Source organism: Mycobacterium sp. NPDC050441, from assembly GCF_040655355.1.
GTDB lineage: Bacteria > Actinomycetota > Actinomycetes > Mycobacteriales > Mycobacteriaceae > Mycobacterium.
Genome location: NZ_JBFAJS010000013.1, coordinates 56406 through 168616 on the forward strand (window position 1 = coordinate 56406; position 112211 = coordinate 168616).

At 66.5% G+C, this 112211-nt stretch carries 102 protein-coding genes, 2 tRNA genes and 1 pseudogene (1 of these 105 only partly in view); 75 read left to right on the forward strand and 30 right to left on the reverse strand.

The features are described 5' to 3' along the window. A pseudogene (locus AB0I14_RS29465) lies at positions 1-528 on the forward strand (hypothetical protein); it begins 58 nt to the left of the window's first position. A gap of 77 nt (positions 529-605) precedes the next feature. Next, positions 606-1217, forward strand: coding sequence for a dihydrofolate reductase family protein (locus AB0I14_RS29470; protein ID WP_358029617.1), 612 nt, complete (start codon positions 606-608; stop codon positions 1215-1217). A gap of 69 nt (positions 1218-1286) precedes the next feature. On the opposite strand, the gene AB0I14_RS29475 is transcribed toward AB0I14_RS29470, so the two are convergent. Continuing rightward, positions 1287-2477, reverse strand: a complete 1191-nt coding sequence (locus AB0I14_RS29475; RefSeq protein ID WP_358029620.1) for an MFS transporter — start codon at positions 2475-2477, stop codon at positions 1287-1289. A 90-nt stretch (positions 2478-2567) separates the two neighbouring features. Between AB0I14_RS29475 and AB0I14_RS29480 the strand changes: the two genes are divergently transcribed. From AB0I14_RS29480 to AB0I14_RS29500, 5 genes are all read left to right on the forward strand, one after another. Then, positions 2568-3740 carry a prolyl oligopeptidase family serine peptidase gene (locus tag AB0I14_RS29480; protein ID WP_358029908.1) on the forward strand — a complete coding sequence of 391 codons (1173 nt, stop codon included), beginning with the start codon at positions 2568-2570 and terminating at the stop codon, positions 3738-3740. Between the two features lie 52 nt (positions 3741-3792). Further along, positions 3793-4593, forward strand: a complete 801-nt coding sequence (locus AB0I14_RS29485; RefSeq protein WP_358029623.1) for a fumarylacetoacetate hydrolase family protein — start codon at positions 3793-3795, stop codon at positions 4591-4593. A 9-nt stretch (positions 4594-4602) separates the two neighbouring features. Continuing rightward, positions 4603-6069, forward strand: a complete 1467-nt coding sequence (gltX, locus tag AB0I14_RS29490) for a glutamate--tRNA ligase (protein ID WP_358029626.1) — start codon at positions 4603-4605, stop codon at positions 6067-6069. 115 nt (positions 6070-6184) lie between these two features. Next, positions 6185-6259: transfer RNA gene (locus AB0I14_RS29495), tRNA-Gln, on the forward strand. A gap of 57 nt (positions 6260-6316) precedes the next feature. Beyond that, positions 6317-6389: transfer RNA gene (locus tag AB0I14_RS29500), tRNA-Glu, on the forward strand. 161 nt (positions 6390-6550) lie between these two features. Here the strand turns inward: AB0I14_RS29500 and AB0I14_RS29505 are convergent. Continuing rightward, entirely contained in the window at positions 6551-7252 is a 702-nt protein-coding gene (locus AB0I14_RS29505) for an IclR family transcriptional regulator (protein ID WP_358029629.1), read from the reverse strand. 118 nt (positions 7253-7370) lie between these two features. On the opposite strand from AB0I14_RS29505, the gene leuC reads away from it, so the two are divergent. The 3 genes from leuC to AB0I14_RS29520 all read left to right on the forward strand — a co-directional run bounded on the left by leuC (position 7371) and on the right by AB0I14_RS29520 (position 10223). After that, the gene (gene leuC / locus AB0I14_RS29510; protein ID WP_358029632.1) at positions 7371-8825 is read left to right on the forward strand and encodes a 3-isopropylmalate dehydratase large subunit; all 1455 of its coding nucleotides are present in this window, start codon (positions 7371-7373) and stop codon (positions 8823-8825) included. A gap of 22 nt (positions 8826-8847) precedes the next feature. Beyond that, on the forward strand, positions 8848-9441 hold the full coding sequence (gene leuD / locus AB0I14_RS29515) for a 3-isopropylmalate dehydratase small subunit (protein ID WP_358029635.1): 594 nt from the start codon (positions 8848-8850) through the stop codon (positions 9439-9441). A 215-nt stretch (positions 9442-9656) separates the two neighbouring features. Continuing rightward, positions 9657-10223 carry an HU family DNA-binding protein gene (locus AB0I14_RS29520; protein WP_358029639.1) on the forward strand — a complete coding sequence of 189 codons (567 nt, stop codon included), beginning with the start codon at positions 9657-9659 and terminating at the stop codon, positions 10221-10223. Positions 10224-10284: 61 nt separating this feature from the next. On the opposite strand, the gene AB0I14_RS29525 is transcribed toward AB0I14_RS29520, so the two are convergent. From AB0I14_RS29525 to cofC, 3 genes are read right to left on the reverse strand one after another with little or no spacing between them, the layout of a single operon-like run. Beyond that, positions 10285-11223 (reverse strand): NUDIX hydrolase, encoded by a 939-nt coding sequence (locus tag AB0I14_RS29525; RefSeq protein ID WP_358029642.1) that lies wholly within the window; start codon positions 11221-11223, stop codon positions 10285-10287. Positions 11224-11282: 59 nt separating this feature from the next. Next, positions 11283-13487, reverse strand: coding sequence for an RNA degradosome polyphosphate kinase (locus tag AB0I14_RS29530; protein WP_358029645.1), 2205 nt, complete (start codon positions 13485-13487; stop codon positions 11283-11285). A gap of 22 nt (positions 13488-13509) precedes the next feature. After that, on the reverse strand, positions 13510-14175 hold the full coding sequence (cofC, locus tag AB0I14_RS29535) for a 2-phospho-L-lactate guanylyltransferase (RefSeq protein WP_358029648.1): 666 nt from the start codon (positions 14173-14175) through the stop codon (positions 13510-13512). A gap of 82 nt (positions 14176-14257) precedes the next feature. Here cofC and AB0I14_RS29540 point away from each other — a divergent pair, with 82 nt between their 5' ends. The 3 genes from AB0I14_RS29540 (at position 14258) to AB0I14_RS29550 (ending at position 17560) form a co-directional block, all read left to right on the forward strand. Beyond that, positions 14258-15238 carry an NAD(P)H-dependent glycerol-3-phosphate dehydrogenase gene (locus AB0I14_RS29540; protein WP_358029911.1) on the forward strand — a complete coding sequence of 327 codons (981 nt, stop codon included), beginning with the start codon at positions 14258-14260 and terminating at the stop codon, positions 15236-15238. Between the two features lie 32 nt (positions 15239-15270). After that, positions 15271-16377: a cystathionine gamma-lyase gene (locus tag AB0I14_RS29545; protein WP_358029651.1), complete on the forward strand. Its 1107-nt coding sequence runs from the start codon at positions 15271-15273 to the stop codon at positions 16375-16377. Positions 16378-16438: 61 nt separating this feature from the next. After that, positions 16439-17560, forward strand: coding sequence for a D-alanine--D-alanine ligase family protein (locus AB0I14_RS29550; RefSeq protein ID WP_358029654.1), 1122 nt, complete (start codon positions 16439-16441; stop codon positions 17558-17560). Positions 17561-17562: 2 nt separating this feature from the next. On the opposite strand, the gene AB0I14_RS29555 is transcribed toward AB0I14_RS29550, so the two are convergent. Both AB0I14_RS29555 and AB0I14_RS29560 read right to left on the reverse strand, forming a co-directional pair. Then, positions 17563-18141 (reverse strand): DUF3515 domain-containing protein, encoded by a 579-nt coding sequence (locus tag AB0I14_RS29555; protein WP_358029657.1) that lies wholly within the window; start codon positions 18139-18141, stop codon positions 17563-17565. Between the two features lie 10 nt (positions 18142-18151). After that, positions 18152-18394, reverse strand: a complete 243-nt coding sequence (locus AB0I14_RS29560; RefSeq protein WP_358029660.1) for an Lrp/AsnC ligand binding domain-containing protein — start codon at positions 18392-18394, stop codon at positions 18152-18154. 107 nt (positions 18395-18501) lie between these two features. Between AB0I14_RS29560 and AB0I14_RS29565 the strand changes: the two genes are divergently transcribed. Both AB0I14_RS29565 and AB0I14_RS29570 read left to right on the forward strand, forming a co-directional pair. Further along, the gene (locus tag AB0I14_RS29565) at positions 18502-19494 is read left to right on the forward strand and encodes a thiamine-phosphate kinase (RefSeq protein ID WP_358029663.1); all 993 of its coding nucleotides are present in this window, start codon (positions 18502-18504) and stop codon (positions 19492-19494) included. A gap of 24 nt (positions 19495-19518) precedes the next feature. Beyond that, entirely contained in the window at positions 19519-20229 is a 711-nt protein-coding gene (locus AB0I14_RS29570) for a uracil-DNA glycosylase (RefSeq protein WP_358029666.1), read from the forward strand. A gap of 5 nt (positions 20230-20234) precedes the next feature. Here the strand turns inward: AB0I14_RS29570 and AB0I14_RS29575 are convergent, their stop codons facing one another. Both AB0I14_RS29575 and rpmB read right to left on the reverse strand, forming a co-directional pair. Beyond that, the gene (locus AB0I14_RS29575) at positions 20235-20450 is read right to left on the reverse strand and encodes a hypothetical protein (RefSeq protein ID WP_358029670.1); all 216 of its coding nucleotides are present in this window, start codon (positions 20448-20450) and stop codon (positions 20235-20237) included. Between the two features lie 210 nt (positions 20451-20660). Continuing rightward, positions 20661-20855: a 50S ribosomal protein L28 gene (rpmB, locus tag AB0I14_RS29580; protein ID WP_003881125.1), complete on the reverse strand. Its 195-nt coding sequence runs from the start codon at positions 20853-20855 to the stop codon at positions 20661-20663. 271 nt (positions 20856-21126) lie between these two features. Here rpmB and AB0I14_RS29585 point away from each other — a divergent pair, with 271 nt between their 5' ends. Genes AB0I14_RS29585 through AB0I14_RS29605 form a run of 5 tightly spaced genes read left to right on the forward strand, consistent with a single transcriptional unit; the run spans position 21127 to position 27578 of the window. Beyond that, positions 21127-22752 carry a DAK2 domain-containing protein gene (locus AB0I14_RS29585; RefSeq protein WP_358029676.1) on the forward strand — a complete coding sequence of 542 codons (1626 nt, stop codon included), beginning with the start codon at positions 21127-21129 and terminating at the stop codon, positions 22750-22752. Continuing rightward, complete coding sequence (gene recG, locus AB0I14_RS29590; RefSeq protein ID WP_358029679.1) at positions 22752-25001, forward strand: ATP-dependent DNA helicase RecG; 2250 nt, start codon at positions 22752-22754, stop codon at positions 24999-25001. Before AB0I14_RS29585 ends, recG begins: the two co-directional genes overlap by 1 nt. Next, positions 24998-25705, forward strand: a complete 708-nt coding sequence (locus AB0I14_RS29595; protein WP_358029682.1) for an HNH endonuclease family protein — start codon at positions 24998-25000, stop codon at positions 25703-25705. The genes recG and AB0I14_RS29595 overlap by 4 nt, the downstream gene beginning before the upstream one ends. Positions 25706-25762: 57 nt before the next feature. Continuing rightward, positions 25763-27166 carry a DUF1214 domain-containing protein gene (locus tag AB0I14_RS29600; RefSeq protein ID WP_358029685.1) on the forward strand — a complete coding sequence of 468 codons (1404 nt, stop codon included), beginning with the start codon at positions 25763-25765 and terminating at the stop codon, positions 27164-27166. A gap of 1 nt (position 27167) precedes the next feature. After that, positions 27168-27578, forward strand: coding sequence for a hypothetical protein (locus tag AB0I14_RS29605; protein ID WP_358029688.1), 411 nt, complete (start codon positions 27168-27170; stop codon positions 27576-27578). Between the two features lie 131 nt (positions 27579-27709). Here AB0I14_RS29605 and AB0I14_RS29610 read toward each other — a convergent pair whose 3' ends face one another. After that, complete coding sequence (locus tag AB0I14_RS29610; protein ID WP_358029690.1) at positions 27710-28552, reverse strand: aldo/keto reductase; 843 nt, start codon at positions 28550-28552, stop codon at positions 27710-27712. A 5-nt stretch (positions 28553-28557) separates the two neighbouring features. Further along, a complete protein-coding gene (locus AB0I14_RS29615) occupies positions 28558-29385 on the reverse strand; it encodes an aldo/keto reductase (protein WP_358029913.1) in 828 nt (275 codons plus the stop codon). A gap of 13 nt (positions 29386-29398) precedes the next feature. Here AB0I14_RS29615 and AB0I14_RS29620 point away from each other — a divergent pair, with 13 nt between their 5' ends. The 10 genes from AB0I14_RS29620 (at position 29399) to mutM (ending at position 39722) form a co-directional block, all read left to right on the forward strand. Further along, on the forward strand, positions 29399-30535 hold the full coding sequence (locus AB0I14_RS29620; protein ID WP_358029693.1) for an alpha/beta hydrolase: 1137 nt from the start codon (positions 29399-29401) through the stop codon (positions 30533-30535). Positions 30536-30562: 27 nt separating this feature from the next. After that, positions 30563-31405, forward strand: coding sequence for a DsbA family protein (locus AB0I14_RS29625; protein WP_358029696.1), 843 nt, complete (start codon positions 30563-30565; stop codon positions 31403-31405). Beyond that, positions 31402-32037: a vitamin K epoxide reductase family protein gene (locus AB0I14_RS29630; protein ID WP_358029699.1), complete on the forward strand. Its 636-nt coding sequence runs from the start codon at positions 31402-31404 to the stop codon at positions 32035-32037. The genes AB0I14_RS29625 and AB0I14_RS29630 overlap by 4 nt, the downstream gene beginning before the upstream one ends. Positions 32038-32071: 34 nt before the next feature. Further along, positions 32072-35494 carry a pyruvate carboxylase gene (locus tag AB0I14_RS29635; protein WP_358029702.1) on the forward strand — a complete coding sequence of 1141 codons (3423 nt, stop codon included), beginning with the start codon at positions 32072-32074 and terminating at the stop codon, positions 35492-35494. After that, positions 35491-36045 (forward strand): 16S rRNA (guanine(966)-N(2))-methyltransferase RsmD, encoded by a 555-nt coding sequence (gene rsmD, locus AB0I14_RS29640; RefSeq protein ID WP_358029916.1) that lies wholly within the window; start codon positions 35491-35493, stop codon positions 36043-36045. Before AB0I14_RS29635 ends, rsmD begins: the two co-directional genes overlap by 4 nt. Positions 36046-36085: 40 nt before the next feature. After that, a complete protein-coding gene (coaD, locus tag AB0I14_RS29645; RefSeq protein ID WP_358029706.1) occupies positions 36086-36562 on the forward strand; it encodes a pantetheine-phosphate adenylyltransferase in 477 nt (158 codons plus the stop codon). 177 nt (positions 36563-36739) lie between these two features. Further along, entirely contained in the window at positions 36740-37477 is a 738-nt protein-coding gene (sepIVA, locus tag AB0I14_RS29650; RefSeq protein ID WP_358029709.1) for a cell division protein SepIVA, read from the forward strand. Between the two features lie 65 nt (positions 37478-37542). Beyond that, entirely contained in the window at positions 37543-38160 is a 618-nt protein-coding gene (locus tag AB0I14_RS29655) for a DUF177 domain-containing protein (protein ID WP_358029712.1), read from the forward strand. After that, positions 38157-38849: a ribonuclease III gene (rnc, locus tag AB0I14_RS29660; RefSeq protein ID WP_358029715.1), complete on the forward strand. Its 693-nt coding sequence runs from the start codon at positions 38157-38159 to the stop codon at positions 38847-38849. Before AB0I14_RS29655 ends, rnc begins: the two co-directional genes overlap by 4 nt. Positions 38850-38855: 6 nt before the next feature. Beyond that, positions 38856-39722 (forward strand): bifunctional DNA-formamidopyrimidine glycosylase/DNA-(apurinic or apyrimidinic site) lyase, encoded by an 867-nt coding sequence (mutM, locus tag AB0I14_RS29665; RefSeq protein ID WP_358029718.1) that lies wholly within the window; start codon positions 38856-38858, stop codon positions 39720-39722. Positions 39723-39744: 22 nt separating this feature from the next. On the opposite strand, the gene AB0I14_RS29670 is transcribed toward mutM, so the two are convergent. After that, entirely contained in the window at positions 39745-40569 is an 825-nt protein-coding gene (locus AB0I14_RS29670; protein ID WP_358029722.1) for a hypothetical protein, read from the reverse strand. Between the two features lie 137 nt (positions 40570-40706). On the opposite strand from AB0I14_RS29670, the gene AB0I14_RS29675 reads away from it, so the two are divergent. From AB0I14_RS29675 to smc, 3 genes are read left to right on the forward strand one after another with little or no spacing between them, the layout of a single operon-like run. Next, entirely contained in the window at positions 40707-41114 is a 408-nt protein-coding gene (locus tag AB0I14_RS29675; protein WP_358029725.1) for an OsmC family protein, read from the forward strand. After that, a complete protein-coding gene (locus AB0I14_RS29680) occupies positions 41111-41419 on the forward strand; it encodes an acylphosphatase (RefSeq protein WP_358029728.1) in 309 nt (102 codons plus the stop codon). Before AB0I14_RS29675 ends, AB0I14_RS29680 begins: the two co-directional genes overlap by 4 nt. Before the next feature lie 26 nt (positions 41420-41445). Beyond that, positions 41446-45033, forward strand: coding sequence for a chromosome segregation protein SMC (gene smc, locus AB0I14_RS29685; protein ID WP_358029731.1), 3588 nt, complete (start codon positions 41446-41448; stop codon positions 45031-45033). 10 nt (positions 45034-45043) lie between these two features. Here the strand turns inward: smc and AB0I14_RS29690 are convergent, their stop codons facing one another. Then, on the reverse strand, positions 45044-45577 hold the full coding sequence (locus AB0I14_RS29690) for a hypothetical protein (protein WP_358029734.1): 534 nt from the start codon (positions 45575-45577) through the stop codon (positions 45044-45046). Positions 45578-45909: 332 nt separating this feature from the next. Further along, entirely contained in the window at positions 45910-47478 is a 1569-nt protein-coding gene (locus AB0I14_RS29695; protein WP_358029737.1) for a PE-PPE domain-containing protein, read from the reverse strand. 415 nt (positions 47479-47893) lie between these two features. Between AB0I14_RS29695 and ftsY the strand changes: the two genes are divergently transcribed. The 7 genes from ftsY to AB0I14_RS29730 all read left to right on the forward strand — a co-directional run bounded on the left by ftsY (position 47894) and on the right by AB0I14_RS29730 (position 56963). Next, a complete protein-coding gene (gene ftsY, locus AB0I14_RS29700) occupies positions 47894-49279 on the forward strand; it encodes a signal recognition particle-docking protein FtsY (protein ID WP_358029918.1) in 1386 nt (461 codons plus the stop codon). A gap of 172 nt (positions 49280-49451) precedes the next feature. Next, positions 49452-50807 (forward strand): ammonium transporter, encoded by a 1356-nt coding sequence (locus AB0I14_RS29705; protein WP_358029740.1) that lies wholly within the window; start codon positions 49452-49454, stop codon positions 50805-50807. Between the two features lie 6 nt (positions 50808-50813). Continuing rightward, entirely contained in the window at positions 50814-51152 is a 339-nt protein-coding gene (locus AB0I14_RS29710) for a P-II family nitrogen regulator (protein WP_102142927.1), read from the forward strand. An 83-nt stretch (positions 51153-51235) separates the two neighbouring features. Continuing rightward, on the forward strand, positions 51236-53746 hold the full coding sequence (locus AB0I14_RS29715) for a [protein-PII] uridylyltransferase (RefSeq protein ID WP_358029744.1): 2511 nt from the start codon (positions 51236-51238) through the stop codon (positions 53744-53746). Positions 53747-54131: 385 nt separating this feature from the next. Next, positions 54132-54323, forward strand: coding sequence for a hypothetical protein (locus AB0I14_RS29720; RefSeq protein WP_358029746.1), 192 nt, complete (start codon positions 54132-54134; stop codon positions 54321-54323). A 9-nt stretch (positions 54324-54332) separates the two neighbouring features. Then, a complete protein-coding gene (ffh, locus tag AB0I14_RS29725) occupies positions 54333-55898 on the forward strand; it encodes a signal recognition particle protein (protein WP_358029749.1) in 1566 nt (521 codons plus the stop codon). Positions 55899-55901: 3 nt separating this feature from the next. Continuing rightward, positions 55902-56963: an amidohydrolase family protein gene (locus AB0I14_RS29730; RefSeq protein WP_358029752.1), complete on the forward strand. Its 1062-nt coding sequence runs from the start codon at positions 55902-55904 to the stop codon at positions 56961-56963. Positions 56964-56978: 15 nt separating this feature from the next. On the opposite strand, the gene AB0I14_RS29735 is transcribed toward AB0I14_RS29730, so the two are convergent. The 3 genes from AB0I14_RS29735 to AB0I14_RS29745 form a co-directional block, all read right to left on the reverse strand. Then, positions 56979-58481 (reverse strand): sulfite reductase flavoprotein subunit alpha, encoded by a 1503-nt coding sequence (locus AB0I14_RS29735; protein WP_358029921.1) that lies wholly within the window; start codon positions 58479-58481, stop codon positions 56979-56981. Between the two features lie 143 nt (positions 58482-58624). Continuing rightward, complete coding sequence (locus AB0I14_RS29740; protein WP_358029755.1) at positions 58625-59452, reverse strand: D-alanyl-D-alanine carboxypeptidase; 828 nt, start codon at positions 59450-59452, stop codon at positions 58625-58627. An 88-nt stretch (positions 59453-59540) separates the two neighbouring features. Further along, the gene (locus tag AB0I14_RS29745; protein ID WP_358029924.1) at positions 59541-60392 is read right to left on the reverse strand and encodes a D-alanyl-D-alanine carboxypeptidase family protein; all 852 of its coding nucleotides are present in this window, start codon (positions 60390-60392) and stop codon (positions 59541-59543) included. Between the two features lie 80 nt (positions 60393-60472). On the opposite strand from AB0I14_RS29745, the gene AB0I14_RS29750 reads away from it, so the two are divergent. The 5 genes from AB0I14_RS29750 to trmD all read left to right on the forward strand — a co-directional run bounded on the left by AB0I14_RS29750 (position 60473) and on the right by trmD (position 63051). Next, on the forward strand, positions 60473-60892 hold the full coding sequence (locus tag AB0I14_RS29750; protein ID WP_358029758.1) for a nuclear transport factor 2 family protein: 420 nt from the start codon (positions 60473-60475) through the stop codon (positions 60890-60892). Positions 60893-61087: 195 nt separating this feature from the next. After that, entirely contained in the window at positions 61088-61567 is a 480-nt protein-coding gene (gene rpsP / locus AB0I14_RS29755; protein ID WP_358029761.1) for a 30S ribosomal protein S16, read from the forward strand. 8 nt (positions 61568-61575) lie between these two features. Further along, on the forward strand, positions 61576-61818 hold the full coding sequence (locus AB0I14_RS29760) for an RNA-binding protein (RefSeq protein ID WP_003881089.1): 243 nt from the start codon (positions 61576-61578) through the stop codon (positions 61816-61818). Between the two features lie 10 nt (positions 61819-61828). Next, positions 61829-62356, forward strand: coding sequence for a ribosome maturation factor RimM (gene rimM, locus AB0I14_RS29765; RefSeq protein WP_358029768.1), 528 nt, complete (start codon positions 61829-61831; stop codon positions 62354-62356). Positions 62357-62367: 11 nt separating this feature from the next. Continuing rightward, positions 62368-63051 carry a tRNA (guanosine(37)-N1)-methyltransferase TrmD gene (trmD, locus tag AB0I14_RS29770; RefSeq protein WP_358029771.1) on the forward strand — a complete coding sequence of 228 codons (684 nt, stop codon included), beginning with the start codon at positions 62368-62370 and terminating at the stop codon, positions 63049-63051. Here trmD and AB0I14_RS29775 read toward each other — a convergent pair. Further along, positions 63048-64004, reverse strand: a complete 957-nt coding sequence (locus tag AB0I14_RS29775; protein ID WP_358029774.1) for a hypothetical protein — start codon at positions 64002-64004, stop codon at positions 63048-63050. The genes trmD and AB0I14_RS29775 overlap by 4 nt on opposite strands. Positions 64005-64327: 323 nt before the next feature. Here AB0I14_RS29775 and rplS point away from each other — a divergent pair, with 323 nt between their 5' ends. From rplS to AB0I14_RS29800, 5 genes are all read left to right on the forward strand, one after another. After that, positions 64328-64669: a 50S ribosomal protein L19 gene (rplS, locus tag AB0I14_RS29780; protein WP_358029777.1), complete on the forward strand. Its 342-nt coding sequence runs from the start codon at positions 64328-64330 to the stop codon at positions 64667-64669. Between the two features lie 67 nt (positions 64670-64736). After that, positions 64737-65600, forward strand: a complete 864-nt coding sequence (gene lepB, locus AB0I14_RS29785; RefSeq protein WP_358029780.1) for a signal peptidase I — start codon at positions 64737-64739, stop codon at positions 65598-65600. Between the two features lie 19 nt (positions 65601-65619). Next, on the forward strand, positions 65620-66405 hold the full coding sequence (locus AB0I14_RS29790; protein WP_358029926.1) for a ribonuclease HII: 786 nt from the start codon (positions 65620-65622) through the stop codon (positions 66403-66405). Beyond that, a complete protein-coding gene (locus AB0I14_RS29795) occupies positions 66402-66707 on the forward strand; it encodes a DUF2469 domain-containing protein (protein WP_003881082.1) in 306 nt (101 codons plus the stop codon). Before AB0I14_RS29790 ends, AB0I14_RS29795 begins: the two co-directional genes overlap by 4 nt. Positions 66708-66774: 67 nt before the next feature. Next, the gene (locus AB0I14_RS29800; protein WP_358029928.1) at positions 66775-67977 is read left to right on the forward strand and encodes an amidohydrolase; all 1203 of its coding nucleotides are present in this window, start codon (positions 66775-66777) and stop codon (positions 67975-67977) included. Here the strand turns inward: AB0I14_RS29800 and AB0I14_RS29805 are convergent. From AB0I14_RS29805 to AB0I14_RS29820, 4 genes are read right to left on the reverse strand one after another with little or no spacing between them, the layout of a single operon-like run. After that, complete coding sequence (locus AB0I14_RS29805; RefSeq protein WP_358029783.1) at positions 67964-68668, reverse strand: dienelactone hydrolase family protein; 705 nt, start codon at positions 68666-68668, stop codon at positions 67964-67966. The two genes, AB0I14_RS29800 and AB0I14_RS29805, sit on opposite strands and share 14 nt — an antisense overlap. Positions 68669-68696: 28 nt before the next feature. After that, positions 68697-70172 carry a protein adenylyltransferase SelO gene (locus AB0I14_RS29810; protein ID WP_358029786.1) on the reverse strand — a complete coding sequence of 492 codons (1476 nt, stop codon included), beginning with the start codon at positions 70170-70172 and terminating at the stop codon, positions 68697-68699. A gap of 19 nt (positions 70173-70191) precedes the next feature. Beyond that, complete coding sequence (locus AB0I14_RS29815) at positions 70192-70578, reverse strand: DUF2237 domain-containing protein (RefSeq protein WP_358029789.1); 387 nt, start codon at positions 70576-70578, stop codon at positions 70192-70194. A gap of 36 nt (positions 70579-70614) precedes the next feature. Continuing rightward, positions 70615-71355 (reverse strand): IclR family transcriptional regulator, encoded by a 741-nt coding sequence (locus AB0I14_RS29820; protein WP_358029792.1) that lies wholly within the window; start codon positions 71353-71355, stop codon positions 70615-70617. Between the two features lie 139 nt (positions 71356-71494). On the opposite strand from AB0I14_RS29820, the gene AB0I14_RS29825 reads away from it, so the two are divergent. Both AB0I14_RS29825 and AB0I14_RS29830 read left to right on the forward strand, forming a co-directional pair. Beyond that, complete coding sequence (locus AB0I14_RS29825; protein WP_358029795.1) at positions 71495-72850, forward strand: SLC13 family permease; 1356 nt, start codon at positions 71495-71497, stop codon at positions 72848-72850. Between the two features lie 36 nt (positions 72851-72886). Then, positions 72887-74302 carry an acyl-CoA synthetase gene (locus AB0I14_RS29830; RefSeq protein ID WP_358029798.1) on the forward strand — a complete coding sequence of 472 codons (1416 nt, stop codon included), beginning with the start codon at positions 72887-72889 and terminating at the stop codon, positions 74300-74302. A gap of 14 nt (positions 74303-74316) precedes the next feature. On the opposite strand, the gene AB0I14_RS29835 is transcribed toward AB0I14_RS29830, so the two are convergent. Next, a complete protein-coding gene (locus AB0I14_RS29835; RefSeq protein WP_358029801.1) occupies positions 74317-75921 on the reverse strand; it encodes a PucR family transcriptional regulator in 1605 nt (534 codons plus the stop codon). A gap of 113 nt (positions 75922-76034) precedes the next feature. Between AB0I14_RS29835 and AB0I14_RS29840 the strand changes: the two genes are divergently transcribed. The 6 genes from AB0I14_RS29840 to AB0I14_RS29865 all read left to right on the forward strand — a co-directional run bounded on the left by AB0I14_RS29840 (position 76035) and on the right by AB0I14_RS29865 (position 84048). Continuing rightward, a complete protein-coding gene (locus tag AB0I14_RS29840) occupies positions 76035-77537 on the forward strand; it encodes a CoA-acylating methylmalonate-semialdehyde dehydrogenase (RefSeq protein ID WP_358029803.1) in 1503 nt (500 codons plus the stop codon). Positions 77538-77550: 13 nt separating this feature from the next. Next, positions 77551-78936 carry an aspartate aminotransferase family protein gene (locus tag AB0I14_RS29845; protein ID WP_358029806.1) on the forward strand — a complete coding sequence of 462 codons (1386 nt, stop codon included), beginning with the start codon at positions 77551-77553 and terminating at the stop codon, positions 78934-78936. 116 nt (positions 78937-79052) lie between these two features. Continuing rightward, positions 79053-79826, forward strand: a complete 774-nt coding sequence (locus tag AB0I14_RS29850) for an HAD-IIA family hydrolase (RefSeq protein WP_358029808.1) — start codon at positions 79053-79055, stop codon at positions 79824-79826. A 1-nt stretch (position 79827) separates the two neighbouring features. Next, positions 79828-81978, forward strand: a complete 2151-nt coding sequence (locus AB0I14_RS29855; protein WP_358029811.1) for a thiamine pyrophosphate-dependent enzyme — start codon at positions 79828-79830, stop codon at positions 81976-81978. Between the two features lie 40 nt (positions 81979-82018). After that, a complete protein-coding gene (locus AB0I14_RS29860) occupies positions 82019-83245 on the forward strand; it encodes a CoA transferase (protein WP_358029814.1) in 1227 nt (408 codons plus the stop codon). Then, positions 83242-84048 carry an acyl-CoA thioesterase domain-containing protein gene (locus tag AB0I14_RS29865; RefSeq protein WP_358029817.1) on the forward strand — a complete coding sequence of 269 codons (807 nt, stop codon included), beginning with the start codon at positions 83242-83244 and terminating at the stop codon, positions 84046-84048. The genes AB0I14_RS29860 and AB0I14_RS29865 overlap by 4 nt, the downstream gene beginning before the upstream one ends. A gap of 95 nt (positions 84049-84143) precedes the next feature. Here the strand turns inward: AB0I14_RS29865 and AB0I14_RS29870 are convergent, their stop codons facing one another. After that, on the reverse strand, positions 84144-85154 hold the full coding sequence (locus tag AB0I14_RS29870) for a hypothetical protein (protein WP_358029820.1): 1011 nt from the start codon (positions 85152-85154) through the stop codon (positions 84144-84146). Positions 85155-85380: 226 nt separating this feature from the next. Between AB0I14_RS29870 and AB0I14_RS29875 the strand changes: the two genes are divergently transcribed. From AB0I14_RS29875 to AB0I14_RS29920, 10 genes are all read left to right on the forward strand, one after another. Further along, positions 85381-86112 (forward strand): FCD domain-containing protein, encoded by a 732-nt coding sequence (locus tag AB0I14_RS29875; protein ID WP_358029822.1) that lies wholly within the window; start codon positions 85381-85383, stop codon positions 86110-86112. Between the two features lie 142 nt (positions 86113-86254). Then, on the forward strand, positions 86255-87373 hold the full coding sequence (locus AB0I14_RS29880) for an ABC transporter substrate-binding protein (RefSeq protein WP_358029825.1): 1119 nt from the start codon (positions 86255-86257) through the stop codon (positions 87371-87373). Between the two features lie 489 nt (positions 87374-87862). After that, a complete protein-coding gene (locus AB0I14_RS29885; protein ID WP_358029828.1) occupies positions 87863-89029 on the forward strand; it encodes an MCE family protein in 1167 nt (388 codons plus the stop codon). A gap of 11 nt (positions 89030-89040) precedes the next feature. Next, entirely contained in the window at positions 89041-90057 is a 1017-nt protein-coding gene (locus AB0I14_RS29890; protein ID WP_358029831.1) for an MCE family protein, read from the forward strand. Then, the gene (locus AB0I14_RS29895) at positions 90057-91154 is read left to right on the forward strand and encodes an MCE family protein (RefSeq protein ID WP_358029931.1); all 1098 of its coding nucleotides are present in this window, start codon (positions 90057-90059) and stop codon (positions 91152-91154) included. Before AB0I14_RS29890 ends, AB0I14_RS29895 begins: the two co-directional genes overlap by 1 nt. Further along, positions 91151-92560: an MCE family protein gene (locus AB0I14_RS29900; protein WP_358029834.1), complete on the forward strand. Its 1410-nt coding sequence runs from the start codon at positions 91151-91153 to the stop codon at positions 92558-92560. The genes AB0I14_RS29895 and AB0I14_RS29900 overlap by 4 nt, the downstream gene beginning before the upstream one ends. 20 nt (positions 92561-92580) lie before the next feature. Continuing rightward, positions 92581-93813 (forward strand): MCE family protein, encoded by a 1233-nt coding sequence (locus tag AB0I14_RS29905; protein WP_358029837.1) that lies wholly within the window; start codon positions 92581-92583, stop codon positions 93811-93813. Continuing rightward, positions 93814-95394 carry an MlaD family protein gene (locus AB0I14_RS29910; RefSeq protein WP_358029839.1) on the forward strand — a complete coding sequence of 527 codons (1581 nt, stop codon included), beginning with the start codon at positions 93814-93816 and terminating at the stop codon, positions 95392-95394. A gap of 47 nt (positions 95395-95441) precedes the next feature. Further along, the gene (locus tag AB0I14_RS29915; RefSeq protein WP_358029842.1) at positions 95442-95939 is read left to right on the forward strand and encodes a hypothetical protein; all 498 of its coding nucleotides are present in this window, start codon (positions 95442-95444) and stop codon (positions 95937-95939) included. A 110-nt stretch (positions 95940-96049) separates the two neighbouring features. Further along, positions 96050-97696 carry a GMC oxidoreductase gene (locus tag AB0I14_RS29920; RefSeq protein ID WP_358029845.1) on the forward strand — a complete coding sequence of 549 codons (1647 nt, stop codon included), beginning with the start codon at positions 96050-96052 and terminating at the stop codon, positions 97694-97696. 102 nt (positions 97697-97798) lie between these two features. Here the strand turns inward: AB0I14_RS29920 and AB0I14_RS29925 are convergent, their stop codons facing one another. Further along, complete coding sequence (locus tag AB0I14_RS29925; RefSeq protein ID WP_358029848.1) at positions 97799-98929, reverse strand: spirocyclase AveC family protein; 1131 nt, start codon at positions 98927-98929, stop codon at positions 97799-97801. Between the two features lie 140 nt (positions 98930-99069). Between AB0I14_RS29925 and AB0I14_RS29930 the strand changes: the two genes are divergently transcribed. Then, on the forward strand, positions 99070-99555 hold the full coding sequence (locus AB0I14_RS29930; protein WP_358029851.1) for a MarR family transcriptional regulator: 486 nt from the start codon (positions 99070-99072) through the stop codon (positions 99553-99555). A 31-nt stretch (positions 99556-99586) separates the two neighbouring features. Here AB0I14_RS29930 and AB0I14_RS29935 read toward each other — a convergent pair whose 3' ends face one another. The 5 genes from AB0I14_RS29935 to AB0I14_RS29955 all read right to left on the reverse strand — a co-directional run bounded on the left by AB0I14_RS29935 (position 99587) and on the right by AB0I14_RS29955 (position 106515). Beyond that, positions 99587-102148, reverse strand: coding sequence for an AMP-binding protein (locus AB0I14_RS29935; protein WP_358029854.1), 2562 nt, complete (start codon positions 102146-102148; stop codon positions 99587-99589). Then, complete coding sequence (locus AB0I14_RS29940; protein WP_358029857.1) at positions 102145-103203, reverse strand: ABC transporter ATP-binding protein; 1059 nt, start codon at positions 103201-103203, stop codon at positions 102145-102147. Before AB0I14_RS29940 ends, AB0I14_RS29935 begins: the two co-directional genes overlap by 4 nt. Next, positions 103200-104774 carry an iron ABC transporter permease gene (locus AB0I14_RS29945; protein WP_358029861.1) on the reverse strand — a complete coding sequence of 525 codons (1575 nt, stop codon included), beginning with the start codon at positions 104772-104774 and terminating at the stop codon, positions 103200-103202. Before AB0I14_RS29945 ends, AB0I14_RS29940 begins: the two co-directional genes overlap by 4 nt. Next, on the reverse strand, positions 104775-105791 hold the full coding sequence (locus AB0I14_RS29950) for an iron ABC transporter substrate-binding protein (protein ID WP_358029864.1): 1017 nt from the start codon (positions 105789-105791) through the stop codon (positions 104775-104777). Between the two features lie 121 nt (positions 105792-105912). Continuing rightward, positions 105913-106515, reverse strand: coding sequence for a TetR/AcrR family transcriptional regulator (locus AB0I14_RS29955; protein ID WP_358029867.1), 603 nt, complete (start codon positions 106513-106515; stop codon positions 105913-105915). Between the two features lie 100 nt (positions 106516-106615). Between AB0I14_RS29955 and AB0I14_RS29960 the strand changes: the two genes are divergently transcribed. The 6 genes from AB0I14_RS29960 to AB0I14_RS29985 form a co-directional block, all read left to right on the forward strand. Continuing rightward, the gene (locus tag AB0I14_RS29960; protein ID WP_358029869.1) at positions 106616-107896 is read left to right on the forward strand and encodes an NAD(P)/FAD-dependent oxidoreductase; all 1281 of its coding nucleotides are present in this window, start codon (positions 106616-106618) and stop codon (positions 107894-107896) included. An 88-nt stretch (positions 107897-107984) separates the two neighbouring features. Next, complete coding sequence (locus AB0I14_RS29965) at positions 107985-108353, forward strand: YraN family protein (protein WP_358029871.1); 369 nt, start codon at positions 107985-107987, stop codon at positions 108351-108353. 1 nt (position 108354) lies between these two features. Beyond that, positions 108355-109866: a YifB family Mg chelatase-like AAA ATPase gene (locus AB0I14_RS29970; protein ID WP_358029874.1), complete on the forward strand. Its 1512-nt coding sequence runs from the start codon at positions 108355-108357 to the stop codon at positions 109864-109866. Next, positions 109863-110990 (forward strand): DNA-processing protein DprA, encoded by a 1128-nt coding sequence (gene dprA, locus AB0I14_RS29975; RefSeq protein ID WP_358029877.1) that lies wholly within the window; start codon positions 109863-109865, stop codon positions 110988-110990. The genes AB0I14_RS29970 and dprA overlap by 4 nt, the downstream gene beginning before the upstream one ends. 79 nt (positions 110991-111069) lie before the next feature. Further along, positions 111070-111933, forward strand: a complete 864-nt coding sequence (locus tag AB0I14_RS29980) for a siderophore-interacting protein (protein WP_358029880.1) — start codon at positions 111070-111072, stop codon at positions 111931-111933. Between the two features lie 36 nt (positions 111934-111969). Next, positions 111970-112211 (forward strand): alpha-hydroxy-acid oxidizing protein (locus AB0I14_RS29985; protein ID WP_358029883.1); only part of this gene is annotated, 242 nt, incomplete at its 3' end.

The following is a 112211-nucleotide window of genomic DNA, read 5'->3' on the forward strand; positions in this document are numbered from 1 at the left end:
CGTTCTTCGCGGTCGCCACGGTGCCGGGCTTTCCCGCCCTCGCCGGCGCGGGTGTGACGAATACGCTGTGCTTCGTCGGCTCGTGGTTTTTCACCACAGCCGCGGGCATGCAGCTCGTGCTGGCCGGGCGAGGCATCGGATGGTGGTCGGCAGCCACACAATTCGCCGGGACGCTGCTGTTCAACCTCAGCACCGGTGTCTCGGTGTGGGCACACGCGGTTCTCGCCGAGCGCCGGTTCGTGTGGGCACCCGACGCGACCGGATCGCTGGCCTTCCTGCTCAGTGGTGTGCTGGCGGTGGTGGCGGTCGGTGCGTGGTCTCCGGATTCGGTTGACTGGCGGGCGAGTTGGATCAACATGATGGGCTGTGTGGCCTTCGGTGTGTCCGCGCTGGCGGCATTCGTCCGCAAGACCGGGGGTTACCGTCGACGAGCGGCTCGCCAATTTCGGCACATTCGTCGGGGCGCTGTGTTTCCTGGCAGCGGCGTTGATGCTGCGCCCTCGATCCCACGAGTTGACTCTGCGCTGAGGGCGCGGGCTACTCGCACATTCGCGCCCTTGACGCAGCGTCGATGAGTCTGCGGGCGTTCATGGGTCTGTATGGGCATGGGACAAATTGAGATCGAGATGTTCGCAACCCTGGATCTCGTCGCGCAGGCGCCGGGCGGCCCCGACGAGGATCCCGTGGGGTTCTCGTTCGGCGGCTGGCAGGCGCCGCTGATCGACGAAGTGTCCGGCGCACAGGTCGGCGCCGCGTACGAGGGCACCGATGCACTGCTGCTAGGACGCCGGACGTACGACATCTTCGCCGCGCACTGGCCACACCAGGACGACGAATTCGGCACGCTGTTCAACAGCATCCCGAAGTACGTGGCCTCCCGCGGCAAGCCCGATCTTTCGTGGGCCGGCTCTACGCAGCTCGGCCCAGATCTGGGCGACGCGGTGCGAGAGGTCCGCGCCAGGCACGAGCATGTGAAAGTCGTCGGAAGCCTGAACCTGGTCCAGACGCTCCTGCGCGAGAAGCTTTTCGACCGTCTCGACCTCTGGGTGCACCCGATCATGCTCGGCGCCGGGAAAAAGGTGTTCGACGGCGGCGCGGTGCCCACCAACGTCACACTGCTGCGACCGCCGGTGGCCAGCCCGAGCGGCATCGTGCATCTGCAGTACGGACTTGCCGACGGAATACCGGGGACGGGAGACATGAGCGCCCACTCATAGGTCTTCGACGGGTACGTCCGGGTCGCCTTCGGGCCGCACGAATCAACTTGGCGGCGTAGCTGATTGAACCTAGTGCTCTTCGCGCACCGGATCTGCCGGCACGAGCGGCACTGCCAACAACGGCAACAACGCACACACCGCGAAAGCCGCCGGGTAGCCCGCCACGCCGATCAGCGCACCGAACAATGGCGCAGAGCTGGCGGTGGCCAGGTGCTGGCTGGTGTTCTGGGTACCCAGTGCGCGTCCGCTCCAGAACGGGCCGGCGATCTCGGCGATCGCCGTGAACGCCAAACCGTTGTCGGACACCGTGATCACCGAGGCGATCACGATCAGGGCGACACTGATCGGGGAGCCCAGCCAATCGGTGAGCGCCAGCAGTCCCATCGTCGCTGCCGCCGCCAACGCGATGGAGCGGATGGGCCGTAGCCGCTGCCCGACCACATCGGACCAGCGGCCCGCGGCGATCCGGCCTGCCGCGCCCAGCAATTGAGCGACGGTAACCAGCGTGCCGGCCGATGCCGCAGACCAACCCCGATCGCTCATCAGCCACACCAGGGTGAACGTCCAGACCAGGCCCTGGGGCACCACCAGCAGTACCGAGACGGCGTGAATGCGCCACAACACGTTTGAGCCGCGGTACGGGTTGGCCAGGTGTTCGGCCGGCGCCTCATGGCGGGGCGGGCGTGGCGGATCCAGTACGCCCACAGCGCAGATCACCGCCGACAGCACGCACACGATCGCCGGGAACAGCAATGCGGTTGCCACACCGTGGGATTCGGCCAGGCGCGGAATGACCAACGCGCCCAGTCCTACACCCAGAGGCGTTGCCGTCTGGCGGATTCCCATGGCCAGCCCGCGCTGTTCGGGTGGGAACCAACCGACCACGACCCGCCCGCTCGCCGAATTGCTGCTGGCCGCGGCCATTCCGCCCAACAGCAGGAACACCCCGACCATCACCAGGGAATGTGCGGTGGCCGCGCCGAACGCCGCAGCGGCGGTCAGGGCCGAGCCCACCGTCAACACGATCCGTTCGCCCACCCGGTCGACGACGTAGCCCCACGCGATCAGAGTGAGCACGAGTCCGAAGCTCGGCATCGACGACAGCAGACCCGCTTTGGCCAGATCCAGACCGCGCTCGGCGTGCAGCGTCGGAATGAGGAACGCCGCGCCGTTGATGAACACGTTGGCGCATGTGGTGGCAGTCAGCGCAATCGCCAACATCGACCAACGGCGGAACGTGCTGATCGACGAAACAGACATCGGTGCATCGTTTCACGGCGTCCCAAAATATTGAACTTGTATCCCATAATATGAGACGCGCCAAACTTGCAATACGCTGTGGCCGTGAAGATGTGGTTTGCGGCAACCGTTCTGCTGACGTGTGGATTCTTGACAGCGCCGACCGCGGTGGCGGCGGTACCGGACTGGTCGGGCCTGGATGTCCGCCACTACGACGCGCCGATTCCCGCGCCAGGCAGCCTGATCGAGACGGTCCCGCTGGATCCCGCGCTGTCGGTACCGGGCGCCGAGAGGGCCTACCGCATCCTCTATTCAACTGTCGATCAGCATGATTCACCGACAGTCAGCACCGCCGCGGTGTTCGTTCCGCGTGGTCAGGCGCCCGAGGGCGGTTGGCCGACGATCGCGTGGGCACACGGCACCGTAGGACTCGGCGACGATTGCACTCCCTCGGCACAAGCACGCAGCGGCAGGGACGATGAATACCTGACGCACTGGCTCGACCAGGGCTATGCCGTTGTCGGCTCCGACTATGCCGGGTTGGGCACCCCCGGCCTGATGAGTTACCTCAACAGCGTGGCCACCGCGCACAGCGTCGTCGATTCGGTCATCGCCATGCACCACATGGATCTGCCGTTGTCACCGAAGTGGGCCATCGTGGGCCAGTCTCAAGGTGGCGGGGCCGCCGTCAACAGTGCGCGCTGGGCCACCGAATTCAGCCGCGGCGCCGGTCTGGACTACCGCGGCGTGGTGGCGACCGGGACGCCGTTCAACGTCGAGGGCATCGTCAAGCAGGCCGGGCCGGACATGGCGCTGCCTCCGAGCACGGGACCCGCGGCCAACAGCTACACCGGTTACATCCTGGCCGGGTTGCGGGAGGCGCGGCCCGATCTCGACATCGACAGCGTGCTCAGCCCGGCTGGGCTGGATGCGGTCGCCAAGGCGGAGACGCTGTGCAAACCGCAACTCGACCAGCAGCTCACCGGTATGACACCGACCGCGTACTTCCGCGCACCGCTGGCCACCCTGCCCGGGCTGACCGAAGCGCTCGACGCCTACCTGGGTACGCCGACCAGCGGCTACGACCGACCGATCTTCCTCGGCGTCGGGCTGCTGGACCGGGATGTGCCGCCGAACATGTCGCAGCAGCTTGCCGACCAGCTACGCGCCAACGGGCAGGACGTCACACTCAAGGTCTATCCCGACGAGGATCACTCCGGGACTGTGATGGCCTCTGTTCCGGACTCCACGCCGTTCCTGGCCGCGGTGTTCGAGGGGCGTTGACGAAAGCCGACTGGAGGCGTCCGCGCTGAGGCTGCGCACTACCCTGGTCAAAATGCGCTTAGGTCGAATCGCCAGTCCCGACGGCGTCGCTTTCGTCAGTGTTGAAGGCGACGGCGCCGATGCTGTCTGCAAAGAGATCGCCGAGCATCCGTTCGGCAACCCCAGCTTCACCGGACGGAGCTGGCCGCTGGCCGACATCCGCCTGCTGGCTCCCATCCTTGCCAGCAAGGTCATCTGTATGGGCAAGAACTATGAGGCCCACGCCCAGGAGATGGGTGGGGTGGCTCCCGAGGATCCGGTGATCTTCCTCAAACCCAACACCGCGATCATCGGGCCCAACGTGCCCATTCAGTTGCCGGCCGACGCCAATCCCGTTCACCACGAGGGCGAGCTCGCGATCGTCATCGGGCGGCCCTGCAAGGACGTGCCCGCCGCGCGCGCCGCCGAGAACATCCTGGGCTACACCATCGCCAACGACATCTCGGCGCGGGACCAGCAGGCCAAGGACGGGCAGTGGATGCGGGCCAAGGGGCACGACACCTTCTGCCCAGTGGGCCCGTGGATCGTCACCGACCTGGATCCGTCCGATCTGGAGATCCGCACCGAGGTGACGAGTGGAATTGCCGGCACCGTCGGCGGCGAAGTGCGGCAGCTCAGCCGGACCTCGCTGATGATCCACGACATCGGTGCCATCGTCGAGTGGGTCTCGGCCGTGATGACGCTGCTGCCGGGTGACCTGATCCTGACCGGAACCCCCGAGGGCGTCGGCCCCATCGAAGACGGGGACACCGTGAGCGTCACCGTCGAAGGCATCGGCACCCTTACCAATCCCGTTGTACGCAAGCAGAAGTAGAGGTAAGTGATGACATCTCCCTCTGGCGCGGTCCGGGTGAGGTTCTGCCCGTCGCCGACCGGCACCCCGCACGTCGGGTTGGTGCGCACGGCCCTGTTCAACTGGGCCTACGCCCGGCATACCGGCGGCACCTTCGTCTTCCGCATCGAGGACACCGATGCCGCCCGCGACAGCGCCGAAAGCTACGCCGCGATTCTCGACGCGCTGCGCTGGTTGGGGCTGGACTGGGACGAGGGGCCCGAGGTCGGCGGGCCGTACGAGCCGTACCGGCAGTCGCAGCGCAGCGAGATCTACCGTGACGTGATCGCCCGTCTGCTCGAGGCCGGCGAGGTCTACGAGGCGTATTCGACGCCCGAAGAGGTGGAGGCGCGGCATGTGGCGGCCGGGCGTAATCCCAAACTCGGGTACGACAATTACGACCGCGACCTCACCGACGAGCAGCGCAAGGCCTTTGCCGACGAGGGCCGCAAGCCCGTGCTGCGGCTGCGCATGCCCGACGAGGACCTCGGCTGGACCGATCTGGTGCGCGGGCCGGTGAGCTTCCCGGCGGGCTCCGTGCCGGATTTCGCGATCACCCGCGCCAACGGAGATCCGTTGTACACCTTGGTCAACCCGGTCGACGACGCGCTGATGAAGATCACCCACGTGCTGCGCGGCGAGGACATCATGCCCTCGACGCCGCGCCAGATCGCGCTGTACCAGGCATTGACGCGGATCGGTGTGGCCGAGCAGGTGCCTCAATTCGCCCATTTGCCAAGTGTTCTCGGCGAGGGCAACAAGAAGCTGTCCAAGCGCGATCCGCAGTCGAACCTGTTCCTGCACCGCGACCGCGGCTTCCTGCCGGAGGGTCTGCTGAACTATCTGGCGCTGCTGGGGTGGGGGATCGCCGACGATCACGACGTGTTCAGCCTCGACGAGATGGTGGCCGCATTCGACGTGGCCGACGTCAACTCCAACCCGGCGCGGTTCGACCAGAAGAAGGCCGACGCGATCAACGCCGAGCACATCCGGCAGTTGACGCCTGAGGATTTCACCGCACGGCTGCGCGCATATCTCGACGCCCATGGTCACGACACCGGTTTGGACGACGCCGCATTCGCCGAAGCCGCCGCGCTGATCCAGACCCGCATCGTCGTGCTCGGCGATGCGTGGGGGCTGTTGAAGTTCTTGGACGACGGCTCCTACGAGATCGACGAGAAGTCCGCTGCCAAAGAACTGCGCGAGGAGGCCGCACCGGTCCTGGACGCCGCGCTGAGCGCTTTGGAGGGCGTCTCTGAGTGGAATACCGCCAACATCGAGGCGGCCCTCAAGGCGGCGCTCCTGGACGGTCTGGAGCTCAAGCCCCGTAAGGCGTTCGGACCGATCCGCGTCGCGGTCACGGGTGCGACGATCAGCCCGCCGCTGTTCGAGTCGATGGAACTGCTGGGCGCCGACCGCAGCCTGGCGCGGTTGCGGGCCGCCCGGGGCAGGGTGTGAAAAACCGTCCGAAATCTTTGGTAGTCTGCTCGTCGGCCCGAAAAGCAAAACGGGGAAGCCCCCGCTGAGCCGATCGGATCGAAATTGCCTGTGACCTGCGGTGATAGGCAATAAATGGGGTATGGTGTAATTGGCAACACAGCGGTTTCTGGTACCGCCATTCTAGGTTCGAGTCCTGGTACCCCAGCCAACTAGCGGATTAGGTCAGCGAGATCGCCTGAGCTATGCTGACCATCCGGAAGTTCTAGCCCCCGTCGTCTAGCGGCCTAGGACGCCGCCCTCTCACGGCGGTAGCGTGGGTTCGAATCCCATCGGGGGTACAGAAGCAAAAGCGCCCAGTTCTCACGAACTGGGCGCTTTTGCGTTGTGTGGCCCGTGCGCGGTTTGGTGCTGCGAGTGCCCACGGGTGTCGAGCGTCACCCTGATGCCGCACGCCGGCGCGGCGGCACGCCGACGCGTCACGAAAGTACTGAGATTCGCCTCACAGTCGGCGGGTCAGGGCGTCGGCCGCGGCGAGAAGATCGGCAGCCCAGCGGGCACCCGGTCGGCGGCCCATGCGGTCGATCGGTCCGGACACCGACACCGCGGCGATCACGGCACCCCGGCCGTCGCGCACCGGTGCCGAGACGCTGGCCACTCCCGGCTCACGCTCGGCGGCGCTCTGTGCCCAGCCCCGCTTGCGGACTTCGGCCAGCGCGCGGTCGGTGAACTTGGCGGCCGGCAGCACGGACTGCTGGGTGGCCGGGTCGGCGTAGGCGAGTAGAACTTTGGCCCCCGAGCCGGCGGTCATCGGTAGGTGGGTGCCCACCGGCACGGTGTCGCGAAGCCCGGCCGGGGGTTCCAACGCCACCACGCAGACCCGTGATTGGCCCTCTCGCCGGTACAGCTGGACGCTCTCGCCGGTGATCTCGCGCAGGCGGGGCAGTACCGCGGCCCCGGCCGCCAGCAGCGGATCGTTGACGTGGGAGGCCAATTCGGTCAGTGCTGGGCCGAGGCGCCAGCGACCGTCGCCGTCGCGGGCCAGCAGCCGGTGGGTTTCGAGCCCCGCGGCCAGTCGGTGCGCCGTCGCCCGGGGGAGGCCGGTCCGCTCGCAGAGTTCGGCCAGCCCGCAAGGTGACTCGGCCACGGTGTGCAGCACACCCACGGCTTTGTCGAGAACGCCGATACCGCTATCATTTCTCACAGAGAGATACTAGCGTCTCGCATTGTGAGATGACAGATGAGATGGCGACAGTAACTCCCAGCCCTGGCGGACCCTTGATGCAGGCCCGCATTGCCGTTAATCGAATCGAGAAGTAGCGATGGACCAATCGACACAGACATCCGTGAAGCCGCGCACCCTGGCCGAAAAGGTTTGGGACGACCACGTCGTGGCGCGCGGCCAGGGAGAGGGCGCGGCCAAGGAGCCCGACCTGATCTACATCGACCTGCATCTCGTCCACGAGGTCACGAGCCCGCAGGCATTCGACGGTCTGCGCCTGGCCGGCCGGCCGGTGCGACGGCCCGACCTGACGATCGCCACCGAGGACCACAACGTGCCCACGGTCGACATCGACAAGCCGATCGCTGACCCGGTTTCGCGTACGCAGGTCGAGACATTGCGGCGCAACTGCGAGGAATTCGGCATCCGGCTGCACCCGATGGGCGATGTCGAACAGGGCATTGTGCACATCATCGGACCGCAGCTCGGACTGACGCAGCCTGGTATGACGGTCGTGTGCGGGGACAGTCACACCTCGACCCATGGTGCGTTCGGCGCCATCGCAATGGGTATCGGCACATCCGAGGTCGAGCACGTGATGGCCACGCAGACACTGCCGCTCAAACCGTTCAAGACCATGGCGGTCAACGTCGACGGTGTACTGGCGCCCGGCGTGAGCGCCAAGGACATCATCCTGGCCGTCATTGCCAAGATCGGTACCGGCGGCGGCCAGGGCCATGTCATCGAATACCGGGGCAGTGCCATCGAGGCGCTGTCCATGGAAGGCCGGATGACGGTCTGCAACATGAGCATCGAGGCCGGGGCTCGGGCCGGCATGGTCGCTCCTGACGAGACCACCTTCGAGTTCCTCAAGGGCCGTCCGAACGCTCCCAAGGGGGCCGACTGGGACGCCGCACTGGCTGCGTGGAGCCAGTTGCGCACCGACGAGGGCGCTGAATTCGACACCGAGGTCTACCTGGATGCCGCCACGTTGAGCCCGTTCGTGACGTGGGGAACCAACCCGGGGCAGGGCGTTCCGCTGTCCGCATCGGTTCCCGATCCGGAGTTGATCGGCGACGACGGGGAGCGTGAGTCGGCGGAGAAGGCTTTGGCCTACATGGATCTTCGGCCCGGGATGGCCATGCGTGACATTGCCGTGGACACCGTCTTCGTCGGGTCCTGCACCAACGGCCGGATCGAGGACCTGCGGGTGGTCGCCGACGTACTGCGCGATCGCAAGGTCGCCGACGGGGTGCGGATGCTGGTGGTGCCGGGATCGATGCGGGTCCGGGCCCAGGCCGAATCGGAAGGTCTCGACCGGATATTCACCGCCGCGGGGGCCGAATGGCGTCAGGCCGGCTGCTCGATGTGTCTGGGCATGAACCCCGATCAACTGTCCCCGGGCCAGCGCTGCGCCTCCACTTCCAACCGGAATTTCGAAGGCCGACAGGGCAAGGGGGGCCGCACGCACCTCGTCTCGCCGGCCGTCGCCGCAGCTACCGCCGTACGCGGAAAGCTGGCGTCCCCTGCCGATCTGCCCGCCGCGACCCGCTAAGAAAACCAGAAGGAGAAGCCTGATGGAGGCTTTTAGCACTCACACCGGCATCGGCGTCCCGCTGCGGCGGTCCAATGTCGACACCGACCAGATCATCCCCGCGGTCTATTTGAAGCGGGTAACCCGAACAGGTTTCGAGGATGGATTGTTCGCCGCCTGGCGCACGGATCCGTCGTTCATTCTGAATCTCCCGCCATTCGACAAAGGCTCGGTCTTGGTCGCGGGACCCGATTTCGGTACCGGATCGTCACGCGAACATGCCGTCTGGGCGCTCATGGACTATGGCTTCCGGGTGGTTATCTCATCCCGATTCGCAGATATTTTCCGCGGCAACGCCGGCAAGGCCGGGCTATTGGCCGCCGAAGTCGCCCAAGACGATGTCGAGCTCTTATGGAAGCTCATCGAGCAGAATCCGGGGCTGGAAATCACTGTGAATCTTCAAGATCGAAATGTCGTCGCGGGAACGGTTGTGTTGCCGTTCAGAATTGACGACTACACGGCCTGGCGGCTGCTCGAGGGCCTCGACGATATAGGCCTTACGCTGCGGAAACTCTCTTCGATCGAGGATTACGAGAAGCACCGGCCGACCTGGAAGCCGCGCACTCTGCCGGCCTGATCGGGGGCCTCGTACGGGTGCTTCGGCGCCCGAATTCACCGCGTGCCAAACCCGTTCTGGACCCGACCGGGCGGAGTCCAAGTGGGGCAAGCGGATTGCCGGATTGTTCGCTAGCTACGCCTGAAATTGCGCGTGGCTCTTGGAAATCAGTGGTCACAGGGTTTACCGTGTCCTCTAGTCGGTCCAAGGAGGACCACTGGTTTCGGAGGTTTTGAATGAACAAAGCGGAGCTCATCGACGTACTCACAACCAAACTGGGCACCGATCGTCGGCAGGCTACCGCCGCGGTGGAGAACGTTGTGGACACCATCGTCCGCGCGGTGCACAAGGGCGACAGCGTCACGATCACCGGTTTCGGTGTCTTCGAGCAGCGCCGTCGCGCTGCCCGTGTGGCGCGCAACCCGCGCACCGGCGAGACGGTGAAGGTCAAGCCCACCTCGGTGCCGGCATTCCGTCCGGGCGCTCAGTTCAAGGCGGTTGTCGCTGGGGCGCAGCGTCTCCCGGCTGACGGTCCGGCCGTCAAGCGCGGCGTCACTGCGGGCCCGGCCAAGCGTGCCGCCGCCAAGAAGACCGTCGCCAAGAAGGCTCCGGCCAAGAAGGCGGCTGTCAAGAAGGCGCCGGCCAAGAAGGCCGCGACCAAGGCACCGGCCAAGAAGGCCGCTGTCAAGAAGGCGCCCGCCAAGAAGGCCGCGACCAAGGCTCCGGCCAAGAAGGCCGCGACCAAGGCGCCCGCCAAGAAGGTGGCTGCCAAGAAGGCCCCGGCCAAGAAGGGCCGCAAGTAATTACGGTAAAGGCACGTCGTGAGCCGTAGATGAGCTCACGACGTGCCTTTTCTTGTGCGGTCTACTGCGGCTTGGACAACGGACTGCACATATGGTCGGCGGCTAGTAGTCGACCGTCCGCGATCGACAACACCCACGCGCTGCCCTTCCGATTCCCTGTGGTGGCGGGTCGTACCCGGTCCCGTTCACACCACCAGGAGATCAAACCGGGGATCACCTTGCCTTGTGAGCAGATGACCGGTGTACCTGCGCGCGCTGCGATGTCGAGCAATCGATTGCGAGCGGCCTTGTGATCGTCAGCGTAGGCCTCTTCGGTCAGTGCCGGCTCATTGTGGATGTCCACACCGAGTTCCTGGCCCAGAGGTTCCAAGGTCTGATGGCAGCGCAACCGATCGGCCGCGTAAAGCGTTGTGGCACCGAATGCCAGTAGATGGGCGACCAGCGCTTCGGCCTGTGCCCGCCCCTTCTTGTCCAGCGGTCGGCGTCGGTCGTCACCCTTGAAGCGTGACCGCCGCCCGGCCGATCCGTGCCGCACCACGATCACAGTGTTCGTATCCGGCGGGTGTTTTTCGAAGCGGCGCAACACTTTTCGATCGTGCGGGTAGCCCAGCTGATCCATAGCCGCATTCACCGGCAGCCAGAGGAGCTTGTCCACCTCGTCGTTGGGGGTGAAGTCTCCTCCGGTGGCGCGGGCCGCCCAGTACCAGACCCGCTTGGTGCCCTGCGGAATGTCATAGGAGGTCGAGCCGAGCCGGCGGCCGAGCTGGGCGGTGTAACCCGTCTCCTCGTGAACCTCGCGTACGGCGGCAACTGGATCGGTCTCGCCGAGCTCGACCTTGCCCTTGGGCAGAGACCAATCGTCGTATCGCGGACGGTGGATGACGGCTACCTCGGGCATCGGAGTGCCTGCGGCGTCCTCTCCGTCGCGCCACAACACGGCGCCCGCCGCGAGCACGAGCTTCTTGCCCGGCTTGGCCGCTGTCGTGCTGTCGTCGGACACCTCAACTCCTGCAGGTCGTTCACCAGGTCCGGGCCAGGCGGCCCGGGCCCCGGCGGGGATCAGGGGTGCCGGTGACGTTCCATCAGCGACACCTGGTGGTCGCGGACTGTCTGTCCCTCCTGGGGCAGCGCCGTCCAGTGACCATCGTGTCGTAACTCCCAGCACCGGGTGGCCGGATCCATCGCGGACTCGAACACCTCGTTGAGTTGGGTGGTCAGCCTCGGATCCTTGACCTGAGCCATCACTTCGACACGGCGGTCGAGATTACGATGCATCATGTCCGCACTGCCGATCCAGAACTCGTTGATGGCGCGGAAGTGAATAATGCGCGAGTGCTCCAGGAAGCGTCCGAGGATCGAGCGCACCGTGATGTTGTCGGAGTACCCGGGAACACCGGGACGTAAGGCGCAGATACCCCGCACGACGATCTCGACCGGGACCCCGGCTTGCGACGCCCGGTAGAGCGCATCGATCACCTGTTCGTCGACCAGCGCGTTGGCCTTCAACCGGATTCCGGCCGTGGCTCCCTCACGATGGGCGGCGATCTCGCGGTCGATGCGCTCGACGATGCCCTTGCGCACCCCGCGCGGCGCCACCAGCAGATTGCGGTACGAGTCCTTACGGGAATACCCGGTCAAAGAATTGAACAAGTCGGTGAGGTCGGCGCCGATGTCGGGATCGGCCGTGAGCAACCCGACGTCTTCATACAGGCGTGCGGTTTTCGGGTTGTAGTTGCCGGTACCGATGTGGCAGTAGCGCCGGATCGTCGACCCCTCGCGCCGCACCACGAGGCAGGTCTTGCAGTGCGTCTTGAGTCCGATCAACCCGTAGACCACATGCACCCCGGCCTGTTCGAGTGCTCTGGCCCACTTGATGTTGGCCTGCTCATCGAAGCGAGCCTTGATCTCGACGAGCGCAACTACCTGCTTGCCCGCCTCGGCGGCATCGATCAGGGCGTTGACGATGGGGGAGTCACCGGAGGTGCGGTACAGCGTCTGCTTGATCGCCAGCACGTTGGGATCGGCGGCGGCCTGCTCGATGAAGCGCTGAACGGTGGTGGAAAACGAGTCATAAGGATGGTGCACCAGCACATCCCCGTCGCGCAGTGTGGAGAAAATGCTCTTCGGCGTCTCACGTTCGCCGAAAGCCGGTGGGGTCGCGGGCACGAACGGCCGGTCCTTGAGGGCGGGCCGGTCCACGCCGTAGATCTGCCACAGCGCGGAGAGATCCAGCAGCCCGGGCAACTCGATGACGTCGCCGGGGTCCACGTCCAGTTCCCGCAGCAGCAGTTCGAGCATGCTCTCGGTCATGTCGTCGGACACTTCCAGCCGGACCGGCGAGCCGAACCGCCTGCGGGCCAGTTCGCGTTCCAGCGCCTGCAGCAGGTCCTCGTCGCGATCCTCTTCGACCTCGAAGTCGGCGTTGCGGGTGATCCGGAATGCGTGGTGCTCGACGATCTCGAGACCGGGGAACAACACCGGCAGGAACGCCGCGATCAGTTCCTCCATCGGCAGGAACCGCACCACCGTCGATTCGGCGGAGCCGCTGAGTTCGACGAAGCGGCCGACGTTGTCGGGCACCTTGATCCTGGCGAAATGTTGGCCGCCGTCCTCGGGGTGCTTGACGGTGATCGCCAGGTTCAGGCTCAGCCCGCTGACGAACGGGAACGGGTGAGCCGGATCCACCGCCAGCGGGGTGAGGACCGGGAATACCTGCTCATGGAAGTAGGTGGAAAGCTTCGCGCGTTCGGACTCGTCGAGCTGGGCCCAGTTGACGATGACGATGCCCTCTTCGGCCAGGGCCGGGCGGACGGAGTTGAAGAACACGCTGGCGTGACGGCTGGCGATCTGCTGGGTGCGTTCGTTGATGCGACGCAATTGTTCGCGCGGGGACAGGCCGTCGGCCGAGCGCACCGAAAGTCCCATCTCGTCGCGGCGTTTGAGACCGGCCACCCGGACCATGTAGAACTCGTCGAGATTGGACGCGAAGATCGCCAGGAACTTCGCCCGCTCGAGCAATGGCAGCGAGGTGTCGGCGGCCAGGGCAAGGACCCGGGCGTTGAAGTCCAGCCAGCTCAGCTCGCGGTTGAGGTAGCGGTCCTCGGGCAGCGCGTTGTCCACTGCGGGCGAGGTGGCCGCCGGTGGCGCTTCAGGTGCCGATGACTCGCCGGCCTGCCCCGATACGGCTGCCGCGGCGTCCCGTCGGGAGTGGTCCGATCGGGTACCGGGCTCGGCTTCGGTGGCTTCGCTCATCCGTCCGATCATTCCCTATCGCGCGGGTCCTCGGCTACCTGGTGGCATGCCTGCCGAGGGTGCGTGCCGTTGCGGTGCCGACCCCGAGACGCCGGGCCGCCTGCAAATCGTCGGGAGTGTCGATATCGCAGCGCAGACCGGGCCAGGCTCCGGTGAGTTCGATCGCACCGGAGTGACGATGGCGCGCAGCCGAATCGGTTCCGAAGTGCGGAGCCAGGGCAGTGCCGAACGCGAACAGCGCCGCGGTTCCGGTGCCGTGCCGATCGCCGACGAAACTGCGTTGATAACCGCGGGCCAGGGAAAGGGCCTCGGCCAACTCCTGGGGCTGCAGGGCAGGCAGATCCCCTTGGAGAACAACGATATTCGGTGCAGCGGAGCGAAGCTCGGCCTCGGCCGCGGTGATGGCGTTGTTGAGTGGGTCACGATGACCGGGTGGTGTGGGGTCCATCAGTACCCTGGCGCCGAGTTGTCGGGCGGCCTCCGCCGCGGTCTCGTCGGGGGTGACGACGGTGACAGGGGCGATGGACGATGCGGCGGTGACGGTGTCGACGAGCATGGCCAGCACCACGGCCTCGCGGGTGGCTGCGGAGAAGATGGGCGCCAGCCGGGTTTTGGCGGCTGACAGCCGTTTCACCGCGATCACGAGGGTGACGTCAGCGGCCTGCGTGGCCGCGGCGTTGCCGCTTCGGGAGCCGCTCATGGGTTCATCCTGCCAGCCCGGCCGGTGTCGGCGCGTGGCGCAGCCGCCGGGATAGGGTGAACGGGTGGTAGAGGCTGCGGTGATGGGTGCCGGTGCGTGGGGGACGGCGCTGGCCAAGGTGCTGGCGGACGCGGGAAATCCGGTGACGATGTGGGCCCGGCGTCCCGAGGTTGCCGACGAGATCAACACCGAGCATCGCAACAGTAGGTATCTCGGCGACGTCGTGCTGCCGTCGACGATCCGGGCCACCTCCGATCCGGCCGAGGCGCTGGCCGGCGCCTGCACGGTGCTGCTCGGTGTTCCGGCTCAGCAGCTTCGGGCGAACCTGGTGGAGTGGAAGCACCTGATCGGTGACGACACGACCCTGGTGAGCCTGGCCAAGGGAATCGAGCTCGGCACGCTCATGCGGATGAGTCAGGTGATCGTCCAGGTGACCGGCGCCGATCCGTCCCGGGTCGCGGTGGTGACCGGGCCGAACCTGGCCAGCGAGATCGCCGACGAGCAGCCTGCGGCCACCGTCGTCGCCTGCAGCGACTCCGGACGCGCGGTCGCGCTCCAACGCGCACTGGCCACCGGATATTTCCGGCCCTACACCAACGCCGACGTCGTCGGCGCCGAAGTCGGCGGCGCCTGCAAGAACGTCATCGCGCTGGCCTGCGGTATGGCGGTGGGCGTGGGGCTGGGGGAGAACACCGTGGCCGCCATCATCACCCGCGGCCTGGCCGAGGTCATGCGGCTCGGCATCGCGCTGGGCGCCACCCCCGCCACGCTCGCCGGGTTGGCCGGCGTCGGAGACCTCGTGGCCACCTGCACCTCTCGGCATTCCCGTAACCGCACCTTCGGTGAGCGCCTGGGCAAGGGCGGCACCATGGAATCGGCGTTGATCGCCGCGGGCGGACATGTCGCCGAGGGCGTGGCCTCGTGTGAATCGGTGCTGGCGCTGGCGTCCAGTTACGGTGTCGAGATGCCGTTGACCGACGCCGTTCATCGGGTGTGCCACAAGGGATTGTCGGTGCACGAAGCAGTCGCAGGGCTATTGGGGCGCAGCACCAAACCGGAGTGACAGACCTCCGGCGGCGAGGAGGAACAGCGGGTATGGACGGCTTGTACGGGGATTCCACTCGGAGCGTCAAAGCTGTTGGTCTGGAATCGATTCCAGGACAGCCGGTGGCGCCGATCCCGGTGCCGGCGTCGACGTTCCATCTCTCGCCCGACGAAGCTGAGCCGCTGGACACCTACGGCCGCAGCTCCAACCCGTCGTGGCGGCAACTCGAAGCGGCGCTCGCCGAACTGGAAGGGGCTGCCGCCGCGCTCACATTCGGATCGGGCATGGCCGCGATCACCTCGGCTCTGCGGGTGCTGGCCAAACCGGGATCCACGCTTGTGGTCCCCGCCGACGGCTACTACCAGGTTCGTCGGTACGCAGTGGAATACCTTGCACCGCTTGGTATTACAGTGATCGAGGCGAGCGTTGCCGATATCTGCGCTGCCGCCGCCCGGGCTGACGTGGTGCTAGCCGAGACACCGGCCAATCCGGGGCTCGAGGTCGTCGATCTGCACCGGCTGGCGATGACCTGCCGCAGTCGCGGCGCCACGCTCGTCGTCGACAACACCACCGCCACACCGCTGGGCCAGCAGCCGCTTTCGCTCGGCGCCGACCTCGTGGTGGCCAGTGCCACGAAATCACTGTCGGGGCACAGCGATCTGGTGGCCGGCTACGTGGCGGGCAGCCAGCCCGAGCTGATGGCCGCGGTGGAGCGCGACCGGCTGCTGGCCGGGCCCATCCTTGGTGCGTTCGAGGCCTGGTTGGTGCTGCGCAGCCTCGGCAGTGCCGGACTGCGCTTCGAACGGCAGTGCCAGAACGCCGCAGCCCTGGCGATGCTGCTGCGCAGCCATCCAGCGGTGCGCTCGGTGCGCTATCCCGGGCTGCCCGAAGATCCGGCACACGAGCTGGCGGCCGCCCAGATGAAGCGTTTCGGCGGACTGGTGTCGATAGAGCTGGCCGACGCCGCCGCGGTGCACGCCTTGGTGGAGCGCAGCGCGTTGCTCATCGCCTCGACCAGCTTCGGCGGGATCCACACCTCGGTCGACCGCAGGGCCCGCTGGGGCGACCCCGTGCCCGCCGGTTTCGCCCGCATCTCGGCCGGGATCGAAGACACCGAAGACCTGCTCGCCGACGTAGAGCAGGCGCTGCAGCGCTGAAAGCCCAGGTGGGGATGCGCCGGAAGGCAAGGGCGGACCGGGACGGTAACCTCTCTAGGTTGTGATAGCCCGCAATCGGACCGGATCCCGCACCCGCGTCGCCGTCGTCTACGGCGGGCGTAGCTCTGAGCACGCGATTTCCTGCGTATCGGCAGGCAGCATCCTGCGCAACCTCGACCCGGAGCGATTCGAGGTCGTGGCCGTCGGGATCACCCCCGACGGCTCATGGATGTTGACCGACGGAAGTCCGGAGACGCTCGCGATCACCGACGGCCGGTTGCCCGAGGTGACCGAGACGTCCGGTACCGAGCTCGCGCTGCCTGCCGCCCCGAACCGCAGCGGCCAACTGCTGGCGCTGAGCAACGGTCCCGGTGAGCTGTTGGACGCCGTCGACGTGGTCTTCCCGGTGCTGCACGGCCCCTACGGCGAGGACGGCACCATCCAGGGCCTGCTGGAGTTGGCCGGGATCCCGTACGTGGGCTCCGGTGTGTTGTCCAGCGCCGCGGGCATGGACAAGGAGTTCACCAAGAAGCTGCTCGTCGCCGAGGGCCTGCCGATCGGCGACTTCGTGGTGCTGCGTCCCAACGATCCGACCCTGGATCTGGAGGAGCGGGAGCGCCTCGGCCTGCCGGTGTTCGTCAAGCCTGCCCGGGGTGGCTCGTCGATCGGCGTCAGCCGGGTCGCGGCGTGGGATGAGCTGCCCGCGGCGATCGAACTCGCGCGCCGCCACGACCCCAAGGTCATCGTCGAAGCCGCGATCCCGGGACGCGAACTCGAATGCGGCGTACTCGAATTCCCCGACGGCCAGATCGAAGCCAGCACCGTGGGCGAGATCCGGGTGGCCGGCGTGCGTGGACGCGAGGATGGCTTCTACGACTTCGCCACCAAATACCTTGTCGACGCAGCCGAATTGGATGTTCCCGCCAAGGTGGACGACGACGTCTCCGAGGAGGTCCGCCGGTTGGCCGTGCGTGCCTTCACTGCGATCGACTGCCAGGGGTTGGCCCGTGTCGACTTCTTCCTGACCGACGACGGCCCGGTGATCAACGAGATCAACACGATGCCGGGGTTCACCACCATCTCGATGTTCCCGCGGATGTGGGCGGCCAGCGGCGTCGACTACCCGACACTGCTGACCGCGATGGTCGAGACTGCGCTGGCGCGCGGTACCGGCCTGCGCTGACCTCAGCGCGCCGGAGCCGGCGCCGGCTCCTGGGCGGGCATGGTGCGGGCGATCTGACCGGAGATCTGCTGGATGGGTGTCGGCCCTGACCCCGCGGGCAGGGTCAACGCGACGTACACCGGGCGGTCGACCGCGTACCAGGTGCTGCGCCCCTGATCATCGGCCTCGCTCCCCGGGCCTGTCGCGCCTGCGTCTCCCACCCGGAACCACTGGATCTCATCGACCACCTGCAGCGGAGTGCCGACGACGAAATCGGTGGGGCGCTCCAGCCCGCAGCGCAGCACGACCGGCTCGGTATCGGGCTCGGCGCGCCAGGCCGCGGTGCCCGGTGGGGTGGGGTCCACCGTCGGGGCACGCCGGAAATCTCCGAGCTGCTGTGGCAGTGCGTTCAGGAGGTCGTGGCACTGCTGGCTGTCGGCCTGGGGTGCGGGTATCGACGGAATGGCGACGGGTTGCTGCTCGGGTGAGCGCTGCCGGGACGCCGCGATACCGAGGACCGTGATCAGCACCGAGACCGCAACGACCAGCGCCGCGATCAGCAGGGTGCGGGGTGGTCCATCGGCGGCGTGCGAGTCGGTCACACCACCAACTCTATGGCCGGCCGGCGTTCGCGATCGGGCAGGTCAGGGTCCGGGTGATTCCGGGTACCTGCTGCACTGCCGGCACCACATCGGACTGCAGCGCAGCCAATGTGTCGGCACTGAGACGCAAGACCACGTCATAGGGGCCGGTCACGTATTCGGCGGAGACCACGCCCGGCAGTCCGGCGAGCTGTTTGGCGACGACTTCGGCGCGGCCCACCTCGGTCTGGATCAGCACGTAAGCCTCTACCACCGGCTGTCTCCTTGATCTCGCTGCATAAACTGCTGGCCGCAGGCACCAAACGTACCGCAGGTCGGGTCCGGGTTCTCGGACGCGGCAGCCGACCGTCAGGAGGCGATATGACCGGCGAGACGATCGGTGACGATCCCGGTGACGAGGACGGCGACACTTTGGCGACCGCCGGGGAATTCGCCGTCATCGACCGGCTGGTGTCCGGACGCGCGCAAGCCGACGCCGTGGCGCTGGGCCCGGGTGACGACGCGGCCGTGGTGACGGCGTCCGACGGACGCACCGTGGTCTCCACCGACATGCTGGTGCAGGACCGCCATTTTCGGCTGGACTGGTCGACACCGCACGACATCGGACGCAAGGCCATCGCCCAGAACGCCGCCGATATCGAGGCGATGGGCGGGCGGGCCACCGCGTTCGTGGTGGCGTTCGGTGCACCGCCCGATACCTCCGTCGTGGCCGCGGCGGAAGTGTCCGACGGACTGTGGGACGAGGCGCGTCGGCTGGGTGCCAGCATCGCAGGTGGAGATCTGGTCAGCGCCCCGCTGTGGGTGATATCGGTCACGGTCCTCGGTGACCTCGGCGGCCGGGAACCGGTGCGCCGCAGCGGTGCCCGCGCCGGCGACACTGTCGCGGTGGCGGGCGAGTTGGGACGATCGGCAGCCGGATACGCGCTGTGGGAGCGCGGCGTCGAAGGGCCCGTCGGGTTCGGTGAACTGCGGCAGCGGCACCTGACCCCGCAGCCGCCATATGGTCAGGGTGCCCGGGCGGCCGATGCCGGGGCCACCGCCATGACCGATGTCTCCGACGGCCTACTCGCCGACCTGGGCCACATCGCGACGGCCTCCGGGGTCGGCATGGACCTGGACAGCAGCCTTCTCGACACCGATCGCCTGGCCGTCGCCGAGGCTGCCACGGCAGTGGGCGCCGACCCATTGGCGTGGGTTTTGGGCGGTGGCGAGGACCATGCGCTGGCCGCAACATTCCCCGGTGCGCCACCGCCGGGCTGGCGGGCCATCGGACGGGTGATCGAAAGCCCGGCAAGGGTGCTCGTCGACGGCGCCACGTGGGCGGGAAATGCGGGATGGCAGTCGTTCGACTGAGGGCGCACGCTAGGTTGGTTTTCCGTGACTGCGGAAGCGAGGAGCGATTCAACGGGGGCACGTCCCCTGACTGAACTTGTCGAGGACGGCTGGGCTCGTGCGCTCAAACCGGTGGAAACGCAGGTCGCGCAGATGGGGGACTTCCTCCGCGACGAACTCGCGGCCGGCCGACGGTACCTGCCTTCGGGTCAGAATATTCTGCGCGCCTTCACTTTTCCCTTCGACCGGGTGCGCGTGCTGATCGTCGGTCAGGATCCCTACCCGACACCGGGGCACGCGGTCGGCCTCAGTTTCTCGGTGGGCGCCGATGTCCGTCCGCTGCCGCGCAGCCTGTCGAACATCTTCAACGAGTACACCCAGGATCTGGGCTACCCGCAGCCGGCAAACGGTGACCTCACCCCGTGGGCACAACAGGGCGTGATGCTGCTGAACAGGGTGCTCACGGTGTCGCCGGGTACGCCGGCCTCACACCGCGGTAAGGGTTGGGAAGCGGTCACAGAGTGTGCGATCCGGGCGCTCGTCGCGCGCGAGCAGCCGATGGTGGCAGTGCTGTGGGGCCGTGACGCATCCACCCTCAAACCGCTACTGGCCGAAGGTGACTGCGCGACGATCGAATCACCCCACCCTTCGCCGTTGTCGGCGTCGCGGGGATTCTTCGGGTCGCGCCCGTTCAGCCGGGCCAACGAACTGCTGCTGCAGTCGGGCGCTGACCCGATCGAATGGCGGCTGCCCTGAGGTGATCAGGGCATGGGAATCGCCGGCGGCGCGGGGATCGCGGGCGGCGCAGGGATCGGCGGGGGCGAGGGGATACCCGGTGAGGGAATCTGGATAGTCATGTCCCCGCCGCCGTCGGTCGCAGGACCGGGCATCTCAGCCGGTGGCGACGCGGGTCCAGGCGACACCGGGGTTTCGATCACTGTGGTCTCGGTGTGGGTCGCCGGACCTTCCGAGGTCACCGGAGCCTCCGTTGTCGAGGGAGTCTCGGACGTGGTGTTGCCATCGGAGGCGGTGCCGCCGCATGCGGACAGCACGAAACCGACCGCAACTGCGGCCGCAAATGCACAGATCGGTGTCTGTGGTGCACGACATGAGGTCATGACGACAGGAATTACCCTGCCGTGTCCTCAGGTAAACAAGCGCGTCGCGCACCGATCAGGCGCGCGAGACTAGCCGCGCGAGACCTTGCCGGCCTTGATGCAGGAGGTGCAGGCGTTCACGCGCTGCTTGTTGCCACCCGGACGCGCCACGGCACGCACCGACTGGATGTTCGGATCCCAGCGCCGGCTGGTCCGCCGATGCGAGTGCGACACCGACTTGCCGAAGCCGGGCGCCTTTCCGCAGATATCGCACACGGCAGCCATATCAACAACTCCTCGAAATCAGTACTTGGGGGGTCTGGGCCCACTCGCCGCAAACGGCGGGGCTCGACCCGACAACCTGATCAGAATACCGGGAGGCCAGAGGATCGCCAAAACGGGTCGTGAGTACGGCCCCAGGTTGTCCACAGACAGCGGTGCTCTGATCGGGTTTGTCGCTGTCACTGGATAGGCTGGCGGCCACGGCGATGACCGCGCCGCACGGGGGATCGCACCGGGTTTCGGTGGGGATCTGATTCGGGGATTGGGAGGTCCGATGTCGGCTCGGCGGTTGGATGCCCCCGCTCTGCGGGCCTGGGCCCATGCCGCTGTCGATGAGCTGATTGTCCACACCGACGAGATCAACCGGCTCAACGTGTTCCCGGTGGCTGATGCCGATACCGGGACAAACATGCTGTTCACGATGCGTTCGGCGTGGGCGCACGTCGACGCCGAGCCGGCCGGCGCCGACATCTCGGCGGTGGCCGGCGCGTTGGCGGCGGGAGCGTTGCAGGGCGCCCGCGGCAACTCCGGGGTGATCCTGTCCCAGATTCTGCTCGGCCTGGCCGAGGTCATCACCACCGCGGCGGCCCGACGTGACGGTGACCTCTCGGCGGTGGATGGCGCGCTGTTCGGTACGGCGCTGCGTCACGCTGCAGTCCTGGCCGTCACCTCGATGGGTGAGCCCGTGCCGGGGACCATCGTGTCCGTGCTGCAGGCGGCCGCCGAGGCCGGCGAACGGTGCGCGGCTGCCGGCGGTGACGTCGCCGATGTGGCGGCCGCTGCCGGCGAGGCCGCATCGGCAGCTCTGGACCGCACACCGGAACAACTGGACGTGCTGGCCAAGGCCGGGGTGGTCGATTCCGGCGGTCGTGGCCTGCTCGTCCTGCTCGACGCCATGACAGCCACATTGGCCGGCCACTCGCCCCGCCGGCCGGTCTACACCCCGGCCTCGCCGCAGGCCGCACTCGCGGCCGCGGCCGCTCCGCCGCAGTTCGAGGTCATGTACCTGCTGAGCGGGTGCGGCGCGCCTGCCGTCGAGGGGCTGCGGGCAGCGCTGGAGCTGGTGGGTGAGTCGGTGGCGATCGCCGCCTCGGGCAGCGATCAGTACTCGGTGCACGTCCATCTCGACGACGCCGGAGCTGCCGTTGAGGCCGGGCTGGCCGTGGGGTCGCTGAACCGGATTCAGATCACCGCGCTCACCGCCGCCGCGGGTGTCAGGCCTTCCGGTGGATGGGCCCGTGACCGGGCCGTGCTGGCAGTGGCCGACGGGGACGGCGGTGTCGAACTGTTCGCGGGGGAGGGTGCACAGGTACTGCGGCCCGATGCCGGCGAGCCGATCAATGCGCAGCAGTTGCTGCGTGCCCTGATCGATGTGGGTGCGGCCCAGGTCATGGTGTTGCCCAACGGATACGTCGCCGCCGAGGAGCTGGTCGCCGGCTGCACGGCGGCGATCGGCTGGGGGATCGACGTGGTGCCGGTCCCGGCCGGTTCGATGGTGCAGGGGTTGGCGGCGCTGGCCGTCCACGATGAGGGCCGACAAGCCGTCGACGACGGGTACACCATGGCGCGCGCCGCCGCGGGGGCGCGGCACGGTGCGGTGCGGATCGCCACCGAAGAGGCGCTGACCTGGGCGGGATCCTGCAAGCCGGGCGACGGGCTCGGCATCGCCGGAGATGAGGTGCTGATCGTCGGGCCGGACCTCACCACAGCGGCGGCCGGGTTGATCGATTTGCTGATGGTGGCCGGCGGAGAGCTGATCACCGTGCTGACCGGCGACGGTGTGGACGGCGCCGTGGGGGAGGCGCTGCAGGCTCACGTGCACCGCGCGCACCTCGGCGCCGAATTGGTGACCTATCACACCGGCCATCGTGGTGACGCCCTGCTGATCGGGGTGGAGTAGTGGTCAGCCTCAGCGAACGCCTCGAGTTCGTGATCGGAAAGAAGAACGCGGACAAGCTGAATGCCAATTTCGGCCTCCGCACGGTCAATGACCTCCTGCGGCATTACCCGCGCAAGTACAGCGACGGTATGACGGTGCGTGAGGAGGGGGAGGCGCTCGACCTGGAAGAGGGTGAGCACGTCACCTTCATCGACGTGGTGACGAAAGCCGAGATCGGCGAGATGCGGTCGACCGTCCGGACCAAATCCGGCGGGACCAGGCGGGCCAAGTACCTGCGGGTGGCGCTGGGGAACCATCGTCCGGCGGTGACGGCCACGTTCTTCAACGCCGGTTGGATGGTCGACAAGGTGGAGAAGGACACCCGCCTGATGCTGTCCGGCGAGGTCAAGTACTTCCGCAACACGCTGCAGTTGAACCATCCCGCCTTCTTGGTGCTCAATCCGCCGCCGGGCAAGCAGATCGGCACCAAGTCGCTGACCACCATCGCGTCGGCATCGGGTGCCAGCGGCGAGGAGATGCTGGCCGAGTTCGAGCGGGATTTCTTCCCGATCTACCCGGCGTCGGCCAAGGTGCAGAGCTGGGACATCTACGCGTGCGTGCGCCAGACCCTCGACATGCTCGACCCGGTTCCGGATCCTTTGCCGGAAGACTTTGTCCGCCAACACAATCTGATGTCCGAAGATGAGGCGCTGCGGGCCATCCACCTGGCCGAGAACACCACTGCGCGGGAGCGTGCCGGCGAGCGGCTGACCTACGACGAAGCGATCGGGCTGCAGTGGGGGCTGGTGGCCCGGCGCTACAGCGAGCTGAGTGAATCCGGCCCTGCCGCACCACGAATCGACGACGGATTGGCCGCAACGATGCGCGGTCGGCTGCCGTTCGAGCTGACCACCGGGCAGTCCGAGGTGCTGGAGGTGATCTCGGACGAACTGGCCTCGATGCGGCCGATGAACCGGATGCTGCAGGGCGAGGTGGGCTCGGGCAAGACCATCGTGTCGGTGCTGGCGATGCTGCAGATGGTCGATGCGGGCTACCAGTGTGCCCTGCTGGCGCCCACCGAAGTGCTTGCCGCCCAACATGCCCGCTCGATTCGTGACGTGCTGGGGCCGCTGGCGATGTCAGGGCAGCTCGGCGGGGCCGATGCGGCGACCGGAGTCGCGCTGCTCACCGGGTCGATGACGGCGCCGCAAAAGCGTGCCGTGCGCGACGAGGTGGCGTCCGGGCGGGCCGGCATCGTCGTCGGCACACACGCCCTGCTGCAGGAGGCGGTCGAGTTCCACAACCTGGGCATGGTGGTCGTCGACGAACAGCACCGGTTCGGTGTGGAGCAACGGGATACGTTGCGCGCCAAGGCCCGTGACGGATTGACGCCCCATCTGCTGGTGATGACGGCCACGCCGATTCCGCGCACCGTCGCGCTCACCGTGTACGGCGATCTGGAGACCTCGACGCTGCGCGAGCTGCCCAGGGGTCGCCAACCCATCACCACCAACACAATTTTCATCTCGCAGAAGCCGGCCTGGCTGGACCGGGCCTGGGCCCGCATCCGCGAGGAAGTGGCCGCGGGGCGACAGGCCTATGTGGTCGCCTCACGCATCGACGAGTCCGACAAGCCCGGCGACAAGAGCGATGGGCGCGGCGGCCCGCCGCCGGTCACGGTGGTCGATCTCTTCGACAGGCTGAGTGCGGGCCCGCTGTCCGGGTTACGGCTCGGCCTGATGCACGGCAGGCTGTCCGGTGACGAGAAGGACGCGGTGATGGGCGCTTTCCGGGCCGGCGAGATCGATGTGCTGGTGTGTACCACCGTCATCGAGGTCGGCGTCGACGTACCCAACTCCACCATGATGGTGGTGATGGACGCCGACCGGTTCGGCATCAGCCAGCTTCATCAGCTGCGCGGCCGGATCGGCCGCGGGCAGCACCCCAGCCTCTGCCTGCTCGCCACCCGGCTGCCGGAGACCTCCAAGGCCGGTGAGCGGATCAAGGCCGTTGCGGCGACCCTCGATGGATTCGCCCTGGCGGATCTGGATCTCGACGAGCGGCGCGAGGGAGACGTGCTGGGCCTCAACCAGTCCGGGCGCACCATCAACCTGCGTTTCCTGTCCCTGCGGGATCATCTCGAAGTGATCCAGGAGGCCCGGGCATTCTGCGAGCAGCGTTACGCGCAGAGTCAGCACGATCCCGGAATGGATCTGCTGGCAGCACAATTCGTCAACACCGACCGCGTCGAGTACCTGGACAAGGCGTGACCCGCCGCCGGATTTGGTGGCTAGCCGCAGCCGTGGCACTCGCAGTGGTCGTCGCCATCCAGGTGACGTGGTCGACGCAACGTCCCGCCCGGTTCGCCGCCCAGGCGCAACCGCCCGGCGTCGCGCCGGGGGTGGATCTGCTGGCCGGAGTGTCCGAGGTGCCGGTGCGGGTGCGCGGCAACGACTATCGCCGCGCGGCGTTCGGTGAGTCCTGGGACGACGACAACAGCGCGCCCGGTGGACACAACGGCTGTGACACCCGCAACGACATCCTCGACCGTGACCTCGTCGACAAGACGTTCGTGGCGCTCAAGCGGTGCCCGACCGCCGTGGCGACCGGTACCCTGCACGACCCGTATACGAATGCGGTCGTGTCGTTCGTGCGCGGCAATCAGACCGGTGCCTCGGTGCAGATCGACCACATCGTGCCGCTGGCGTTGGCCTGGGACCTGGGCGCGCGGGACTGGCCCGATGACCTGCGGCTGCGGTTCGCCAACGACCCGGCCAATCTGCTGGCGGTCGCCGGTAAGCCCAACCAGGACAAGGGCGATCAGGAGCCTGCGCACTGGATGCCGCCCAACCGGGCGTTCTGGTGCCAGTACGCGGTGCAGTTCGCCGAGGTGCTGCGCGGCTACGCGCTGCCGGTCGACACCGCGTCGGCCGGGGTCCTGCGCGAAGCTGCCGGCACCTGCCCGACGGGCTGACCTGCTCGTCGGTTCGTTACGGGTGTGATGGCCGGACACCGGCACTAGGGTCGGACCATGATCAACGAGGATGTTGCTAGAACGGCTCGCCCCAAGGGATTTCCCCCGTTGGATGCCTCGACGATCTACCGTCAGGTCGACCTTGACCACCTGGTACGCGCCTACAGCGACCTGCACCCAGAGGCGGCGTTCATGGCATTGTTCAATGCGTATTTCGCGGAAGGTTCAACCGCTCAGAACATCGGCATCATGGAGACCTCGGTGGATTCCCGCCACGTGGTGCTGACTGCCAACAGCGAAACGATCTACGCCGTGCATCCGGTGAATCTGGCCGACCAGGGTGGCGCTGTCGTAGTGCAGGTGCCGCCGCGGGTCATGGGCATGGCTAATGCACCCGGTTGGGTGAACATCACCGACATCGGCGGCCTGGGACCTGACCAGGGCAAGGGCGGCACCTACGTGTTCACCGCGCCGGGATTCGACGGGGCCGTGCCGGCAGACTGTTTTCACTTTCGCGCTCCGACCAACACAATCGTGTGGCTGCTGCGTGGGTTCGTCGAGAACGGTGACACCGCGGCGACGGTGAGGTTCATGAAGGAGCACATCAGGACCTATCCGTTGGCTGCCGCCGACGGCCCACCGGAGACCACGTTCTACAACACTTCTGAGAGCCAGGCGCTGGGCCACCCGATGAACATGCTGTATGAGAGGGAGGATGTCTTCGGGCTGATCAGGCAGTTCTTCGACATGAACGGGTCGGCTTATGTCGTGCACCGTTACATTCACAGCCATCTCGTCGACATGGGTTTCTTCGACGGGACAGTCGATGCGGCGTTGCTCGACGAGGCTGCCGCGATCGGTGACGTACGGCTGCGTACGCTGACTTTCAATAATCGAGCGCCCGATGCCGTCAAGTGGCCCGGTAAGAGTGGATGGCAGTGGGCCAACAACTTCGCCGACGAGCTCTTCACCGGGCGGCACTCGGGACTCTACTCGGCCAGCCAGCATCTAGTGTGGGCGCACCAAGCGACGTTCAACTCGGTAGGGATGACCAGGCCACCGAAAGGTGCTGGCTCCCAGTACATCACGGCGACCAAGGATGCCGATGGCCGGTGGCTCGACGGCGGAAAGCGCTACACGCTGACCTTGCCTCCCAACCCGCCGGCCAAGGACTTCTGGTCGATCATCGCCTACGATGCTACCAACCGTTCGATGGTGCAGAACGACGAATTCCGTTGGGGCGTCAATAGTTACGCCAACGATCTTGGCGTGGAAGAGGATGGGTCGATCCGGTTGCACTTCAGCCCAGTGAAACCGGACGGGGCCAACCAACGCAACTGGATCCAGACCAATCCCGGGCAGGGATACTTCGTCTGGTTCAGGACCTACGGTCCCACTGATGCCTGGTACGACGGTTCCTGGATATTGCCCGACGTCACGATCGAGGAACCGGAAGCCTGAAATGTTCCCACCGTCGAACCCGTTCCTGTTGGCATCGAGCATCCAGCCGATCATCCATTACGACTGCGGGCAGAGCGACGCTGTGCCCGTCGAGGACTGGTCGGGCGAGCATCGCGTCGATCCGGCTCAGGTTGACTACCTGCCCGCACCGGTCGCGATTCCGGGTTGTGTGCACCGCCCTTATCCCGATGGCACCGGGGCGTTGATCGTGACAACCAACTGCTCGGCTACCAAGGTGCGTATCGACGGCGGCCGCTTCGAGGTGGTGCACGAGCTTGTCGTGCCCGGCTTCGAGCAGACCCACGTCACCGGCGACAAAGTTCGATCGCTGATCTCGGCGATGGACTGCGCATGGCTCGATGAGAACGCCGTGCTGGCGGCGCTGAAGGGATACCTCGTCGCACACGGGTGACCGTTGCCAATGCGGCGAGAGCTACAAGTTCAACTGCGCCGGCGGTTTCATCTGGCCATTGCCTTCCGGCGACATCTTCGTCGGCGGAATGTTCGGTCCGGTCCTTATTCGTAGGGCAGCGGAAGGGCTGGTCAGCCCGTGAACGTCGCCGGGTCGGGCCGGAATCGGGTGCCGTCGTCGAGCCCGTTGAGGCTGTCCATCTGTTCGGTGGTCAGCTCGAAGCCGAACACGTCGAGATTGGAAGCGATGCGCTCCGGGTTGGTCGACCGGGAGATCACGATGTTGCCCAGCTGGATGCTCCAGCGGATCAGGACCTGCGCCGGGGTCTTGCCGTGCGCCTCGGCGATGGCCGTGACGGCCGCGTTGTCGAGCAGGCTGCCGACGCCGAGCGGGCTGTAGGCCTGCGTGACGACGTTGTACTGGGCGTTGGCGGCGCGCCAGGCACTCTGGTTGAGCAACGGGTGCAGCTCGATCTGGTTTACCGCAGGAGCGACGAACGTCAGGTCCACGATCGTCGACAGGTTCTCGGGGCTGAAGTTGGACACGCCGGTGGAGCGGGTCATCCCCTCCTGCTTGAGCGCCATCAGTCCACCCCAGCTGTCGACGTACTTGCCGATGTCGTTGCCGGGCCAATGAATCAGGTAGAGGTCCACATAGTCGAGGCCGAGCCGCTCCAGGCTGGCGCGCCCGGCGTCCTGGGACGACGTGAAACCGTGATCGGCGATGTCCAGTTTCGTGGTGACCGAGATCTCCTCGCGCGGAATGCCCGATGCCGCGATGGCACGGCCGACGCCGGCCTCGTTGCCATAGGCGGCCGCGGTGTCGATCAAGCGGTGACCGGCCTCAAGGGCCGCCGATACCACGCGCTCCGCCTCGGAATCCGAGAGTCCGCCGACGCCCAGGCCGACGACCGGGATCGTGCGGTCGTCGTTGAGCGTGACGGTGGGAATCGCAGCCCCGTCCGAGGAGGTCATGGCACCTATCCTGTGAAGTTGAAGGTTCGGGGGTCGGGTCCCAGGCGGGTGTCCGTCTCCAACGAGGCGATGGCCGACATGTCCGACTCGTCCAGATCGAAATCGAACACGTCGAAATTGCTGACAATCCGCTCGGGGTTCACCGACTTGGGGATGACGATATTACCCAGATGTATATGCCACCTAATCAGTACCTGTGCGGCGGTTTTACCGTGCCGTTCGGCGATGCCGGTGATCACCGGATCGGTGAGCAACGAGCCCTGGCCCAGCGGGCTCCACGCCTCGGTGGCGATGCCCAATCTGGCGTGTACCTCGCGAAGCTCATGTTGCGGTAGCAGCGGGTGCAATTCGATCTGATTGACCGCAGGCACGATGCCGGTGGCGTCGATCAGCACCGTCAGGTGTTCGGGCGCGAAGTTGCTGACCCCGATGGATCGGATCCGGCCCTGATCGCGCAGGTGCGCGAAGGCCTTGAAGGTGTCGACGTAGGCGTTGTTGGCCGGCACCGGCCAGTGGATGAGATACAGGTCGAGGTAGTCGACGCCGAGCCGGTCCAGGCTCGCGTCGAACGCGGCCAGCGTCGAGTCATATCCCTGATCGCTGTTCCACAGCTTGGTCACCAGGAACACGTCTTCGCGTGGGACCCCGGAGTTGGCCAGGCCGCGGCCGGTTTCGGCCTCGTTGCGGTACGCGGCGGCGGTGTCGATGTGCCGATAGCCTGCCCGCAGGGCCGCGGTGACCGCGCGTTCGGTCTCCTCGGAAGGGGTCTGCCAAACACCCAACCCGACTTGCGGTATCGAATTACCGTCGTTCAGCGTGACACGAGGACTCACAGAGGGAGCAGCCATGACTGAAAGTCTGCCAGGCGGGCAGGTCCAGGGCGGACCTGGTGGCCACAGCCGGGACACGGTCAAACAGGCGGTGCTCGAGCGGGCAACCAAGTTCACCCTGTCCGCGATTCCGAGGATTTCCGACCGGACCAAGCGACTGCTGCTCGGCGGGCGGTCGGTGGTCGTCGATGGCAACACCCTGGACACCACTCTGCAATTCACCCTGGCCGCCCAACGCGCGGCCGGAGTCGGCGGCCTGGTCGCCGATTACGGCCCGGAGTCCGGCGTCGCCGTTTCGCGAGCCGCGCTGAGAGCCACCGCGGCCATGATGAAGGTCCACATCCGCGCGGACGTGACCGAGATTTCGATTCCCGGTCCGGCCGGTCCCATCCCGGCGCGACGTTATGTCCCGGACGGCACCGGATCCCCGCTCACCTCGGCGCTGCTGTTGTACTTCCACGGCGGCGGCTTCGTGATCGGCGACCTCGACACCCATGACAGCCTGTGCCGGCTGATCTGCCGGGACGGCGGAATTCAGGTGATCTCCGTCGACTACCGGCTCGCGCCGGAGCACAAGGCACCCGCCGCTGTCGACGACGCCTATGCGGCCTACCGCTGGGCGCTCGACCATGCTGCCGGCCTGGGCGCCACGCGCGTCGTCGTAGGTGGAGACAGCGCGGGCGGCAACCTGGCGGCCGTCGTGGCACAGCAGGCCCGCGACTCCGAACTGCCGCTGCCCGCGCTGCAGCTGTTGCTCTATCCGGTCACCGACATGTCGAGCGACACCCGATCCAAGACGCTGTTCTCCGACGGCTATTTCCTGAGCAAACGCGACATGGACTGGTTTACCGGGCACTACCTCGACGATGCCGATGTGACCGCCGACGATCCCGTGATCTCACCGCTGCTGAGCGAGGATCTCTCCGGCCTGCCGCCTGCGCTGGTGGTCACTGCCGGGTTCGACCCGCTGCGTGACGAGGGCAACCGCTACGCGAGAGCCCTCCAGGACGCCGGGGTGGTGGTGGACCTCCGCGAAGAGCGGTCGATGATCCACGCGTTCGCCAACTTCTTCCCGCTGGGAGGCGGCAGTGCCACCGCGACGAGCGCAATGATCTCGGCCCTGCGCGCACATCTCAGCCACGCCGAAAGTTGACCTGTAGGCGCCGGTACGCTTGTCGACGTGGCCAAACCGAAGAAGACCGCGAAGTACGACCTCAAGGCGGCTGATCGCAAGCGCAACCTGTTCGTTCAGATCGGGCTGACAGCCGTGGTGGTGCTGTTCGCCGTCGGCCTGGTGCTCTACATCGTGATGACCGGCCACAAGCGGCCCGCCACCGGGGAGGCCAGGGCCGTCCACGTGGCCGCGCCCAGTGTGATCACCAAAGAGGGGACATCTGAGCCCAAGGTGACGCTGAGCCTCTACGAGGATTTCCTGTGCCCGGCGTGCGGCATGCTCGAGCAACAGTTCGGCCCGACCATCAACAAGCTCATCGACGCCGGCGCGGTGGCCGTTGACTACCACATGGTCGCGATCCTGGACAAGGCCGGCAACGGCTACTCGTCACGGGCCGGAGGTGCCGCCTACTGCGTCGCCGACGAGTCCATCGACGCGTTCCGCCGCTTCCACTCCGCGCTGTTCACACCCGGAATCCAGCCGCAGGAGGGCGGCGGCGTCTACCCGGACAATGCCCGGATCATCGAGTTGGCCCGCCAGGCCGGTGCCGCCGGTGAGGTGCCCGACTGCATCACCAAGGCTCGCTACGTCGAGATGGTGCAAGGCATGGCCGCAGCCACCGAAATCCACTCGACGCCCACCGTCAAGTTCAACGGTGAGGACTACAGCCCGACCACGCCCGACGCGCTGATCGCGAAGGTCAAGGAAATCGTCGGAGACGTGCCGGCCCTGAACGGCCCCGCTCCCGGCCCGGCCGCCCCGGCCCCCGCACCCGGCGCCCCGGCGGCCCCCGCCGCACCTGCGCCCGGTGCACCTGCAGCCCCCGCACCTGCGCCGGCCCACCCATGAGTGACGCCGCAGCGCCCGAGCTCGACGAACTCGGCGATTCAGGGACCGAGAAGGCCCAGGGGGTCGCCGTCGGCAAGGCCGGTGCGGTATGGATCCTGATCGCCGGTGTCCTCGGGCTGGCGGCGGCGCTGGCGCTCACGGTCGAGAAGATCGAGCTGCTGATCGATCCGAGTTACGTGCCGTCCTGCAGCCTCAACCCGGTGATCTCCTGTGGCTCGGTGATGTCCACGTGGCAGGCATCGGCCTTCGGGTTCCCCAACTCGCTGATCGGGGTGGTCGCGTTCACGGTCATCCTGGTCACGGGTGTTCTGACCGTCGCGGGCGTTCGGTTGCCCCGGTGGTACTGGGCCGGGCTGGCGGCGGGAAGCCTGCTCGGTGTGGTCATGGTGCACTGGCTGATCTTCCAGAGCCTCTACCGCATCGGTGCCCTGTGCCCGTATTGCATGGTGGTGTGGTCGGTGACGATTCCGCTGTTCGTGGTGGTGAGCGCGGTTGCGCTCCGGCCGCTGCACACCAATGCGGTAGCCCGGCTCGTCTACCAGTGGCGGTGGTCGCTCGTGGCGCTCTGGTTCACCTCACTTGTGCTGTTGATCTTGGTGCGTTTCTGGGAATACTGGTCAACGCTCCTGTAACACTTCCGCAATAACTTGTCGGTTAGGTCTACCCGTGATTTCCAAACTGTTAGTCGCCAACCGTGGCGAGATCGCCATCCGCGCGTTCCGTGCTGCCTATGAGATGGGCATCGCGACGGTGGCGGTGTATCCGTATGAGGATCGCAATTCGCTGCATCGCCTGAAGGCCGATGAGTCGTATCAGATCGGCGAGATCGGCCATCCGGTACGGGCGTACCTGTCGGTGGACGAGATCATCAGGGTCGCCCAACATTCCGGCGCGGACGCGGTGTACCCGGGCTACGGATTCCTGTCCGAGAACCCGGAACTGGCGGCCGCCTGCGCGGAGGCGGGCATCACTTTCGTGGGGCCCTCGGCCCAGGTTCTGGAATTGACCGGCAACAAGGCGCGGGCGATCGCGGCCGCGAAGGCGGCGGGCCTGCCGGTCCTGGCATCGTCGGCGCCCTCGTCGTCGGTCGATGAATTGGTCGCTGCGGCACGGGATATGGCGTTCCCGCTGTTCGTGAAGGCGGTGTCCGGCGGGGGTGGGCGCGGAATGCGCCGGGTAACCGACCCCGAGGCCCTGCCCGAGGCGGTTGAGGCGGCTTCGCGTGAGGCGGAGTCGGCGTTCGGTGATCCCGCGGTGTACCTGGAGCAGGCCGTCATCAACCCGCGCCACATCGAGGTGCAGATCCTTGCCGATACGCAGGGCAACGTGATGCACCTGTTCGAGCGGGATTGCAGTGTGCAGCGGCGGCACCAGAAGGTGATCGAGTTGGCGCCGGCGCCGAACCTGGACCCTGCACTGCGCGAACAGATTTGCGCGGATGCCGTAGCGCTGGCTCGCCAGATCGGCTACAGCTGTGCGGGCACCATCGAGTTCCTGCTCGACGAGCGCGGTCATCACGTGTTCATCGAGTGCAATCCTCGGATCCAGGTGGAGCACACGGTGACCGAGGAGATCACCGATGTGGACCTGGTCGGCTCACAGTTGCGGATCGCCGCCGGGGAGAGCCTGGCCGATCTGGGTTTGAGCCAGGACTCGTTGGTCATCCGCGGGGCGGCGATGCAGTGCCGGATCACGACCGAGGATCCGGCCAACGGATTCCGTCCGGATACCGGCCGGATCACGGCGTACCGGTCCCCGGGTGGTGCGGGTGTTCGCCTGGACGGTGGCACCAACGTCGGGGCCGAGGTGTTGGCGCACTTCGACTCGATGCTGGTCAAGCTGACCTGTCGGGGTCGGGATTTCTCCACGGCGGTGGCGCGGGCGCGCCGTGCCCTGGCGGAGTTCCGCATCCGCGGGGTATCGACGAACATCCCGTTTTTGCAGGCCGTGATCGAGGATCCGGACTTCCGTGCCGGACGGGTCACCACCTCGTTCATCGACGACCGCCCGCAGCTTCTGACCGCGCACACCCCTGCCGACCGCGGTACCAAGATCTTGAATTACCTGGCCGATGTCACGGTGAACAAGCCCAACGGTGAGCGGCCGTCGGCGGTGTACCCACAGGACAAGCTGCCGGCGTTGGATCTGTCGACCGTGCCGCCGGCGGGCTCCAAACAGCGTCTGGTCGAGTTGGGGCCCGAGGGGTTCGCCCGGTGGATGCGGGACAGCAAGGCCCTCGGGGTCACCGATACGACGTTCCGCGACGCCCACCAGTCGTTGTTGGCCACGCGGCTGCGGTCCACCGGCCTGCTCAAGGTGGCGCCCTACGTGGCACGGACGATGCCGCAGTTGTTGTCCATCGAGTGTTGGGGTGGGGCGACTTACGATGTGGCGCTGCGGTTTTTGAAGGAAGATCCGTGGGAGCGGCTGGCCGCCCTGCGTGAGGCGGTGCCCAACATCTGTCTGCAGATGCTGCTGCGGGGCCGGAACACGGTGGGGTACACGCCGTATCCGGAGTTGGTGTGCTCGGCGTTCGTAGAAGAAGCAGCGGCCACAGGAATCGACATCTTCCGGATCTTCGACGCGCTCAACAACGTCGAGTCGATGCGTCCGGCGATCGACGCGGTGCGTGAGACCGGTACGGCGATTGCCGAAGTGGCGATGTCCTACACCGGGGATCTCAGTGACCCCGGCGAAAACCTGTACACGCTGGATTACTACCTGAAGCTGGCCGATCAGATCGTCGATGCCGGCGCTCACGTGCTGGCGATCAAGGACATGGCCGGGTTGTTGCGCCCGCATTCCGCGCACCTTCTGGTGAGTGCGCTGCGGTCACGCTTCGATCTGCCGGTACATGTGCACACCCACGACACTCCAGGCGGGCAGCTGGCCACGTATCTGGCGGCGTGGCAGGCCGGGGCGTCGGCAGTGGACGGTGCGGCCGCGCCGTTGGCGGGCACAACCAGTCAGCCGGCGTTGTCCTCGATCGTGGCCGCGGCCGCGCACACCGAGTACGACACCGGGTTGTCGCTGGGTGCGGTGTGTGATCTGGAGCCCTACTGGGAGGCGTTGCGCAAGGTGTATGCGCCGTTCGAGTCCGGGCTTCCGGCACCGACGGGACGTGTCTACACCCACGAGATCCCCGGCGGACAGTTGAGCAATCTGCGTCAGCAGGCCATCGCGCTAGGACTGGGGGATCAGTTCGAGGAGATCGAGACCGCGTACGCCGCGGCCGACAGGGTGCTGGGCCGGTTGGTGAAGGTGACCCCGTCGAGCAAGGTGGTGGGGGATCTGGCGTTGGCGTTGGTGGGCACCGGGGTCAGTGCGCAGGAGTTCGCCGCGGACCCGGCGAAGTACGACATCCCCGACAGCGTGATCGGTTTCCTGCGCGGCGAACTCGGTGATCCGCCGGGCGGGTGGCCGGAACCGTTGCGCACCAAGGCACTTGAGGGCCGGGGACCGGCCAAGCCGATCCAGGAGCTCTCGGTCGAGGATGAAGCGCTGTTGGCTGCGCCCGGCCCCAAACGGCAGGCGGCGTTGAACCGGTTGCTGTTCCCGGCACCGACCAAGGAGTTCGAGGGGCACCGCGAAATCTACGGCGACACCTCCGGCCTGAGTGCCAATCAGTTCTTCTACGGGCTGCGCTACGGCGAGGAGCACCGTGTCGAGCTCGAGCGCGGTGTGCAGTTGCTGATCGGTCTGGAGGCGATCTCCGATGCCGACGAGCGCGGGATGCGCACGGTGATGTGCATCCTCAACGGGCAACTGCGTCCGATCACGGTGCGAGACCGCAGCATCGCCAGCGAGGTCCCGGCCGCGGAGAAGGCCGACCGCAACAACCCGGATCATGTCGCGGCACCGTTCGCCGGAGTGGTCACCGTCGGTGTGGCAGCCGGCGACACCGTGGAAGCCGGCGCGACGATCGCCACCATCGAGGCGATGAAGATGGAAGCCGCGATCACGGCCCCCAAGGCCGGCACCGTCGAACGTGTCGCCGTGGCCGCCACGGCGCAGGTCGAGGGTGGTGACCTACTGGTCGTGGTGACCGGTTCGGCGGGCAGGAGCGAAGCGACCGGGGGATCGAGCTGACCCGGATCGTCGCGGGGACACTCGGTGGGCGCCGGATCGCGGTGCCCCGCAGCGGTACCCGCCCCACCTCCGACCGGGTCAGGGAGGCCGTGTTCAACGCGTTGACGGCGCGGCTGGATTTCACCGGATTGTCGGTGCTGGATCTGTACGCCGGTTCGGGAGCGCTTGGTCTGGAAGCGCTTTCGCGTGGTGCCACCTCGGCCACCTTCGTCGAGTCGGATGCGCGGGCGGCCGCCGTCATCGCCGAGAACATCACCGCGTTGGGCGTCCGCAACGCCGCGGTACGCCGGGGCAATGTGGACTCGGTGTTGGCCGGGGGTGCGACGCGGCCGGTCGATCTGGTTTTCGCCGACCCGCCGTACGACCTCGGTGACGCCGCGGTCGATGAGATGCTGACGGTGTTGGCCGCTGCCGGCTGGGTGGCGGCGGGCACCCTCGTCCTGGTGGAGCGGCGGTCGTCGAGTCAGCCGGTGAGCTGGCCGGAAGGCTGGGATGCGTTGAGCGCCCGGCGCTACGGTGACACCCGCGTCGAACTCGCCGAAGTGGGCTAGCGGGTCGGTCGCGCCGGCGGGGCCTGTACCGTCGTCACCCATGAGTGGCGCGGTATGTCCCGGCTCCTTCGACCCGGTGACCCTTGGCCATATCGACATCTTCGAGCGTGCGGCTGCGCAGTTCGATGAGGTCGTGGTGGCGATTCTGGTGAATCCCAACAAGAAGGGCATGTTCGACCTCGACGAGCGCATCGCGATGATCGCCGAATCGACCACGCACCTGCCGAATCTTCGGGTCGAGTCCGGGCAGGGCCTGGTCGTCGACTTCGTCAAGACGCGCGGTCTGACCGCGATCGTCAAGGGTCTGCGCACCGGCACCGACTTCGAATACGAGCTGCAGATGGCTCAGATGAACAAGCATGTGGCCGGTGTCGACACCTTTTTTGTGGCCACGACACCGCAGTATTCGTTCGTCTCGTCGTCGCTGGCCAAAGAGGTCGCCGCCCTGGGCGGCGACGTCTCGGCGCTTCTTCCCGAGCCGGTCAACCGCCGGTTGCAGGAGAAGCTCAACAGTTAGCCTGCGCCGGGCGCTGGGTTGTGAGCGAGTTTGCCGGCGGGATTTTGCACATGAGTCGACGTGGGTGGCGAACACGGGCGAACAAGCCCGTCGGCGACACACCGATTGTGCTCCCAAGTCACAGGCGTAACACCAGGCACACTGGTCACTGACAACGACGACCTGGAGGGTTTTGCCGTGTACCGAGTTTTTGAAGCGCTCGACGAGCTCGGCGCGATCGTTGAAGAAGCGCGTGGTGTGCCGATGACGGCCGGCTGCGTGGTGCCCCGCGGTGATGTGCTCGAGCTGATCGACGACATCAAGGACGCGATCCCCGGTGAGCTCGACGACGCACAGGACGTGCTGGATGCGCGCGATTCGCTGTTGCGCGAAGCCAAGGAACACTGCGAGTCGGTGATGGGCAAGTCCAACGCCGATGCCGACGGCATGCTCAATCACGCCAGGGGCGAGGCCGACCGGCTGCTCGCCGACGCGAAGGCGCAGGCCGACCGAATGGTCGCCGAGGCCCGTCAGCACAGCGAGCGCATGGTCGGGGAGGCGCGCGAGGAGGCGGCGCGACTCGCGGCCGCCGCGAAGCGGGAATACGACGCGAGCACCGGCAGGGCCAAGGCCGAGGCCGATCGCCTGACCGAGAACGGCAACCTGTCCTACGAGAAGGCCGTGCAGGAGGGCATCAAGGAGCAGCAGCGTCTGGTGTCGCAGACCGAGATCGTCTCGACGGCGACCGCCGAGGCCACCCGGCTCGTCGACGCGGCGCATGCCGAAGCCGACCGGTTGCGCGGCGAGTGCGACATCTATGTCGACAGCAAACTGGCCGAGTTCGAGGACTTCCTCAACGGCACGCTGCGCTCCGTCGGGCGCGGACGTCACCAGCTACGCACCACCGCGGGAACGCACGACTACGCCACCCGCTGACGACCGTGGGTGACGGTCGGTGCACTGCGTCGTGGTGTGGTCTGACGCCGCCGTAGGATCGATGCATGGCAACGCATGCGAGATCGGCTGGGCGGGGCGGGCCTGATCGGCGTAGTAATTCCCGATCGCCGCTGGTGATCGACGTCTCCCGGCTGGGCCGGCGGCCGGGTTCGTTTCTGGCCCACCAGGAGACGGTGCCCAGTCCGGTGCGTATCGGCGCCGAGCTGGTCGCCATCGAGAAAGGTGCGCCGCTCGAACTCGACCTGCAGCTGCAGTCGGTGTCCGAGGGAGTGCTGGTCATCGGGACCGTATCGGCTCCCACCGTCGGTGAATGCGCGCGCTGCCTGACTGCACTCACCGGCGACGTCGAGATCGAACTCACCGAGTTGTATGCGTACCCGGACAGCACCACCGACGAGACCACCGAGGCCGACGAGTTGGGCCGGGTGGGCGCCTCTGGTCAGGCCGACACCGTCAACCTGGAACAGCCGATCATCGACGCCGTCGGGTTGGCGTTGCCGTTCTCCCCGTTGTGCCGTCCGGACTGCCCGGGCCTGTGCCCCGAATGCGGTGTCGCGCTGGCCACCGCGGAAGCGGGACATCACCACGACAAGATCGATCCCCGCTGGGCCAAGCTGGCCGCGATGCTACCCGAGGATGAGCGGCCCGGGAGCGACGAGTGACCGATTCGCACGAGGCGCTGCTGGAGGCGCTCGGCGTCGGCCTTCCCGCCGAACTGCTCACCATCGCGTTGACGCATCGCAGCTACTCCTACGAGAACGGCGGCCTGCCCACCAACGAGCGGTTGGAGTTCCTCGGCGATGCCGTGCTGGGGCTGACGATCACCGAGGAGCTCTACCACCGTCACCCGGAACGCTCCGAGGGTGACCTGGCCAAGCTTCGCGCCAGCATCGTCAACACCCAGGCGCTGGCCGATGTCGGCCGTGGGCTCACCGAGGGCGGTCTCGGCAGCCACCTGTTCCTGGGCAAGGGAGAGGAGAACTCCGGTGGCGCCGACAAGTCCAGCATTCTCGCCGACGGCGTCGAATCCCTGCTCGGCGCAATCTATCTGGAGTACGGGCTGACCACTGCCCGTGAGGTCATCCTGAGGTTGTTCGGTGCGCTGCTCGACACCGCCCCGACGCTCGGAGCCGGACTGGACTGGAAGAGCAGCCTGCAGGAGCTGACCGCATCACGCGGGCTCGGTGCCCCCACCTACGTGGTGACCTCCACCGGGCCTGATCACGACAAGGAGTTCTCGGCGACCGTGGTGGTGGCCGATGTCGAATATGGCAGAGGTGTGGGGCGTAACAAGAAAGAGGCCGAGCTCAAAGCTGCGGCCGCGGCCTGGACCGCACTCGACAATGCGTGAGCACCGATGCCCGAACTACCCGAGGTAGAGGTAGTCCGCCGCGGGCTACAGGAACATGTTGCGGGCAAATCGATTTCGGCGGTACGTGTGCATCATCCGCGTGCCGTACGCCGTCACGAGGCCGGTCCCGCCGATCTGACCGCGCGACTGCTGGGCGCCCGCATCACCGGAACCGGACGCCGGGGCAAGTACCTCTGGCTGACGCTGGGGGAGGATGGCAGCGAGGACGCGACCGATGCCCTGGTGGTGCATCTGGGGATGAGCGGCCAGATGCTGTTGGGGCCGCTGCGCGACGACCGGCATCTGCGGATCGCCGCGCTCCTCGACGACGGCACGGCCCTGAGCTTCGTCGACCAACGGACGTTCGGGGGCTGGCAGCTGGCCGATCTGGTGACGGTCGACGGCGCCGCGTTGCCTCAGCCTGTCGCTCACATCGCGCGCGATCCGCTCGACCCGCAGTTCGATCGAGACAGCGTGGTTACCGTGTTGCGGCGCAAGCACTCTGAGATAAAACGTCAGCTGCTCGACCAGACCGTGGTGTCCGGTATCGGCAACATCTACGCCGACGAGGCGCTGTGGCGGACCAAGGTCAACGGCGCCAGGACCGCCGCGCAGCTGCCGCGCCGCCGATTGGCCGAGGTGCTCGACGCCGCCGCTGCGGTGATGACCGATGCACTGAGCCAGGGCGGCACGTCGTTCGACTCGCTGTATGTGAACGTCAACGGCGAATCCGGTTATTTCGAACGGTCTTTGGACGCCTACGGTCGCGAAGGGGAGCCGTGCCGGCGGTGCGGTGCGGTGATGCGCCGTGACAAGTTCATGAACCGGTCATCGTTCTACTGCCCGCGGTGTCAGCCCCGTCCCCGGGGCTGACGCGCGCCTCACCCGAGGCGGATCAAGGCATGCTGGGCATGCCCGGCATGTCGGACATGCAGATCTTCCACGATCCGCTTTCCTTGCGCAGGTACAGCTTGCCGGGGCCCGCGCTGCTCGAGATGTCGACGACGGCCTTGCTACCGGTCACCGTGATCTTGGTGATCTCCGCCGATCCACTGGAGTCGGTGGTCTTCGGGATGTCGATCGCATCCAGGCCGCCGATCTTGTCGAAGAGGTCGCGATCCGCCTGGCAGAAGTAGGGCAGGGCCTCGTTGAGGTCACTGGAACTCGACATCACCTCATCGAGGAAATCCCGCACCTCTTTCTCGGCATCGCTGGAGCCGGAGGACTGTGACGAGCCCGCGGTGTTACGGCCCCCGCTCGAATTCGATTCGCCCTTCAACGCGAAGATCAGGACGCCGCCGAGTACGACCACCACAGCCAGCACGGCGCCGCCGATCGCCAACCACTTACGGTTGCCGCCGCCTGGCGGCTGGGGAGTGGGGTATCCGTACGGCGGTTGTGGCGCACCGTAGGGCTGCTGAGCTCCGTAGGGCGCTCCGTACTGCTGGGGTGCTCCGTACGGCTGGGGTGCACCGTAGGGCGCTCCGTACGGAGGCTGGGGCTGTTGCGGCGCTCCATACGGCTGTTGCGGTGCGCCGTAGGGCGAGCCGTAGGGCTGCTCAGGCTGCTGGGGCGCTCCATAGGGCGAGCCGTAGGGCTGCTCAGGGTTGGCGCCGGTGTTCGTCGGATATCCCTGAGGCCCGCCCGGCTGATACGGCTGCTGCCAGGGCTCGGGAGAGCCCGATGGCGGGGTGGGCGGATTACTCGGCGGGTACGTCACGGTGCTCCTCGGCGAAGTCGGTCTGGCCGAGTCTATCGTCGCTGCGTCGTTCGCCGCCGTGGTGAACTGGGTCCCAAGCTGGGCGTGCGGCGATTACCCCTGGAATAACCGCGTGTCGCGACGTGTAGAAATACCGCATGACCGAACTTTGGGTTGACCGCACCGGTGTCCGCAGGTATGTCGGACGCAGTTCGCGCGGTGCAGAGGTGCTGGTGGGCAGTGAGGACGTCGAGGGCGTGTTCACCCCCGGCGAGCTGATGAAGATCGCGCTCGCGGCGTGCAGCGGAATGTCCAGCGATGAGCCGCTGCGGCGGCGTCTGGGCGACGACTATCCGGCGACTATCCGGGTATCGGGACCGGCGGACCGGGAGCAGGAGCGCTACCCGCTGCTGGAAGAGAAACTCGAAATCGACGTGTCGGGCCTTTCGGAGGCCGAGGTGGCCCGGGTGTTGACCGTCGTCGAGCGCGCGATCGACCAGGTCTGCACGGTCGGCCGCACCCTCAAATCCGGCACCGAGGTGAAGTTCGAGGTCGCCACTCGATGACCGGACCGCACCTACCTGAAGCCGGGCCCGACGCCGAGGTGCGGCTGAGCGCCTGGGTGCATGGTCAGGTGCAAGGCGTGGGGTTCCGGTGGTGGACCCGATCGCGCGCGCTGGAGCTCGGTCTGACCGGGTTTGCTTCGAATCGGCCGGACGGCCGGGTGCACGTCGTGGCCCAGGGCCCGCGCGAGAGATGCCAGCGATTGCTTGAGCTGCTGCAGAGCGGTCAGACCCCGGGGTCGGTGGATCATGTCGTCGCAGATTGGGCGGATGCCGACGCCCCGATGGCGGGGTTCAACGAACGGTAGCCGAGTCGGCGGTAGGGTAAATCGCCGTGCACCTCAAGAGTCTGACGCTGAAGGGCTTCAAGTCCTTCGCCTCTCCGACGACTCTGCGGTTCGAACCCGGCATCACCTGCGTCGTCGGCCCCAACGGGTCGGGCAAATCGAACGTCGTTGACGCCCTGACCTGGGTCATGGGTGAGCAGGGCGCCAAGACCCTGCGCGGCGGCAAGATGGAGGACGTCATCTTCGCCGGCACGTCCTCGCGGGCACCGCTGGGCCGCGCCGAGGTGACGCTGACCATCGACAACTCCGACAACGCGCTGCCGATCGAGTACTCCGAGGTGTCGATCACCCGCCGCGTGTTCCGCGACGGTGCCGGCGAATACGAGATCAACGGCAGCAGCTGCCGATTGATGGACGTCCAGGAACTGCTCAGTGACTCCGGCATCGGCCGCGAGATGCACGTCATCGTCGGCCAGGGCAAGCTCTCCGAGATCTTGGAGTCGCGCCCCGAGGATCGCCGCGCCTTCATCGAGGAGGCCGCCGGGGTCCTCAAGCATCGCAAGCGCAAGGAAAAAGCGGTCCGCAAGCTCGACTCGATGGCCGCGAACCTGGCCCGCCTGACCGATCTGACCACCGAGTTGCGCCGCCAGCTCAAGCCACTGGGCCGCCAGGCCGAGATGGCGCGCCGTGCGGCGACGATTCAGGCCGATCTGCGTGACGCGCGGCTGCGCCTCGCCGCTGACGACCTGGTCAGAAGGCAGGTCGAGTTCCACAACACCAATCAGGCCGAGACCACACTGCGTCGCGAGCATGACGAGGCGACCGTCCGACTGGAAGCCTCCACCGTCGAACTGCAGGCACACGAGGCCGCGGTGGCGGAGCTGACCCGCCGCGCCGAGGCCGCCCAGCAGACCTGGTTCCGGGCCTCGGCCCTGGCTGAACGGGTGAGCGCTACGGTGCGGATCGCGACCGACCGGGCACAGCTGTTCGAGTCCGAGACGGAGGTCTCCACCGGGCAGGATCCGGAAGCCCTGGAGGCCGAGGCCAACGAGGTTGCCGAGCTGGAGATGGAGCTGCTCGGCGAGCTCGAAGAGTCGCGCATCGTTCTGGAGAGCGCCCGTGCCGAACTGGCCGAACGTGAGCAGCGCGCCGCCGAGGCCGAGCGGGCGCACCTGGCCGCGGCACGGGCCGAGGCCGACCGTCGCGAAGGGCTGGCCAGGTTGTCCGGGCAGGTCGACACGATGCGTACCCGGGTCGAGTCGATCGACGACGGCGTCATGCGGATGTCGGTCAACATCGAGGAAGCTGCGGCCAAAGCCCAACTGACACAGGCCGAATTCGAGACCGTTCAGAGCCGCGTCGGCGAATTGGATGCCGGTGAAATGGGTCTGGACGAGCAGCACGACCGTTCGGTGGCGGCCCTGAGGCTGGCCGATGAACGGGTGGCCGAACTGCAATCCGCCGAGCGTGCCGCCGAACGGCAGGTCGCGTCGCTGCGGGCCCGGATCGAGGCCCTCTCGGTCAGCCTGGACCGGCGCGACGGTGCCGCCTGGTTGCAGAAGAACCACCCTGGCTCAGGGCTTTTCGGCACCATCGGGGAATACCTGAAGGTGCAGCCGGGGCACGAGGTGGCGGTGGCCACAGTTCTGGGTGCGGCCGCCGACGCGTTGGCCGCCGAGGATTTCGGAGTCGCCGCTGCCGCCGTCGCCGCGCTCAAGGAATCCGACGGCGGCCGGGCCGCCCTGCTGTTGGGGGACTGGAAGGTCAACGGCGCCTCAACCTCGGGGGTGCTTCCCGACGGTGCGATCTGGGCCAACGACGTGGTCACGGTCCCGGACCGCCTGCGGGGGGCGATCACCGCGATGCTCGCCGGGGTGGCCGTGGTGACCGATCTGCCTGCTGGGGTGCAGCTGGTCTCGGCGCGCCCGGACCTGCGTGCGGTGACCGCCGAAGGTGATCTGGTCGGCGCCGGCTGGATCAGCGGCGGGTCCGACCGCAAACCGTCCACGCTCGAGATCAGTTCCGAGATCGACAAGTCCCGCCGCGAACTGGAGACCGTCGAGCGGCAGACCGGTGAGTTGGCGGCTGCACTGTCGGGTGCGCTTGCCGAGCAGGCGGCTCGACGGGAGGCGGCCGAAGAGGCGATGGCCGCGCTCAACGAATCCGACGCTGCGATCGCGGCGATCTACGAGCAGCTGGGCCGGCTGGGACAGGATGCCCGCGGCGCCGGTGACGAGTGGCAGCGGTTGATCCGGCAACGCGACGAGCTCGAGGCCGGACGCACCAAGACGGTCGAGGAACTCACCGAACTCGAGTCGCGGCTGCACAACGCCGAACAGCTTCCGATGTTCGAGGCCGAGCCGGTGGACCGTCAGACCTCGATGGCGGCCGCGGAGGCGGCGCGTTCGGTCGAGGTGGAGGCCCGTCTGTCGGTGCGCACCGCCGAGGAACGCGCGAATGCGGTTCGCGGACGCGCTGATTCACTCCGCCGGGCAGCGGCCGCCGAGCGCGAGGCCCGGGTGCGTGCGCAACGGGCCCGCGAGGCGCGCGCACATGCGGCCCGGGTGGCCGCGGCCGTGTCTGAGTCGGGACGCATTGTGGCCCAACGGTTGAGCGCGGTGGTGGCGGTGGCCTCGCGGATGCGTGACGAGCTGTCCACCGAGCGTCAACTGCGTGGCACGGCGCTCTCCCAGGTGCGCGAGGTGGTCACCGAACTCAACGCGAGGATCACCGCTCTCACCGATTCCCTGCACCGTGACGAGATGGCCAAAGCGCAAGCGTCACTCCGTATCGAGCAGCTCGAGGCGCAGGTGCTCGAGCAGTTCGGGATGCCTGCGGCGGATCTGATCGCCGAGTACGGCCCGCAGGTTGCGTTGCCGCCCAGCGACTTGGAGATGGCGGAGTACGAGCAGGCGCGTGAGCGGGGTGAGCAGGTCATGGCGCCCGCGCCGATGCCGTTCGACCGGCCGACCCAGGAGCGCCGGGCCAAGAAGGCCGAACGCGAGCTGTCGGAGTTGGGCCGGGTGAATCCGCTTGCGCTGGAAGAGTTCGCGGCGCTGGAGGAACGCTACAACTTCCTGTCGACACAACTAGAGGACGTCAAGGCTGCGCGCACCGATCTGCTGGACGTGATCGCCGATGTCGATACCCGGATTCTGCAGGTGTTCACCGAGGCCTATGTCGACGTGGAGCGCGAATTCGAGCAGGTGTTCTCCACCCTGTTCCCCGGTGGTGAGGGACGCCTTCTGCTCACCAATCCTGCCGACATGCTCACCACGGGAATCGAAGTCGAGGCCAGGCCGCCGGGCAAGAAGATCAAGAGACTGTCGCTGCTGTCGGGTGGCGAGAAGTCGTTGACCGCGGTGGCCATGCTGGTGGCGATCTTCCGGGCCCGCCCGTCGCCGTTCTACGTGATGGACGAGGTCGAGGCCGCGCTCGACGACGTGAACCTGCGCCGGCTGATCAGCCTGTTCGAGCAGCTGCGGGAGAAGTCCCAGCTGATCGTGATCACCCACCAGAAGGCCACCATGGAGGTCGCCGACGCGCTCTACGGTGTGACCATGCGCGGTGACGGCATCACCACCGTGATCTCGCAGCGAATGCGAGGTCAGGAACTGGCCGCCAGCCCGGGCTGAATCGCGGGCGCTACGAGCCTGTTCGGTAGATCGACGGCGGTCCCCAGCCGGGTCCGCTGAAGCAACCGTCGCCGGTCTGCGTCGCGCATCCGTTCACCTGGGCGGGCGCCGGGGGTGGAGGCGTCGATGTGGTCGAGGCCGCCTCCAGTGTCACGTACGACGTTTTCATGACCGGCGCGGCCGATACGGTGCGCTCCTTGTAGAACGCCTTGATCTCGACCTCTGGCGGCAGCTTCTGGCCGGCATTGACGACCAGGCTCCATTTGCCGTCTGAGACATTCGTTCCCGCCGTCCAGATCGGATCGGCGGCGTCCGACGGACTGATCATCACGCCGACCGCCTCGACACGCGGGATCGCCGAACCCGCAACGGTGACCTTGGTACCGGAGTCGCTGAACGTCACGGAGTCGACCGAACCACGATCGGAGCTCTGGACCTCGGTGACAGGCGCCGAAGGCACGTCGTTGTGCTGGGTGATCGTCGTGAGGATGGACGGCATGGCTGCGATGAGCGCGCCGCCGAGGGTACCGATCAGCCCGATCATGGCCGCACTCCTGGCGGTCGGTTTCTTGCTGGTACTTGTGCGGCGACGTTTCGCGCGCGGCGGGGTCGTGGTGCCGACGGCTTGTGAGTTCGTAGTCATGACAGTGGGCCTTGTGTCTGGGTCCCGGCGGGTTGTCGGTTCGGGTACAGAGATGATCACGCGACGATCACGAACCACGCATGCGTAGTGGACTACTCGAATGTCCTGATCTCACGCGCGCCCCGCAACCGTCAGCTGGGATCGCGGCGGGCACATGGCGCCGCACGTGGCGGTGAGGTCCGGATTCCCCCGTGGATCCGGACCTCACCCCGCAATTCGAAGGATCTGTGCAGCTACGCCGCGTCGGAGTGTCCGGCGCGATGCTGACGGCGCGGCTTACCTTGCGTATCGCTGTCTTTCGTTTTCGCCGTCCCGAACTTGGGCTGGGCCGAACCACTTTCGTCGGAGTGGGGAATTCTGCGGGTCGGTCGCGGGTCGTCGCCTGATACCTCGGCCTTTATGTCATCCGAGGCCTTCTTGGGCGAGAGCGCCTGCCGCAGTGACTGCCGGATTCGCTCAGACGTCGGTCTCGGCTTCAGTGGCACCTCGGTATCGACCTCGGCCTTGACTTCGGGGTCGGCCTCGGCCGCGACGGTGGTATCGACGTCGGTCTTGACTTCAGGATCGGTAGTCTCGGGATCGGCTTTCGGGGTGTTTGCGGCATCCTGGGCGAGGGGGGCGTTGTCGGTTGACGGGTGGATACCCGTCAGGTGCAGGCGGGTGCGTTCCAGCGGTGACACTGCCGGCACCGGGGTGTTGAGCGTCACCTTCCCCGGAGCCGATTTATCAAGTGTGGCAACGGTTTCTGTGTGGACACGGGCAGTGTCGCCGGTCTTGATACCCAAGTCGGCGAGTGCATTGCGCACGCCCTCCTCGGCTGCGGCGCGCAGGTCCGATGCCAGCTTGTCGAGATCGATGCGGGGTATCAGCCCGGCGCGGGTCGGAACCCCCATGTTCGCCGGCGTGCGGTCATAGCCGAGTTCGATCAGTACCCGCAGGGTCGGCTCGACCAGGTCGAGCGCCGGCGTCAGAATTCCTATGCCGCGCAATGGCTGTAGCAGCGGAAGGTGCTCGGTGTGCACCAGGTAGTAGGTGGTGTTGCCGGAGGTGTAGGACTGGTACGTACTCGGGTCGTTCAGGTTGACCACCGATGACCCGTAGTTCGGGTGCAGGTAGATGTAGCCCATCAGGGCGTTGAGATCGGCCAGCACGTTGAGTGGGTATTTGGGAAAGTCGGCGATCAGGTCGTACTGGCGGGCTACGTCGATCGTCTGATACTCGTCGTCCGGGGTGGCGCCGTCGAAGCTGACTCCGAGGATCGGTATGTAGAGACCTTCGAAGCGGGCGAGGATTCCGCCGTTGGGCCGGTTGGGGTTGGCCACGAACACGAAGGACAACTCGTCAGCCGAGGGGACCGTGGCGCCCTGCGCGCGAAGCTCGGCGAGATTGCGCTTCTCCCGGGTGGCGATGTTGGCGCTCTGTGAGTAGCCGACGACGACTTTGTCTCCCGGGGTGGTCAGCACGGCGTTGTTGAGGCTCAGGACGCCGCGGGCGACCGAGGTGTCGAAGCTGATGTCAGTCAGGCTGGTCGCGGGCCAGAACTGCTCTGGCGTCGACACCCATTTCAAGTCGTCTTCATCGAGGTGCCGGTCAGACAGATAGGTGTTGTTGACCTGGTCCACGTAGGTACCGGAACCCCATTGGTGCGGATCTCCCAGCGCCTTCATCCCGGTTCCGCCCATGATGAGTGCAGTAGCCGCCAGTTGAACCAGCGTGGACATGCTCGCCGTCACGACCAGCCCGACTGTGCCGATCAGAGCGACCAGCGTCAGTGCTACCCCCCGAAGCACACGAATGTGCATTCTCGTCCTCCCTTTCGAAAAATTTCATGGGAAGGACCACATGCTGACCAGACGCTGAAGCCATTCCCGACCCATCTGGATCGTGAACTACCTCGAGCCCTGTTGTCAGCGAATTCAAATAAATAGGACGAAAGAAGATAAAGCCACAGTTGAACGAGGGATTTTAATAGAGTGGACCATCACGGCAGCTAAGCCGTAGATGATTTCTACGGCTTGCGCGGGCGCGTTCTTCAGGTCGCGTGGTGAACGGAATATACCGCCTCGGTACGTTCGTGTACCAAAGTTTTCGGCAATCGCCTACGCCGATGTTCCGGCCCGCTCGTATGTGGGCCATGTGCCGGAGCGAAGCCGCGCAACGGGGCCGATCGTTCGCGGGTGGCCGCCCTGAGACAATGGCGGCGTGACAGAAGGTGCGTTGTTGGGTCTGTGGATCGCCATTGCGGTCGTCGCTGTACTGGTCGTCGTCGCCCTCACGGTGGGAGTGGTGCGTTACCGGCGGCGGCGGATCAGCCTGTCGGAACGAGACGCCTCGAAACCGATCGACCGCTCCGGCGGCTACACGGCTTCCTCGGGCATCACGTTCAGCAAGTCGGGCACCCCGACGCTCGAACGCATCGACGCCAGCGGACTGCCAGCGGTCGGCGATGACGCCACCATTCCGCGGGACGCACCCAAACGCACCATCTCCGACGTTCAACTGCCGGAGCCGCCGGTCGAGTCCGCCGCACCCGAAGCACCGCCGGCGCCCGAGGAATCCGCAGACTCGGTCGCCGCACCGGCAATCCCCGATGAGCCGGCCGCGCCGGAAGTAGCTGCCGCCGAGCCCACCGAGCTTCCGGCCGAGGCTCCCGACGCCGTGGCCGCCGCCGTGGAGGACATCGCCCCGGCCGAAGGGCGCATGGACCGGTTGCGGGGCCGCCTCGCCAAGTCTCAGAACGCGTTGGGCCGCAGCATGCTCGGGCTCCTGGGCGGCGGTGATCTCGACGAAGACTCATGGGAGGCCGTCGAGGACACCCTGTTGATCGCCGACCTGGGCCCGGTGGTCACCGAGTCCGTCGTCGCCGCCTTGCGCGAGCGGATGGCCAGCAAGGGCGTGCGCAGCGAGGCCGACGCCCGCGCGGTGCTGCGCGAGGTACTGATGTCGGAGCTGCGGCCCGAGTTGGACCGTTCGATCAAGGCGCTGCCGCACGACGACAAGCCGTCGGTGCTGTTGGTGGTCGGTGTGAACGGCACCGGCAAGACCACCACGGTGGGCAAGCTGGCGAGGGTTCTGGTCGCCGACGGCCGCCGCGTGGTGCTCGGCGCGGCCGACACATTCCGCGCCGCGGCCGCCGATCAGTTGCAGACCTGGGCTGCGCGCGTCGGGGCGGAGGTGGTGCGCGGGCCCGAAGGTGCGGATCCGGCATCGGTGGCGTTCGACGCCGTCGACGAGGGTGTCAAGGTCGGCGCTGACGTTGTCGTCATCGACACCGCAGGCCGCCTGCACACCAAGACCGGCCTGATGGACGAACTCGGCAAGGTCAAGCGGGTGGTGGAGAAGCGCGCCGCCGTCGACGAGGTGCTGTTGGTGCTCGATGCCACCATCGGCCAGAACAGTCTGCCGCAGGCCAAGGTGTTCGCCGAGGTCGTGGACATCACCGGGGTTGTGCTGACGAAGCTCGACGGCACCGCCAAGGGCGGCATCGTGTTCCGGGTTCAGCAGGAACTCGGCGTACCGGTCAAGCTCGTCGGACTCGGTGAAGGGCCCGACGACCTCGCACCGTTTGAGCCTGCGGCGTTCGTCGACGCCCTGCTGGGCTAGAAAAAACCCACGGAAACGCACGGTGTAACACCGGCGAAACGCAGCCTGCCTATCCGTTCACACGAGCGAAACGCGACGGCGTCGTAGCCGAAACATCCACTCAGCATTGTCTTGACCAGGTCAATGGCCGTGAATCCTTGCGGCCGTGGTGTGGTGAAGGAGGAAACTGCGAGTGGAGCAATTCCCGATATTGGGTGCACCGGACACCGGTGACACGGCATGGATGCTGGCCGCCGCCGCGCTGGTGCTGTTGATGACGCCGGGTCTGGCCTTCTTCTACGGCGGCATGGTGCGCGCCAAGGGCGTGCTCAACATGATCATGATGAGCGTCAGTGCGATGGGTGTCGTCACGGTCCTGTGGGCGTTGTACGGCTACTCGGTTGCGTTCGGTGACAACACCGCAGGCGTGATCGGCGACCCCGGGCAGTTCTTCGGTCTCAAGGGTCTGATCGGAGCGAACGGCTCGGCCGATGCGCCCATCGCGCTGGTCGGCACCATCCCGGCCACCGTGTTCGTGGGCTTCCAGCTGATGTTCGCGATCATCACCGTCGCGCTGATCTCCGGTGCTGTCGCCGACCGCATCAAGTTCGGCGGCTGGCTGCTGTTCGCCGCGCTGTGGGCGACCGTTGTCTACTTCCCGGTGGCGCACTGGGTATTCGACTTCGACGTCAAGGGCTCCGACGGTGAGACCGTTATCCACCACGGGGGATGGATCGCCAACCAGCTCAAGGCAATTGACTTCGCCGGCGGCACCGCGGTGCACATCAACGCCGGTACCGCGGGCCTGGTCCTGGCCATCATCCTCGGTAAGCGGCTGGGCTGGCCCGGTACGCCGATGCGTCCGCACAACCTCCCGTTCGTGATGCTCGGCGCCGGCCTGCTGTGGTTCGGCTGGTACGGATTCAACGCCGGTTCTGCGGTGTCGGCCAACGGAGTTGCGGGTTCGACCTTCGTCACGACCACGGTGGCGACCGCAGCGGCCATGCTGGCCTGGCTGCTCACCGAGCGCATCCGCGACGGGCACGCCACCTCCCTGGGTGCGGCGTCGGGCATCGTTGCCGGGTTGGTGGCGATCACGCCGTCCTGCTCGTCGGTGAATGTGGTGGGCGCACTGGTGATTGGTGTTAGCGCAGGCGTGCTGTGTGCTCTGGCGGTGGGCTTGAAGTTCAAGTTCGGTTTCGACGATTCGCTCGACGTGGTGGGTGTCCACCTGGTGGGTGGCATCGTCGGCACGTTGATGGTCGGCCTGGTGGCGACCAAGGAAGCACCTGCCGCCGTTGTCGGTCTGTTCTACGGTGGCGGGTTCGATCAGCTGTGGCGACAGGCGGTCGGGGCCGGTGCTGTTCTGCTCTATTCGGCGGTGGGTACCGCTATCTTGGCGTTGATTGTCAAATACACCGTGGGCCTGCGCCTGGACAAAGAAGAGGAGGCTTCCGGTATCGACGAGTCCGAGCACGCTGAGAGCGCTTACGACTTCGTCGCTGTCGGAACCGGTTCTGTTCTTGGTCGTCACGGCGGGGAGGAATAAGGGAATATGAAGCTGATCACTGCGATCGTCAAGCCGTTCACGCTGGAGGATGTCAAGACCGGCCTGGAGCAGACGGGCATCCTGGGGATGACGGTCAGCGAGGTACAGGGCTACGGCAGGCAGAAGGGCCACACCGAGGTCTACCGCGGTGCCGAGTACTCGGTCGACTTCGTGCCGAAGGTCCGGGTGGAGGTGGTCGTCGACGATTCCGCTGTCGACAAGGTCGTGGACGTCATCGTGCAGGCGGCCCGCACCGGCAAGATCGGTGACGGGAAGGTCTGGGTCAGCCCGGTCGACACCGTTGTCCGCGTCCGCACCGGGGAACGGGGCTCCGACGCCCTGTAGCCGCGGCCGGTCGTTGAGGTAGACGACCGAGTCTCCCGGTCAGGAAGCGCGATGGCAGGTAGTCGACCGGGGGAGGAGTCCAAATGACAGAGCAGCAGCCAGAATCCGCCCACGAGCCGGCCGGAGCCTCCGGGCAGGAGGGTCCGGCCGGCTCGCCGCGGCCGGCCAACGATCTGGCGGCGGCCACCCAGCAGTTGCTCACCGGCGGATCCCGTCAACTGGATGCGACCGGTCTGCGGGAGGCGTTACTCGACCTGTACGAATTCTGGCTCACCACAAAGGCTGCCGAGATCGGGATCACGGCGACCAGTGGGTTCGCCATCGTGGCCACCGGTGGTCTGGGCCGCGGCGAGATGTTGCCGTACTCGGACCTCGATCTCATGTTGCTGCATGACAACATGCCCGTCGAGCTGGTCTCCGAGGTGGCCGAGAAACTCTGGTATCCCTTGTGGGACGCCAATATCCGTATCGATCACAGTGTGCGCACCGTGCCCGAAGCCCTCAAGGTCGCTGGTGAGGACATCGCGGTGGGTCTGGCGATGCTCGATGCCCGTCATATGGCCGGTGACGCCGATCTGTCGGCGCTACTGGTCGGCGGGGCGCGCCGGCAGTGGCGGATCGGAATCGCCTCGCGGTTCGACGAACTCGTCGAGCACGCGCAGGCGCGCTGGCACCGCAGCGGCCAGATCGCGCACCGCGCCGAACCTGACCTGAAGTCGGGCCGCGGAGGTCTGCGCGACGTACAACTGCTCAACGCACTCGCGATAGCGCAATTGGCCGACGTCTATCCGAGCCGGGCGCTGGCGTCACCGACCGGAACACTCGGCGGTGCCCACTTGTCATTGCTGAATGTGCGCACCGAACTGCACCGTGTCTCCGGCCGTGGCCGGGAACTGTTGTTGGCCCAGCATGCCGATGAGATAGGCGCGGCGCTGCGGATCGGGGATCGGTTCGACCTTGCCCGCACCCTGTCGGATGCGGCCCGGACTGTCAGCTACTACGTCGACTCCGGTATCCGTACGGCCGCCAACGCCTTACCTCGACGGGGGTTCGCCGCGCTCCGCCGTCCGGTGCGCCGCCCGCTGGACGAAGGAGTTATCGAATACGCCGGTGAGGTGATCCTCGCCCGCGACGCGCGCCCGGAACGCGATCCGGGTCTGATCCTGCGGGTCGCCGCGGCGTCGGCCGCTACCGGGCTGCCGATGGCGGTGTCCACGCTGAGCAGGCTGGCCGAGACCGCACCGGAACTGCGTACCCCGTGGCCGCGCCAGGCCCTCAAGGACCTACTGGTGTTGCTCGCGTCCGGGCCCGCAGCGGTCGCCACCATCGAAGCCCTGGACCGCACCGGTCTGTGGGGCCGGCTGTTCCCGGAGTGGGGTGCGGTGCGGGATCTACCGCCGCGGGATGTCGTGCACATCTGGACAGTTGACCGGCACCTGGTCGAAACTGTCTCGCAGGTAAGTGCTTTCACGACCCGCGTGTCACGTCCCGACCTGCTGTTGCTGGGTGCACTGTGCCACGACATCGGCAAGGGCCGCGGCGGCGACCACAGCGTGATCGGTGCGGAGTTGGCCACCCAGATCGGCACCCGGCTGGGTCTGTGGCCGTCGGACATCGACGTGCTGTCGAAGATCGTCCGGTACCACCTGTTGTTGCCGGACACCGCGACGCGTCGAGATCTGCAGGACCCCAAGACCATTGACGGGGTAGCCGATGCACTCGGTGGGGACATGGTGCTGCTGGAGCTGCTCCACGTCCTGGCCGAGGCCGACTCACTGGCCACTGGACCGGGGGTGTGGGGGGACTGGAAGGCATCGCTGATCGGCGATCTGGTGCGACGGTGCCGGCTGGTGATGGCAGGTGAACCGCTGCCGCAGCCCGATCCGATCGAGCCGCGGTTCATGGCGTTGGCCGCTGACGCCGGCGTCCATGTCGAACTCACCCCGGGCGACGGTCCGCACATCTACAACGTGACGATGATCGCCGCGGACCGGCGTGGCCTGCTGTCCAAGGCGGCCGGCGTGCTCGCGTTGCACTCCCTGCGGGTCCACTCGGCGTCGGTCAACAGCCACGAGGGCTCGGCGATCAACACCTTCGTGGTGTCACCGCACTTCGGTGCGCCACCGCCGGCCGAACTGCTGCGCCAGCAGTTCATCCTCGCGCTCGACGGCGAACTGGACGTGATCGGTGCGCTGGAACGCCGCGACCACGAGGCCGCCCAGCATCCGACCACCCGCGCCGGCGAGATCCTGGCCTCGGTGCCGGCCAACCACGTGCCCGCCCCGCCGCGCATCCTGTGGTCGCCGGGCACGGCTCCCGAAGACCTGATCGTCCAGATCCGCACGATCGACCGGTCGGGTCTGTTGGCCCGGTTGACCGCGGTGTTCGAGCGTGACGGGGTGGATGTCGCCTGGGCGAAGGTCACCACGCTGGGATCTTCGGTGATCGACGTCTTCTGTATCACCGCACCGGCACTGGCCGGCGACGAAGCACGACGGGCCGCGGTACGCGAGGAACTGGAGCGCGACATGTTCGCGATCCTGCCCGCGCCGCCGCCGGCCAAGCCGACGAAACCGGCTGAGCACGCCAGCTGATCCACACCGATAGGTGATGATTGCCGCCGCCTCCGTATGGATATGGTGTGCCCGCGCCGATCCCAACCGCACCACCGATTGCCGAGCGAATCCCTCCCATCGGGCAGATCCTGATCAGCGCGCTGCTGGTGCTTCCGACGATCGCGATCTTCTACATAGGCTCGCGGCCCTTCCGGCGAGAATGGCTCCACGAGTGGCCGCTGGGCGTGGCGATGTGGATCCCAGGGGTTCTCCTCGCGCTGTATTTCGTGGTCGTCGTCGCCTGCTGGACTCGGCGAGGTCGTCGGCTTGTCGCAGTGGCGATCGCTGGCGCCGTGGCATTGTTCGACACAGCGCTGTCTGTAGGCGCAACAACATTTGGACGGTCGGCCTGGTGGGGGCAGTGGTGTCCGCTCTTGTTGTGCGATGGATCCACCAGACGGAGGTTGTCGACGTCTTCAAGGCCTCCTCCAGTTGGATCAACGCATCGGCCGTCGAGGTGGGTGCCTTCGTGTTGTCCTGCCTGATCTGCTGGGCGCTCGACGCGATAGCTTCCGCCTCACGGCGGCCGGCCACGCCACAAATCCCGGGCCGCTAGGCTTACCACGTGTTTGAGAGCCTGTCTGACCGGTTGACCGGAGCCCTGCAAGGCCTACGCGGCAAGGGGCGGTTGACCGACGCCGATATCGACGCGACCGCGCGCGAGATCCGGTTGGCCCTGCTTGAGGCCGACGTCTCGCTGGCCGTGGTGCGTGCCTTCGTCGCGCGCATCAAGGATCGCGCCAAGGGCGCCGAGGTCTCCGCCGCGCTGAATCCCGCGCAGCAGGTGGTCAAGATCGTCAACGAGGAGCTGATCGGCATCCTCGGCGGCGAGACCCGTCAGCTGGCCTTCGCCAAGAACCCGCCGACGGTGATCATGCTTGCCGGTCTGCAAGGTGCCGGTAAGACCACGCTGGCCGGGAAGCTGGCGAAATGGCTCAAGGGCCTGGGCCACACCCCGTTGCTGGTGGCATGTGACCTGCAGCGGCCCGGTGCCGTCAACCAGCTGCAGATCGTGGCCGAGCGCGCCGGTGTGGCTTCCTTCGCCCCGCACCCGGGCACCGCACCCGATGGCCTCGAGATCGGTGGCCACGGCGATCCGGTGGCGGTCGCGTCGGCCGGTATGGCCGAGGCGCGTGCCAAGCACTTCGACGTCGTCATCGTCGACACCGCAGGCCGGCTGGGTATCGACGACGAGCTGATGGGCCAGGCCGCGGCCATCCGTGACGCCGTGCAGCCCGACGAGACCCTGTTCGTCCTCGACGCGATGATCGGTCAAGACGCCGTCGCCACCGCCGAGGCGTTCCGCGAGGGCGTCGGCTTCACCGGCGTCGTGCTGACCAAGCTCGACGGCGACGCCCGTGGTGGCGCGGCCTTGTCGGTCCGCGAGATCACCGGTGTGCCGATCCTGTTTGCCTCCGCGGGGGAGAAGCTCGAAGACTTCGACGTCTTCCACCCCGACCGGATGGCCAGCCGCATCCTGGGCATGGGCGACGTGCTCACCCTCATCGAGCAGGCCGAGCAGGTCTTCGATCAGCAGAAGGCCGAGGAGGCCGCTGCCAAGATCGGCTCCGGTGAGCTGACGCTGGAGGATTTCCTCGAGCAGATGCTGGCGATCCGCAAGATGGGCCCGATCGGAAACCTGCTGGGCATGCTGCCCGGGGCCGGCCAGATGAAGGACGCGTTGGCGGCGGTCGACGACAAGCAGCTGGACCGGGTGCAGGCCATCATCCGCGGCATGACCCCGGCCGAGCGGGCCGATCCGAAGATCATCAACGCCTCACGCCGGCTCCGTATCGCCAACGGCTCCGGTGTCGCGGTGTCCGAGGTCAATTCGCTCGTGGACAGATTCTTCGACGCCCGCAAGATGATGTCGTCGATGGCCGGCCAGATGGGCATGCCCTTCGGTCGCAAGAACTCGCCGCGCAAGGCGGCCAAGGGCAAGAACAAGCAAGCCGGTAAGGGCAAAGGCAAGGGTCGCGGCCCGACACCGCCGAAGAACCCGTTTGGCGCACCCGGGGCGCTGCCCGCAGGTTTCCCGGACTTGTCGAACATGCCCAAGGGACTCGACGAACTGCCGCCCGGTCTGGCTGATTTCGACCTGTCCAAACTGAAGTTTCCGGGCCAGAAGTAATCGATGGCCCTGCACATTCGCGGTCGGGGACTCCCTGACTGCGAGGAAGTGCAGTGGTGGATCCAGCATGGTGTTTTGTCGGCGGAGCCGATCGCCAACGCCGACACCGTCTTTGACGGCGGCTGGATCATCCCGGGTCTCGTCGACGCACACTGTCACGTCGGCCTCGGCCCCGGCGGTGTGGTGTCGCTGGACGAGTCGGTGGAGCAGGCCGAAACCGAGCGTGATGCCGGCGCGCTGCTGCTGCGTGACGCCGGATCGCCGGTGGACACCCGTGGCTTCGACGACCGCGAGGACCTGCCACGCATCATCCGGGCCGGACGGCACCTGGCCCGGCCCAAGCGCTATTCGCCGGGGTTGCCGATCGACATCGAGGACGAGTCGCAACTGCCCGCCGCCGTGGCCGAGCAGGCCCGGTGGGGCGACGGCTGGGTGAAACTGGTCGGTGACTGGATCGACCGGGGGGTCGGGGACCTGGCACCGCTGTGGTCCGACGAGATCCTCAAAGCCGCGATCGACGCGGCCCACGCCGAAGGTGCGCGGGTCACCGCGCACGTGTTCGGCGAGGAGGCTTTGCCCGGGCTCATCAAGGCCGGGATCGACTGCATCGAGCACGGCACCGGGATCACCGACGACACCATCGAATTGATGCTCGAACGCGGTACGGCGCTGGTGCCGACCCTGATCAACATCGACAACTTCCCCGGCATCGCCGATGCGGCGGGCAAGTATCCGGCGTACGCCAAGCACATGCGTGACCTGTACACGTCGTGCCGCACCCGGGTCGGTGCGGCCTACGAGGCCGGGGTGCCGATTTTCGCGGGTACCGACGCCGGCGGCATGATCGCGCATGGCCGCATCGCCGACGAGATCGAGGCACTCAAGGGCATCGGGATGAGTCCCACCGCCGCACTGGGGGCGGCCAGTTGGGATGCGCGGGCCTGGTTGGGCCGGCCGGCGCTGGAGCACGGGGCATCGGCGGATCTGGTCTGCTACACCGAGGATCCGCGACACGGCGGCGTCAGTCACCCCGACCTGGTGATCCTGCGCGGCCGGGTGTTCTGACCTCGCGGCTGATACTCAGTACACGTCCCGCAGGTACCGGTGGGTTTTGATCAGGTCGTTGACGTAGGCGTGCGCAGCATCGGCATCCATCGAGCCGTTGTCGGCGATGATCTCGTGCAGGGTGGCGTCGACATCCTTGGCCATGCGGTCGGCATCACCGCACACGTAGAGGTACGCACCGTCCTGTAGCCACGCGAACAACTCCGCGGCGTTCTCCAGCATGCGTTGCTGCACATACACTTTCGTACTCTGATCGCGGGAGAAGGCCATGTCCAGCCGGGTCAGCGTGCCCGACTCGACGAATCCCGTCAGCTCGTCACCGTAGAGGAAGTCCGTGGCCCGGCGCCGGTCCCCGAAGAACAGCCAGGACCGACCCGGCGCTGCGGCGGCCTGCCGCTCCTGCAGGAACGCCCGGAACGGCGCGATACCGGTACCGGGCCCGATCATGATGATCGGCACATCGCCGGCAGGCAGCCGGAAATGATGGTTGGGGCGCAGGTGGACCCGGACCGTCTGCGTGCGCTCGGCCAGATATGTGGAGGCCACGCCGCCATGTCGGCGGTCGGCGGCGGGGTAGCGCACGGTGGCCACGGTCAGATGGATGTGATCGGGATGGATCAAGGGGCTCGATGCGATCGAGTAGTCGCGGAACTGCAACGGGCGCAACGTATCTACGACGTCATCGACGGTGAGATCGGCCCGCCTGATCAGATCGAGGACATCCTCACCGTAGGCGGCGGTACCGGCCAACTCCTGCAGCGGTCGCGACGGCGTCCGGATCTCCAGGTGCTCGGTGAGCAGGACACCCAAGGTCTCCTCCGTGTCGGCGACCCGGTGTTCTGGGCCCACCTTGAGTTCGGCCAGGATCGCCGCCACCAGGCGGGGATCGTTGGTCGCGTGGACGGCCAGTGAATCGCCGGCCTGGTAGGTGATCCCGGAACCGGTGATGTCGAGCTCGTAGTGGCGGACCTCCTTGTCGGATTCTGCCGCGGTGAGCAGTCTGTTGGCTGTCAGGGCAGCCCCGAAGGGGCGGTTGCGATCCTGGGTGCGAGTCGGGGGATCGGCCGGGGCGGTCTCAACGACGGCGGCGGGCGCGGCTGGGCCGGCCTGAGCTGCGGTGAGCTGTTTGACGAGGTCGGTGGTCCAGGCCGCGGCAGGTTCCTCGTAGTACCCGTCGACGTCCACCCGGTCGGCGATCCTGGTGGCGCCCAGCTCTTCCAGTCGTACATCAAGGAGTTTTCCTGCGTTGCAGAACAATTCGTAGGACGTGTCACCGAGGGCCAGGACTGCGAAGCTCAGGTGCTCCAGCCGCTCGGTGGAAGCGCTGATCGCCTCCCAGAACAACGTGGCGGTGTCGGGGAACTCGCCATCGCCGAAGGTTGAGGTGACCACGATGAAATGCGTTGCGGTACTGAGCTGGCCCAGTTCCACCTGGTTGAGTTCGACGGCCTCGGCGGGAATCCCGGCGGCGGTGGTGGCCTCGGCGAACGACATCGCAGCGTCTTCGGCGTTGCCCATGTCGGTGCCATAGGCGACCACCAACGAGAACTCACGGTCGGACACATCGGCTCCCCTCGTCGCGCGCGGGCACTCCACGCGAATTTAGGGTTATCTTAGTTGTGGGCGAGTCCCGGTGGGGCCCTACCTTTTACCGTCGACGGTCAGTGCGAGAAACCGTAGTCGAACAAATCGATCGCCTGACCGTACAGATCGCCGGTGCCGTACATCTGGACCACGACCAGCCGTCGGTTACCGCGTTGGGCGGCACCGATATACGTCTTGCGGGCCAGGTCCGTGTATCCGGTCTTGCCGGCGATGTCACCGGGATAGCGTGCGAGCAGTTCGTTCTGGTTGGTCAGGGTCTTGCCGGGGAACTGGGCCGAGGGCTGGCGCATGATCTGCGCGATCAGTGGGTAGGTCAGCGCTGCGCGCAGGATCACCGCAAGGTCGTGCGGCGTGGTGACGGTTTCCCAGCCGGGGCCGTCGAGCCCGGACGGTGATGAGGCGCGGGTACTGCGGGCGCCGACGCTGGCCGCTTTGCGGGTCATCGCCGCGACGGTGGCGGGCTGACCACCGAGCATGTCCGCGAGCATGTTCGCCGCATCGTTGCCCGACACCATGAGCAGCGCTTCGAGCAGTTGGCGGGTGGTGTACGGCTGTCCCGGTTTGAGGCCGACGCACGAGCATTCGACCTTGGTGTGGGACTCGTTGGCCCGGGCGAAATTGTCGGGGCGAAGGTGATCGAGCACCACCATCGCCAACAGCGGCTTGATGGTGCTGGCCGGGGCGTACGAGCCGTTGGGATCCTTGGACGCCAGCACCTGGCCAGTGTCCAAGTCGGCGACCAGCCAGGCCTTGGCGGGGCCGTCGGGAATCTGGGCGCCTGCCTGCTGAACACCTGGCTGCGCGGCGACCGGCGGGGCCCAGACGTTCGCGGCGGCCAGCGCCGTACCCAGGGCGAACGCCAGCGTCACGAACAGTCTTCGCACGAGCGCCGACGCTACGCAGCTTTGGACTCGCTGCGCGCACGGTCAGGTTTCCTTCAGATATCGGACCGTCGGTGCGAGGGTGAAAGGCCTAGAGCGACCCGATGCTGGCCGAGCGGTCCTGGGCGAAGCCCCAGTCCAGCAGGGTCGCGGCCTGGTCCCAGTAGGTCGGCCCACCCTCCTTGACCAGTCCGTACATCATCACGACCACCAGCCGGCGGCCGTCGCGCTGTGCGGCGCCGACGAACGTCTTACGAGCGATGTCGGTGAAACCGGTCTTGCCGCCGATGGCGCCGGGATAGCGATGCAACAGCTCGTCCTGGTTGACCAGGACCCGCTCGCCGGTCTTGCTGGGGAAGGTGGTCGAGGGCATGGTGGTGATCTGCGCGAAGGTTGGATTGGCCATCGCGCCACGGAAGATCGTCGCCATGTCGTGCGGCGTCGACCAGAACGGCATTCCCGGCCCGTCCAACCCCGAAGGCGTCACGACGTTGGTGCTGTTCGCCCCGAGCGCTGCGGCCTTGGCGTTCATCTTGTGCACGGCCGATTCGGGACCGCCCACCATCCGGGCCAGGGTGTTGGCGGCGTCGTTGCCTGACGCCAGTAGCGCCGCCTCCAGCAGCTGACGTGCGGTGTAGGTCTGCCCGGGCGCGACGCCGGCGCAGTTGCACTCGACCCGAGTATCGGCTTCATCGGCCACGATCGTGTTGTCCAGCGGCACCTCATCGAGCACCACTTGGGCCAGCAGAGTCTTGATCGTGCTCGCCGGTGCGTAATGGGTGTTCTCGTTACGCGCTGCCAGTACCTGTCCGGTGTCGAGATCGGCGATCACCCAGCCCTGAGCGGGACCGTCCGGGATGGGTGCGGACCCGATCTGCTGCACCTCGATGTCGGCTCTGGCCGCGGGCACGGCGCCGATCAGAGATGTGACCGCGGCCAGCATCACAGCTGCGGCGGCCTGAACAACAGAGAACCTCACGAACCTCCCCATGCCGGGTCAGCCTAATCGTGTTGAATCGAGACATGTTGAGCCTGGCCGAGATTTCGGACCGCCTGGAGATCCAGCAATTGTTGATCGACTACTCCACGGCGATAGACCGTCGACTGTTCGATGACCTCGATGTGGTGTTCACCTCCGATGCCTATATCGACTACCGGGCAATGGGCGGCATCGACGGTCGCTTCCCGGAGGTCAAGGCCTGGTTGGCCGAGGTGCTGCCGAACTTCCCGGCTTACGCCCACATGCTCGGCAACTTCGATGTGCGCATCACCGGGGACACCGCGTCGTCGCGCACTATTTGCTTCAACCCGATGGTGCTGCCGGGGCTGGAGCAACAGGTGTTGTTCTGTGGCCTGTGGTACGAGGACGAATTCGTGCGGACCGCCGACGGTTGGCGGATGAGCCGCCGCGTCGAGACCAAGTGTTTCGACAAGGTGGTCTAGCCGTCGGCGACGTGTGGGCCGACCGTCCGTCGCAATTTTGGTCAGTACTGCCTGCTCTGGCACAATTGGGCGCTGTCTGCCGCGCGACTCGTTCAATGCGCTGCGCGGCGGTCACACACGTAAGGCAAAACCGGATCGGGCAATTCCGCCCGCATCGCTGAATTGCAGCGTGACACAGAGGAGATTTGCTTAACCATGGCTGTCAAGATCAAGCTCACCCGGCTTGGCAAGATCCGCAACCCCCAGTACCGCATCGCTGTCGCCGACGCGCGCACCCGCCGCGAAGGCCGCTCCATCGAGGTCATCGGCCGTTACCACCCCAAGGAAGAGCCGAGCCTGATCGAGATCGATTCGGAGCGCGCGCAGTACTGGCTGGGTGTTGGCGCCCAGCCCACCGAGCCGGTGCTGGCCCTGCTGAAGATCACCGGTGACTGGCAGAAGTTCAAGGGCCTGCCGGGCGCCGAGGGCACGCTGAAGGTCAAGGAGCCCAAGCCGTCCAAGCTGGACCTGTTCAACGCGGCGCTGGCCGAGGCCGAGAGCGGCGCCGGTGCCGCGGCCGTCACGCCCAAGAAGAAGAAGGCTCCCAAGAAGGACGAGGCTGCTGCTGAGGCTGAGACGGCCGCTGCCGAGGCGCCGGCTGCTGAGGCCGCCGCTGACGCCGCAAGCGAGAGCTGAGCATCGCAGTGAGTTCTGTCGTGGTCGACGCCGTCGAGCACCTGGTCCGCGGCATCGTGGACAATCCCGACGACGTACGCGTCGACATGGTCACCAGCCGCCGTGGGCGGACCGTCGAGGTGCACGTGCACCCCGATGACCTGGGCAAGGTCATCGGCCGCGGTGGCCGCACCGCCACCGCGCTGCGCACCTTGGTCGCAGGCATCGGTGGGCGCGGTATCCGCGTCGACGTGGTGGACACCGACCAGTAGCGTCGGATCCATGGACCTGGTTGTCGGGCGGGTTGTCAAAGCTCACGGCATTTCCGGTGAGGTTGTGGTCGAGGTCCGGACCGACGACCCGGATGCCCGATTTACCCCTGGCGTGGCCCTTCGGGGCCGCGCCAAGGGGGGTGCCGAGCGCACCTTCGCAGTCGAATCCGTGCGTGATCATTCTGGTCGGCTGCTGATTCGTCTGGTTGGCATCGCCGACCGCAATGCGGCCGACGCGTTGCGTGGCACGGTGTTCATCGTCGATACCGCCGACCTGCCCGCGATCGATGATCCCGACGAGTTCTACGACCATGAACTCGAAGGCCTGAGGGTCGTCACGGTCGACGGCACCGCGGTCGGGGTGATCCGCGAGGTGTTGCACACCGCGGCCGGGGAACTGTTGTCGATCAAGGCCGATGTCGATGGCCGCGAAATACTCGTCCCGTTCGTCAGCGCCATCGTCACCTCGGTGTCCCGGGACACCGGAACCGTCGTCATCGATCCTCCAGACGGTCTGCTGAACCTGGACCTGGTCTGACGGGCCGCACTGTGCGAATCGACGTCGTGACGATCTTTCCGGCCTATCTCGATCCGATCCGGCAGGCGTTGCCGGGCAAGGCGATTGACGCCGGAATACTCTCTGTTGCCGTGCATGACCTGCGGAACTGGACCCGTGATGTACACCGGTCGGTGGACGATTCGCCGTACGGCGGCGGTCCGGGGATGGTCATGAAAGCGCCGGCCTGGGGTGAGGCGCTCGACGAAATTTGTTCTGAGGAAACACTTCTGGTTGTGCCGACGCCGGCGGGGCGCCCGTTCACCCAAGCTGTGGCCGAGCGCTGGAGTGCGGAGTCGCACCTGGTGTTCGCCTGCGGGCGGTATGAGGGGATCGACCAGCGGGTGGCCGACGACGCGGCTTGCCGGATGCGGGTCGAAGAGGTCTCCATCGGTGACTACGTCCTCAACGGCGGCGAGTCGGCGGCGCTGGTCATGATCGAGGCAGTGGTCCGGTTGATGCCCGACGTATTGGGTAATCCCGCATCACACCAACAGGATTCGCATTCCGACGGCCTGCTTGAAGGGCCCAGCTACACCCGCCCGCAGAGCTGGCGTGGGCTCGAAGTGCCCGATGTGCTGCTTTCCGGGGATCACGCCAAGATCGCGGCGTGGCGCCATGAGCAGTCGTTGCAGCGCACGCGTGAGCGCAGGCCCGACCTGCTCGACGAATCCTAGATCCGGCCGCCGGGGAACATCCTCTTGACGGCGTCGGTGATGGTGTCCCGCGCGGTGGCGGCGTTGGTGGGCTGCAGTGAGCCGATCACCATGATGAAGCGACGGTCGGAGCCGATCACGCCGGTCGACAGGTGCATCCAGTCCGATCCGATGCAGCACATCCAACCCTGCTTGACGGCGACCGGCTCCGCGTAGAGGCCTTCGGGGATGCCGAACCGCTGGGGGTAGATGCCGCCCGGTTGGGTGCCGTCGATGGCGTTCGGCGTGGACTGGGCGAGGTTGGACAGGATGACGTTGGCCTGTTCGGCGGGAAGGCCACCGCTGCCGTTCATCATCATGTCGTAGTAGCGCACCAGGTCGGCCGCGGTGCTGATGGTGTTCCACCACCGGCCGTCGTTCGGTGGCTGCGTCGAGCCCAAGCCGTAGCGGGCGGCCACCCGATTGACGATCGCGCTTCCGCCGCTGCGGTTCCAAAAGACCTCGGCGGCGCTGTCGTCGGACGACCGCAGCATCACGTCGAGGTTCTCGCGGTCCTCGGGGGACAGGACCGTCTGGCCCTTGGCCTCCTGCAGGAGCAGATCATCGGCGATGAACAACTTCACCACCGACGCGATGGCGATGGTTGTCCCGTTTCCGTTGGACACCAGCTGACCGGTGTTGCGGTCGAGCACCAGCAGGGTGATCTCGGCGCCGGATTCGGCGGCTTCCTCGGTGGCCTGTTGCGCGCGGTCCTCGATCCCCATGAATGCGGCGGCGGGTTCGCCCGGCGGCGCTTCGGGGAGCGGAGCCATGCCGCCCTGGGGAACGACGACGGTCAGTTGCGGCGCCCCGGGTGGGGCCGGGGGCGTTCCGTAGACCCTGGCTTCGCAGCCGACCGTTACCAAGGCCGTCGCGACCACTGCGGTCACGGTGACCGCGCTCGCCATCATCAGCTTCGACGGCCGCCGTCGCATGGTCCTCCTTGAACCGTCAACAAAATCCGATGGGCTCTGCAGGACCGGCGCATCGGTGGGTGCAGCCTAACCGTTCGCCGAGTGGCCCGCGTGGTTAGTAGTGCTCGCAGTATGGTGCAGAAGTCGGGGCAATTTGGTGGACCGACCCGCCGGATTTCACGGTATGGGGACCCGTCTGGCACAATTGAGCAGTTGTCTGCGCAGGACTGGGCCGGCTTGTCCGCGTTCGCTGCGAGATGCAACCCGATACACCCGAAAATAGCTTCGGCTGCGCAATCTGTGCGCGCCTGCCCGGAGCAGCGAACAACAAGGAAGTGTCACCGATGAACACGCTGGACTTCGTCGATCAGGCGTCGCTGCGCGACGACATCCCGACCTTCAGCCCCGGCGACACCGTCAACGTGCATGTGAAGGTGATCGAGGGCTCCAAGGAGCGCATCCAGGTCTTCAAGGGCGTCGTCCTTCGTCGCCAGGGCGGCGGGATCCGCGAGACCTTCACCGTGCGTAAGGAGAGCTACGGCGTCGGCGTCGAGCGCACCTTCCCGGTGCATTCGCCCAACATCGATCACCTCGATGTCGTGACCCGCGGTGACGTCCGTCGCGCCAAGCTCTACTACCTGCGCGAACTGCGTGGCAAGAAGGCGAAGATCAAGGAAAAGCGCTGAGCGCGCTGCTCCGCCTGACGAAGCTCCCCTCGCGGGACCGGTCACGACGCTCGCTACTGTGGTGCCTGTGACCGGACCCACCGACTCTGCCGATGCGCGCTCGGAGGGCAGCCTCGAATCCGATTCGGACCTCGATTCTGATTCAGAGCAGTCTTCGGACGCGCCCGAAGACGAATCGCGGGACGCGTCGCCCAAGAACAAGCACTCCACGGCCCGCGAAATCGCCGTTCTGGCGACCATCGCCCTGGTGCTCTATTACGTGACGCTGACGTTCATCGCGCGTCCGTATCTGATCCCGTCGGAATCGATGGAGCCCACACTGCACGGCTGCGCCGGCTGCGTGGGTGACCGGATCATGGTCGACAAGGTGACCTACCGGTTCTCCAAGCCCGAACCCGGTGATGTGGTCGTGTTCAAGGGCCCGCCGTCGTGGAACATCGGCTACAAGTCGATCCGTTCGGACAACACCGCGATCCGCTGGGTGCAGAATGCCCTCTCCTTCGTGGGCTTCGTGCCGCCGGATGAGAACGACCTGGTCAAGCGTGTCATCGCAGTGGGCGGCCAAACGGTGCAGTGCCGTGCCGATACCGGTCTGACAGTCGACGGTAAACACCTGAACGAGCCGTATCTGGACGCGGCCACCATGATGGCCGACCCGGGCATCTATCCGTGCCTGGGCCCTGAGTTCGGTCCGGTCACCATCCCGCCGGACCGGCTGTGGGTGATGGGCGACAACCGGACCCATTCGGCCGATTCGCGGTTCCACTGCAGCAATCTGCCCGCCGACGGGCAGAAAGGCCTGCTGTGTACCGGCGATGCGATGGCCGGCACGGTTCCGGTGGAGAATGTGATCGGAAAGGCACGGTTCATTGCCTGGCCACCGTCCCGGTGGGGCGGTATCAATGGCGTGAACCCGCAGACCGACTCCTAGGAGCTGCCCTGTGCCAGCGGTGAAGACGTCGTGGCCGCCTCGCACGGTGATCCGGAGGTCATCCGGATTGCGCACCCTGGAATCAGCGCTGTATCGCAACGGTCTGGGCCCGGTCGCCGGGGTGGACGAGGTAGGGCGCGGGGCCTGCGCGGGACCGCTGGTGGTGGCGGCCTGTGTACTGGGCCCCAACCGGATGGACAGCCTGGCCACCCTCGACGATTCCAAGAAGCTCGGGGAGCGCGAGCGGGAGCGGTTGTTTCCCCTGATTCGCCGCTATGCACTGGCGTACCACGTGGTGTTCATTCCGTCCGACGAGGTGGACCGCCTCGGTGTGCACGTGGCCAATATCGAGGGCATGCGGCGTGCGGTGGCGGGGTTGTCCCTGCGCCCCGGATATGTGTTGTCCGACGGGTTCCGGGTTCCGGGCCTGGCGGTGCCCTCGTTGCCGGTGATCGGGGGAGATGCCGCAGCCGCCTGTATCGCAGCGGCCAGCGTGCTGGCCAAGGTCAGTCGGGACCGGCTGATGGTCGAGATGGAACAGCACCATCCCGGCTACGGGTTCGCCGAACACAAGGGTTACAGCACGCCCGCGCACTCCGCCGCATTGACGGAGTTGGGGCCGTGTGTGGAGCACCGCTACTCGTATGTGAACGTGCGGCGGGCCGCAGAGAACACCGGCGTGCGGCGGGCGGCGGAGATGACAGACGTGCGACGGGATGTGGCACCAATGCGGCATGCTGAAGCGGGGTACGCAAAGATGATCGACAGGGCATCAGCACAACGAGAAGGACAGCACACCAGATGAGCGCCGAGGATCTCGAGAAGTATGAAACCGAGATGGAGCTCTCGCTTTACCGCGAATACAAGGACATCGTCGGGCAGTTCAGCTATGTCGTCGAGACCGAGCGCCGGTTCTACCTCGCCAACAGCGTGGAGCTGATTCCGCGTAACTCCGAGGGCGAGGTCTATTTCGAGTTGAGGCTCGCCGACGCCTGGGTGTGGGACATGTACCGCCCGGCCCGGTTCGTCAAGCAGGTGCGGGTCATCACGTTCAAGGACGTGAACATCGAAGAGGTCGAAAAGCCCGAATTGCGGTTGCCGGAGTAGTAGCGGATAGGGGCGTGTGGTGGCGACGGTCGGTACCGGGGACGATATTCGCCGTCGCGCCGACGCGGTGCTGACGCGCTTGCCCGAGGTCCGCACGTGGCAGGAGCCGCTGTACCGGGATCTGCATCAGAATCCCGAACTTTCGCATCAGGAGAAACGCACTGCCGGGGTGGTCGCCGCGCGCCTGCGGGAGTCCGGTCTGACCGTTCACGAAGGTGTCGGTGGAACCGGCGTGGTCGGCGTGCTGGGTAACGGCGACGGCCCCCGGGTGCTGATCCGCGCCGATATGGACGCGCTGCCGGTGACGGAGGCGACGGGGCTGGAGTACGCGAGCACCCAGTCGGGCGTCATGCATGCCTGCGGGCACGACGTCCACGTGGCCTGTCTGCTGGGAGCGGCCGAATTATTCGCCGGGGCGACAGATCACTGGCGGGGCACCGTGATTGCCCTCTTTCAGCCCGCCGAGGAGGTCGGTGACGGCGCCTCGGGAATGGTCGACGGTGGTCTGGCCGTTCTGATCGGTCCCGTCGATGTGGCGCTGGCTCAGCACGTGGGGCCCGCGCCTGCCGGATACATTGCGGTCTGTAATGGTCCGGTACTGGCAGCGGCGGACAGCATGCGCATCACCGTCTACGGACGCGGCGGCCACGGGTCGATGCCACAGGCGACCGTGGATCCGGTGGTGCTGGCGGCGATGATCGTGATCCGCCTGCAGATGATCGTGTCTCGTGAGGTGGCGGCAACAGAGACGGTGGTGTTGACCGTCGGGAGTATCCACAGCGGTGAGAAGAGCAACGTCATCGGCGATCACGCTGTGCTCCAACTCAATGTGCGTACCTACGACGCGACGGTGCGGACCGCGGTGCTCGATGCGATCCGTCGGGTCGTGGTGGCGGAATGCCAGGCATCTGGTTCACCGCGCGAGCCCGAGTTCGAGCTGTACGACAGTTTTCCGCTGACGGTCAACGATGACGCAGTGACCGAGCGGGTGCATTCAGCGTTCGCCGAGTTCTTCGGTTCGCGGGTCGCCACAATGGGTCCGCAGGCCGCTAGTGAGGATTTCAGCGACATCCCCAACGCACTCGGCGTGCCCTACACCTACTGGGGCGTCGGCGGTATCGACGAGCAGGTGTACCGGACCGCTGTTGACACGGGCCGGGTGAGCGCCGAGATCCCGGTGAACCACTCGCCGCGGTTCGCTCCGGTGATCCAGCCAACGCTGGATACCGGTACCCAGGCGCTGGTGGTGGCCGGGCTCAGTTGGCTTTAGCCGCCAGGTGCTCGTCGAAGAAAGCGAACACCCGCGACCAGGCGTCGGAGGTGGCGGCCTCGTTGTAGCCGAAGCCGGTTATCCGCAGAAACGACTGGCCCGGTAGCTGATTGGCGAAGCTGTGCCCGGCATCGGGGTACACCTTGATGTCGGCCGGGATGTTCTTGTCGTCGACGATGCGCTGGAGGCGGGCGGGCGCGCCGATGCCCAGGGGGTCGCGGCGGCCGAAGCTGGCCACGACCGGGCACGACGCGTCCAAAGTCTGGGCGAGGCCCCGCGGCAGCGGGGTGCCGTAGAACGGTGCTGACGCACCAAAACCTTTGGGGCCCAGCACGAGCGCGAACTGCCCTCCCATACAGAAGCCCGCGATGCCGACAGTTCCGGTGCACTGCGGGTGCGCACGCAGGTGATCGCGGGCGGCCAGGATGTCGTCGAGCGCCCGGCCGCGCTGGGTCATCAGCTCCCGCATCACCCGGGTGATGCACCGGGCCCGGCCGCCGCGCGCGTAGAGATTCGGCGTGAGCGCAAGATAGCCGGCGGCCGCGACACGTTCGGAGGTCGCCTCGTTGTCGGGGGAGTAGCCGATCGCGTCGTGGATGATCACCACTCCGGGCCACGGTCCTCCGTCACTGGGGAGACTCAGCAGAGCGTCGATCGGACCGGCCGGGGTATCCATGGTGATCGTCGTCACCCGACCGAGGGTAGCCGTCCCGGGCGGGTCAGGTTCCGCAGAACGTCCGGTAGGTGCCGAAGTCGGCGGGCGCCGGTGCGGCATATCGCTCGAGCCTGGGGCGCTCATCGTAGGGCGCCGCGAGGGCACTGATGAGGTCCTGGAGGGGTTGCAGATCATCGGCGGTCGCCGCCGTCAATGCCTCCTCGACCAGGTGATTGCGGGGAATGTAGATGGGGTTGACCCGGTTCATCGCGTCGGCGTCGGGGCTGACCTCCAGCCAGCGTCGCAGCCACTCGTCGAAACCGGGTTGATCGAACAACGCCCCGTCGTTGTCGCGTTTGTCGCCGCGGGCGACCCGGGCCAGTGCGCGCCAGGACGAGGTGTAGTCGGCCTGTCCCTGTTGCAGCAGCGTCAGGAGTTCCTCGGCGAGCGCTTTGGCGGTGGCGTTCTGGACATCGGTGGGCAGTCCGAGCTTGGCGCGCATCCCGGCCGACCACGCCGTGTCGAACTTTGGCCCGAACTCACGCAGCGCTCGGGTGGCCAGCTCGACAGCCTGGTCGCCGTCGTCGGCGAGCAGGGGCAGCAGGGTTTCGGCGAAGCGGGCCAGGTTCCACGCGGCCACGGTCGGCTGATTGCCGTAGGCATAGCGACCGCCATGGTCGATCGAGCTGAATACCGTTGCCGGATCGAAGGTTTCCATGAAGGCGCACGGCCCGTAGTCGATGGTCTCGCCGGAGATGGTCATGTTGTCGGTGTTCATCACGCCGTGGACGAACCCGACGAGCATCCACTGGGCCAGCAGCGTGGCCTGTGCCGCGACGACCGCCTCATACAGCGCCAGGTACGGGTTCTCCGCGTTGGCCGCGTCGGGATGGTGCCGTGCGATGGCGTGATCGGCCAGCCGTCGCAGCAGCGCGATGTCTCCGACGGCCTGGGCGTGTGCGCTCGCGTACTGGAAGCTGCCGACCCGCAGGTGGCTGCCGGCGATTCGGGCGAGCACCGCCCCGGGCATCAGGGTTTCGCGCCGGACGTCCCGTCCGGTGGCCACCACGGCCAGGGCGCGGGTGGTGGGGATGCCCATGGCGTGCATGGCCTCGCTCACGATGTACTCCCGCAGCATGGGCCCGACGACGGCCAGGCCGTCGCCGCCGCGGGCGAATGGGGTGCGTCCAGATCCTTTGAGGTGCAGGTCGCGGGGAACGTCGTCGGCGCCGACGAATTCGCCGAGCAGCAGTGCACGGCCGTCACCCAGGCGAGGGACGTACCCGCCGAACTGGTGCCCGGCGTAGGCCTGCGCAACCGGGGTGGCGCCCTCGGGAACGACGGTGCCCGACAACAGGCCGAGGCCGTCCGGGCTGCGCAGCCAGGACGTGTCGAGGCCGAGTTCGGCCGCCAACGCCTCATTGAGGACCAGCAACCGCAGCGCGGGGGCGGGTTCGGCCTGCCACGCGACGGCCATCTCGGGTAGGGCGCGGGCGAAGCGGTTGTCCAGGCTGACGGTCGTATCGGGTGCGACGCTCACGTCTCGAGCCTACGGAGCATCAGAGGCTGCCCAGGTCGTCGGGCACGTCGACGGCGTACTGCTGAAGGACGTCGAGGGGCACCACGTCCAGGGTGCGTTCATGGGTGGCGGCCAGCACCACCGGGGCCGCTTTGCCGTCGTCATGTGCGCGCAGCCAGTTGAGCGCGGTGACGCACCAGCGGTCCCCGGGCGTCAGGCCGGGGAACCGGTACTGCGGTGCCGGGGTCGACAGGTCGTTGCCGATCGAGCGCTGGTGTTCGAGGAATTCGGCGCTCACGACGGCGCAGATGGTGTGCCTGCCCTCGTCGGCGTCGCCCGTCGAGCAGCACCCGTCGCGGTAGAAGCCGGTGAGCGGGTCGGTGCCGCACTCTTCGAGCGGGCCACCCAACACATTGCGATCGGCCATCTCGGTATCGCCTCTCCTTGGGATTTCTGCGCGGGTTCACAATGCTGCGGAGATTCGCTGCGCGGTCTCGTGTACCGCGCAACCGAACTTAGCGAACTTGTCGGGGGTGATCCTGCTACTCGGGCCCGAAATCGAGACCGACCCGATGGGTTCGCGTTGTGCGTTGACGATGCTGGCGCCGATTGCGGTGATGCCGGTGTTCAGCCCCTGCTCGTTCACCGAGTATCCACGTGTCCGCACCAATTGGATGGTCTCACTCAACGTGTCCGGATCGGTGATCGTGTGTTCGGTCTGCGGTGCAAGGTGCTGTGAAAGGTAATTCGCAATATAGGCGTCCGTACTGGCGGCGAGAAAGGCTATTCCAGTTGCTGAGGCGTGCAACGGAATTCGTGATCCCAACGGCATGAAGGCGCGCAGTGGGTGCGGGGTGTCCAAGCGCTCGATGAGTACCAGCTCTGGTCCGTCATGTGCGGCGAGGTGGATGGTCTCGGTGGTATCGAGCTGCAACTCGTTGAGGAATGGGAGCGCGGTTTCGCGCATCGGTTGATGGTCGCCGGCCCGGCTGCCGACCGAAAATGCGCGGTACGTCAGGCTCCACCGGGTGGGTTGCGCGGCGGTCGGTCGCAGCCATCCGATCTCGTGCAGTGTGAGCAAACATCGCTGCACGGTGCTCTTGGGTAGCCCGACCGCGCGGGTGAGCTCGGACAGTCCCACCGGTTGCAGCTTTGCGACTGTTTCCAACACCTGAAACGCGGACACCACGCTGTTCGTCGACATGCGTCCTTCCTCGGCCACTCATATTGACCCGCGCCTCGGATGTGAGCTAGCTTACCCGGACCGGTTCATTGTGTAGACCACTGTGCCACACAGTGGACCAATTGGGAAGCATGGCCTCAAGGTTTCGAAAGGCGATGGAATGACAGTTCAGCTGCTGGCGCTGGCGATATTCGTCGGTGTCTTCGCGGTTTCGGCATGGCGCAACGCTCATCTCGGTGTGTTGATGTTCGCCGCGGCGTGCGGGGTGGGGCTCGGGATGGCGAGCATGCCGATCGACGACATCATCGATGGCTTCCCGGTCGGCATCCTGGTCCTGCTCGTCGGGGTGACCTACTTCTTCGGGATCGCCCACGCCAACGGGACCATCGACCGGATCATCGAGGTCACCCTGGCCAAGGTCGGGCACCGAACCGTGCTGCTGCCCCTGGTGTTCTTCCTGCTGACCGCGGGGATCTCGGCGATGGGCTCACCGCTCGGTGGGTTGGTGATGGCGCCGATCGGCATGATGGTGGCGGACAAACGCGCGATCGATCCGATGCTGATGGCACTGTCGATCGGGACCGGTCTGAGCGCTGGGGCGTTCGCGCCCACCAGCCTGTTCGGCATCGTCACCTACGGCACAGCGCATCAGGCCGGTATCGACCTGAACCCGTTCGTACTGTTCGTGGTGGCACTGATGGTGAACCTGGTCTTGCTGATGGCGGCATACGTCCTGTTCGGCGGGCTGAAACTGCTGCGCCGAAATGCGGTCGCCGCGCCGGCGGTATCCCTTCCCGCCGAGGATCGACTGGTCACCGTTGGCGGTGGCGGTCGGCGGGAGAGTCCACGCGGGGGTATGTCGAGCCCGGACCTGTCATCGGGCCCGGAACGAATCCCTTTCACACCCAATCAAATTGCCACCGTCATCGCCATGGTCGGACTGATCGCTGCGGTCATCGGAATGTCGCTGGCAGGCATGGATCCCGACATCGGCGTATTGGCGTTCGCGCTCGGTGCGGTGCTCACCCTCGTGGACCCACGATCGGGCAACCAGGCGATTCCCCGCATCGACTGGTCGACGGTTCTACTGGTGGGCGGCATCATCACGTTCGTCGGCGTGCTCGACAAGCTGGGCGCGGTCGATCTGCTCGGTGAGTTCGCCGGCCACATCGGTGTTCCGCTGCTCGCTGCGCTGTTCATCTGCCTTGTGGCAGGGCTTGTTTCGGCCTTCGCCTCGACCACCGGCATGCTGGCGGCTCTTGTTCCGCTCGCGCTGCCCCTGGTCGCTGCCGGCGGCATCCCCGGCTGGGCGCTGATGTGTGCGCTCGGCGTGTGCGCGTCCATCGTCGACGTATCGCCGTTCTCCACCGTGGGCGCGACGCTCGTGGCGACCACCGTGGACGAAGCGCAGCGTCCCCGGATGACCCGTCTGCTGATGCGGTGGGGGCTGTCGATGGTGGTCATCGGGCCCGTTCTGCTCGTCGGAACCCTCGTCCTTCCCGGCGCGGTGTTGTGAGTGGTCGCTACCAGCAATGAAAGGACTTGTCCGCCGATGCTTTTGACGTCTCTTGACCCTGCCGGGAGTGACTCGGTCGACACCGCCGCCGCGATCTCGGTGGGTGCGCGGGTTTTGTCGCGTGCGCAGCTGTTCGATGCGGCGTGCGCGCTTGCCGACGCGTTGCCGGACGGGGGACCGGTCGCGGTGTGTGCCCAACCGACTCTGGAGACAGTCGTCGCCGTGGTCGGCTGCCTGCTCGCCGGCGTCCCGGTGGTGCCCATTCCACCCGACTCCGGCTCTGCCGAGCTGCGGCACATGCTCACCGACGCTCGGGTCACATGCTGGGCCGGGCCGCCGCATCAGGACTCGGACATCCCCGCGATACCGGCGATCGCCCGGGGCCGCAGACGTGGCGAACTGCGCGGCGCGCCGTCACCCGAGGCCGTCGCGATGATTCTGTACACGTCGGGGACCACCGGGGCGCCCAAGGGGGTCAACCTCAGCCACCGGGCGCTGGCAGCCGGTATCGACGCCGTGGCCGACGCCTGGCAATGGACGCGCGACGACACTGTGGTCCACGGTCTGCCGTTGTTCCACTTGCACGGGCTGATGCTCGGCATGCTCGCCTCACTGCGCATCGGCTCACGCGTGATCCATACCGTCAAACCACGACCAGACCGCTATGCCGCCGCGGCCGGCACGATGTACTTCGGCGTTCCCACGGTGTGGTCGCGCATCGCCGCCGACGAAGCGTCGGCGCGGGCGCTGCGTGGTGCCCGGCTGCTGGTATCCGGTAGCGCACCGTTGGTGACTCCGGTTTTCCACCGCATCGCCGAGCTCACCGGCTGCACACCGATCGAGCGGTACGGGATGAGCGAAACCATGATCACCTTGTCCACCCGGGCCGACGGGGAACGACGGCCCGGCTCGGTCGGCCAACCCGTACTCGGTGTCGATACCCGGCTGCGCACCGAGGATGGTCACGTCGTTCCCGATGACGGCGCCAGCATCGGGCGTCTGCAGGTTCGCGGCCCCATGCTGTTCGACGGCTACCTCAACCGTCCCGAGGCCACTGCGGCCGCCTGGACCGACGACGGATGGTTCGTGACCGGAGATGTGGCCACCCGCGACGCGGCGGGATTCCACCGGATCGTCGGCCGGGAATCAGTGGATCTGATCAAGTCGGGCGGTTACCGAATCGGCGCCGGTGAGGTCGAAACCGCGCTGCTCGCCCATCCGTCGGTGCGTGAGGCGGCCGTCGTCGGACGCGCCGATGCCGACTTGGGACAACGGGTCGTGGCGTACGTGGTGACCGATGAGGAGAACCGCCACCGGCTCGCCGACGGTCTCATCGACTTCGTGGCCCAGACACTGTCGCAGCACAAGCGGCCGCGCGAAGTCGTCTTCCTCGGCGAACTGCCGAGAAACGCCATGGGCAAGGTGCAGAAGAAGCTGCTCACCACAGATTGAGCGGTCCGGATGGGTCAGGGAGTTGCTTGCGGGCTGGCGCTGCGCTGGGCGTCGAGGATGAGTAACGCCACGTGCAGCGAAGTCATCGATTCGCCGTCGTCGAGGTTGACGCCGAGCCGACGTTCGATCGAGGCCAACCGGCTGTATAGGGCCGGGCGGCTCATATGCAGGCGTTTGGCCAGTGCGGACTTGTTGCCCGCGAGTTCCAGGTAACCGCGCAACACTTCCATGTCGTCGCTGCCGTGGGCGGCATCGTGCATCAGCAGGGCCTTGAGCTCGGTTTCGGCGAACGTCTGGACGTGCGGATCGTCGAGCAGCAGCGTGATCAGCCCACGCAGCCGGACATCCGACGCGCGCACGAACGGGCGGGCCAGATCCGGCATCGACGCCGCAACCTCGGCCACGTGGGCCGCCTCACGCAACCCGTGGACGGCATCGGCGAACGCGGCAGCACCACTGCCGATCGCGACCACGACCTTGTCGGTGTCGCCGCCACGGTCGATGGCCTCACGCCAGCCCCCGGCCAGGCGGCCGAGCGTGGCATCCGCGCTGAAGCCGCGTCGAGGATTCAGCGCCAGCACCAGGCCGATCTCGCCGTCCCGCCGGATCGAGCAGATCGCGCTGTGTCCTTGGGCTTTCACGTCATGGGCGACCGCATCGAGGATCCGGATGTTGCGGCGTTGCGTGCCGACCGGGTCGAGCCGGTCCGCCGGCGCACCCACCCGAACCGTGGCCGGCACGTACGGCCCGGTGGCCCGCAGGCCGAGAGCCAGCGCTCGGGCGTCAGCCTCGCGGTCGTCGGCGATCCGCCCACCCAGGACGTCGTCGATCAACCCGCTCTGGGCCTGATGCTCGAGGCCGGACCGGCCGCGCTCGGCCATCCGGTGCAGCGCCAGCGCTTGCGAGGCACGTTCCAGGACCATCTTGGCTTTGGCCGGCGCAACCGGGGCGTGCGGGACGATCAGCCGGCCCCACTCCTCGGCGCGAGGGCCGACGGAGGTGGTGGCCCATGGTTCGGTCATCGCCCTGGACCGACGTTGCCAGTCGACGAGCACCGTGGTGGCCGCCTCGTGGCGGGGTGAGATCGCCAGTACCTGCCGGGACAGGTCCTCAAGTACCACCGATTCGTCGATCATCTCGGCGGCTGCGCGCACGATGTCGGCCATCGACGGACGCTTCATGCTCAGCTCGGTGAACGTCTTGTGGGTCCGGTGGGCGAATTCCAGCTCCTCGTACTGGTCGGCCACGATGAGCCGGTGCACCGCCTCGGTGACCTCGACGAACTTTGTCTCCCGATGCAGCACCACGAGCGCCAGGCCGAGGTTTTGGGCGATCTCGCCGACGCTGTCGGGAAGCGACTCGATACGGGTGCCCAGTTCCACCACCACGCCGACGACGCCGGCTCGCTGCATCCGGTCCAGGTAGTCACTCGGTGCGTCGCGCAGGGCAGCACCGGTGGTGAGCACCAGCTCGCCGCCCTGCAGCAGCCCGGCCAGATCGGGCATGTCGCTGACGTGAACCCAGCGCACCGCCCGATCCAGTTGTTGCGCGCTGAGTACCTCGGGTTCACCGGCTTGCACCACTGGAAGCTCGATGACGTCACGCACGGTCGGGATCATTTACAAAGTGTAATGAACAAGTCGACCAGGCTTACAAGATGATTGCTCCGGCCGCGTTGATGGTGGCTCAGGGTTGTAGCCGTACCCCAATGCCGCAGGAAGGTTCGGACCCCATGAGCAATGTCATCCAGCACTGGCGCGATGGAAAGATCTTCGCCGGGACGTCGTCCGCCACGTCGCCGGTGACCAATCCGGCGACGGGCGCGGTGACCGGTGAGGTTGCGCTGGCCAGTGTGGATGATGCGCGTGCGGTGATCGACGCCGCTGCGGCGGCGTTCCCGGCCTGGCGCGACACGTCGCTGGCCAAGCGCACCTCGGTGCTGTTCGCATACCGTGAGCTGCTCAACGCCCGCAAGGACGAGCTGGCCGCACTCATCACCGCCGAGCACGGCAAGGTGCTCTCCGACGCACTCGGCGAGGTCAGCCGCGGCCTCGAGGTCGTCGAATTCGCCTGCGGTATCCCGAGTCTGCTCAAGGGCGGGTTCACCGAGAATGCCTCGACCAACGTGGATGTGCACTCGGTGCTGCAGCCGCTGGGGCCGGTCGGCATCATCTCGCCGTTCAACTTCCCGGCCATGGTGCCGATGTGGTTCTTCCCGATCGCCATCGCCGCCGGTAACACCGTGGTGCTCAAGCCCTCGGAGAAGGATCCGTCGTCAGCGCTGTGGATGGCTCGCCTGTGGGCCGAGGCCGGCCTGCCCGAAGGCGTGTTCAACGTGCTGCAGGGTGACAAGACCGCGGTCGACGAGCTGCTGACCAACCCCAAGATCAAGGCGATCTCCTTCGTCGGCTCCACCCCGATCGCACAGTACGTCTACGCCACCGCTACCGCGGCCGGCAAGCGCGTGCAGGCCCTCGGCGGGGCCAAGAACCACGCGGTGATCCTGCCCGACGCCGACCTGGACCTGGCCGCCGACGCCATGGTCAACGCCGGATTCGGCTCCGCCGGTGAGCGCTGCATGGCGATCTCGGCCGCCGTCGCCGTCGGCCCGATCGCGGACGATCTGGTGGCCAAGATCGCCGAGCGCGCCGCCACCATCAAAACCGGTGACGGAACCAAGGATTCGGACATGGGTCCGTTGGTCACCAAGGTTCACCGCGACAAGGTGGCCTCCTACATCGATGCCGGTGAGGCCGACGGCGCCAAGGTCGTGCTCGACGGTCGCACCGTCATGGACGGGGCGGGTCAACGGGATGCGGGTGGCTTCTGGCTGGGCCCGACCCTGCTCGACAACGTCACCCCCGAGATGAGCGTCTACACCGACGAGATCTTCGGCCCGGTGCTGTCGGTGCTGCGGGTCGAGAGCTATGACGAGGCTCTTGCGTTGATCAACAACAATCCCTACGGCAACGGCACGGCGATCTTCACCAATGACGGCGGCGCGGCGCGGCGTTTCCAGAACGAGGTCGAGGTCGGCATGGTCGGTATCAACGTGCCGATCCCGGTTCCCATGGCCTACTTCAGTTTTGGCGGCTGGAAGGCGTCGCTGTTCGGTGACAGCCATGCGCACGGCGCGGAGGGCGTGCACTTCTTCACCCGCACCAAGGCCATCACCACTCGCTGGCTGGACCCCAGCCACGGTGGTATCAACCTCGGGTTCCCCGAGAACAAGTGAGAGAATTCCACTCATGACTGTGATTCAAGAGTCCGCCGCGCTGCCCAACGGGTTGACCGTCGAGGCGGCGAAGGCCGAGGCCGCGCGGGCCTATGAACTCGACCGCGCACACGTGTTCCACTCCTGGTCGGCGCAGGAGGAGATCTCGCCGATGACGATCACCGCCGCGCAGGGCTCCTACGTGTGGGACGGCGACGGCAACCGGCTGCTGGACTTCTCCTGCCAGCTGGTCAACACCAACATCGGGCATCAGCACCCGAAAGTTGTTGCCGCCATTGCCGAACAGGCTGCCAAGCTGTGCACGGTGGCCCCGCAGTACGCCAACTCGGCCCGCTCGGAGGCGGCCCGGCTGATCGCCGAGCGCACCCCCGGTGACCTGAACAAGGTGTTCTTCACCAACGGCGGTGCGGATGCCGTCGAGCATGCGGTCCGCATGGCCCGCCTGCACACGGGCCGCTACAAGGTGCTGTCGCGGTACCGCGCCTACCACGGTGGCACCGACACGGCGATCAACCTGACCGGTGACCCGCGGCGCTGGCCCAACGACCGCGGAAACACCGGCACCGTGCACTTCAACGGACCGTTCCTGTACCGCTCGTCGTTCTATGCCGAGACCGAGGAACAGGAATCCCAGCGCGCGCTCGAGTACCTCGACAAGCTGATCCAGATGGAGGGCCCGTCCACCATCGCCGCGATCATCCTGGAGTCGATCCCGGGTACTGCCGGCATCATGGTGCCCCCGCCCGGATACATGGCCGGGGTGCGGGAGATCTGCGACCGCTACGGCATCGTGTTCATTGCCGACGAGGTGATGGCGGGATTCGGGCGCAGCGGAAAGTGGTTCTCCATCGATCATTTCGATGTGGTGCCCGACCTGCTCACCTTCGCCAAGGGCGTCAACTCCGGTTACGTGCCGCTCGGTGGCGTGGCGATCAGCCCCGCCATCTACGAGACGTTCGCCCATCGCGCCTACCCGGGCGGGCTGACCTACTCCGGGCATCCGCTGGCCACCGCCGCCGCCGTCGCCACCATCAACGCGATGGCCGACGAGGGCATGGTCGAGAACGCGGCCAAGATCGGCGCCGAGGTTCTGGCGCCGGGCCTGGCCGACCTGGCCGCCAAGCACCGCAGCATCGGCGAGGTCCGTGGCGCCGGTGTGTTCTGGGCGGTCGAACTCGTCGCCGACCAGCAGACCCGCGAACCGTTGGCGCCCTACGGTGGCTCCAGCCCGGCGATGAACGCCGTGGTCGGGGCGTGCAAGGCCAACGGCCTGCTGCCGTTCGCCAACTTCAACCGCATCCACGTCGTGCCGCCGTGCAACGTCACGGAGCAGGAGGCGCGCGAAGGTCTGGCGATCCTGGACCAGGCGCTCGACGTCGCCGATCAGCACACGAGCTGACCTCGGCTGAGTAGTCAACGGCCCGGTGGTGCGGTTTTCCGCACGCCGGGCCGTCGGCGTCCTGTGGATAAATGCGTTGGCCCTTGATTTGGGCACCCGCTTGAGACACTGGACGAGTGCGTTCACCTGCCCAGTGCTGGCTAACCGACATGGACGGCGTCCTGGTGCGCGAGGAGCACGCGCTGCCGGGCGCCGCCGACTTCCTGCAGACCCTGGCTGACAAGGAACGGCCGTTCCTGGTGCTGACCAACAACTCGATCTTCACGCCGCGCGACCTGACGGCCCGGCTTGCGCGCTCCGGGCTGATCGTGCCCGAGACGTCGATCTGGACGTCGGCGCTGGCGACCGCGGCGTTCCTGGCCGACCAGCTGCCGGGCGGCTCGGCCTATGTGATCGGCGAGGCCGGGCTGACCACTGCGCTCCATGAGGCCGGCTACACCCTGACCGACATCGATCCGGACTATGTGGTGCTGGGGGAGACCCGCACCTATTCGTTCGAGGCGATCACCAAGGCCGTCCGGCTGATCCTCGGCGGTGCCCGGTTCATCGCCACCAACCCTGACGTCAGCGGCCCGTCGGCCGAGGGGCCGCTGCCCGCAACCGGGTCGGTGGCGGCGATGATCACCAAGGCCACTGGACGCGACCCGTATTTCGTCGGCAAGCCCAACCCGATGATGTTCCGCAGTGCCCTCAACCGGATCGAGGCGCACTCGGAGAACACCGTGATGGTCGGCGACCGGATGGACACCGATGTGGTGGCCGGGATCGAGGCAGGTTTGGACACCATTCTGGTGCTCACCGGTTCGACGTCGGTCGAGGACATCGAGCGTTACCCGTTCCGGCCCAGCCGGATACTGCCGTCCATCGCCGAAGCCATCGAATTGATCTGAGATGGCCGGAGTTTCGGGGACCGAGCCCATCGATGAGTACTTCACTGCGACGGTATCGGCCCTGACCGGGCCGAGCGTGGGATCCCCGCTTGGTATCCCGAATCCCTTGGCGCTCTTCGATGCCCAGCTGGGCAGCAGGCATCTGGACCTGGCCGCGCGCTGGCTGCGCTCGCTGGGAAGGGGCTACTACACCATCGGATCGTCGGGCCACGAGGGCAACGCCGCGGTGGCGGCGACGCTGCGTCCGACCGATCCTGCGCTGTTGCACTACCGTTCGGGCGGCTTCTACCTGGCCCGCGCTGCCCAGGTGGACGGCGCCGATCCGCTGCGCGACGTGCTGCTGGGCGTGGTCGCGGCCACCGCCGAACCGATCTCCGGCGGGCGGCACAAGGTGTTCGGCCGTCACGAACTGAACGTCATTCCGCAGACCTCCACCATCGCCTCGCATCTGCCGCGGGCGGTGGGCGTGGCTTTCTCGATCGCCCGTACCCGCAAGCTCGGCGTGTCCTGCCCGTGGCCCGATGACGCTGTGACGGTGTGTAGTTTCGGCGACGCCTCGGCCAATCACTCCACCACCGTCGGTGCCGTCAATGCCGCGTTGCACGCCTCCTACCAGGGCCTGCCGATGCCGCTGCTGTTCGTGTGTGAGGACAACGGCATCGGCATCAGCACGCCGACACCGCACGGGTGGATTGCCCGCGCCTACGGCGATCGAGAGGGGCTGCGGTACTTCGCCGCCGACGGCTGCGACCTCGTCGACGCGTTCGATACCGCACAGACGGCGGCCGATTGGGTTCGTCGCGAACGCAAGCCCGCCTTTCTGCATCTGCGGACGGTGCGGCTCATGGGTCATGCCGGCAGCGACTACGAGCCGGCCTACCGGCGTCCCGCCGAGATCCTCGCCGACTTCGAGCGAGATCCGGTGCTGAACACCGCGAGAAGACTTGTGGCCCATGGCATTCTGACCCCGGACGAGGTAGTGCAACGCTATGAGGGCAAGCGTGCCGAGGTGATGGAACTGGCCCGCGAGGTCAGTGACTGTCCGCAGTTGGACAGCGCGACAGCTGTCATGCAGCCACTGCGCGACACGCTCGACGAGGCCAGGGCGGTCTGCGTCGCCGCCCCGGGCGAGCCCGGCGGCGAACCGTTGAGCCTCGCGTTGGCCATCAATGCGGCGCTGCAGGACGTCCTGCAGGCCCATCCGGAGACGATCGTGTTCGGGGAGGACATCGCCCGCAAGGGTGGGGTCTACGGAGTGACCCGCGGGCTACAGGCCGCCGCCGGACCCGCGCGGGTTTTCGACACTCTGCTCGACGAACAGACGATCCTCGGATTGGCGCTGGGAGCCGGAGTGTCAGGACTGGTGCCGATCCCGGAAATCCAATACCTGGCTTACCTGCACAACGCCGCCGACCAGATCCGCGGTGAGGGAGCCACCCTGCAGTTCTTCTCCAACCGCCGCTACCGCAACCCGATGGTGGTGCGGATCGCCGGCTACGGCTACCAGAAGGGATTCGGCGGCCACTTCCACAATGACAACTCGATCGCGGCGATCCGCGACATTCCGGGAGTGGTGATCGCGTCCCCGTGCCGGCCCGACGACGCCGCGGCCATACTGCACACCTGCGTTGCCGCCGCCAAAGACGCTGGCGCGGTGTGCATTTACCTCGAACCGATCGCGCTGTACCACACCAAGGATCTCTACGTCGACGGCGATCAGCGATGGCTGGCGCCTTACCCGCGTCAGCCCGTGCAGATCGGCCGGGCCCGCACCTACGGCGACGGCACCGACCTGACGATCCTGACCTTCGGCAACGGCGTGTGGCTGAGCCTGCGGGTGGCCCGCCGCTTGGAGCAGGCCGGGATTGCCACCCGGGTGGTCGATCTGCGCTGGCTGTCGCCGCTGCCGGTCGAGGACATATTGCGGGAGGCGGATGCGACCGGGCGGGTGCTCATCGTCGACGAGACCCGCCGAACCGGAGGCGTGGGCGAAGGCATCGTGGCTGAGCTCACCGACCACGGCTACTCCGGCCGGGTGCAGCGGGTGGCCAGTGCCGACAGCTTCATCCCGCTCGGCGACGCCGCACTACAGGTGCTGTTGTCCGAGGACACCATCGAGGCAGCCGCGGTGAAACTCGTCGGAGGACCGTAGGCGAACGCAGTGCTGAGCACCCGCTTGATAGCTTGACCGGATGGCAGAACCTGTGGCGCCGGATCCGACCCGCCCGCTGGCCGGGGTGCGGATCATCGAGATCTCCAGCTTCGTCGCCGTGCCCCTGGCCGGCATGACCCTGTCACAGTTGGGTGCCGAGGTGGTGCGCGTCGACCCTGTCGGCGGTGCCGCCGACTACCACCGCTGGCCCCTGACCGACGGCGGCGACAGCATCTACTGGGCCGGTCTGAACAAGGGCAAGCGCTCGGTGGCCGCTGATCTGCGTTCGCCACAGGGGCAGCAGCTGGTGCAACGGCTGATCGCCGAGGCCGGCGTGTTGATCACGAATGTGGCCGGACGGCAATGGCATTCGTACGATGTACTGTCCGCGCTGCGTCCCGACCTGATCCACGTCGAGGTATCAGGGCGCGCCGACGGTGGCACCGGGGTGGATTACACCGTCAACGCCGGGCTGGGCTTCCCCCTGGTTACCGGGCCCGCGCAATTGTCCACCCCGGTCAACCACGTACTGCCGGCCTGGGACGTCAGCTGCGGGCTGTACGTGGCGCTGGCAGTGAGTGCCGCGCTGCGCCACCGCGATTCCAGCGGTGAGGGCGCGCGGATCAGCATCCCGCTGGAGAACGTCGCGCTCGCCACCGCAGGCAATCTCGGGTTTCTGACCGAGGTGATGATCAACGGCACCGGGCGCGAACGGCTCGGCAACACGCTGTATGGCACCTACGGGCAGAACTTCACCAGCAGCGATGGCGTCGGGTTCATGCTCGTCGCTCTCACCGGCCGGCATTTCCGTGACGTCACGGAGGTCACCGGGACCACCAAAGCCGTTGCTGCCCTTGCCGAGGCGTTCGGTGCCGACTTCACCGACGAGGGTCAGCGTTACACCCACCGCGACGCCCTGACCGGCCTGTTCACTTTGTGGTTCAGCGAGCACACCGCCGACGAGATCAGCGCGGCGCTCGCGGGTACCTCGGTGCTGTGGGAGCAGTACCGCAGTTTCGCAGAGGTCGCCGTCAACGATCGGGTGGTCGCCAACCCGCTGTTCACTCCGCTGGAGCAACCCCGCATCGGCACGTACCTGGCGCCCGGCCTGCCGGTGTCGATCGGCGGGGTGTATCCGCCGGCGGTGCCCGCGCCCGCACTTGGCGACGACACCACCGCGGTGCTGGCCGAACACCTCGGACTCGGTGCCGACGAGATCGCGGCACTCACCGAATCAGGCATCGTCGCAACGGGTACCGCTCAGTGAGCACTCTGCTGAAGCTGTTGGACGTCCGTGCCCACGCGGACGGTGACGTGTTCACCGGGCGGGCCAGCGGCCCGGCCGGCAAGCGAGCCTACGGCGGTCTGCTGGCCGCGCAGAGCCTGGCGGCCGCCTGCCGGACGGTGGAAGATGACCGGTCACCGACCAACATGCACCTGCAGTTCCTGCGCGGCGGGAACGCCGGGGAAGCCGTCGAGCATCGCGTGCACCGCGTGTACGACGGGCGCACCGCCTCGGCCCGGCGTGTCGAATCGTATGAGCACGGCCGCATGCTGACCGCGGCCACGGTGTCGTTCGCGACGGGGCTCGCCGGGCCCGAACACGGGCAGGGCGCGATGCCGCACGATCCAGAGGTGCTTCCGTGCACCGGCCCGCCCGGCCCGGCGCCGTCCCTGCCGCTCGACGAGTTCGACATTCGCATCGCCGACGACGGCTCGGGGGAGGAGTTCGTGCGCCGGATGTGGTGGCGGGTCACCACCGAACTGCCGGACGATCCGTTGGTGCACATGCTGATCGCGGTGTACATCACCGATCTCTACGGGATCGATCCGGCCTTGGCCGTGCATGGGCACAGCATGCGCTCGCGCAGTCACCGCAGTGGCACCACAGATTCGTCGATCTGGTTTCACCGCCCGGTACAGGCCGGGGACTGGAATCTGCTGGAGTCGCGCTCACCTGCCGCCGCGCGGGGCCGGGGGCTGATCACGTCAAGCCTGCTGCGGGCCGACGGTGCGGTCGCCGCCACCCTCGTACAGGAAGGGCTGGTTGCCGACCGCTTGGCGGACTGAGTTTCCTACGGCTTCGGTCCCAAACAGTTGTCAGGACTCCAGTCGTTGGGGTGGCGTACACCGTGGAGAACTTCGACTACGGGGATCGGCCTGGGTCACCGCCCGCGCGCGAGGGCGAAGGGCGTCATCGCCATGTCGAGGATTTCGGGGGTGAGCAGCGCGCCGGCGTATTCGACCCAGCACCAGCTGCGTGAGGCAATCCTGCCCGACGAACTGGAGGTGAGACGGCCGAAGTAGTGGATGTAGCTGCCGGACGTATCGAACGTGAATGTGTATGTGTCTGAACCGATTTTGGTGTCCAGCCTGGTCAGCTTGCCGGCGTCGTCGAACGTCGGCGTTGCGGTGATGTCGTCGTATGCGGTGGTCGCTCCGCCGATGACTTGATATCCGGGACCGAAGGTGACGCCGTCGCGCCCCTGCCAGAAACAGCCGCCGCCCCACTGTCCGTCCTGGTACTCGTGCATCCACGACACCCACATCCCCTGCAGGTGCCGGGCGATGGGGAGCTCCGGGTACACCTGTCCTGGCGGCCCGTAGGCATAGTCCTGATGCAGGTAGCCCGAGACGGGAATGCCCTCGATGGTCCCGGTGGCGGCCATCAGCTCGTGCCGGTAATACACCTGCTCGGCCACGCCGTCCTGTGCCGGAACGTGGACGGTGAACACGTCGGTGACGTTGGTACCGTGCATTTCCCAGCGTCCGCTCGCATCGTGCCAGTGGAATCCCCCAGCGTCGCGTTCGATGCGTCCGCTGGGATAGCTCAGCGTGACCGAGGCGCCGGTGTCGGCGTAGGTCATCGGCTCGAACCAGTCGATGGTCGAGTACTCCGCGAACAGGTGTGGCGGGTCGGGATCGAACGACGCAGGCAGCTTCTTGAAGCCGGTGATCGGTGACACCACATGTGTCATGCCGGTGAGGAAGTCATCGGCGCCGCGCAGTCCCCAATAGGTCTGCCCCGCATCGTCGTTGACCACGGCGCCGATCCACATGCCGGCCAGCCCGACACCTGGCCCCGGGGTCCACTCCCGACGATAGTGGTCGAGTGTCGGTGGCTGGGTAGCCACGGCGAACTTGATGTCGGGCGGTTGCTCTCTGACGTCGCTCACGGTATTACCCCAGAACTGAAGTAGATTGGCGCCAGGTCGGCGTGCATGTCCACATCTAAATCTCTAGAGGTATCCTTGTAAAGGGTCACTGCGCGCTTGGCGGCGGTGCGCCGCAGCCGACCGGTTGATTTGTTCTTTGCTTCACGTGGTTGCCCACATCGATTGGGCGGTAGGGGGAGAAGTGGCGAAGCCGACGACAGGTAGGAGTAAATCGGTCGGCGGTACTGTGACCGGAAAGCCCAAACAGATCGCCGACGAGCTGCGAAGTTTGATCATCTCCGGCGGGCTCGATGAGGGGGACCTGCTCGGTACCGAGGCGGATTTGTTGGAACGCTTCGAGGTGTCCCGGCCGTCGCTTCGTGAGTCGTTGCGGATTCTGGAGGCCGAAGGCCTGATCTCGGTGGTGCGAGGCGCGCTCGGCGGGGTGGTCGTACACCGCCCCGATCAACGGATGACTGCCCGGGCTGCGGCGCTGGTGCTGCAGACACGCAGCGTTTCGCTGACCGATGTGTTCGAGGCCGCTGCCGTTATCGAACCCGCACTGGCGCGAATGGTGGCCATGTCACGTGGCCGCGAGCGTTCCGCTCAGCGTTTGCGCGAGCTGGTGTACGAAATGAAGCGCACCGTCGACGACCCTGTGGCATGTACCACCGCCATGGTCGGATTCCACAGTGACATGGTGGAGTTGGCCGGCAATCAAACGCTCATCGTGATCTGCGAGATGATCAACGAGGTGATCACCCGTGCGGCAGTGGCAGACGTGCTCACGCGGAGTCAACAGGAGCCGATCGCGTCGCGGCGCCGCACGATTCGCGAGTTCGAACAGCTTGTCGACTTGATCTCCGCGGGCGACGGCGACGCCGCACAGGCGCACTGCGCTGCGCATATGGCCCGCCTGCGCCGGACCCTCCTGGGGAAACGCGGCAGTTCGACGGTCGAGGTGAACAGCCATCTCTGACGCCAGCTACGAACTCGGTCGGAAAAACATGTAAAGGTTTCTCTGGACTCCAGCTCTGATGGTGGGTTAGTTTTGACGGACCCGAATTGTCAGATGTTTCGCCGGAACTCTGCCGGCGCTCGACATGGTGGAGAGTAGCTCTATGGCCGACGTGACCCCGGCGCGCATCGGATTGCTCATCGATTACCTGGATGAGGGCGGCAAGTACGACGAGAACATCCTTCCGGCACTGCAACTCGTCGCTGACGAGTCTCTGGAGCGTGGAATAATCGAGCGTCCTGTCGAATTCGTCGTACGCGCGGTGCAGGGGCTGCCGAACGGAACTTTTCGTGCGGTGCGCGACGCGTTCCATGAGCTGGTCGAAGCAGATGCGTTGGTGATCTTCGGGCCGTGGGTGTCAGAGAATGGCGTCGCGCTGCGCAGGTATGTCGAGGACCTCGCGCAGGTGCCGATCATCACCATGGCGGCATCGGAAAGCATGTTGGGGGAGTGGGTTTTCGGGCTGCCGGCAGGGTCCATGGAGGAAGAGCCGATCATCATGGCCACCGTCGCGGCTCTCGATGGGTGCCGCACGATCGGGCTTGCCTTCGAGGACAGCCTCATCGGCCGTGAGTACCTACGAACCACCCGAGGGGCCTGCCGGGCAGCAGGGTTGACGATCACGGACGAAGTGGCGGTTCCGCAGGTTGAGAGTGATAAGCGAGCCGCGATGTCCGCTCTGGCGGAAGGCAAGCCCGATGCGATCATGCATGTCGGTTTCGGCCTGGGAATCATCGGTATGAACGCTGCGCTGGAGGGCATCGGTTGGATGCCGCCGCGGTATACGACGACGGCGTTCGAGTTCGCGGCGACCAGCCAATGGTGGCGCGAGCAACTCGCCGGCTGGATCGGGCTTGACCAGTACGACGAGCGCAACCAGACGGGGCAGGCGTTCCTGGATCGTTTCGAGCGGGCCCACGGGCACCGCCCCGAGTATTTCTTTCCCTTGTACTGCTACGACGTTGGTCGGCTCATGATGACCGCTCTCGCCGATGCTCGACCGTTGACGGGCCCGGCTGTCAGAGAAGCGTTGGAGCGCATCAAGATGCTGCCCGCGGCGACTGGCGCTCCCGGGACGCGAATGAGGTTCGGGAAGTTCATCCGGCACGGCTGGGTCGGCAGTGAATTTCTGGTCGCAAGACGAGTGCTCCCGGACGGCAGCGCTTCCGTACTGCACGCCACCATCGAGGGTCATGTGAGTGGTCCTGTCGTGCATCGATAATCGAAGTTATATCTATATATATCTCTCACTCAAATTCCCATGAGCGAGGTCGCGGGCCCGTCGAATCTGTCCCGATGCCAGCGCCGGTGTACCTATTGTTGGCGAGATCTGACCTCGTTTGATGGCTTTGACCTGCAAATTATTGACGCGCTCGACGCGGCGATTGCTATGGGATTCCCCGGGGGTTACTGCGCGAAAGGGCTAGACAATCGGACGTGTGCTGCGTTATACCTTTAGAGGTATGTAGCGTCCGACCTTCGGATGACCGTAGGCGACGCAGATCTGCTTGCGGTGCTCAGGGTGGTGGGCTGTGGAGCGCCGCAACATGCGCGGGGATCGTAAAACGGTTGCTGTCCAGGTGGTTTGGGCATTCGCAGCCGCCGCACGGGATCTACTGGGGGCACTTGAGCGGATGTGCTCGCCGACTTGGAGGGGGTGAAACGCCGGGTGAAGCCAAACTCCCGCGTTGGGCGTGCATGGTCGCGCCCGGTGGCCGGGTTGATCACGGTGCTGATCGTCGGACTGGCGGTCGCCATGGTGGCGGTGATGTTTCGCGGTGATCTGAACGCATCGGTTCCGGTGACGGTGATGTCGCCTCGGGCGGGGCTGGTGATGAACCCCGACGCCAAGGTCGAATTGCGGGGCGTCCAAGTTGGAGCTGTCAAGTCGTTGGAAACGCTGCCCAACGGGCGTGCGGTCCTGCATCTGGCGATGGATCCAGCACAGCTGCAGCAGATTCCGGCCAACGTCGGGGTCGACATCGCATCGACCACCGTGTTCGGTGCGAAGTACGTTCAGCTTATTGATCCGGCGGATCCGTCACCGCAGACGATGGTTCCCGGTCAAGTACTGGACGCCTCGCGGGTCACTGTCGAAGTGAACACCGTTTTCGAGCAACTAAGCGCGGTGCTGTCGACGATCGACCCGGCCAAACTCAACCAGACGCTGGGCGCGATCGGCACCGCCGTCAATGGCCGCGGGCAGTCGATAGGTCAAATGTTGGTCGACCTGGACACCTACCTCGCCACCCTTGAGCCTGGATTGCCGGCGTTGAGTCACGACTTGGCCACTGCACCAACAGTCCTCACCGCCTACGCCAAGGCAGCACCCGGCCTGCTCACCGCTGCCGGCAACGCAAACAGGATCAGTCAGAGCATCGTTGACGAGCAGCACAACCTCGATGCATTCCTGGTCAGCATGATCGGGCTCGCCGATGTCGGCAACGACGTCTTGACGACCAACCGTGCCCAACTGACCGATGCCGTGCATCTGTTGGCGCCGACCACCGATTTGACCGGCCGGTACAACCAAGCCTTGTACTGCCTGATGGGAGGGTTGATCCAAGCCGCCTACATCAAGCAACCGCAAGTTCCCGGTGCCATGGTCAATGCGGGGTTCGTCCTGGGCAAGGAGCGGTACCGGTACCCGATCGATCTACCGAAGGTCGCTGCGACCGGTGGGCCACAATGCGTCTCGGGGTTGCCGAACGTGCGCTATCTGTCCCGGCCGCCATTCGTCATCGCCGACGTCGGCACCAACCCCGCCCGATACGGCAACGAAGGCGTTCTGCTGAACTCCGCCGGCCTCAAGCAAATGCTGTTCGGACCGATCGCCGGGCCGCCGCGGAACTCCGCGCAAATCGGGCAACCCGGGTGAGGCGCTCGACGATGTCCACGGCGCTCAAATTCGGAGTGTTCGGTGTCGTGATGGCGATACTCACTGCCTGTTTGTTCGTTGTTTTCGGCCAGTACCGGACCGGATCATCGCAAGACTATTCAGCAGTGTTTGCCGACGCTTCCAGTTTGAAACAGGGGGATTCGGTGCGGGTGGCCGGCATCCGCGTCGGCACGGTCACGAGCGTGAAACTACGGCCGGACACCACGGTCCTGGTCACCTTTGATGCGGATCGCACAGCGGTGCTGACCACCGGAACCAAGGCGATAGTGCGCTATCTCAACCTGACCGGGGACCGCTACCTCGAACTCGCCGCTGCGCCTGGGCCGGCGGCCACCATCCTGCCCGCCGAGGCCCAGATTCCCGTCGAACGTACCGAGCCGGCACTCGACCTGGACTTGCTCCTGGGTGGCCTGCGGCCGGTAACCCAGGGATTGAACCCCGACGACGTCAACGCGCTCACCCAATCGTTGCTGCAGGTCCTGCAAGGGCAAGGCGGTGCCCTGCAATCGTTGCTGTCGGAAACCTCCTCGTTCACCACCGACCTCGCCAACAACGATCAACTCGTTCAGCAACTTATCGACAACCTCAACACGGCCGTGGGCACCCTCTCCAAAGACGGCGAGAAGTTTTCCGGCACGATCGATCGCCTGCAGCAGCTCGCCAGTCAACTCGCTGCCGATCGCGATCCAGTCGGCAACGCGATCACCGCCCTCGACAGCGGGACCGCGTCGCTGGCCGACCTGCTGACCCAGGCCCGCCCGCCGCTGGCCGGCACCGTCGACGAGCTCAACCGTTTGGCCCCCAACCTGGACATGCAAAAAGACCACCTCGACGCCGGACTGCAGCGGATGCCGCACAACTACCGGAAACTGGCGCGGCTGGGCGCCTACGGCAGCTTCTTCAACTACTACCTCTGCGGCGTCACAGTTCGAGTCACCGATCTTCAAGGACGCACAGCGGTCTTCCCCTGGATGAAGCAAGAAGCGGGAAGGTGCTCAGACAACTGATGCTGAAATACCGTGGACCCCAGCTGATCCGACGCGGCGTCATCGGTGTCGTTGTCATCCTTCTGGTCATCGCCGTCGGGATGCGGAGCCAACAGTTGGTGTCCTATGCCACCGAGATCAGATACCTTGCCGTATTCGATCAAGCCGGCGGGTTGACCGTAGGCAATAACGTCACCATGTCGGGAACGAAAGTCGGCACCGTGTCCGGCGTGGAGCTTCATGACGGGCAGGCGCTCGTCACGTTCTCGCTCAGCAGTGACATTTCGTTGGGATCGCAGACCACCGCCCACATCCGCACCGGCTCGCTGTTGGGACAGCGAGTGCTGACCGTGCACACTGCCGGGCCCGGGCGGATGCGAGCCCTGGCCGTCATCCCATCGACTCGCACCTCATCGCCCTACTCGCTCACCGAAGCCGTGGGCGACCTCACCACCGACATCGCCGGCACCGATACCGGCACCCTCAACCAGTCCCTCGACACACTCTCGGCCACCATCGAGGCGATCTCTCCGGATCTGGGATCGACGTTCGACGGTCTCACCCGATTGTCCCGGGCGCTCAATGCGCGCAACCAAACCCTGGGCGAGCTGTTCAAACACATCGGCGACGTCAGTGCGGTCCTCTCCGAGCGCAGCCAGCAGGTCAACACCCTGATCCTCGACGGCAATGCCTTACTCGATGTGCTCGTGCAAGTGCGTCAGGGCATCGTTGAACTGCTCGCCAACACCTCGGCAGTGGCCAACCAGCTCACTGGCCTGGTGCACGACAACGAGGCCGAACTGGCACCTACGCTCGACAAACTCAACGCCGTCACCGCGGTTCTGGAGAAGAACCGTGACAACATCGCCAAGGCGCTGCCCGGCTTGGCGAAATATGAATTGAGCACCGGTGAGCTGGTATCCAGCGGCCCGTACTACCAGGCCCAGATCGCCAACCTGAGCATGCCTCAGCTTCTGCAGCCGTTCTTGGACTACGCATTCGGATTCCGCCGAGGAGACAACGCCGGGCAGCCGCCTGACAACGCAGGCCCACGCGCAGAATTCCCGTTCCCGCGCAACGGTATCCCGCAACCACAAGAACAATGGGGGCCGCCATGATCGCTCGCCACCGCACCTCACTGGCAGGCGTACTCATCACACTGATCCTCACGGCCGGCGCCGTGCTGGTGCACGCCTCGTTCTTCGGCGCGAAAACAGTGACTGCCTATTTCACCTCTGCCACAGCCATTTACCCGGGCGACGACGTCCGAGTCGCCGGAATCAAAGTCGGCACCATCGCTGCCATCGCCCCCGAAGGCAACCAGGTGAAGATGTCGCTGGGCATCGACCGTAAAGTGCCCATCCCCGCGGACGCCAAAGCCGTCATCGTCGCCGCCAACCTGCTCGCTGCCCGCTACGTCGAACTCACACCGGCCTATCGGTCCGGTGACGCTCACGCCAACGGTCCCATCATGGTCAACAACGCAGTGATCCCGATCGACCGCACCGCCGTGCCGGTCGAATGGGACGAAGTCAAATCCCAACTGATGCGCCTGGCAACCGAATTGGGGCCGAACAGTCAGGTATCAACTCCGGCGATCGCACGATTCATCGACAGCACCGCCAACGCACTCGACGGCAACGGCGACAAACTCCGCCAAACACTGAACCAGCTGGCCGGCGTTGGGCGCATTCTGGCCGACGGCAGCGGCAACATCGCCGACACGGTCAAACACCTGCAAACGTTGGTCACCACACTGCGCGACACGAACCCCCAAATCGTCGAGTTCCAAGGCCGGTTCGCCACGCTGACCAGCGTCCTCGACGACAACCGCACCGACCTCGACGCCGCACTGAAGAATCTGTCGTCAGCACTTGGCGAAGTCCAACGATTCGTCGCAGGCACCCGCGACAAGACCAGCGAGCAAGTCCAACGTTTGGCCAATGTCACCTCCAACCTGGCCGACCATCGCAAGGACCTTGAGCAACTCCTGCACGTGACACCGACTGCGCTGGCCAACGGCTACGCCGACTACAACCCCGACACCGGCACCATTCTCGGCTCGATTTCGTTCACTAACTTCTCCAACCCCGTGCAGTTCGTCTGTGCCGCCATCGGCGCCGTCAAGAACACCACGGCGTCCGAAACCGCGAAACTGTGTGCGCAGTACCTCGGTCCGGCACTGGACCAGCTGAACTTCAACAACCTGCCCGTCCCGATCAATCCCGCGCTGGCCCCGTCCCCGCGCAACATCATCTACACCGATCCCGCGCTGGAACCCGGCGGAACCGGGGGCGCACCCGTACCCGCCGAACAGCCGCCGGCCATTTCGGCGTACACCGGGGCAGGCGATGTGCCCCCGCCACCGGGTTGGGGTCCACCACCCGCGCCGGACCCGCACACACCACCGCCCGCAGCGCCCAGCGTCGAGAACCTGTTGCTACCTGCCCCCGTGCCGCAGCCTGCCGGCCCGGCCGAGCAACCCGTACCCGCGCCACCCACCGAAGGGACACCTCCAGCATGATCGGCCGGCATTCACGAGTAATGGGTGTGGTCGCCGGCACCGTCACGGTGTTCGGGTTGTCGGGATGTGCCTTCAGCGGGGTGAACTCCCTGCCCCTTCCGGGAACCGTCGGACACGGACCCGGAGCCACCGTCTACCACATTGCGATCGCCAACGTCGGGACACTCGAATCGAATTCGCCCGTCATGATGAACGACGTCGTGATCGGAAGTGTCGGGACGATGACGCTGCGCGGTCAGCATGCCGACGTCGAAGTCAGGATTCAAGATGGCGTCCGCGTCGCGGCCAACGTCGTTGCCACCGTCGGGCAGACCAGCTTGCTGGGATCACAGCACCTGGCATTGGACCCGCCACCCGGGACTCCTCCACTGGGTCAGCTCGAGCCGGGATCCACCGTCGCCTTGAACCAGTCATCGACCTATCCCTCCACCGAGCAGACGTTGTCCTCGCTGTCTGCGGTGGTCAACGGCGGCGGTCTGGGCCAGGTCGGTGACATTGTGCACAACTTCAATGCGGCATTGTCCGGACGTCAGGACGCCATCCGCGACCTGATCGCTCGCCTCGATCGGTTCGTCGGCGCCCTGGACCGCCAACGCGGCGATCTGATCACCTCCATCGATGCCCTCAATCGGCTGACCGGCACACTCGCCGGACAGCATGACGTGCTCACCGAAACGTTGCGCACACTTCCCCCCGCACTCGATGTGCTCATCGCCGAGAAGCCGCGCATCGTCACCGCATTGGACAAGTTGCGGGCCTTCAGCAACACCGCCACCGCGCTGATCAACGACACACAGGCCGACCTGGTGAAGAACCTGCAGAACCTACAGCCCACCGTTCGTGCCCTGGCCGACGCCGGCCCGGGCGTCATCGACGGCCTGATGTACGCCACCGTCTTTCCCTACGGCCAGAACGTGATTGACCGCGGCCTCAAAGGTGACTACATGAATCTGTTCGCCGTCGCCGACCTGACTGTTCCCCGCCTGAAACGCGGCTTGTTCCTGGGCACCCGCTGGGGTGTCGACGGAGCACAGCTGGTGCCCGCCCCCGGAGACCCGGGCTATGACTGGTACTACACCAACAATCCGCTGGGCGCACCGCTGGCGGTGCCGCCGCAGGGCACTGAGCTTGCCCCTCCGGCCCCGCCGGCCGGCCCACCGGTGATCCTTCCCGGTGGGCCCGTCCCACCCGCGGTCGCGCCGCCATCTGGTGCACCGCCGGGATCGCCGTCGCCCGATCGGGGAGGTCGCTGAATGCTGACTCGGCTGGTCCGGATTCAGTTGGTGCTCTTCACGATCGGCTCCATCGTGGGGTTGGTCACCATGGTCGTGGTGTACCTGCAGGCCCCGACGTTGTTGGGTGTCGGACGTATCACCGTGGCAGTGGAGCTGCCGGGAACCGGTGGCCTGTACCGCTTTTCCAACGTGACCTACCGTGGGGTGCAGGTCGGCAAGGTGACGGCGATCTCGCTCATTCCACGCGGAGCCAAAGCGACTCTGTCGCTGGATGCCTCACCGAAGATTCCCGCGAAACTGAAGGCCGATGTGCGCAGCGTGTCGGCAATCGGCGAGCAATACCTCGACCTGAAACCCACCTCGGACGCACCTCCGTACTTGCACGACGGATCGACCATCACCATGGCGGACACCACGGTTCCGCAACAAGTCGGGCCACTGCTCGACCAAACCAGCGCGCTGATCAAGAGCATCCCCAAAGACAAACTCGGATTGCTGCTCGACGAAAGCTCCAAGGCATTCAACGGCGCCGGCTACGACCTTGGATCCCTGATGGACTCATCGGCGAAAGTCTCGGGCGACATGGACGATGTGCGCGACTCCACCAGGTCCCTCGTCGAGGACTCTGGGCCCTTGCTCGATTCCCAGGCCACTGCCGCAGACGACTTGCGGACCTGGGTGCGCAGTCTGGCCAACATCACCACCACACTGGTCGACGACGATCAGCAGATCCGGACGGTGCTCACCGATGGACCTGCCTCCGTCAACGAAACATCCCGGCTGTTCGAACAGGTCAAGCCGACACTGCCGGTGCTGCTGGCCAACTTGACCTCGATCGGACAAATTCTGGTCACCTACCGGCCTGGCCTCGAACAAATCCTGGTGTTGTTGCCGCCCTTCGTCGCCAACATCATCTCGGCCGCACCCGACCACAATCCGACCGGGCTGGGGCAAGGCGATTTCACCATGTCATTTGGCGATCCACCGTCGTGCACCGTTGGGTTCCTACCGCCCAGCCAGTGGCGGTCGCCCGAAGACACCTCCGAAGTGGACACGCCTGACGGCCTGTACTGCAAGCTGCCCCAGGACTCACCGCTGGCGGTGCGCGGGGCCCGGAACTACCCCTGCATGAACAAGCCAGGAAAGCGGGCGCCCACTGCCGAGATCTGCAACAGCGACAAACCGTATCTACCTCTGACGATGCGCGAACACATGACGGGTCCTTACCCCCTGGACCCCAACCTGATCGCCCAAGGCGTGCCGCCCGACGCTCGGGTCACCAACGACGACCGAATTTTCGGTCCGACCAACGGCACACCCTCGCCACCGTCAGCCGCACCGCACCCCGCCACCGACTCGTCCGGCCCAACCCCGCCACCTGCACCACCATTGCCCGACCCTGGCGGCGCAATCCCTGCCGCGCCAAGTGCCTTCGGTGGCAACACCACTGCGCCACGGCCAGCGGTCGCCTTCGCGCAGTACGACCCCAATTCCGGACGCTATGTCACACCTGAGGGCCAGACCTATCAGCAGGCCAACCTCGTTGCCTCTAAGCGGGCAGCGACCTGGAAAGACCTTGTGATGGAGGATCACCCGTGACATCAGCGCAGATTGTGAGGCAGCGACCAACGACTACTGCACTGTCGATGGTGGTACTGATCGCTGTGGCGACAGTCGCGGCCTTGACCACCGCCCCGAGCGCCGCCGCGGCGTTCTGCGATCCCACACTCAACGGCGCCTATCGTGCAGTGTCGGACGGCACGTGGGCGAAGACCAACGAGATCTTTCATGACGAAGCCGCCGTGACCAGTACCTGGGCGATCAGCACCACGTGCAGCGCCGAAACGTACGATTGCGTGGGCCAAGTGAGCAGCAGCCAAGGGTGGAACGCGCCTATCCGATGCGACTCAGCCGGGCTGTGGTCAGTGCGACGGCACCTCGACCTGTGGGAGCCGTGCCACGACGGCACCGCTGCTGCAGCCGAGCAGTTGATGTACTTTTCGCCCGACCTGTCCGGCTCGCCGAGCTTCGACGAGGTGACATCGTTCTCGGGTTGGGACCGCACCGTCGGGACGAGTGGAGGCTGCGGAATCAACCGGCCGCTGGTCATCGAGATGCCGTTTCAACTCACGCGAATTCCATGACTGCCTGCCGCCGTCACCGCGTGCATGTGTCGCGCGGCGTATCACCTCGATAACACCGTGCCCCAAATGAGACAGGGCGAGAGCTCAATGTGCCAACGAAAGGTTCTGAGATGAAGCGAGCACGGGTGACCAAGGATTCCCCCGGGTTTGAGCAGGCGGACTACGTCGTGGTGGGCTCGGGTAGTGCCGGTGCGATCGTGGCCCGACGCCTCGCCGATACCGGCGCCACCGTCACCCTGATCGAGTCGGGACGCCGGCGTCGTGGCCCACTGGTCACCGTCCCCGGCATGTGTGGGGCCATCCATGCGGCCACGCACTTACAGCGGTTGGTCACCTGGCCCGCGTACAGCGTGCCGCAACGACATATGAAGGGCCGCAAGCTTCCTCAGTCTCATGGCCGGATACTCGGCGGTGGCAGCGTGATCAACGGCATGGCATTTGTGCGAGGAAACCGGCAGAACTTCGACGACTGGGCGGTTGCCGGGGCGAAGGGTTGGGGATTCTCCGAGGTGCTGCCATCCTTCCGGCGGCTGGAGAGTTTCGAGGACGGACCCAGCGATCTGCGCGGTGGAGATGGCCCGATTGCAGTGGAACGGGCCACGGGCCTGGCGACTGTCACCGAGAGCTACATGGTCGCGCTGGCGGCGACGGCCGGAGTCGGAATGAATGACGACTACAACGGTGCGCAGCAGACCGGGGTGGCGCCATTACAGCAGAGCACCGGTGCCGGTCGAAGGGTGGGCACCGACCGTGGGTACTTGTCGGACGCGCCGCCGAATCTGCGTGTGCTTACCGGTGTCACCGCGACCCGGGTGATTGTAGAGGCCGGGCGCGCAACGGGTGTGGAGCTGGTCGCGGGCCGCAACCGGCGTCCGATCGGTCCTGCGCGGGCGAGCCGAGAGGTGATCATCAGCGCCGGTTCGCTTGGTTCGCCTCGGCTCCTGATGCTCTCCGGCATCGGCCATGCGGCCCACTTGCGTGAGCATGGGATCAAGGTGATTGCGGACCTGCCCGTCGGTGACAATCTGCACGATCACTTGTTTGTGCCGATGTCCTACCGGGCCCGCGGCGGTCGCAGCGCATCACCGCTGAGTTTCGCCGGGGCGGCGGTGCGTGAATGCGTACGTCCGCGATCTACGTACCTTGCCCACACTCTGTTTGAAGCCGTGGCGTTCGTCGACAGCGGCATAGGGACGGGTACTGATGTCCCGGACTTGCAGATGTTCATTCTTCCCATGAGCTACCCCGAGAATCAGGACAATCCGGGGCTGCACTTGGCCGCGGAGTCGTCGTCGTCGCTGACGCTCATGCCGACGATGATCTATCCCGAGAGCCGGGGAAGCGTGCGCTTGGCGTCGACTGATCCGTTCACTGCTCCGCTGATCGACCCCAACTATCTGGCTGAACCCCGGGACGTAGCGACCCTGGTCGCCGGCATGAAGCTCGTCCGGGAGTCGTTGGCCCACCAGGCGATTGCACGCGAGGTTGGCCGCGAGGTGTTGCCGGGTTCGGAGCGCACCGGTGCTGACCTGGCCGACTTTGTGCGCCGAAATGCGTCGGGTGTGTATCACCCGGTGGGGACGTGCCGGATGGGTACGGACGAGCGTGCGGTCGTCGATCCCGAGCTGCGGGTCCGGGGCGTGGAGAGGCTACGCGTGGTCGATGCATCAATCATGCCGAGCATCGTCGGGGGCAACACGAATGCTGCGGCGATGATGATCGGAGAGCGGGCCGCCGAACTGATCATCGGCGGTTGACCGGGTTTTCTGCGACGTGGGCACCGGTGAAGGCCGATGCGAGTATGGCGTGCAAGTGCGGTGGCGGACCGTCACAACCTGGTGCGGCGGCCGCCACGGCGATCATTGCGGGTTGCAGCGATCGGTCTCGACGGTGATATGCGTCGGCCGGCCTCCAGGTTGGGCGATCTGCCACGTGCTGGCCTTACCGGCGGTGAATGGCCCTGGGGCACCCTGGGATTGGTAGTAGCCACGTGGATCCCAGGTCTTGGCCGCTGGGTAGGGCCAAGGGCAGGCGACAGCGGAGGCCACTCCAGTCGTTCGTGCCAGCCAGAACGCCGAGCTGAAACTCATCATTGCGATGTTCAGGACAACCGCCATGACCAGAAAGCTGGCCAACTTGGGGCGGTGCGCATGGAAGCGCAGCCGCTGGGCGATCTTGTCTGCCTGGGATTTTCCGGTGTCGTCCCGATAGAGAAGAATCGACGCGGGGATCATGATGATCGTGATGAGCAAGCTGGCCATCAACAGCGGGAACTGGCTATTTTTGCCCACGTCGATGGAGCCGAACGCGACGACGTGGCTGTAGGTCAGGAACTGGGTGCGGGTGAGCAGGATCTCCTGGGCGGCATCCCAAATGGCGCCGATGACAAACGTGAGGACCGCTATCGCAATCAGCGGGTGGCGCCAGACGAAGGCCTTCGGTTCGCTGCGTCGTTGAGCGGCTCGCAGGATCGGCATGGCCAGGAAGTAGGGGAGCAGGACGTAGGGCGCGTAGATGAACGAGGTAAGCGGTTCGATAACCGGAGAGATGTTGAGCCACGGCCAATCCCGGGGAAAGTGCCAAAGTCGCGGGTTGTAGACCAGGCCGATCGCCCAGTTGTTGATGGGGTCCCACCAGAAGAGCGTGCTGGAGGCGAGGATCATGAGGATGACCGGATGTCCGGGATGGCGCCTCCAGACCACAACCGAGGCAACGATCGTGACGATGAGGAGCGCTGCGCCCAATATCTGTCCCCAGAGGACAAAGTCGATGCTGGACCACAGTGGTTGCACCGGAGGTGGTTTGCCTACGCCCTCTGGATTCGCGTTCTCAGACGACGCCGGTCCATGCTTCTCCGCGATCAGCAGGATGACGACCGCCAGCGCGGTTCCGATCGCCCAACAGGCGAGGATTTTCCAGGGTAGAGGCGCGCGTGGGCGTCCGCCATGTTGGGCAACCGAAGGTTGGTGAACTCGAGTTGATGGCTTCATAGCACTCCGCACTGTTTCCCGCGACAGGTGACGCACGGGGCGAACCTCGCCCGGGTGAGACAGTAGCGCACATATTTCAGATAATGAACTATCTGTCGGACGCCGGTGGTAGAAGGCGAGGTCAGGTAGGGTGTTGCGTCGTGGCCGACACCATTGGAGCTGCTGACGACGGCGACATCGTCGACTTCCTCGGCGCCGCGACCGACATCCGACGGATGATTTCAACCCTCACCACGCCCGTGGCCCGCGAGTACGGAATCTCCGAACGCGCACTGGGCATCATCTTTCTCGTCCATGCGGGGCTCGACCGTCCCGGCATGCTGATCGACTACCTCAACGTATTGCCGAGCACGATCACCTCGGACATCGACAAACTCGTTGCGGCAGACCTGTTGCGACGAACGTCATCGGACGACGACCGGAGAGTCATCCGCATCGAGGTGACACGTCGGGGCGCCGGCGCGCAAAAGAAGTCATTGCGCCAGCTGCACGACTTCTTCCGCGCCAAGGCGGCCGGCGTGGCCCTCGAAGAACTCCATGCCTGCATCGCAACGCTCCGCAAGCTCAGCGGCGTTCCACAGTCCTCGGTTCCCAATCCTCATCGCGCAGTCGGCGACGCTTCCTGATCGAGAATCGTCGGCTCGCGAACCGGGAAGTTCATCCGGCGCGGCTGGGTTGGTAGCGAGATTCTCGTCGCCCGGCGGGCACTTCCGGACGGGAGCGCCTCGGTACTACACGCCACGATCGAGGGCCACGGCTACGCGCCGTCCCGGAAGCAATAGGTGCCACATATTTCCGCGTCGCGTTGACCACATACGTGAGTGCGATGCCCACGATCAGTGCGGCCAGCACACCGGCGACCCGGTGGTCACCGAACAGCGGATAGACCTGGTAATGCGTGAGGTAGATATACAGCGACGCCTCCGCGAGCACCCCGGAGCCGGCTGCCACCACCGCCGGGCAGCGCAGGGCGGGCAACCAGATCAGCAGCGCAAACCCCGCCAGTACCAGGGCCTCCCGGCCGGTGTTGCCGAAATAGCCGTGCAATCCGACCGCCAATACGACGGTGACGATCACCCGCTGCCAGGTGGCCGTGGCCTTGGCCGCCGCCCACCCGGCAGCGAAGAACCAGAAAGCCAATACCGTGAACCAGGCCTCCCGGCCCAGGCCGAAACCGGGCAGGTCGTAACGCAATACCAACCCGAGCGCCAGGCATGTCGCCGCGAAGGCGAAGGGCCGGCGTCGTTCGTACCGGTCGCTGCCCGGCAGCGCACACACCACGGCCAGCGCCACCAGGATCCACACCAGCACTTCGACAAACCACAACCGTCCGGCGGTCATGCTGTCGTGAGGGCCGAGAAACTTGTTGGCCAGCAGCAGGTTCGACGCGTGGTAGTCGTCGGTGACGACGAGTGCGACGGCCACCCACACGACCGAGGGGACCGCTATCCAGGCGATCGTGTTGCGTAGGTGACGCAACCGCGCCGCCCGGGGCAGGGGTGTCAGGCAGAACCGGCCGAAGTTGTAACCGGCCACCCCGAGCAGCACATGCGCTCCGCCCCACAGCGCGAACAGTTCGGCGTGCGAGCCGACGATGAGCACGATGGCCGCCGCGCGTAGCGCAACGCTGGTCTCCACTGTCGCCCACCGGCGAGGTCGGGGACTGCAGCTACGTTCGAGTTCGGACAGGGGAGTCCGGTGCCAGTCATTCGGAAGCCGGCCCAGGGTGCGTTCCAGGCGAACCGACATCGCCACATAGGACAGCGAGTTGCCGCCGAGGTCGATGAAGCTGGCGTCGTGGTCGATGGACTCGGAAGGGACATGTAGAACCTCGGCGAAAAGGCTCCGAAGGTCGGCGGCATCGGTGCGGGGGGAGTCGGCGGTCAGGGCCCGCACCGCTGGGTAGTCGGGCTTGCCGGATACCAGCCGGGGCAGTTCGGGGACGATGACGGCGCGCACAGCGGCGGCGGGCACACCGGCTGCGGTGGCCGTCAGTCGCTGCACTTCGCCGGCGGAGGTGTTCCCGGTGCGCAGGGCTGCCACGGCGAGCGTGTCGCCGCCCTCGGTGCACAGCGCCGTCACTCCGTGTTCGGCCAGTGCGGCCTGCAGGCGGTCCAGATCGATGCGCAGTCCGAACAGCTTCACGAATCGACCACTGCGGCCGATGATCGCGTACAGGCCCTCAGGAGTGCGTCGCGCGATGTCGCCGGTGTGCAGTTCCTCGACGGTGGCGCCCAGCGCGAGGTCGTCGGGCCGGTCCGCGTAGCCGAGCATCACATTGGCGCCGCGGTAGACCAGCTCACCCGTTCCGTCGGGCCAGGCCGCGTCGGGGCGGATGGACAGGCTGCCGCCGGGGATCGGGCGACCGATGGCCTGGGGGTGCGATATAGCCAATTCCGGTGGCAGGTAGGCCATCCGGGCGGTGGCCTCGGTGGCGCCGTACATGACGAACAGCTGCCAGTGGCGGCGTCGTCCCAGCGCTGCGTAACGGCGCACCCGATCGGGTGCCATCTGTCCGCCGGCCTGGGTGACGTACCGCAGGTGGGGTAGGTCCATGGAATCGAAGCCGATGCGGTCGAGCAGTTCGAAGGTATGGGGTACCCCGGCGAAGGTGGTGGCACGGTGGCGGGTGAACAGGTCCCAGAACTCGTCGTCGACGACTGAGCGATCGGTGAGGATGAGGCCCGCGCCGCGCAGTAGATGGCTGTTGACCACTGACAGCCCGTAGCAGTAGGACATTGGCAATGTGGTTGCAGCGAGGTCAGTTTCGCGGATCGCGAGGTACTCGGCGATGGCGGCGGCGTTACTGGCCAGGTTGGTGTGCGACAGGCGGACGAGCTTCGGTGACCCGGTGCTGCCTGAGGTCGACATGAGCAGCGCCAGATCGTCGTGCAGTCGGTGTGTGCTGTGGTTGCGCCGGTGGCGGATACCCGCGCCGTCGACGACGGTATCGGGGGAGTAGGTCTGCAGGATCGCGCGATGGTCGCTGCCCGCGGGCACCGGCAGCGATACGTGGCCGCCGGCGAGCGCACCCAGGTAGTGCACCAGGGTGGGCAGGTCGTTGCGTGCTTCGAGCAGCACGAGGCGCCGACCGGGTCCCAGCTCCGCCGCCGTCTGCGACACGAGGTCAGCAAGAGCCGAGTAGCTGACCTGTTGGGCCTCGGTCACCGCCGCGGTCCGGTCACCGTGAGCCCGCAGCGCCTCGACGATGGGGCTCAAGGCAACGCCGTCCCGGCGCCGCGCACGTCGATACGGACCTTGGTGTCGCGGTCCGGCGGATTGAGGCTGTGCTGACGCACGACGATGGGCTCGCCGGCTGCCGGCGGCTCGATGGTGAGCAGCACATCGTGGCCGAGGAACTCGGTCGCGATCACGGTACCGACCGTTGCGGCCGTTGCGGCATTACCCGCGCTGTCTGAAATCGCCGTGGCGACAAGCTGTTCAGGACGCAGCACCAGGGTGCACGGACCGTCGGCCGCGCCGGCCTGGACCGGTATCCGGCCCAGCGCACATTCGGCCACCTCAGTGGCGACCATGCCCGGCAACGCGATGCAATCCCCGAGGAATTCGGCGGTGAACCGATCGGCGGGGTGCTGGTACACCTCCTGCGGTGTTCCGACCTGAGTGAACCTGCCCTCCCGCATCACCGCGACCTGATCGGAGATCGACAGTGCCTCCTCCTGGTCGTGCGTCACGATCAGGGTGGTCACCCCGGTATCGGACAGCGCGCGGGCCACGGACTTTCGGGTCGCCGCGCGCAGCCCGGTATCCAGCGCGCTGAAGGGCTCGTCGAGCAGCATGACCACTGGCCGGCGGGCCAGGGCCCGGGCGAGGGCAACCCGCTGCTGTTGGCCGCCGGAGAGCTGGTGCGGACGGCGCTGCGCGAACGAGGAATCCAGGGACACGGTGTCCAGCAGCTCAATGACCCTGGAACGGGCCGCGGCCCCGCGCTCGCGCAGACCGTAGGCGACGTTCTGGGCCACCGTGAGGTGTGGGAACAGCGCGCCGTCCTGTGCCACGTAGCCGACGTCGCGACGGTGTGGGGCCACAGTGACTGTGGGGCTTGCCATTTGGCGCCCCGCGATCGTCACGGTGCCGGCGTCGGGCGATTCGAAGCCGGCGATCACCCGCAACAGCGTGGTCTTGCCGCAGCCGGAGGACCCGACGACGGCGGTGATGGTTCCGGTTGTCAGGGTCAGGTCGATACCGCCGAGCACCGCGGTGCCGTTGAAGGACTTGTGAAGTCCGGATACCTGCAGGACGTCGTCGGTCACAGGGCGGCCACCTTCGTCGATTGGCGCAACAACATCAAGGTCACCGGTATGGACAGGGCGATCAGCATCAGGGCATAGGGCGCCGCTGCGGCGTAGTCCAGCTCGCTGCTCAGCGACCAGAACCGCATCGCCAAGGTGCGGGTGCCGGTGGGCGCCAGCAACAGGGTCGCGGTCAATTCCGTTGCCACCGCGACGAATACCAGCGAGGCGCCGGCAGCCGCAGCTGGTGCGGTCAGCCGCAGGGTGATACGCACGAAGGTGCGAGCCGGCGAAGCGCCGAGTGAGCGCGAGGCCTCCTCCACCGACGGCGGCACCTGTGCCAGTCCGGATCGCAGGCTGACCAGGGCACGCGGGAGGAACAGCAGCACGTAGGCACAGATCACCAGAGCCGCAGTCTGATAGAGCGGGGGAGCGTAGCGAATCGCCACGGTGACCAGGGCCAGTGCGGTGACGATGCCGGGCATCGAGCTGGTGATGAAATTGGCGCCCTCGATCGACCGGGCCAGCAGACCGCGGTATCGGACGGCGACCCAGGCGAACGGGAAGGCCAGCACAGTCGTCAGGACCGCGGCAGCCGCTGCCAGCGTGGCGGTTTGGGCCAGTGCGGTGCCGATCTCCACGGGTTCCCACACCTGGGCGCCGCCGATCCACAGCCAGCGCGTCAGGGTCCACAACGGCACCCCCAACGCCAGTGCGGCCAGTGCCAGCAGCCCGGCCGTCGCCGGCAACATGTTGCGGCCCAGACGTATCGGCGTCGCAGCACGCTGGGCTCCCGACCCCACCCGCGCGAACCGCGCATTGCCGCGGGCGGCGGCCTCGGTGACCAACAGCAGCAGGCACAGGAGCACAAGGACAGCGGCCAGGGTGGCGCCGGCGGCCCCGTCGAAGGTGGCCTGGAACTGCTCGAAGATCGCGGTGGTGAAGGTCGAGAAGCGGATCATCGCGAACGCGCCGTATTCGGCCAGCAGGTGCACGCCGATCAGCAGGGCACCGCCCAGGATGGCCAGGCGCAGCTGTGGCAACACCACCCGGAAGAACACTCCCGACGACCCCGACCCCAGCGCGCGCGCCGATTCCTCCAGTGCCGGATCGATGCGGCGCAGGGTGGCGGCGGCGGGCACGTAGACGAACGGGAAGTACGACAACGTCGCGATCAGCACCCCGGCCGACAACCCGTGCAACGACGGCAGCACGCTGACCCAGGCGTAGCTGTTGACGAACGCGGGTACCGCCAGCGGCGCGACGAACACCGGCCGCCACCACGTCCGCCCCGGCAGGTCGGTGCGCTCAACCAGCCACGCCGCACCGATACCGAGCACCACGCACATCGGAACGGTGATCAGCACCAGTCCCGCGGTGTTGAGCAGGAGTTCCCCGACGCGGGGCCGGACCACCAGTTCGATCACACGGGCCGGGCCGGTGGTGATCACCGACCAGCCCACGTAGGCCAACGGGATGAAGGTGGCGGCCAGCAGCAGCGTCACCGCAGTGCTCAGTGCCGGACCCGGCCGGGCACGTGCGGTGGGCTGCTCGGCGACCGGCGGCGTCGGAGGTGGCTCTGTCGCAACCAATTACAGCAAGCCAGCCTTTGTCATCAGGTCGGTGACCTTGGCGGCATCGAGATTGGACGGGTTGACTGCGGGGGCCTGCAACGAGTCCAGTGGCGGCAGAGCGGGATTGGCGGCGACCCCGCTGGCGACCGGGTACTCGAACGAGGTGCCGTTGCGCAGCACCTCCTGGCCGGCCTTGCCGGTGATGAACCGGAGGAATTGCTGGGCCTGGTCCTGCTTCTTGCTGGATTTCAGTACGCCCCCGCCGGACAGGCTGACGAACGCTCCGGGGTCTTCATTCTTGAAGTAGTGCAGCGCGGTGTTGCCGCTGATCTCCTTGGTCTTGGACTGATCGCGGAACCAGTAGTAGTGGTAGATGATGCCGCCGTCGACCTGACCGTCGTTGACGGCACGCAGCGTGGCGATGTTGTCCTGGAGCACAACGGCATTGGTCTTCAACCCGGCCAGCCACTGCGAGGTGGCCGGCTCGCCCTTCAATTCGAGTATGGCCGCGACGATCGCTTGGAAGTCCGCCTTGGCCGGCGGTGCACCCCAGCGGCCCTTCCACTGCGGCTGCTGCAGATCCATGATCGAGTGCGGCAGTTGGTCGGCCGGCAGCTTGGCCTTGTTGTAGACGAAGACCGTCGAGCGCGCCGCCACGCCGGTCCACTTGTTCGACGACGGCCGGAACTGGGCCGGGACCTGATCGACGATCTGCGGCTCGACATCGGCGAACAATCCGGCCCGCTCGACCGCCGCCATTGCGGGGGAGTTCTCGGTGAGGAAGACATCGGCGGGCGAGGCGTTGCCCTCGGCAACCAGCTGGTTGCCGAGCTCGGTGTCACCGCCCTGGCGGTAGGTGACCTTGATGCCGGTTTCCTTGGTGAACGCGTCGATCCACTCTTTGGTGAGCGATTCGTGCTGGGCGTTGTAGATGAGCAGCTCGTCCGACCCTGAACTGGAGCACGCGACCAGGCCGGCGGCTACGGCGACGGCAGACAGGACAACGGCGACCCGGCGGCTCCAACGTGTGCGCATCAAGTGATCCCTTTCGGCGTTAGCTGAGCATCACCTAAGGACACTACCGGGAGGGTGAGGGTAAAACCCTGGACAGTGGGAATCGCCGAGCCGTGGCAACGGGCGGCTGTCCAGCGGTTCCTCACTCGCGGTTCGGTAGAAGGGAGGCCAGCAGTTCTACTCCGCGGAGGATGTCGCCCGGTGGCCGGTCGGCGAGGTTGTCGGTCGCCTGCAGGGTGGCGAGGCCGTGAGACATCGACCACCCGGCGATGACGAGGCTCGCAACATCGGCGTCGGTGACGGTGTCGGGGTCGCGCGTGCTGATGAGACTGCGCCGCGCACTGCCGTACAGGATGTCGAACGCGGCCGCCCGGGCCTGTGTGAGATCGGGATCGCTCTGGTGACAGAGGTACGGCCGGAACAGAACCTCGTAGAACCCGCGGTTCTCGAGCGCGAACCGTACGTACTCGGCCCCTCCGGACAGGAACCCCAGGTCTCCGGAGGCCACTGGCTCGATCGCCGCTGCCATTCGTCTGAATCCCTCCGTGGCAACGGCGGTGAACAGACCGGTCTTGTCGGCGAAATGATGTGAAAGAGCAGCATGCGTGACGCCCGCCCGACGGGCGATTCGACGCATGGAGGCCGCCGAGACGCCGACTTCCTCGACCTCGGCGACGGTCGCTGCGACGGCTGCCGTGCGCAGGTCGCCATGGTGGTACGGCCGGTGGGGATCGGCATCGGTCATCGGCCCAGAGTAGCGCCCACGAGATCTTTCCATTGATAAGTTCGCACGTCATCGCTAGTCTTACCAATGGTAAGTTGCGCTGACGATTCGGGGGCGCGTCATGGAATCGTTCGATGTGGTCGTGGTGGGTGGTCGTTGTGCCGGTTCGGCACTCGCCGGCTACCTGGCGCGCGCCGGTATGCGGGTCTGCCTCGTCGACAAGGCGGCATTTCCGAGTGAGACGCCGTCGACTCATGTGATCCAGCCCCGGGGGGTCGCGATCCTCGCCGAGCTGGGAGTGCTGGGCCCGCTGCTGTCGCACGGTGCAGTGCAGTTGGACCGCTTCAGCCTGGTGAACGACGCCGTCCGCATCGACGGGGTCCTCGACGGTCACTTCGCTCATCCCGGACTGAATGCGCGTCGGACGATCCTCGATCAGGAATTGCAGCAAGCAGCCATTCGCTCTGGCGTCGACGTGCGGAACAGGTGCCGCGTGACCGGCTTGCGCCGGACCGGGGACAGGGTGACCGGTGTCGAGACTGCCGACGGTTCGCTCGACGGCCATCTCGTGGTCGGTGCCGATGGCTGCGGGTCGGTGGTCGCAGAGGCTGTCGGCGCACGCAAGTATCTGGTCAAACCTCCGGGGCGGGTTCCGGTCTGGGGCTACTTCATGGCCGGGGCGCAGGAACCTCGCTTGCGTATCGCGCGCAAGGGCAACCTGGCATTCCTGGCCAGCCCAACGGATTCGGGTCTGTACATGGCCGGGGTCGCCGTCGATCACGCCGGCGCTCATGACTTCAATCGGAACCGGGAAGCCCACTTCCGTAACGCCCTTGGGGTCTGGCCCGAGCTCGACGATATCGTGCGCGGCGCCAAGCGCGTCGGACCGTTGCGGGTGATGATGAACTGGCACAGCTACTTTCGGGAGTCGGCGGGGCCGGGTTGGGTGCTCGTCGGTGATGCGGGGCATTTCAAGGATTTCACTCCCGCGCAGGGCATCGCCGACGCGCTGTGCCAGGCGAAGTCGCTGTCGACGGTGATCACGGCGACATCCGGATCAGCCGCTGAGCAAGATGAGATGCTGACTCACTGGTGGCGTCGCCGCGACCGCGGGTCCCATGACATGTATTGGCTTGCAATGCAGATGGGCCGGCCCGGCACGTCGTCACCCCTGATCACCGAGGTGCTCCGGCGGATCGCCGACGATCCGGACGGAGCGACCACCCTCCTGAAGGTCCTCAACCGGGACCTTCCCTCACGCCGGCTGTTCACCGTCGGACGGCTTCTCGCCGCGGCGTACACGACGCTCCGGAAATACCCAGGTCAGAGTCGGGCTACGTTCGCCGAGATCGGTGCGCTACTCGCGGCGGAGGTCGACAAACACCGTGCTCGATGGCCGTGAGGGTCCGCGTCTGTGGATGAACTCCACGCTGGGGATAACTCGGCCGGATCGAGCCGGTTCTGTCGGACGGTGTCCGCACGGTGTGGGCATGAATTCTTTGACACGGGCCGAGATCGGCGCACTGGGTGAACAGTTGGCCGTCGAGCATCTGGCGGCGCAGGGGTTGCGCACGTTGACGCGTAACTGGCGCTGCCGTTATGGCGAACTCGACGTGATCGCCGAAGAGGTCGCCACCAACACCGTGGTGTTCGTCGAGGTCAAGACCCGCACCGGGGACGGTTTCGGCGGGCTTGCCGAGGCGGTCACGGCGCAGAAGGTGCGCCGTATCCGGCGGCTGGCGGCGCTCTGGCTGGCCGAACAGGACGTGCGCTTCGCCGCGCTGCGGATCGATTTGATCGGGGTGCGCATCGGGCGTCGCCGTGAACCGGAGCTGGCGCACCTCAAGGGGGTGGGCTGAAATGGGTTTGGGGAGGGCCTATTCGGTGGCTGTGCGCGGGGTGGATGGTGTGATCGTCGAGATCGAGGCGGACATCGCCTCGGGGCTGCCGGGTGTGCACCTGGTGGGGCTGCCCGACACTGCGTTGCAGGAATCGCGGGATCGGGTGCGGGCGGCGATCACCAACTGTGGGAACGCCTGGCCGATGTCGCGGCTGACGTTGGCGTTGTCGCCGGCCACTTTGCGCAAGGTCGGTTCGGTCTACGACCTGGCGTTGGCGGCGGCGGTGCTCTCGGCGCATACCAAGACGGCCTGGGCGCGGTTGGAGAAGTCGGTACTGCTCGGCGAACTCGCCCTCGACGGCCGCATCCGCCCGGTCCACGGCGTCCTGCCGGCGGTACTGGCCGCCAAGCAGGAGGGCTGGCCCTTGGTGGTGGTGCCGGTCGACAACCTCGCCGAGGCGAGTTTGGTCGACGGGATCGAGGTGTGCGGCGTGCGCACCTTGCGTCAGCTGCAGGCTTGGCTCGACGGTAAAGGGGATCTGGTGGCCCGGGTTGCTACGCCGGGGCGAGCGCCGGAGCCCACCGCGGATCTTGCCGATGTGGTCGGTCAGGCCCAGGCGCGTTACGCCGTGGAAGTGGCGGCCGCCGGTGCGCACCACCTGATGTTGACCGGTCCGCCGGGTATCGGCAAAACGATGTTGGCACAGCGGCTTCCGGGCCTGCTTCCACCGTTGTCGGCTGGCGAATCCTTGGAGGTCACCGCGATTCATTCGGTGGCCGGGTTGTTGGCGGGGGATACCCCATTGATCACGCGACCGCCGTTTGTGGCTCCGCACCACACCTCGAGTGTGGCCGCCCTCGTCGGTGGCGGAAGTGGCTTCGCTCGTCCCGGTGCGGTCAGTCGTGCCCACCGGGGTGTGTTGTTTCTCGACGAATTCGCCGAAGTGGGCTCAAGTGCTCTCGAAGCGCTGCGAACTCCATTGGAGGACGGCGAGATCCGGCTGGCTCGCCGGGATGGGGTGGCGTGCTATCCGGCCCGATTTCAACTGGTTCTGGCGGCGAACCCGTGCCCGTGCGCACCACCCATTTCGGCCGACTGCGTCTGTTCGGCCCAGGCCAGGCTGCGGTATCGCGGCAAGCTGTCGGGGCCATTGGTGGACCGCGTCGACTTGCGGGTGGAGTTGTATCCGGTCAGCGCCGGAGCGTTCACCCCGCAGGCCGGTGAGTCCAGCGCCGTGGTGCGTGAACGAGTTGCGGCAGCGCGCCTCGCCGCCCAGGAACGGTGGAAACCGTACGGGATCGGTACCAATGCCGAGGTCAGCGGTTCGCTGCTGCGGCGCGAATTCCGATTGCCCAAAGCTGCGATGGAGCCGTTGCGGTCCGCACTCGACCGCGGGGTGATCAGCATGCGCGGTGCCGACCGGAGTTTGCGAGTCGCTTGGACGTTGGCCGATCTGGCCGGACGGACCATGCCGGCCCACGAGGACGTGGCCGCCGCGTTGAGCTTTCGTCAGGCCGGGGGTGTGTCATGACCGACGAGGTGCGGCGTGCGTGGGCGTATCTGTCACGGGTCGCCGAGCCGCCGTGCTCGGAATTGACGGCCTTGGTCGCACAGGTGGGCCCGGTCGAGGCAGCCGGCCGGGTCAAATCCGGTGAAGTCAAGTCAGAGGTAATGAGCCGGGTCGATGCTCGTCGGGAATTGGATTGTGCGGTCAAGGATCTGGATGTCCTCGACAGAATGGGCGGGCGGTTGATCACCCCTGATGACGACGAGTGGCCGCTGCTGCGATTCCGCGCCTTGGGGGTGGCCAGGGAGCGCAAGCGTCCGAATGATCATCCGCCGTTGGTGTTGTGGGCGAGCGGGCCGGTGCGGCTCGATGAGGCGACCGAGCGCGCCGCGGCGATTGTCGGCACCCGCGCGGCGACGGCGTATGGCGAGCACGTTTCCGCTGACCTGGCCGCCGGTCTGGCCGAACGGGACGTGACGGTGGTGTCCGGCGGGGCCTATGGCATCGACGGTGCAGCGCATCGCGCCGCCCTGGCCTGTGAGGGCGTGACCGTCGCGATCGTGGCCGGAGGCATCGACAATCCATACCCGGCCGGGCACAGCGCACTGTTCCACCGGATCCGCCAGGAATGCCTGTTGGTCAGTGAGTATCCGCCTGGAGTGGCGCCGGGCCGGCTGCGGTTTCTCACCCGCAACCGGTTGGTCGCGGCCCTCTCGGGCGCGACGGTGGTGGTGGAGGCCGGGTTGCGCAGCGGCGCGGCCAACACCGCGGCGTGGGCCAGGTCGTTGGGCCGGGAAGTGTGCGCGGTGCCGGGCCCGGTGACCTCGGCGGCGTCTGCGGGTTGCCATGCGCTGCTCCGAGGGGGTGCCAACCTGGTCGGCCGTGCGGAGGAAATCGTCGAACTCGTCGGCCGTATAGGAGAACTCGCGTCGGACGAGCCGCATCCGGTGGGGCCGCTCGACGGGCTCGCGTCGGCAGAGAAACAGGTCTACGACGCGCTGCCGTCGCGCGGTGCCCACACCGTGGACGAGATCGCGATGCTCGCCGCACTTCCGTCGCATCAGATCTTGGGGCCGTTGACGATGTTGGAGCTCGCCGGACTGGTCGTCAGCGAGGACGGGTGCTGGCGGCTGCGCCGGCGCCGGTAGACCCCCTGGGCGGGGCGCGTCTCCGTATAGTCGGTGAGGTCGGCTAACAAAGAAACCGGCTGTGAGCTTTGGAGGCGGTATGGCAGGACGTCCCGTGCATACCTTTCAGGTGGTGCGTCGCGAGCAACTGACCGACCACATGGTCAGGCTGGTGCTGGGCGGCAACGGCGAGAACGGCTTCGACACGTTCTCGCCCAACGAGTTCAGCGATGCCTACGTCAAAATCGTCATCGTTGCTGACGGTGTCGACGTGCCGGCGCTGCCGAAACCCTTGACGCTGGACAGCTTTCAGGAGTTGCCCGCCGAACAACGACCGACGGTGCGCACCTACACCCTGCGCAATGTCGACACCGACCGTGGCGAGATCAGCATCGATTTCGTGGTGCACGGTGAGCAGGGCGTGGCCGCGCCCTGGGCTGCCGCAGTCCAACCCGGTGATCCCGCCTACCTGATGGGACCCAGTGGGGCCTATACCCCTGACCCGGCCGCCGATTGGCATCTGCTGGCCGGTGACGAGGCGGCCCTCCCTGCCATCAGCACGGCACTGGAATCCCTGCCCGACAACGCGATCGGCAGGGTCTTCATCGAGGTGGCCGGTCCCGAGGACGAGGTTGAGCTGACCGCTCCCGACGGGGTCCAGGTGACCTGGATCTACCGCGGCGGGCCCGCCGACCTGGTCGGCGACGATCAGGCCGGAGACAACGCACCGTTGATCGCCGCGGTCAAGGGGGCGGCCTGGCTCCCGGGACAGGTCCAGGTGTTCATCCACGGCGAGGCCCAGGCCGTGATGCACAACCTGCGTCCCTACATCCGCAAGGAGCGTGGGGTCGCGGCGAAATGGGCCGCATCGATCTCGGGGTACTGGCGCCGCGGGCGCACAGAGGAGACCTTTCGGCAGTGGAAGGCTGAGCTGGCAAAAACCGAGGCCGACGCCGCAGGCTGAACCAAGATAGACGTCCGGGGTGGCAAGGTAGCTGTCATGGCCTATGGCGACTATCAACTTGAGATCTACCTGCAGGGGCTGTCGGGTGTGCTGCCGAGCATGCCGATGGATTACGCGGGCCTGGAGGCCAAGGCTCAGGCGGCTATGCCGGCTTCCATCTGGTCGTATGTGGCCGGTGGGGCCGGCGACGAGCGCACCCAGCGGGTCAATCGCACCGCCTTCGACCGGTGGGGGTTGATGCCGCGGATGTTGAATGCGCATCGGGACCGCGATCTGTC

Coding starts and splice junctions, on each gene's coding strand:
- gltX (WP_358029626.1), top strand. CDS start 4,603: ATGACATCTCCCTCTGGCGCGGTCCGGGTGAGGTTCTGCCCGTCGCCG.
- AB0I14_RS29600 (WP_358029685.1), top strand. CDS start 25,763: ATGATCAACGAGGATGTTGCTAGAACGGCTCGCCCCAAGGGATTTCCC.
- AB0I14_RS29960 (WP_358029869.1), top strand. CDS start 106,616: ATGGAATCGTTCGATGTGGTCGTGGTGGGTGGTCGTTGTGCCGGTTCG.
- AB0I14_RS29900 (WP_358029834.1), top strand. CDS start 91,151: ATGATCGCTCGCCACCGCACCTCACTGGCAGGCGTACTCATCACACTG.
- AB0I14_RS29830 (WP_358029798.1), top strand. CDS start 72,887: ATGCTTTTGACGTCTCTTGACCCTGCCGGGAGTGACTCGGTCGACACC.
- AB0I14_RS29655 (WP_358029712.1), top strand. CDS start 37,543: ATGGCAACGCATGCGAGATCGGCTGGGCGGGGCGGGCCTGATCGGCGT.
- dprA (WP_358029877.1), top strand. CDS start 109,863: ATGACCGACGAGGTGCGGCGTGCGTGGGCGTATCTGTCACGGGTCGCC.
- AB0I14_RS29690 (WP_358029734.1), bottom strand. CDS start 45,577: ATGATCGGGCTGATCGGTACCCTCGGCGGCGCGCTCATCGCAGCCATG.
- AB0I14_RS29585 (WP_358029676.1), top strand. CDS start 21,127: ATGTCGGCTCGGCGGTTGGATGCCCCCGCTCTGCGGGCCTGGGCCCAT.
- AB0I14_RS29920 (WP_358029845.1), top strand. CDS start 96,050: ATGAAGCGAGCACGGGTGACCAAGGATTCCCCCGGGTTTGAGCAGGCG.
- AB0I14_RS29620 (WP_358029693.1), top strand. CDS start 29,399: ATGACTGAAAGTCTGCCAGGCGGGCAGGTCCAGGGCGGACCTGGTGGC.
- rpmB (WP_003881125.1), bottom strand. CDS start 20,855: ATGGCTGCCGTGTGCGATATCTGCGGAAAGGCGCCCGGCTTCGGCAAG.
- AB0I14_RS29750 (WP_358029758.1), top strand. CDS start 60,473: ATGTTGAGCCTGGCCGAGATTTCGGACCGCCTGGAGATCCAGCAATTG.
- AB0I14_RS29950 (WP_358029864.1), bottom strand. CDS start 105,791: ATGCGCACACGTTGGAGCCGCCGGGTCGCCGTTGTCCTGTCTGCCGTC.
- AB0I14_RS29545 (WP_358029651.1), top strand. CDS start 15,271: ATGGACGGCTTGTACGGGGATTCCACTCGGAGCGTCAAAGCTGTTGGT.
- rimM (WP_358029768.1), top strand. CDS start 61,829: ATGGACCTGGTTGTCGGGCGGGTTGTCAAAGCTCACGGCATTTCCGGT.
- AB0I14_RS29970 (WP_358029874.1), top strand. CDS start 108,355: ATGGGTTTGGGGAGGGCCTATTCGGTGGCTGTGCGCGGGGTGGATGGT.
- AB0I14_RS29540 (WP_358029911.1), top strand. CDS start 14,258: ATGGGTGCCGGTGCGTGGGGGACGGCGCTGGCCAAGGTGCTGGCGGAC.
- AB0I14_RS29565 (WP_358029663.1), top strand. CDS start 18,502: ATGACCGGCGAGACGATCGGTGACGATCCCGGTGACGAGGACGGCGAC.
- AB0I14_RS29890 (WP_358029831.1), top strand. CDS start 89,041: ATGTCCACGGCGCTCAAATTCGGAGTGTTCGGTGTCGTGATGGCGATA.
- AB0I14_RS29815 (WP_358029789.1), bottom strand. CDS start 70,578: ATGGCCGATCGCAATGTGTTGGGTGGCCCGCTCGAAGAGTGCGGCACC.
- AB0I14_RS29745 (WP_358029924.1), bottom strand. CDS start 60,392: ATGCTGGCCGCGGTCACATCTCTGATCGGCGCCGTGCCCGCGGCCAGA.
- AB0I14_RS29825 (WP_358029795.1), top strand. CDS start 71,495: ATGACAGTTCAGCTGCTGGCGCTGGCGATATTCGTCGGTGTCTTCGCG.
- AB0I14_RS29485 (WP_358029623.1), top strand. CDS start 3,793: ATGCGCTTAGGTCGAATCGCCAGTCCCGACGGCGTCGCTTTCGTCAGT.
- AB0I14_RS29675 (WP_358029725.1), top strand. CDS start 40,707: ATGACCGAACTTTGGGTTGACCGCACCGGTGTCCGCAGGTATGTCGGA.
- leuC (WP_358029632.1), top strand. CDS start 7,371: ATGGACCAATCGACACAGACATCCGTGAAGCCGCGCACCCTGGCCGAA.
- AB0I14_RS29775 (WP_358029774.1), bottom strand. CDS start 64,004: ATGCGACGGCGGCCGTCGAAGCTGATGATGGCGAGCGCGGTCACCGTG.
- AB0I14_RS29820 (WP_358029792.1), bottom strand. CDS start 71,355: ATGTCGACGAACAGCGTGGTGTCCGCGTTTCAGGTGTTGGAAACAGTC.
- leuD (WP_358029635.1), top strand. CDS start 8,848: ATGGAGGCTTTTAGCACTCACACCGGCATCGGCGTCCCGCTGCGGCGG.
- AB0I14_RS29910 (WP_358029839.1), top strand. CDS start 93,814: ATGCTGACTCGGCTGGTCCGGATTCAGTTGGTGCTCTTCACGATCGGC.
- AB0I14_RS29710 (WP_102142927.1), top strand. CDS start 50,814: ATGAAGCTGATCACTGCGATCGTCAAGCCGTTCACGCTGGAGGATGTC.
- AB0I14_RS29470 (WP_358029617.1), top strand. CDS start 606: ATGGGACAAATTGAGATCGAGATGTTCGCAACCCTGGATCTCGTCGCG.
- AB0I14_RS29955 (WP_358029867.1), bottom strand. CDS start 106,515: ATGACCGATGCCGATCCCCACCGGCCGTACCACCATGGCGACCTGCGC.
- rpsP (WP_358029761.1), top strand. CDS start 61,088: ATGGCTGTCAAGATCAAGCTCACCCGGCTTGGCAAGATCCGCAACCCC.
- AB0I14_RS29520 (WP_358029639.1), top strand. CDS start 9,657: ATGAACAAAGCGGAGCTCATCGACGTACTCACAACCAAACTGGGCACC.
- AB0I14_RS29480 (WP_358029908.1), top strand. CDS start 2,568: ATGTGGTTTGCGGCAACCGTTCTGCTGACGTGTGGATTCTTGACAGCG.
- AB0I14_RS29730 (WP_358029752.1), top strand. CDS start 55,902: ATGGCCCTGCACATTCGCGGTCGGGGACTCCCTGACTGCGAGGAAGTG.
- AB0I14_RS29795 (WP_003881082.1), top strand. CDS start 66,402: ATGAGCGCCGAGGATCTCGAGAAGTATGAAACCGAGATGGAGCTCTCG.
- AB0I14_RS29895 (WP_358029931.1), top strand. CDS start 90,057: ATGCTGAAATACCGTGGACCCCAGCTGATCCGACGCGGCGTCATCGGT.
- AB0I14_RS29530 (WP_358029645.1), bottom strand. CDS start 13,487: ATGATCGGACGGATGAGCGAAGCCACCGAAGCCGAGCCCGGTACCCGA.
- AB0I14_RS29630 (WP_358029699.1), top strand. CDS start 31,402: ATGAGTGACGCCGCAGCGCCCGAGCTCGACGAACTCGGCGATTCAGGG.
- AB0I14_RS29980 (WP_358029880.1), top strand. CDS start 111,070: ATGGCAGGACGTCCCGTGCATACCTTTCAGGTGGTGCGTCGCGAGCAA.
- AB0I14_RS29855 (WP_358029811.1), top strand. CDS start 79,828: ATGGCCGGAGTTTCGGGGACCGAGCCCATCGATGAGTACTTCACTGCG.
- coaD (WP_358029706.1), top strand. CDS start 36,086: ATGAGTGGCGCGGTATGTCCCGGCTCCTTCGACCCGGTGACCCTTGGC.
- AB0I14_RS29475 (WP_358029620.1), bottom strand. CDS start 2,477: ATGTCTGTTTCGTCGATCAGCACGTTCCGCCGTTGGTCGATGTTGGCG.
- AB0I14_RS29840 (WP_358029803.1), top strand. CDS start 76,035: ATGAGCAATGTCATCCAGCACTGGCGCGATGGAAAGATCTTCGCCGGG.
- AB0I14_RS29915 (WP_358029842.1), top strand. CDS start 95,442: ATGGTGGTACTGATCGCTGTGGCGACAGTCGCGGCCTTGACCACCGCC.
- AB0I14_RS29605 (WP_358029688.1), top strand. CDS start 27,168: ATGTTCCCACCGTCGAACCCGTTCCTGTTGGCATCGAGCATCCAGCCG.
- rplS (WP_358029777.1), top strand. CDS start 64,328: ATGAACACGCTGGACTTCGTCGATCAGGCGTCGCTGCGCGACGACATC.
- AB0I14_RS29880 (WP_358029825.1), top strand. CDS start 86,255: ATGGCCGACGTGACCCCGGCGCGCATCGGATTGCTCATCGATTACCTG.
- AB0I14_RS29905 (WP_358029837.1), top strand. CDS start 92,581: ATGGGTGTGGTCGCCGGCACCGTCACGGTGTTCGGGTTGTCGGGATGT.
- AB0I14_RS29925 (WP_358029848.1), bottom strand. CDS start 98,929: ATGAAGCCATCAACTCGAGTTCACCAACCTTCGGTTGCCCAACATGGC.
- cofC (WP_358029648.1), bottom strand. CDS start 14,175: ATGAGCGGCTCCCGAAGCGGCAACGCCGCGGCCACGCAGGCCGCTGAC.
- AB0I14_RS29860 (WP_358029814.1), top strand. CDS start 82,019: ATGGCAGAACCTGTGGCGCCGGATCCGACCCGCCCGCTGGCCGGGGTG.
- AB0I14_RS29680 (WP_358029728.1), top strand. CDS start 41,111: ATGACCGGACCGCACCTACCTGAAGCCGGGCCCGACGCCGAGGTGCGG.
- AB0I14_RS29695 (WP_358029737.1), bottom strand. CDS start 47,478: ATGCACATTCGTGTGCTTCGGGGGGTAGCACTGACGCTGGTCGCTCTG.
- AB0I14_RS29835 (WP_358029801.1), bottom strand. CDS start 75,921: ATGATCCCGACCGTGCGTGACGTCATCGAGCTTCCAGTGGTGCAAGCC.
- AB0I14_RS29845 (WP_358029806.1), top strand. CDS start 77,551: ATGACTGTGATTCAAGAGTCCGCCGCGCTGCCCAACGGGTTGACCGTC.
- AB0I14_RS29965 (WP_358029871.1), top strand. CDS start 107,985: ATGAATTCTTTGACACGGGCCGAGATCGGCGCACTGGGTGAACAGTTG.
- mutM (WP_358029718.1), top strand. CDS start 38,856: ATGCCCGAACTACCCGAGGTAGAGGTAGTCCGCCGCGGGCTACAGGAA.
- AB0I14_RS29715 (WP_358029744.1), top strand. CDS start 51,236: ATGACAGAGCAGCAGCCAGAATCCGCCCACGAGCCGGCCGGAGCCTCC.
- AB0I14_RS29735 (WP_358029921.1), bottom strand. CDS start 58,481: ATGGGCAACGCCGAAGACGCTGCGATGTCGTTCGCCGAGGCCACCACC.
- AB0I14_RS29610 (WP_358029690.1), bottom strand. CDS start 28,552: ATGACCTCCTCGGACGGGGCTGCGATTCCCACCGTCACGCTCAACGAC.